The organism is Helicovermis profundi (assembly GCF_033097505.1).
GTDB lineage: Bacteria > Bacillota > Clostridia > Peptostreptococcales > Acidaminobacteraceae > Helicovermis > Helicovermis profundi.
The window spans coordinates 1211099-1326441 of record NZ_AP028654.1; the positions used below are offsets into that span (position 1 = coordinate 1211099).

The 115343-nt window shown below is 28.3% G+C and carries 113 protein-coding genes, 2 other RNA genes, 1 pseudogene and 1 riboswitch (2 of these 117 running past the window's edge); of the genes and pseudogenes, 106 read left to right on the plus strand and 10 right to left on the minus strand.

Annotated elements, in window-relative coordinates; genetic code table 11:
* On the minus strand, positions 1–878 hold the 5' portion of the coding sequence (locus tag AACH12_RS05235; RefSeq protein ID WP_338537007.1) for an ArsB/NhaD family transporter. 394 nt of this gene lie to the left of the window's left edge; 878 of the gene's 1272 nt are visible here — the first part of the coding sequence; its start codon is at positions 876–878; the stop codon falls past the left edge of the window.
* Positions 879–1237: 359 nt separating this feature from the next.
* On the opposite strand from AACH12_RS05235, the gene AACH12_RS05240 reads away from it, so the two are divergent.
* From AACH12_RS05240 to hemL, 36 genes are all read left to right on the plus strand, one after another.
* Positions 1238–2233, plus strand: coding sequence for a permease (locus tag AACH12_RS05240; RefSeq protein ID WP_338537008.1), 996 nt, complete (start codon positions 1238–1240; stop codon positions 2231–2233).
* Between the two features lie 72 nt (positions 2234–2305).
* A complete protein-coding gene (locus tag AACH12_RS05245; RefSeq protein ID WP_338537009.1) occupies positions 2306–2545 on the plus strand; it encodes a thioredoxin family protein in 240 nt (79 codons plus the stop codon).
* A 137-nt stretch (positions 2546–2682) separates the two neighbouring features.
* A complete protein-coding gene (gene pepF, locus AACH12_RS05250) occupies positions 2683–4479 on the plus strand; it encodes an oligoendopeptidase F (RefSeq protein ID WP_338537010.1) in 1797 nt (598 codons plus the stop codon).
* A gap of 154 nt (positions 4480–4633) precedes the next feature.
* A complete protein-coding gene (gene nth / locus AACH12_RS05255; protein WP_338537011.1) occupies positions 4634–5287 on the plus strand; it encodes an endonuclease III in 654 nt (217 codons plus the stop codon).
* Positions 5288–5315: 28 nt separating this feature from the next.
* The gene (locus AACH12_RS05260; RefSeq protein ID WP_338537012.1) at positions 5316–7523 is read left to right on the plus strand and encodes a cell division FtsA domain-containing protein; all 2208 of its coding nucleotides are present in this window, start codon (positions 5316–5318) and stop codon (positions 7521–7523) included.
* A complete protein-coding gene (gene cobU / locus AACH12_RS05265; RefSeq protein WP_338537013.1) occupies positions 7523–8086 on the plus strand; it encodes a bifunctional adenosylcobinamide kinase/adenosylcobinamide-phosphate guanylyltransferase in 564 nt (187 codons plus the stop codon). Before AACH12_RS05260 ends, cobU begins: the two co-directional genes overlap by 1 nt.
* A gap of 5 nt (positions 8087–8091) precedes the next feature.
* The gene (gene cobS / locus AACH12_RS05270) at positions 8092–8835 is read left to right on the plus strand and encodes an adenosylcobinamide-GDP ribazoletransferase (protein ID WP_338537014.1); all 744 of its coding nucleotides are present in this window, start codon (positions 8092–8094) and stop codon (positions 8833–8835) included.
* A 59-nt stretch (positions 8836–8894) separates the two neighbouring features.
* Complete coding sequence (locus tag AACH12_RS05275; protein WP_338537015.1) at positions 8895–9515, plus strand: histidine phosphatase family protein; 621 nt, start codon at positions 8895–8897, stop codon at positions 9513–9515.
* Positions 9516–9525: 10 nt separating this feature from the next.
* Entirely contained in the window at positions 9526–10929 is a 1404-nt protein-coding gene (locus tag AACH12_RS05280) for a cobyrinate a,c-diamide synthase (protein WP_338537016.1), read from the plus strand.
* 1 nt (position 10930) lies between these two features.
* A complete protein-coding gene (locus tag AACH12_RS05285; RefSeq protein ID WP_338537017.1) occupies positions 10931–12451 on the plus strand; it encodes a cobyric acid synthase in 1521 nt (506 codons plus the stop codon).
* Entirely contained in the window at positions 12432–13385 is a 954-nt protein-coding gene (locus AACH12_RS05290; RefSeq protein ID WP_338537018.1) for a cobalamin biosynthesis protein, read from the plus strand. The genes AACH12_RS05285 and AACH12_RS05290 overlap by 20 nt, the downstream gene beginning before the upstream one ends.
* A gap of 37 nt (positions 13386–13422) precedes the next feature.
* Positions 13423–14490 carry a threonine-phosphate decarboxylase CobD gene (cobD, locus tag AACH12_RS05295; protein WP_338537019.1) on the plus strand — a complete coding sequence of 356 codons (1068 nt, stop codon included), beginning with the start codon at positions 13423–13425 and terminating at the stop codon, positions 14488–14490.
* Positions 14483–15358, plus strand: a complete 876-nt coding sequence (locus AACH12_RS05300) for a GHMP family kinase ATP-binding protein (protein ID WP_338537020.1) — start codon at positions 14483–14485, stop codon at positions 15356–15358. Before cobD ends, AACH12_RS05300 begins: the two co-directional genes overlap by 8 nt.
* A gap of 7 nt (positions 15359–15365) precedes the next feature.
* A complete protein-coding gene (locus AACH12_RS05305; RefSeq protein ID WP_338537021.1) occupies positions 15366–16514 on the plus strand; it encodes a DUF362 domain-containing protein in 1149 nt (382 codons plus the stop codon).
* 75 nt (positions 16515–16589) lie between these two features.
* Positions 16590–17051 (plus strand): chemotaxis protein CheX, encoded by a 462-nt coding sequence (locus AACH12_RS05310; RefSeq protein WP_338537022.1) that lies wholly within the window; start codon positions 16590–16592, stop codon positions 17049–17051.
* A 2-nt stretch (positions 17052–17053) separates the two neighbouring features.
* Complete coding sequence (trmL, locus tag AACH12_RS05315; RefSeq protein ID WP_338537023.1) at positions 17054–17524, plus strand: tRNA (uridine(34)/cytosine(34)/5-carboxymethylaminomethyluridine(34)-2'-O)-methyltransferase TrmL; 471 nt, start codon at positions 17054–17056, stop codon at positions 17522–17524.
* A 142-nt stretch (positions 17525–17666) separates the two neighbouring features.
* Entirely contained in the window at positions 17667–19301 is a 1635-nt protein-coding gene (locus AACH12_RS05320) for a Na/Pi cotransporter family protein (protein WP_338537024.1), read from the plus strand.
* A 38-nt stretch (positions 19302–19339) separates the two neighbouring features.
* Positions 19340–20179: a DegV family protein gene (locus AACH12_RS05325; RefSeq protein ID WP_338537025.1), complete on the plus strand. Its 840-nt coding sequence runs from the start codon at positions 19340–19342 to the stop codon at positions 20177–20179.
* A 134-nt stretch (positions 20180–20313) separates the two neighbouring features.
* Positions 20314–20416: riboswitch (glycine riboswitch) on the plus strand.
* A gap of 149 nt (positions 20417–20565) precedes the next feature.
* The gene (locus tag AACH12_RS05330) at positions 20566–20973 is read left to right on the plus strand and encodes a GrdX family protein (RefSeq protein WP_338537026.1); all 408 of its coding nucleotides are present in this window, start codon (positions 20566–20568) and stop codon (positions 20971–20973) included.
* A gap of 35 nt (positions 20974–21008) precedes the next feature.
* Positions 21009–21956, plus strand: a complete 948-nt coding sequence (gene trxB, locus AACH12_RS05335; RefSeq protein WP_338537027.1) for a thioredoxin-disulfide reductase — start codon at positions 21009–21011, stop codon at positions 21954–21956.
* Positions 21957–22109: 153 nt separating this feature from the next.
* Positions 22110–22427 carry a thioredoxin TrxA gene (gene trxA / locus AACH12_RS05340; protein ID WP_338537028.1) on the plus strand — a complete coding sequence of 106 codons (318 nt, stop codon included), beginning with the start codon at positions 22110–22112 and terminating at the stop codon, positions 22425–22427.
* Positions 22428–22474: 47 nt separating this feature from the next.
* Positions 22475–23761 (plus strand): glycine/sarcosine/betaine reductase component B subunit, encoded by a 1287-nt coding sequence (locus tag AACH12_RS05345; protein ID WP_338537029.1) that lies wholly within the window; start codon positions 22475–22477, stop codon positions 23759–23761.
* Positions 23762–23801: 40 nt separating this feature from the next.
* A complete protein-coding gene (grdA, locus tag AACH12_RS05350) occupies positions 23802–24278 on the plus strand; it encodes a glycine/sarcosine/betaine reductase complex selenoprotein A (protein WP_338537030.1) in 477 nt (158 codons plus the stop codon).
* Between the two features lie 135 nt (positions 24279–24413).
* Positions 24414–25727, plus strand: a complete 1314-nt coding sequence (grdB, locus tag AACH12_RS05355) for a glycine reductase complex selenoprotein B (protein WP_338537031.1) — start codon at positions 24414–24416, stop codon at positions 25725–25727.
* Between the two features lie 64 nt (positions 25728–25791).
* Positions 25792–27333 (plus strand): glycine/sarcosine/betaine reductase complex component C subunit beta, encoded by a 1542-nt coding sequence (grdC, locus tag AACH12_RS05360; protein ID WP_338537032.1) that lies wholly within the window; start codon positions 25792–25794, stop codon positions 27331–27333.
* Between the two features lie 12 nt (positions 27334–27345).
* Positions 27346–28524, plus strand: coding sequence for a glycine/sarcosine/betaine reductase complex component C subunit alpha (gene grdD, locus AACH12_RS05365; RefSeq protein ID WP_338537033.1), 1179 nt, complete (start codon positions 27346–27348; stop codon positions 28522–28524).
* 513 nt (positions 28525–29037) lie between these two features.
* Positions 29038–30081 carry a BMP family lipoprotein gene (locus tag AACH12_RS05370; protein WP_338537034.1) on the plus strand — a complete coding sequence of 348 codons (1044 nt, stop codon included), beginning with the start codon at positions 29038–29040 and terminating at the stop codon, positions 30079–30081.
* A 98-nt stretch (positions 30082–30179) separates the two neighbouring features.
* Positions 30180–31712, plus strand: a complete 1533-nt coding sequence (locus AACH12_RS05375) for an ABC transporter ATP-binding protein (RefSeq protein WP_338537035.1) — start codon at positions 30180–30182, stop codon at positions 31710–31712.
* Between the two features lie 12 nt (positions 31713–31724).
* On the plus strand, positions 31725–32825 hold the full coding sequence (locus AACH12_RS05380) for an ABC transporter permease (RefSeq protein ID WP_338537036.1): 1101 nt from the start codon (positions 31725–31727) through the stop codon (positions 32823–32825).
* A gap of 1 nt (position 32826) precedes the next feature.
* Positions 32827–33759 (plus strand): ABC transporter permease, encoded by a 933-nt coding sequence (locus AACH12_RS05385; protein WP_338537037.1) that lies wholly within the window; start codon positions 32827–32829, stop codon positions 33757–33759.
* A 333-nt stretch (positions 33760–34092) separates the two neighbouring features.
* Positions 34093–35379 carry a glutamyl-tRNA reductase gene (hemA, locus tag AACH12_RS05390; protein WP_338537038.1) on the plus strand — a complete coding sequence of 429 codons (1287 nt, stop codon included), beginning with the start codon at positions 34093–34095 and terminating at the stop codon, positions 35377–35379.
* Complete coding sequence (locus AACH12_RS05395; protein WP_338537039.1) at positions 35380–36009, plus strand: precorrin-2 dehydrogenase/sirohydrochlorin ferrochelatase family protein; 630 nt, start codon at positions 35380–35382, stop codon at positions 36007–36009.
* Positions 36006–36902, plus strand: coding sequence for a hydroxymethylbilane synthase (gene hemC, locus AACH12_RS05400; protein ID WP_338537040.1), 897 nt, complete (start codon positions 36006–36008; stop codon positions 36900–36902). Before AACH12_RS05395 ends, hemC begins: the two co-directional genes overlap by 4 nt.
* A complete protein-coding gene (gene cobA / locus AACH12_RS05405; protein ID WP_338537041.1) occupies positions 36892–38400 on the plus strand; it encodes a uroporphyrinogen-III C-methyltransferase in 1509 nt (502 codons plus the stop codon). The genes hemC and cobA overlap by 11 nt, the downstream gene beginning before the upstream one ends.
* A complete protein-coding gene (gene hemB / locus AACH12_RS05410; RefSeq protein ID WP_338537042.1) occupies positions 38393–39367 on the plus strand; it encodes a porphobilinogen synthase in 975 nt (324 codons plus the stop codon). The genes cobA and hemB overlap by 8 nt, the downstream gene beginning before the upstream one ends.
* A gap of 15 nt (positions 39368–39382) precedes the next feature.
* Entirely contained in the window at positions 39383–40666 is a 1284-nt protein-coding gene (gene hemL / locus AACH12_RS05415; RefSeq protein ID WP_338537043.1) for a glutamate-1-semialdehyde 2,1-aminomutase, read from the plus strand.
* A 199-nt stretch (positions 40667–40865) separates the two neighbouring features.
* Here hemL and AACH12_RS05420 read toward each other — a convergent pair whose 3' ends face one another.
* Complete coding sequence (locus AACH12_RS05420) at positions 40866–41174, minus strand: CC/Se motif family (seleno)protein (protein WP_338537044.1); 309 nt, start codon at positions 41172–41174, stop codon at positions 40866–40868.
* A 116-nt stretch (positions 41175–41290) separates the two neighbouring features.
* A complete protein-coding gene (locus tag AACH12_RS05425) occupies positions 41291–41704 on the minus strand; it encodes a SoxR reducing system RseC family protein (RefSeq protein ID WP_338537045.1) in 414 nt (137 codons plus the stop codon).
* A gap of 95 nt (positions 41705–41799) precedes the next feature.
* Here AACH12_RS05425 and AACH12_RS05430 point away from each other — a divergent pair, with 95 nt between their 5' ends.
* From AACH12_RS05430 to AACH12_RS05490, 13 genes are all read left to right on the plus strand, one after another.
* On the plus strand, positions 41800–43188 hold the full coding sequence (locus tag AACH12_RS05430; protein WP_338537046.1) for a sensor histidine kinase: 1389 nt from the start codon (positions 41800–41802) through the stop codon (positions 43186–43188).
* Positions 43189–43220: 32 nt separating this feature from the next.
* A complete protein-coding gene (locus tag AACH12_RS05435; RefSeq protein ID WP_338537047.1) occupies positions 43221–44573 on the plus strand; it encodes a sigma-54-dependent transcriptional regulator in 1353 nt (450 codons plus the stop codon).
* Between the two features lie 77 nt (positions 44574–44650).
* Positions 44651–45445: an XdhC family protein gene (locus AACH12_RS05440; RefSeq protein WP_338537048.1), complete on the plus strand. Its 795-nt coding sequence runs from the start codon at positions 44651–44653 to the stop codon at positions 45443–45445.
* On the plus strand, positions 45442–46254 hold the full coding sequence (gene yqeB / locus AACH12_RS05445; RefSeq protein WP_338537049.1) for a selenium-dependent molybdenum cofactor biosynthesis protein YqeB: 813 nt from the start codon (positions 45442–45444) through the stop codon (positions 46252–46254). Before AACH12_RS05440 ends, yqeB begins: the two co-directional genes overlap by 4 nt.
* Before the next feature lie 100 nt (positions 46255–46354).
* A complete protein-coding gene (gene rpoN, locus AACH12_RS05450) occupies positions 46355–47797 on the plus strand; it encodes an RNA polymerase factor sigma-54 (RefSeq protein ID WP_338537050.1) in 1443 nt (480 codons plus the stop codon).
* A 148-nt stretch (positions 47798–47945) separates the two neighbouring features.
* Positions 47946–49007 (plus strand): sugar-binding transcriptional regulator, encoded by a 1062-nt coding sequence (locus AACH12_RS05455; protein ID WP_338537051.1) that lies wholly within the window; start codon positions 47946–47948, stop codon positions 49005–49007.
* 13 nt (positions 49008–49020) lie between these two features.
* Entirely contained in the window at positions 49021–50037 is a 1017-nt protein-coding gene (gene gap, locus AACH12_RS05460) for a type I glyceraldehyde-3-phosphate dehydrogenase (protein WP_338537052.1), read from the plus strand.
* 61 nt (positions 50038–50098) lie between these two features.
* The gene (locus tag AACH12_RS05465; RefSeq protein WP_338537053.1) at positions 50099–51295 is read left to right on the plus strand and encodes a phosphoglycerate kinase; all 1197 of its coding nucleotides are present in this window, start codon (positions 50099–50101) and stop codon (positions 51293–51295) included.
* 69 nt (positions 51296–51364) lie between these two features.
* The gene (gene tpiA / locus AACH12_RS05470; RefSeq protein ID WP_338537054.1) at positions 51365–52111 is read left to right on the plus strand and encodes a triose-phosphate isomerase; all 747 of its coding nucleotides are present in this window, start codon (positions 51365–51367) and stop codon (positions 52109–52111) included.
* Between the two features lie 11 nt (positions 52112–52122).
* Positions 52123–53661 carry a 2,3-bisphosphoglycerate-independent phosphoglycerate mutase gene (gene gpmI / locus AACH12_RS05475; RefSeq protein ID WP_338537055.1) on the plus strand — a complete coding sequence of 513 codons (1539 nt, stop codon included), beginning with the start codon at positions 52123–52125 and terminating at the stop codon, positions 53659–53661.
* Between the two features lie 37 nt (positions 53662–53698).
* The gene (gene eno / locus AACH12_RS05480) at positions 53699–54988 is read left to right on the plus strand and encodes a phosphopyruvate hydratase (RefSeq protein ID WP_338537056.1); all 1290 of its coding nucleotides are present in this window, start codon (positions 53699–53701) and stop codon (positions 54986–54988) included.
* A 137-nt stretch (positions 54989–55125) separates the two neighbouring features.
* Entirely contained in the window at positions 55126–55359 is a 234-nt protein-coding gene (gene secG / locus AACH12_RS05485; RefSeq protein ID WP_338537057.1) for a preprotein translocase subunit SecG, read from the plus strand.
* Positions 55360–55511: 152 nt separating this feature from the next.
* Positions 55512–57497 carry a sodium-translocating pyrophosphatase gene (locus AACH12_RS05490; RefSeq protein ID WP_338537058.1) on the plus strand — a complete coding sequence of 662 codons (1986 nt, stop codon included), beginning with the start codon at positions 55512–55514 and terminating at the stop codon, positions 57495–57497.
* Between the two features lie 66 nt (positions 57498–57563).
* Here the strand turns inward: AACH12_RS05490 and AACH12_RS05495 are convergent, their stop codons facing one another.
* Positions 57564–57755, minus strand: coding sequence for a hypothetical protein (locus AACH12_RS05495; RefSeq protein ID WP_338537059.1), 192 nt, complete (start codon positions 57753–57755; stop codon positions 57564–57566).
* Between the two features lie 195 nt (positions 57756–57950).
* Here AACH12_RS05495 and rnr point away from each other — a divergent pair, with 195 nt between their 5' ends.
* From rnr to AACH12_RS05560, 13 genes are all read left to right on the plus strand, one after another.
* Positions 57951–60068: a ribonuclease R gene (gene rnr, locus AACH12_RS05500; protein ID WP_338537060.1), complete on the plus strand. Its 2118-nt coding sequence runs from the start codon at positions 57951–57953 to the stop codon at positions 60066–60068.
* A gap of 211 nt (positions 60069–60279) precedes the next feature.
* Positions 60280–61098, plus strand: coding sequence for a Cof-type HAD-IIB family hydrolase (locus tag AACH12_RS05505; RefSeq protein WP_338537061.1), 819 nt, complete (start codon positions 60280–60282; stop codon positions 61096–61098).
* A gap of 72 nt (positions 61099–61170) precedes the next feature.
* Entirely contained in the window at positions 61171–63123 is a 1953-nt protein-coding gene (locus tag AACH12_RS05510) for a transporter substrate-binding domain-containing protein (protein ID WP_338537062.1), read from the plus strand.
* A gap of 133 nt (positions 63124–63256) precedes the next feature.
* Positions 63257–63718, plus strand: a complete 462-nt coding sequence (gene smpB, locus AACH12_RS05515; RefSeq protein WP_338537063.1) for an SsrA-binding protein SmpB — start codon at positions 63257–63259, stop codon at positions 63716–63718.
* Between the two features lie 21 nt (positions 63719–63739).
* Positions 63740–64098: a transfer-messenger RNA gene (gene ssrA, locus AACH12_RS05520) on the plus strand.
* Between the two features lie 147 nt (positions 64099–64245).
* The gene (locus AACH12_RS05525) at positions 64246–65616 is read left to right on the plus strand and encodes a hypothetical protein (protein ID WP_338537064.1); all 1371 of its coding nucleotides are present in this window, start codon (positions 64246–64248) and stop codon (positions 65614–65616) included.
* A 47-nt stretch (positions 65617–65663) separates the two neighbouring features.
* Positions 65664–66893 carry an EAL and HDOD domain-containing protein gene (locus tag AACH12_RS05530; RefSeq protein ID WP_338537065.1) on the plus strand — a complete coding sequence of 410 codons (1230 nt, stop codon included), beginning with the start codon at positions 65664–65666 and terminating at the stop codon, positions 66891–66893.
* A 127-nt stretch (positions 66894–67020) separates the two neighbouring features.
* Entirely contained in the window at positions 67021–68922 is a 1902-nt protein-coding gene (locus AACH12_RS05535; RefSeq protein ID WP_338537066.1) for an IGHMBP2 family helicase, read from the plus strand.
* Positions 68923–68964: 42 nt separating this feature from the next.
* Positions 68965–70356 (plus strand): dipeptidase PepV, encoded by a 1392-nt coding sequence (gene pepV, locus AACH12_RS05540; protein ID WP_338537067.1) that lies wholly within the window; start codon positions 68965–68967, stop codon positions 70354–70356.
* 34 nt (positions 70357–70390) lie between these two features.
* Complete coding sequence (locus tag AACH12_RS05545) at positions 70391–71704, plus strand: protein kinase domain-containing protein (protein WP_338537068.1); 1314 nt, start codon at positions 70391–70393, stop codon at positions 71702–71704.
* Between the two features lie 18 nt (positions 71705–71722).
* Positions 71723–72439, plus strand: coding sequence for a vWA domain-containing protein (locus AACH12_RS05550; protein WP_338537069.1), 717 nt, complete (start codon positions 71723–71725; stop codon positions 72437–72439).
* On the plus strand, positions 72439–73230 hold the full coding sequence (locus AACH12_RS05555) for a protein phosphatase 2C domain-containing protein (RefSeq protein ID WP_338537070.1): 792 nt from the start codon (positions 72439–72441) through the stop codon (positions 73228–73230). Before AACH12_RS05550 ends, AACH12_RS05555 begins: the two co-directional genes overlap by 1 nt.
* Positions 73231–73248: 18 nt before the next feature.
* Positions 73249–75042, plus strand: a complete 1794-nt coding sequence (locus tag AACH12_RS05560; protein ID WP_338537071.1) for an LTA synthase family protein — start codon at positions 73249–73251, stop codon at positions 75040–75042.
* A gap of 37 nt (positions 75043–75079) precedes the next feature.
* On the opposite strand, the gene AACH12_RS05565 is transcribed toward AACH12_RS05560, so the two are convergent.
* A complete protein-coding gene (locus tag AACH12_RS05565; RefSeq protein ID WP_338537072.1) occupies positions 75080–75490 on the minus strand; it encodes a bacteriohemerythrin in 411 nt (136 codons plus the stop codon).
* 257 nt (positions 75491–75747) lie between these two features.
* Between AACH12_RS05565 and AACH12_RS05570 the strand changes: the two genes are divergently transcribed.
* The 4 genes from AACH12_RS05570 (at position 75748) to AACH12_RS05585 (ending at position 79106) form a co-directional block, all read left to right on the plus strand.
* Complete coding sequence (locus AACH12_RS05570; RefSeq protein ID WP_338537073.1) at positions 75748–77445, plus strand: M3 family oligoendopeptidase; 1698 nt, start codon at positions 75748–75750, stop codon at positions 77443–77445.
* Positions 77446–77468: 23 nt separating this feature from the next.
* Positions 77469–77660, plus strand: coding sequence for a hypothetical protein (locus AACH12_RS05575; RefSeq protein WP_338537074.1), 192 nt, complete (start codon positions 77469–77471; stop codon positions 77658–77660).
* Positions 77641–77961 (plus strand): YbjQ family protein, encoded by a 321-nt coding sequence (locus AACH12_RS05580; RefSeq protein WP_338537075.1) that lies wholly within the window; start codon positions 77641–77643, stop codon positions 77959–77961. The genes AACH12_RS05575 and AACH12_RS05580 overlap by 20 nt, the downstream gene beginning before the upstream one ends.
* Positions 77962–78209: 248 nt before the next feature.
* Complete coding sequence (locus AACH12_RS05585) at positions 78210–79106, plus strand: fumarylacetoacetate hydrolase family protein (protein WP_338537076.1); 897 nt, start codon at positions 78210–78212, stop codon at positions 79104–79106.
* Between the two features lie 199 nt (positions 79107–79305).
* Here the strand turns inward: AACH12_RS05585 and AACH12_RS05590 are convergent, their stop codons facing one another.
* Positions 79306–79890: a flavin reductase family protein gene (locus tag AACH12_RS05590; RefSeq protein WP_338537077.1), complete on the minus strand. Its 585-nt coding sequence runs from the start codon at positions 79888–79890 to the stop codon at positions 79306–79308.
* Positions 79891–80101: 211 nt separating this feature from the next.
* Between AACH12_RS05590 and AACH12_RS05595 the strand changes: the two genes are divergently transcribed.
* The 9 genes and pseudogenes from AACH12_RS05595 (at position 80102) to rnpB (ending at position 90660) form a co-directional block, all read left to right on the plus strand.
* Complete coding sequence (locus tag AACH12_RS05595; protein WP_338537078.1) at positions 80102–81121, plus strand: aldo/keto reductase; 1020 nt, start codon at positions 80102–80104, stop codon at positions 81119–81121.
* Between the two features lie 100 nt (positions 81122–81221).
* A pseudogene (locus AACH12_RS05600) lies at positions 81222–81521 on the plus strand (glutaredoxin family protein); the annotation flags it as partial.
* Between the two features lie 118 nt (positions 81522–81639).
* A complete protein-coding gene (locus AACH12_RS05605; protein ID WP_338537079.1) occupies positions 81640–82533 on the plus strand; it encodes a DMT family transporter in 894 nt (297 codons plus the stop codon).
* A gap of 41 nt (positions 82534–82574) precedes the next feature.
* Positions 82575–83138, plus strand: a complete 564-nt coding sequence (locus AACH12_RS05610; protein WP_338537080.1) for an NUDIX hydrolase — start codon at positions 82575–82577, stop codon at positions 83136–83138.
* A gap of 109 nt (positions 83139–83247) precedes the next feature.
* The gene (locus tag AACH12_RS05615; protein ID WP_338537081.1) at positions 83248–83604 is read left to right on the plus strand and encodes a response regulator; all 357 of its coding nucleotides are present in this window, start codon (positions 83248–83250) and stop codon (positions 83602–83604) included.
* A gap of 210 nt (positions 83605–83814) precedes the next feature.
* Complete coding sequence (locus AACH12_RS05620; RefSeq protein ID WP_338537082.1) at positions 83815–84624, plus strand: 4Fe-4S binding protein; 810 nt, start codon at positions 83815–83817, stop codon at positions 84622–84624.
* A gap of 10 nt (positions 84625–84634) precedes the next feature.
* Positions 84635–85369, plus strand: coding sequence for a hypothetical protein (locus AACH12_RS05625; RefSeq protein WP_338537083.1), 735 nt, complete (start codon positions 84635–84637; stop codon positions 85367–85369).
* Between the two features lie 457 nt (positions 85370–85826).
* Entirely contained in the window at positions 85827–90281 is a 4455-nt protein-coding gene (gltB, locus tag AACH12_RS05630; RefSeq protein WP_338537084.1) for a glutamate synthase large subunit, read from the plus strand.
* Between the two features lie 39 nt (positions 90282–90320).
* Positions 90321–90660: RNase P RNA component class A (rnpB, locus tag AACH12_RS05635), an RNA gene on the plus strand.
* Positions 90661–90677: 17 nt separating this feature from the next.
* Here the strand turns inward: rnpB and AACH12_RS05640 are convergent.
* A complete protein-coding gene (locus AACH12_RS05640) occupies positions 90678–91859 on the minus strand; it encodes a tyrosine-type recombinase/integrase (protein WP_338537085.1) in 1182 nt (393 codons plus the stop codon).
* A 118-nt stretch (positions 91860–91977) separates the two neighbouring features.
* On the minus strand, positions 91978–92475 hold the full coding sequence (locus tag AACH12_RS05645) for an ImmA/IrrE family metallo-endopeptidase (RefSeq protein WP_338537086.1): 498 nt from the start codon (positions 92473–92475) through the stop codon (positions 91978–91980).
* 181 nt (positions 92476–92656) lie between these two features.
* Here AACH12_RS05645 and AACH12_RS05650 point away from each other — a divergent pair, with 181 nt between their 5' ends.
* The 3 genes from AACH12_RS05650 to AACH12_RS05660 all read left to right on the plus strand — a co-directional run bounded on the left by AACH12_RS05650 (position 92657) and on the right by AACH12_RS05660 (position 95675).
* Entirely contained in the window at positions 92657–93682 is a 1026-nt protein-coding gene (locus AACH12_RS05650; protein ID WP_338537087.1) for a hypothetical protein, read from the plus strand.
* A 21-nt stretch (positions 93683–93703) separates the two neighbouring features.
* Positions 93704–94213, plus strand: a complete 510-nt coding sequence (locus AACH12_RS05655) for a hypothetical protein (RefSeq protein WP_338537088.1) — start codon at positions 93704–93706, stop codon at positions 94211–94213.
* Positions 94214–94301: 88 nt separating this feature from the next.
* Entirely contained in the window at positions 94302–95675 is a 1374-nt protein-coding gene (locus AACH12_RS05660) for a DNA methyltransferase (RefSeq protein WP_338537089.1), read from the plus strand.
* Positions 95676–95682: 7 nt separating this feature from the next.
* Here AACH12_RS05660 and AACH12_RS05665 read toward each other — a convergent pair whose 3' ends face one another.
* Entirely contained in the window at positions 95683–98454 is a 2772-nt protein-coding gene (locus AACH12_RS05665; RefSeq protein WP_338537090.1) for an ATP-dependent DNA helicase, read from the minus strand.
* Between the two features lie 37 nt (positions 98455–98491).
* Positions 98492–98818, minus strand: a complete 327-nt coding sequence (locus tag AACH12_RS05670) for a helix-turn-helix domain-containing protein (protein ID WP_338537091.1) — start codon at positions 98816–98818, stop codon at positions 98492–98494.
* 169 nt (positions 98819–98987) lie between these two features.
* On the opposite strand from AACH12_RS05670, the gene AACH12_RS05675 reads away from it, so the two are divergent.
* From AACH12_RS05675 to AACH12_RS05810, 28 genes are all read left to right on the plus strand, one after another.
* Positions 98988–99155, plus strand: a complete 168-nt coding sequence (locus AACH12_RS05675) for a hypothetical protein (RefSeq protein ID WP_338537092.1) — start codon at positions 98988–98990, stop codon at positions 99153–99155.
* An 88-nt stretch (positions 99156–99243) separates the two neighbouring features.
* Entirely contained in the window at positions 99244–99762 is a 519-nt protein-coding gene (locus AACH12_RS05680) for a helix-turn-helix transcriptional regulator (RefSeq protein ID WP_338537093.1), read from the plus strand.
* Between the two features lie 8 nt (positions 99763–99770).
* Positions 99771–100106, plus strand: coding sequence for a helix-turn-helix domain-containing protein (locus tag AACH12_RS05685; RefSeq protein WP_338537094.1), 336 nt, complete (start codon positions 99771–99773; stop codon positions 100104–100106).
* Positions 100107–100115: 9 nt separating this feature from the next.
* Positions 100116–100391, plus strand: coding sequence for a hypothetical protein (locus tag AACH12_RS05690; protein ID WP_338537095.1), 276 nt, complete (start codon positions 100116–100118; stop codon positions 100389–100391).
* Between the two features lie 200 nt (positions 100392–100591).
* Positions 100592–100822: a hypothetical protein gene (locus AACH12_RS05695; protein ID WP_338537096.1), complete on the plus strand. Its 231-nt coding sequence runs from the start codon at positions 100592–100594 to the stop codon at positions 100820–100822.
* A 135-nt stretch (positions 100823–100957) separates the two neighbouring features.
* Entirely contained in the window at positions 100958–102019 is a 1062-nt protein-coding gene (locus tag AACH12_RS05700) for a hypothetical protein (RefSeq protein ID WP_338537097.1), read from the plus strand.
* Position 102020: 1 nt separating this feature from the next.
* Positions 102021–102314, plus strand: a complete 294-nt coding sequence (locus AACH12_RS05705; RefSeq protein WP_338537098.1) for a hypothetical protein — start codon at positions 102021–102023, stop codon at positions 102312–102314.
* A 2-nt stretch (positions 102315–102316) separates the two neighbouring features.
* Positions 102317–102463: a hypothetical protein gene (locus AACH12_RS05710; RefSeq protein WP_338537099.1), complete on the plus strand. Its 147-nt coding sequence runs from the start codon at positions 102317–102319 to the stop codon at positions 102461–102463.
* Positions 102464–102475: 12 nt separating this feature from the next.
* Positions 102476–102901: a single-stranded DNA-binding protein gene (locus AACH12_RS05715; RefSeq protein ID WP_338537100.1), complete on the plus strand. Its 426-nt coding sequence runs from the start codon at positions 102476–102478 to the stop codon at positions 102899–102901.
* A 203-nt stretch (positions 102902–103104) separates the two neighbouring features.
* A complete protein-coding gene (locus AACH12_RS05720; RefSeq protein WP_338537101.1) occupies positions 103105–103302 on the plus strand; it encodes a hypothetical protein in 198 nt (65 codons plus the stop codon).
* Positions 103303–103321: 19 nt separating this feature from the next.
* Positions 103322–103444, plus strand: coding sequence for a hypothetical protein (locus AACH12_RS05725; protein WP_338537102.1), 123 nt, complete (start codon positions 103322–103324; stop codon positions 103442–103444).
* A gap of 14 nt (positions 103445–103458) precedes the next feature.
* Positions 103459–103647, plus strand: coding sequence for a hypothetical protein (locus tag AACH12_RS05730; protein WP_338537103.1), 189 nt, complete (start codon positions 103459–103461; stop codon positions 103645–103647).
* A 61-nt stretch (positions 103648–103708) separates the two neighbouring features.
* Positions 103709–104209: a hypothetical protein gene (locus AACH12_RS05735; protein WP_338537104.1), complete on the plus strand. Its 501-nt coding sequence runs from the start codon at positions 103709–103711 to the stop codon at positions 104207–104209.
* A 133-nt stretch (positions 104210–104342) separates the two neighbouring features.
* Positions 104343–104507 (plus strand): hypothetical protein, encoded by a 165-nt coding sequence (locus AACH12_RS05740; RefSeq protein ID WP_338537105.1) that lies wholly within the window; start codon positions 104343–104345, stop codon positions 104505–104507.
* Positions 104497–104868 (plus strand): hypothetical protein, encoded by a 372-nt coding sequence (locus AACH12_RS05745; RefSeq protein ID WP_338537106.1) that lies wholly within the window; start codon positions 104497–104499, stop codon positions 104866–104868. Before AACH12_RS05740 ends, AACH12_RS05745 begins: the two co-directional genes overlap by 11 nt.
* Complete coding sequence (locus tag AACH12_RS05750; RefSeq protein ID WP_338537107.1) at positions 104868–105413, plus strand: site-specific integrase; 546 nt, start codon at positions 104868–104870, stop codon at positions 105411–105413. Before AACH12_RS05745 ends, AACH12_RS05750 begins: the two co-directional genes overlap by 1 nt.
* 182 nt (positions 105414–105595) lie before the next feature.
* The gene (locus AACH12_RS05755) at positions 105596–105964 is read left to right on the plus strand and encodes an HNH endonuclease (protein ID WP_338537108.1); all 369 of its coding nucleotides are present in this window, start codon (positions 105596–105598) and stop codon (positions 105962–105964) included.
* 44 nt (positions 105965–106008) lie between these two features.
* The gene (locus AACH12_RS05760; protein ID WP_338537109.1) at positions 106009–107280 is read left to right on the plus strand and encodes a KAP family P-loop NTPase fold protein; all 1272 of its coding nucleotides are present in this window, start codon (positions 106009–106011) and stop codon (positions 107278–107280) included.
* A gap of 126 nt (positions 107281–107406) precedes the next feature.
* Entirely contained in the window at positions 107407–107898 is a 492-nt protein-coding gene (locus tag AACH12_RS05765) for a phage terminase small subunit P27 family (RefSeq protein ID WP_338537110.1), read from the plus strand.
* Positions 107891–109627, plus strand: a complete 1737-nt coding sequence (locus AACH12_RS05770) for a terminase large subunit (protein WP_338537111.1) — start codon at positions 107891–107893, stop codon at positions 109625–109627. Before AACH12_RS05765 ends, AACH12_RS05770 begins: the two co-directional genes overlap by 8 nt.
* 13 nt (positions 109628–109640) lie before the next feature.
* A complete protein-coding gene (locus tag AACH12_RS05775) occupies positions 109641–110900 on the plus strand; it encodes a phage portal protein (RefSeq protein WP_338537112.1) in 1260 nt (419 codons plus the stop codon).
* A 13-nt stretch (positions 110901–110913) separates the two neighbouring features.
* On the plus strand, positions 110914–111618 hold the full coding sequence (locus AACH12_RS05780; protein WP_338537113.1) for a head maturation protease, ClpP-related: 705 nt from the start codon (positions 110914–110916) through the stop codon (positions 111616–111618).
* A 27-nt stretch (positions 111619–111645) separates the two neighbouring features.
* Complete coding sequence (locus tag AACH12_RS05785) at positions 111646–112809, plus strand: phage major capsid protein (protein ID WP_338537114.1); 1164 nt, start codon at positions 111646–111648, stop codon at positions 112807–112809.
* Between the two features lie 7 nt (positions 112810–112816).
* Positions 112817–113107 carry a head-tail connector protein gene (locus AACH12_RS05790; RefSeq protein ID WP_338537115.1) on the plus strand — a complete coding sequence of 97 codons (291 nt, stop codon included), beginning with the start codon at positions 112817–112819 and terminating at the stop codon, positions 113105–113107.
* On the plus strand, positions 113104–113439 hold the full coding sequence (locus AACH12_RS05795; protein WP_338537116.1) for a head-tail adaptor protein: 336 nt from the start codon (positions 113104–113106) through the stop codon (positions 113437–113439). Before AACH12_RS05790 ends, AACH12_RS05795 begins: the two co-directional genes overlap by 4 nt.
* Complete coding sequence (locus tag AACH12_RS05800; protein WP_338537117.1) at positions 113432–113857, plus strand: HK97 gp10 family phage protein; 426 nt, start codon at positions 113432–113434, stop codon at positions 113855–113857. Before AACH12_RS05795 ends, AACH12_RS05800 begins: the two co-directional genes overlap by 8 nt.
* Before the next feature lie 8 nt (positions 113858–113865).
* Positions 113866–114294, plus strand: a complete 429-nt coding sequence (locus tag AACH12_RS05805) for a phage tail terminator family protein (protein ID WP_338537118.1) — start codon at positions 113866–113868, stop codon at positions 114292–114294.
* A 13-nt stretch (positions 114295–114307) separates the two neighbouring features.
* Positions 114308–115343, plus strand: the 5' portion of a protein-coding gene (locus tag AACH12_RS05810) for a phage tail sheath C-terminal domain-containing protein (RefSeq protein WP_338537119.1). It continues 17 nt past the right edge of the window; only the first 1036 of its 1053 coding nucleotides appear in the window; the start codon lies at positions 114308–114310; its stop codon lies off the right edge, out of view.

Genomic DNA, 115343 nt, shown 5'->3' on the forward strand with positions numbered 1-115343 from the left:
TCTAAGGCACCTACAAGCATAAATAGAGATGCAAAAAAGAAAATAGTAGGCCATTCAATTTCATAAAACAATTCTTCTACATCAACTTTTCCGATTACTAGAAGTACAGATGCACCAATTAATGCAATGGTTGCAGATTCATAACCAAATTTTTGATGGAGCATAAATCCTATAATCGTTAAAATAAGAACTGTAGAGCTTTTAATCAATATTTTCTTATCTTTAATAGCGAGTTTTTCATCAAGTTTCATAATTTTCATTTTATTTTCTGTTTTGCATTTTAAATCTTTTTTGTAAATAAATTTTAAAATAAACATAATTACAATAAAAACAATAACAATAACAGGTGCTAAATTTGTTACAAAGTCCATAAATCCAAGATTAGCAGCACTTCCAATCATAATATTTGGTGGATCTCCAATTAAGGTTGCTGTTCCTCCAATGTTAGAAATAAGTATTTCAGGTAATAAAAATGGAATGGGATTAAGTTCCAATTTGTCAGTAACAACAAAAGTAACAGGTGCTATTAAAAGAATTGTTGTTACGTTGTCAAGAAGAGCAGAAGAAATTGCTGTAATAAAACAAAATGATACAATTATTTTCCACGGGTCTCCTTTTGCTAGTTTTGCTGCTTTTATAGCGAGATATTCAAAAAAACCACTGCGTTTCATAATATTTACTATAATCATCATACCAATAAGTAGACCTATAGTATTAAAATCAATATGCTCAAATGCTTTTTCTTGGGATTCGACATTAAAAATAAGCATTAAAAAAGCTCCGAGCATTGCAATAGCTGATCTATGAATTCTCTCAGATATAATAATTAAATAAGTTGCTGCAAAAATTACTATAGCTAAAATAACATTTTGTTCCAAATAAATCACTCCCCTACAAGAATTTATTAGACAATATGCCGAACCATAAATTTTATTTTACTATTCTAATATGCCAAAGTCAAATAGTAAATTACCTGAGACGTACTTAATTAGCTGAATTCAAGCTATAGTGCCATTTGTGTCACAACGTGTAATGTTCACTTAAATATATACTTTCATGGAGAATTAATATTTGTAATTTATTGTTTATTAAAAGGGTTAAATAATAAATAAACAAAAAAATGATAAAAGGATTGACTTTTACTAATACTTGAAGTATTATAAATGAGCACAGTATATTAGGAAATTCTAATATACTGTGAAATTAATGTATAGTTTTACTATCAATGGAGGTTATTATGATTAAGTTTATAAATGATATTTTAATGTTTAATTGGCTTAATAAACTGATTACATTACTTGTTGAAAATGTTTTCCATGTATCAACATCAACAAGACTAGGTTCAAGCATTCATTTTTTCTTTTATGATACAATTAAGATTATTATTTTACTTGGAATTATGATTTTTCTTATTTCTTATGTTAGATCTTATTTTCCGCCCGAGAGAACCAAAAAAATACTTAGCAGATTTGATGGTGTAGTGGGAAATATAATGGCTTCTTTACTTGGAACAGTAACACCGTTTTGTTCATGTTCTTCGGTACCAATTTTTATTGGTTTTATAGAAGCAGGTGTTCCTCTAGGCTTAACTTTTTCATTTCTTATTACTTCTCCAATAGTAAATGAGGCGGCTTTTGCAATACTTTTGGCGTCGTTTGGGTGGAAACTTGCATTTACTTACGTTATAACGGGTATCGTTGTAGGAGTAGTTGGTGGAATAGTTATTGGTAAACTTAAGATGGAGGATCAGGTTGAGGGTTATGTTTATGAAATGCAAGTAAATGATTTAGAAATAGAAAAATTAACGCATAAAGAAAGAGTAAATTTTGCGCTTGAAAATGTAAAAGATATTATACTCAGAATTTGGATATTCCTACTTATTGGTATAGCTCTTGGTGCATTAATTCATGGTTGGGCCCCTGCTGAAGTCCTTTCGAAATATGCAGGTCCTTCTAATCCATTTGCAGTATTAGTTGCAGTAGTTGTTGGAATTCCACTTTACTCAAATGCACTTGGTACTATTCCTATTGCAGAAGCGCTAATTGCTAAGGGAGTTGGAATTGGTACAGCACTTTCCTTTATGATGGCAACGACAGCATTATCGCTTCCAGAGATGTTACTTCTTCGAAAAGTTATAAAGCCAAAGTTAATTAAAATGTTTGTAATTATAACTGGAATTGGTATTATATTAGTAGGTTATTTATTTAATAGTATTGCGCATTTGTTAGTATAATGAATGATTTTTTAATCAAAAATTAGTGAGTTGATTAAGTTCATTAAAAAAATCAAAATAAGGAGAATGAATATGATTATTAAAGTACTTGGAACAGGATGTTCGACTTGTAAAAAATTAGAAAAACATACAAAGGATGCTGTAAAAAAATTAGGAATAGAAGCTGAAGTAATTAAGGTAGAGGACATTAAAACAATTATGCAATTTGGAGTTATGAAAGTTCCTGGATTTGTAATTGATGAAAAAGTAATATTTACTGGAAAGGTGCCAAAGGTAGCTGAATTAATGCAAATAATAGAAGAAAATAAATAAAAAAACAAGTCATAAAGGATATCATATAAAAAAAATTATATGATATCCCTTTTTTTATGTTAAAATGTAATAGATGGAAATAATATTAATTGCAAAATATTAGAATGACTATAAATCAGAAAAAGTAGGAGGTTTTTATGGGCTTAAAAGAGCGAAAGGAAATACAAGACAAATTTAAGTGGGATATTTCTTCAATATACTCTGATATGGAAACTTGGGAAGCAGATTATAAAAGAGTGAATAATATTATGAGTGAATTTTCTAATTTAAAAGGAAGTATTTTAGATAGTTCTGATAGTTTTTATAAAGCTATTAAGTTATTTGAAAAAGGTGATAGAATACTCACTAATGTGGTAACATATTCATTTCTTAAAAGAGATGAAGATACATCAAATAACAAATCTTTAGAATATGCAGCAAGAAGTCAACAATTAGCAACAGAATTTTCAAAAATAACATCATTTTTTATTCCAGAAATAATTGAAAAAGATAAATCTATTGTTGATAAATATATTTCAGAAAAAAAGGAACTTAATTTATATAAACAATATATTGATAATATTTTTAGAAGTAAAAAATATATTCTTTCTGAAAGGGAAGAAGAAATTTTAGCAATGTCTTCTGATATTGGAACAGTACCGAATGATGTTTTTGGAACACTTAATTCATCTGATTTTATTTTTCCCTACACCACTGATGAAGATGGAAAAGAGGTACAATTATCACATGGATCTTTTATTCCATTAATGGAATCAAAGAATAGAAAAGTGAGAAAAGAAGCTTTTGAAAAGTATTACTCTGTATTTGAACAGTATCAAAATACATTAGCTAATTTAGTTTATTCAGAAGTTAAAAAGAATATTTTTTATGCAAAAGTTAGAAAGCATGAGAACGCAAGGTCAGCAGCTATTTTTCAAAATAATATTCCTTCATCTGTTTATGATAATTTGATTGAAGCGGTTCATAATAATTTAGAGCCCATGCATAAATATATGAGATTAAGAAAAAAAATATTAGCTTTAGATGAACTTCATATGTATGATTTATATACTCCTATGATTAAAAATTATGATATGAAAGTAAGTTTTGATGAGGCTAAAGAAACTGTAATTGAAACTCTTGGTATTTTAGGAGAAGAGTACAAAAATACTGTAAAGGGAAGTTTTGAAGAAGGCTGGATAGATGTCTATGAAAATAAAGGAAAAAGAAGCGGAGCTTATTCGTGGGGAAATTATGACTCAAAGCCGTTTATTCTTTTAAATTATCATGATACTCTAGATAATATGTTTACTTTGATTCATGAAATGGGACACTCTATGCATAGCTATTTAACTCATAAAAACCAGGAATATGTTTATGGAAATTATAGTATATTTTTAGCTGAAGTTGCTTCTACTACTAATGAATCACTTCTTATGAATCATCTTCTTAAAAATTCTAAATCTAAAGAAGAAAAGTTATATTTACTTAATCACTACCTTGATCAATTTAGAGGTACTGTCTATAGACAAACAATGTTTGCAGAATTCGAAAGAGATATTCACACTGTAGTTGAAAATGGTGGAGCACTTACTGCAGAAAAACTTAAAGAATTATATAGAAATTTAAATATAAAATATTATGGTAAAGATATGATTATTGATAAGCAAATAGATGTTGAGTGGGCAAGAATACCTCATTTTTATTTTAATTTTTACGTTTATCAATATGCTACTGGTTTTTCAGCAGCGATTGCATTATCTAACGCTATAATAAATGAAGGTCAACCTGCAGTAGAAAGATATACTGAATTTTTAAGTGCTGGTAGTAGCAAATATCCAATTGAAATTCTAAGAAAAGCAGGAGCAGACATGGAGACAAAAGCTCCTGTAGAAAGTGCTCTAAAATTGTTTGGAAAATTAGTAGACGAAATGGAAGATTTGACTAACGAATAGTAATTTTAAAAAAATTTATACAAAACAGCTGCCATATACTTTAATAAATAATTAAAGTACATTGTAGCTGTTTTTATTTGTAATCTAAATAATTTCTAAATCGTAATTGAAAGTGCAAATATATTTGATATAATGAATTAGATAAGGTGGTATTATGTCAAGAAAAAGAAGCGTATTAAATAAAGAAGAAATTAAGTTCGTTGTTGATGAACTTGAAAGATTATATCCTAATGCAAAAGCAGAGCTAAATTTTACTAATCCTTTTGAGTTATTAATTGCTACCATTCTTTCTGCTCAGTGCACTGATATTAGAGTAAATATAATTACTAAAGAATTATTTCGTGTGGTTAAAGTACCTTTAGATATAATTAATTTGGGTATATTCGAGCTAGAAAAAATGATAAAAACTTGTGGACTTTCTAAAACAAAATCTAAAAACATTTATAATAGCTGTATTATTATTAATAATGATTATGCCGGTAAAGTTCCAAGTGAATTTGAAGAATTGCTTAAACTTCCTGGAGTGGGAAGAAAAACTGCAAATGTTGTAGTTAGTAATGCTTTTAATACTCCTGCTATAGCAGTTGATACTCATGTTCAAAGGGTATCAAATAGACTGGGTATATCAAATAGTAGTGATGTCTTAAAAACAGAAATGTTCTTAAGAAAAAAGATTAAAAAAGAAAAGTGGACAAAAATGCATCATTGTATAATTTATCATGGTAGAAGAGTATGCAAAGCTAGAAATCCAAAATGTATGGAATGCACTTTAAATTCTATTTGTTTGTTTAATTTAAATAACGTTTAATAAAATTAGTGAAAATAAAGGTGATTATATGAATAAAGAATTAAAAAAACTACCAGACGAAATAATATTCTCTTTAGATATTGGGACTAGGAATGTAGTTGGAACATTGGCTAAAAAAATCGACGATAAGTATATTGTTATAGATTTTGAAGAGCTTGAACACCCTGATAGAGCAATGTTTGATGGACAAATCCATGATATTGATAAAGTCGCAAATGTAGTTGAGAAAGTAAAAATTGCTTTAGAAACAAGAAATTCATATAAATTAAAGAAGGTTGCAATTGCAGCAGCTGGTAGAGCACTAAAAACTGCAAGAGTAAAGACCCTTAGACAAATTGATTATACAAAAATAATAGAAAAAGATCTAATTGATAATATAGAAATGGAAGCAATTCAAAAAGCACAAAGTGAAGTTGTAAATAGAGAAAATGCTAATTCGACAAAGTATTACTGTGTTGGCTACTCAGTTACAAGATACTATTTAGATGGTTCTATGATTATTAATCCTAAAGATCATAAAGGAAGAGAATTAGAAGTTGACTTAATAGCAACTTTTTTACCACATATGGTTGTAGATAGCCTTTATACGGTTGTTGATAAAAATGATTTAGAAGTTGTTAATTTAACTCTAGAGCCTATTGCTGCAATTAATGTTGCAATTCCAGAAAATATTAGATTGTTAAATTTAGCATTAGTTGATGTTGGAGCTGGAACATCAGATATAGCGATTACAAAAGACGGGACTATTTCGTCGTATGGTATGGTATCTATGGCTGGTGACTTACTTACTGAGGCAATTGCTAAAGAGTATTTGCTTGATTTTAATACTGCAGAAGAAGTAAAAAGAAAACTTTCAATAAATGAAAAAATTACATTCGCTAATATAGTGGGCATGGATTACACTATAATTTCAAGTGAGATAACAGAAAAAATAATGCCAGTAATTGATAATATAACTGAGAATATTTCTAATCAGATTAAAGAATTTAATGGAAAAGCGCCCAGTGCTGTTTTTTGTATTGGTGGTGGTTGTCAGGTTCCTCAGTTTACTGAAAAATTATCTGAAAAACTAGGAATTCCAAAGGAGAGAACAGTAATTAAAAGCACTGAAATGATAAAAGAACTTGAATTTAAGGAAAAAAGTTTTTCTGGTCCAGAATATATAACTCCTATAGGAATTGGCTACACGGCATTTAAAGAAATTGAAAGCAATTTTCTTCAAGTAAAGGTAAATGATAAGCCTATTAGATTATTTAATTCTAGGAAGCTTAATGTTTCAGATGCTTTAATATTAATTGGATTTAATCCAAGAGACTTAATTGCAAAACGCGGAGAGTCTTATACAGTAATTGTTAATGGTAAAGAGAAAATAATAATTGGAGAATATGGTGAACCTGCAAATATATATGTGAATGGTGCTATTTCAAGCCTAGATACAAAACTTAAAAATAAGGATTCAATTTTTGTAGAAAATGCTGCTAATGGGGATCGAAGATACATGAAACTTTCAGAGTATTTTGTTCAAAAAAATATTTTTATTAGAGGGAAAAAAATTAATTTGATAAATAATGTTAAATTAAATGATGAGAAAGTTGAATTATCTTCTATTGTAAAAGAAAATGATGTGGTTAAGTATTCTTTAATAAAAACTGTAGGTGATTTAGCAGAGTATCTAGATCTTAATACAAATTTTTTTGATATGTACGTTAATGGTAAGAAAGCTAGCATAGATATTTTATTAAAAGATAGTGATGAAGTTGATTATAAGACTGCGAATATTGAAGAAGTCTTAGAAGAAAAGAATACTAATATTATAAGTGATTTTAGTAAAGAAGAAAATTTTATTGATATGGCAAATACGGATGATGTTGAATATTCTGAAATAGCACAAAATAGTAAGATTGATATAGACGAGTATATTAAGAATGTTTTTGATGAGCCAAAAATAAATTCAAATAGCGATATTGAGCTTTCAAAGCAAATTGACAGCGTTCTTCAAGATACTCTTGCAAATAATATAAATAATACAAAATATAGCTATTGGTTTATGGTTAATGGCGAAAAAGTTGAAGTTAATAATGTAAAAAGAAAATTAGTTTTTGTAGATATTTTTGAACATTACAAATTTGATACATCGAAACCTAAAGGAATGATTGTATTAAAATTAAATGGGAAAAGGGCAAGTTATACGGATGTTCTTAAGTCAGGTGACGTAATTGAACTAGGATGGAGATAATGGATAATAGATTGATATTGGTTACAGGTGGAGCGAGAAGTGGAAAGAGCACATTTGCAGAAAAATTAGTAAATGTGAGTAATAATAAAGTTGCTTATATAGCTACAGCAATTGCATTTGATGAAGGTATGAAAGATAGAATAAAGAAACATAAAGAAAGTAGACCTAAACATTGGAATACTTATGAATTATATAAGGATATTTATAAAGAAATAAAAAATATTACAAAAGATTGTGATACAATTCTTCTGGATTGTATTACAATTTTAGTCACAAATTTAATGTTTGATTTTGATCAAGTTGATTACGAAAAATGTAGTAGAAATATTATTGATGAAATTGAAAAATACATTAAAGATCAGGTTGTAAAATTAATTAATGAAATACGTAAAACTAATGTAAAAGCAGTATTTGTAACTAATGAACTTGGAATGGGAATTGTTCCTGAAAATAGACTATCTAGAATATATAGGGATATTGCGGGTAGAATTAATCAGGTAATTGCACAAAATGCAGATGATGTATATTTGTTAGTTTCGGGAGTTGAAATAAAAATAAAGTAGGTGAAGTGTTGAAAAGGTTTTTACTTATGGTACAGTTTTTAACAAGGATTCCTTTAAATTTTGATTTAGAAATTACTGATAAAGATTTTAGTGAAGGAATTATATATTTTCCAATAATAGGTGCTATTATTGGTATCTTAACGACAAGTGTTTTTATGGCATTTAATAGCTATATTTCCTATAATGTTGCAGTAGTTAGTGCTGTTATTTTTGAAGTGCTTATTACAGGTGCTCTTCATCTAGATGGGCTTGCAGATACTTTTGATGGATTATATTCTAATAGAAATAGGGATCGAATTCTTGAAATAATGAAGGATTCTAGAGTAGGTTCAAATGGTGTTCTTTCGTTAATTGGGCTTTTTGCATTAAAAATAACTTTAATACTATCAGTTGGAGTGGATTATATTTATCCAATTCTTTTTTTTATGCCTATAGTTTCTAGAATGGCTGTGCCATTTTTTTGTTATAAAGCTAAATATGCTAGAGAAAAAGGAATGGGCAATTTTTTTATTGGAAAAGTAAAAAAAGTTCATTTAGTAATTGTTATAGCTATGTATATATTACTTAGCTTATTTAACATTAATGTATCAATTATGGTAATTCCTGTTATTTTATTTTCGTATTTATATAGAAGACATATTGAAAAAATTATTGGTGGTTTAACAGGTGATAATATTGGAGCACTTATTGAACTTTCAGAAATAGTTTTTTTATTTTCTTCTTTTGTGGTTATTAATTATTCTTTGTAGATTGATAAGTTGTTTTAAAACTAAATAAACTAATATGTTTAATATATATGGAGGTTTTTTTGAAAGTAATATTAATAAGACATGGAGAGACGACAGCTAATAGAAAAGGAATTTTTTCTGGACATTTAGATGCAAAATTAACTGAAAAAGGAAAAGAACAAGCAATAAATTGTAGAAATAGAATAGTTAATTTAAAAATTGATTATGTATTTTCTTCTGATTTATCTCGGGCAGTAGATACAGCAAAAATAGTTATAGAATCTAGAAATCTTGATATAGAAGAAAAATCAGGCTTAAGAGAAATGAATTTTGGTGAATGGGAAGGATGTAAATATGATGAGATTGGAGAAAAATATCCTGATGAATTTAATGTTTGGTCAAAAGATACTCTAAATATTCCTTGTTTAAATGGCGAAAGTAGACGGACTTTTTATTTTCGTGTAATTAAAGAATATAAAGAATTAATAAATAGATTCGACTATACAAATAAAGATAAAAATAAAACAATTGCTATATTTGCGCATTCTGGAGTAGTCAGAAGTATACTTTCAAGTGAAATCATAGGTGATATTGATGGATACTGGAAATTTGAAATAGATAATTGCAGTGTTAATATACTTGAATATGATGAGAAGGGTTTTTGTTATGCAAAAAAAATTAATAGCTTAGAAAAAATTTAGAGGTGATTACATGGGAGGCATAGTAATAGCTGGAGTTAATAGTAATGTTGGAAAAACTACAATTACTCTAGGTATAATGAAGGCACTTGTTAAAAGAAAATTAAAAGTTCAAGCTTATAAGGTTGGACCTGATTATATTGATCCAGCTTTTCATACGCATGTTACAAATACATATTCAAGAAATTTAGATTCTTGGATGTTAAATGAAGAAACAATTAAATATTTATACCATAAAAATTTAGCCGATTCTGATATTGCAATTGTTGAAGGTGTGATGGGAATGTATGATGGATTCTCAGGAGACTCTGAAATTGGAAGTACGGCACATGTTTCTAAAATATTAAATTTACCTGTAGTGCTTGTTATTGATGGAAGTGGTATTGCAGCGTCTGCAGCAGCTATCGTTAAAGGCTTTGCTACATTTGATAAAAAAGTAAATATAGCTGGTGTTATTATAAATAAAGTTCATGGGGAAAAACACTATGATATTTTAAGAAAAGCTATTGAGAAATATACTGATGTACTTTGTTTAGGTTATGTTAATAAAGATACTTCGATTTCACTTGAGAGTAGACATTTAGGATTAGTTCCAAGTGATGAAGTTGATCAATTAGATGAAAAAATAAATATAATTTCTCAGATGATAGAAGAAACATTGGATATTGGCAAATTAATTGACTTATCGGTTCAAAATAATAGTAATTATAATTTGAAGGATAATAAAATAATAGATTTGCTAATTTCAAATAAAAATAAGTATAAAGATGTTAAAATTGGAGTTGCTTTAGATAAAGCCTTTAATTTTTATTATAAAGACAATTTAGATCTTTTAGAGTATTTTGGCGCAAAAATTAAATATTTTTCTCCAATGAGTGATGATGAACTTCCAAAAGATGTTTCATTAATTTACTTTGGAGGAGGTTTTCCTGAAGTATTTGCAAAGAAATTAACAAACAATACTTTGATGATTAATAGTATTAAGGATGCTTTTAATAAAAAAATGCCAATTTACGCAGAGTGTGGTGGATTAATGTATTTAACAGGTTCAATAAAAACATTAAATGGTGATATTTTTCAGATGTGTTCAATAATAAATGGAAAAAGTCAAATGACAAAGAGGCTTCAAAGATTTGGTTATATTGAAGTGAATACTACTAAGGATTCAATTGTAGGTAAAAAAAATACAAACTTTAAGGCACATGAATTTCACAGATCAATTGTAATCTCAGATGATGAAAAAATATTTGATGTAAGTAAAAAAAGAGAATTTGGAAATAGAAATTGGTTGTGTGGATATAAGAAAAAAAATTTACTAGCAAGCTATTCGCATATACATTTTTTTAATAATGTAAATATTGCATTGAATTTACTTGAAAATGCAGAAAAATTTAGGAAAGAATCTTTGGAGGATTAGAATGAAAAAAAATTCTATTATGATACAAGGAACAGGGTCATCTGTTGGAAAAAGTATTATGGTTGCAGGACTATGTAGAGTAATGATGCAAGATGGTTATAATGTTTCCCCATTTAAATCACAAAATATGGCACTGAATTCTTATATAACAGAAAATGGACTTGAAATGGGTAGAGCTCAAGTAGTTCAAGCAGAAGCGTGTGGAAAGAAACCTTCTGTAAAGATGAATCCAATACTACTTAAGCCATCTGCAGAAAAAAAAGCTCAAGTTATTGTTAATGGAAAAGTATATTCAAATATGTCAGCTAAAGAGTATCACGAATATAAGCTTGAACTTAAAGATGTTGTTAAAAAGGCATACGTTTCTTTGTCAAATGAATCTGATTTTGTAGTAATTGAAGGAGCAGGCAGTCCAGCTGAAATTAATTTAAGAGAAAAAGATATTGTGAATATGGGTATGGCAGAAATATCTGATTCTCCAGTAATTATAGTTGGCGATATTGATAAAGGTGGTGTATTTGCTTCACTTTATGGGACTATTATGCTTTTAACGGAGAAAGAAAGACAAAGAGTTAAAGGAGTAATAATTAATAAGTTTAGAGGAGATATAGAAATACTTAAACCAGGACTTAAAATGCTTGAAAATTTAATTAAACTTCCAGTTTTAGGAGTAATGCCATTAATTGATGTTCAAATTGAAGATGAAGATAGTTTGTCTGATAGAGTGAAAAAATCTTATAGCAAAAAAGCTCAAATTAATGTTGAAGTTCTATACTTACCTCATGTATCAAATTTTACTGATTTTGATGTGTTTGAAACCCAAAATGATGTTAATCTTCGCTATGTAATGAGAGGAGAAAGTATAAATAATCCGGATATTTTAATTATTCCCGGATCAAAAAATACTATTGAAGATCTTGTGTATTTAAAGAACACAGGTTTAGATGAACAAATAATTAGACTTTCTAAGAGAGGAAAATATGTTGTAGGAATTTGTGGCGGATACCAAATTCTTGGAAGAAAAATAAGGGATCCTCATTTCACAGAAAGTGCAATAAACGAGATTAATGGAATTGGACTTCTTAGTGTAGAGACTGTGTTCGATATTGAAAAAGTAACTACTCAGGCTATAGGCACAATTGATGGAGCTTTTGGAGAAGACTTTAAAAATAAAGAGTTTGAGGTTAAAGGCTATGAAATTCATATGGGTGAAAGCAAATTAATTGATGGTGCTAAGCATTTTATAAATCTTAATATGAGGCTTGATAAAGAAGTTAATATAAAAGATGGTTCAATTAATGAACAAGGAAATGTTTTTGGAACTTATATGCATGGTATATTTGATAATTTGGAATTTACAAGATTTTTACTAAATAATATTAGAAAAGAAAAAGGTTTAGATGAAATTGAAAATGCAGGAATGAAATATAGTGATTTTAAAGAAATACAATACAATAAACTAGCCGATTCAGTTAGAAAAAATATAGATATGGAAAAAATATATGATATTCTTAAATGTTAGCATTGTGGCAGTCGCAATTGCTTATAATTTAGATCAATTATTTGGCGATCCATATTGGTTTCCTCATCCTGTAAGATTTATCGGAAAGTATATAAATTTTTTAGAAAAAAAACTTAACTTAGACAAATATAACAAAAAATTTACTGGACTTGTTTTATTATTAATTGTAATGACTACCGTTTATATTTTAATATTTTGGATATTAAAAATTAGTTCTTTTAATAGTATTTTTAAACTTATCATTGAATCTTTTATTATTTATACAATCTTTGCAACTAAGTGCTTATCGCTTGAGGGCAAAAAAATCGCTATAGCACTTAAAGAAAATAATACTGAAAAAGCAAGGCAGCTTATTTCTTATTTAGTATCTAGAGATACAGAAAATATGAATGAAAAAGATATTGTTAAAGCAACTGTTGAAACATTAACCGAAAATATTGTAGATGGCATAGTTTCACCAATATTTTTCCTAGCAATTGGAGGAGCACCACTCGCTTATTTGTATAAATCTGTAAATACGCTTGATAGTATGGTGGGATATAAAAACAAAAAATATATTGATTTTGGGTGGGCATCTGCAAGATTTGATGATTTATTAAACTATATACCTGCAAGACTAGGAGCTCTATTAGTTGTTTTGAGTGCTTTTATTTTACGATTAAATTATAAGAATTCTTTTAAAATTATGCTTAGAGATAGATTTAATCACTCAAGTCCTAATAGCGCTTATCCTGAATCTGCAGCAGCAGGAGCGTTAGACATTGAACTTGGCGGAAAAGCAAGTTATTTTGGGAAAGTTGAAAACAAGCCTACAATGGGTGATGATAATAAAACTCCAAATTACAGAGATATTGAAAATAGCGTTTACTTAGTGAATCTAGTTTCAATAATTTCTATAGTACTACTTATTATATTTAGAGTTGTATTTTTCTAAAAAAACTTAAAATATTGTTTTAGAATGGATGTGTTGAATGAAGAAGTATGAACATGGAGGAAATATATACGATTTTGCTAAAACCAACAATATTGATAAAGAAAAAATTATTGATTTTAGTGCAAATATAAATCCGCTTGGCATAAGTGAAAAAGCAAAGAGGGCATTTTATAAATCAATTGATATGGTTTTAAATTATCCTGATCCAAACTATAAAAAACTTAAAGAAGCAATATCTTTGTTTCATAATGTAGATATAAAGTATATTAACCTTGGAAATGGAGCAATTGAACTTATTTATAAAACTTTTAGGATTATTAAAGCAAAGAAAGCATTAATAGTATCACCTACCTTTGTTGAGTATGAAAAGGCACTACTTTCAGTAGGGGCTAAGGTAGACTATTTTGTACTAAAAGAAGATAATGATTTTGAAATTGATATTGATAAATTAATTCTTCTAGCAAAAAACTATGAATTAGTTGTTATTTGTTCTCCTAATAATCCAACTGGAAAAGTTATTAAGAAAGAGAACATAGAAGAACTTATGAAAAATGCTACGCTAAATGATTATAAACTATTTTTAGATGAAGCATTTATTGATTTTTATGATGAAAAAAATTCTATGATAAATCGCTTAGAAAATTTTGATAATTTATTTATACTTAGGTCACTAACGAAATTTTTCGCTATTCCAGGTTTAAGAATTGGATATATGCTTACTGCGAATGATGAATTTACTAGTAAGTCAAAAAGAGTTAATATTCCTTGGTCAATAAATATACCTGCAGAGCAGGTGGCTATAAAATCTTTAGAAGATCTGGATTATATAAAAGAAAGTAAAGATTATATTAGCAAAGAAAGAGATAGAGTGTATGAAAAACTAAGATCTTTTAATTATCTAACGCCCTATAGATCATATGGAAATTATATTATGTTTAAATCATTAAAAAATATAGATCTTAAAAAAAGACTTATTAAAAATAATATCATGATTAGAGAATGTTCAAATTACGTTGGTTTAAATAAGAACTTTTATAGAATTGCTATAAAAAAAATAAATGAAAACAATAAATTGTTAAAATTATTAGAGGAAATTTATGAGTAAAATACTAGAAGTTAGGGTTCCGTGTAGTGCAGGTGAATTTTTGCAGGGTGAGTATAAAGGTGTTGAAGCACTTGTTTCTTGTCCTATAGATATATATTCTACCATTACTATAGTAAAAGGTATTTCTAAAAATAAGTTGCTTTCAAAATCTCTTAAGGCTATTAAAAATTTTAAAGAAAAATATAAAATATCAAATACGAAAATGGATAATATTAATTTGACAATTGATTCACCACTTCCATACGGAAAAGGTTACGCTACTAGTACATCAGAGATTGCTGGTATTTTCATTGCGTTAAGCACGTATTTTAAAAAAGATTTTTCTATAGAAGATATAGCTATATTTTGTGCTAATATTGAACCAACAGATAGCATTTTTTTAAATGATTATATGATTTTTGATCATCTAAATGGAAATATACTAAAAAAAAGGAAAGTCACTTTGGCTGGTAAAAAAGTAATTATTATTGAATCAAATGAAACTATTGATACAATAAATTTTAGAAAAACCAATCAATTTAGCATTAAGCCTGATTTAACTAATGAATTTGATGAATTTTTTAAAGGAATAAATACTAATGATTTCAAATTGGTATTTAACTCATTAAAAAGTAGTTCTATTAATAATCAAAAAGTGATTTTTAAAGAAAAATTACCAAAAACACTTGAAATAGCTTTGAAGTATAATTCGATTGGGGTAAATATTGCACATAGCGGTAGCTTGATAGTTATTATATATGATGAAGATTTTAATCAAATTGCTTTTATTGATGAAATGAAAAAAGAAAATTGTATATTTAAAAATGATATAGTGAGATATGCTATGATAAGTGAAGGTGGCTATAGTATTAACGATTATAGAAAGTAGGTGCATTGTGAACAAAGTATCGATTGTAAAATGTAAAGATTATTTCTATGACGATGTAAAAAATTCATTAGTTCGTTCTATAAAAAATATTGGTGGTTTAAATAAATACTTGAATGATGGTGATAAAATACTGCTTAAAGTAAATCTACTTATGAAAAAAAGTCCTGATAAAGCGACTACGACTCATCCTATTTTTGTTAAAGCTTTAGCTGACATTTTACTTGAAAATGGTTATAAAGTGTTAATTGGAGATAGTCCAGGTGGTCCTTTTAATGAAAAATCACTTTCTGCAATATATGAGGTAAGTGGTTTTAATAAAGAATATGGATTTGAAAGTGAAATGCTTAATTGGAATTTTAATGAGTTTGAAAAAGAATGTTTAAGTTGCAAGTTATCAAAAAAAATAACTACAGTAGATTTTCTCAACGATATAGATAAAGTTATCTCGGTATCAAAATTAAAAACTCACGCAATGATGAAATTTACTGGTGCTGTAAAGAATATGTTCGGAACTATTCCAGGAATAAAAAAAGCAGAATATCATTTTAAAATGCCTGATGTAAATGATTTTGCAGATATGCTTGTTGATGTTTGTATAAATGCAAATCCTATCCTTTCTTTTATGGATGGAATTGTAGCTATGGAGGGAGCTGGTCCATCAAATGGTGATCCTGTAAAATTAGGACTTGTTTTAGCATCTACTAGTCCTTATAAATTAGATAGAGTAGCAGTTGAAATTATAAATATGAATTATAAAGAAGTACCTACGGTAAGAAAATCTATTGAGAGGGGCTTTGTTTCAAATGATTTTAATGATATTATTATTGTAGGTGAAAAAATTGATGAAGTTAAATATTCGAATTTTAAGTCGCCTAGTATTAGAAGTGTGTCTTTTTTAAGAGATGGCACACCTGTTTTTATTAAAAAGGCTGTAGATAGATTATTAAAACCTAGACCAAAATTTAATCATACAATTTGCGTTGGATGCGAAGAGTGTTTTAAAGCTTGCCCTCCAAAAGCCATAATTATGAAAAGTAAAAAACCATTTGTAAATTTAGAAACATGTATTAGGTGCTATTGTTGTCAAGAACTTTGTCCGGTAGGAGCTGTTGAAGCGTATAGACCATGGTTATTAAGAAAGATTGTGAAAATTTAGTGCGTATTTAAAGTAACATAGGGGTAGTAATGATTTAAGAAGTACAAATACCATTATAAAATAGGAGGAAATTTTATGAAAGTGGAGTATATTAATCCGTTTATTAAAGCAACAACATCAGTTTTAAAACAAATTGCTAATATAGATTTTAATATGGGAAAACCATATATAAAAACTAGTCCATATGAGACAAAAAATTTAATTATATTAGTAGGTATTACAGGTGAAATGAGAGGACAAGCTGCTATTAGCATGGATCTTAATCTGGCAAAGAAAATTGCATCATCTATGATGATGGGGATGCCTGTAGATGAACTTGATGAACTAAGTAAAAGTGCGATTTCTGAGCTTGGAAATATGATTATGGGAAATACTGCTACTCTTTTATTTAATACTGGCGTAAGCATTGATATAACACCGCCTACACTTATGATTGGAGAAAGCGTAAGTATGTCTTCAGGATCTATGCAAACAGTTGGAGTGCCATTAACTAGTGAAATAGGAGATATTTCTTTAGATATCTCAATAAAGGATTAAAGATGTCAATTAATATAGTATTATATCAACCTGAAATTCCACCGAATACAGGGAATATTGCAAGAACATGTGCAATAACTGGGTCAAAACTTCATTTAATTAAGCCTCTAGGCTTTTCAATTGATGATAAAGCCGTAAAAAGAGCTGGTCTTGATTATTGGCACTTAGTAGATTTAGAAGTTCATGAAAATTTAGATGAGTTTTTAAAAAAATATGGAAAAGAAAAGATTTTTTTAGCTACTACAAAAGCCACTAAATATTATCATGAAGTGAATTTTACAGACAATTGTTTTATTGTTTTTGGTAAAGAAACTGCGGGGCTACCTAAGGAACTTCATGAAATCTACAAAGAAGGAAGAATTAAAATTCCTATGATAAATAATGTTGCAGCTAGAAGTCTTAATTTATCAAACTCTGCAAATATTATTGTCTATGAAGCATTAAGACAACTAGATTTTAAGGGATTATTATAGTAAGATAATATTGAACATTAAAAGAATAAAATTCTACTTTTAATGTTCTTTTTATGTGTTAAAAAATATAAAATGTATTAAGATGGAAATGTTGACTTATTGTATGTTGTTTTTCTATTTTAGTATAAAAAGGGAGAAGAATATGAATTCTATGGGAGCTATGATTGCGCTTCAAGTCTTTGGGGGACTAGGTCTATTTTTGTATGGAATGACACTGATGAGTGAGGGTCTTGAAAAAGCCGCTGGTAATAAATTAAAACAAATAATAGAGGCATTAACAAGAAATAGAATTGTCGCTGTTGTAGTAGGAGCAGCAGTAACAATGGTAGTTCAGAGTTCGAGTGCAACTACTGTAATGGTCGTTGGTTTTGTAAACGCAGGTATTATGAATTTAACGCAAGCGATTGGAATTATTATGGGGGCAAATATTGGTACTACAGTAACAGCTCAATTAGTATCAATTAACTTAACTGCGCTTGCTCCTGTAACTATTGGAATAGGTGTTGTTATAAAACTTTTTTCGAAAAATTCATCGTTAAAAAAATATGCTGATATTTTTATAGGTTTCGGTATTTTATTTTTAGGAATGGACACAATGAAACATGCTATGAAACCACTTAGAGAATATGAAGGCTTTACAACTTTATTAACAAGTTTTGGTAGTGGACGCTTAATTGATACAGCTCTTGCTATTTTTACAGGATTTGCAATTACGGCAATTGTTCAGAGTTCAAGTGCTACAACTGGTATTTTAGTTGCGCTTGCTGGAAGTGGTCTATTAAATATTTATGCAGCTTTTCCAATCTTACTTGGAACAAATATTGGAACATGTGTTACAGCAATGATTTCATCAATAGGTGCGTCAAAAACTGCTAAAAGAGCAGCATTAATGCATTTATTATTTAATGTTATGGGAACGCTAATTTTTATAATACTTTTAGCTGGACCTACTATAAAATTAGTAACTTATTTAGATTCAAATTCAGCAAGGCAATTAGCTAATGCACATACTATTTTTAATATAGCAAACACTTTACTATTACTTCCTTTTGCAGGACTAATTGTTAAAATGGTTGAAAAAATAATTCCAGAAACTGAGGAAGAAGAAATTGAAGAAATTAAGGGTATAAAGTACTTAGATGATAGAATTCTAGAAACTCCTTCGATTGCACTTCTTCAAGTTACTAAAGAAATACTTCATATGGGGAATTTGGCTAAACTGTCTTATGCGAATGCTATGAATTCATTTATGAATAATGATATAAAACTTGCTAAAGAAACGTTTAAGATTGAAGAGGTAATAAACTTGATGGAAAGAGAAATAACAGAGTATCTTGTTAAACTCTCTAATACTTCTGTATCTCAAAATTCTAGGGAACGTATAGATGGACTTTTTTCTACTATAAATGATATTGAAAGAGTGGGTGATCATGCAGATAATATTGCTGAACTTTCTATTGAAAAAGGAGAAAAGTTTTTAGCGTTTTCCGATTCAGCGATAGAGGAACTTAAAGATATGAGTGAAAAAACAATTTTATCCTTTTCTGATTCATTGACATGTTTAAAGGAAGCTGATATAAAACTAGCGCAAAAAATTATTGAAAGAGAAGGAGAAATTGATGTGCTAGAAAAAACATTGAGAAAAAAACATATCAAAAGACTAAGCGAGAGGAAATGTCAAGCAAATTCAGGTGTTATATTTTTGGATATCATTAGCAATTTAGAGAGAATTGGTGACCATGCTTCAAATATTGCTTATGCTGTAATTTATGAATAGAAATTATAAATAAATTAATATTGCAATTGGGGGAGAAAATGAGTATAAGAATAATCACAGATAGCGTATCGGATATTCCAAAATCTATTTCAAATGAGTTAAATATAAGAGTAGTACCTCTTAGTGTTAATTTTGAAGATAAAGTATATAAAGATGGCGTAGATATTAATAACGAAGAGTTTTTTAATAAATTAATATCTTCTAAAAAACTACCAAGAACTTCGCAAGTTACGCCAGGTGAATTTATTAATGTTTTTAAAGAAGAATTATTAGAACATGAATTTTTAATTGTAATTTTAATGTCATCTAAATTAAGCGGAACATATAATGCGGCGATTAAGGCTAAAGAGTATATTAATAGTGATAAAATTGTTATAATAGACTCAAAAGCAATAAGTTTTGGATACGGAATGATCGTTATTGAAGCTGCTAGAATGGTGATAAATGGTAAATTAGAAGTAGAGGTAATAGATAAAATAAAGTATATGGTCAGGAATATGCAATATTTTTTTGTTGTAGATACTTTAGAATACCTTCTAAAAGGTGGTAGATTATCTAAAACTGAAGCCGTTATTGGTAAAATATTAAATGTTAAGCCAATTATTACAATAGTTGATGGCCAGTTGAAAGCTATTGATAAAGTTCGGGGAAGAAAGAAAGCATTTAAATGGATTTTCAATTGGATAGACCAAAATAAAATTGATTTATCTGATAAACAAATTGGTATTTATCATGCTACTAGTAAAGAAAATTTAAATATATTAAGAAGCGCTATTGAAAAAAATTATACGTTTAAGGAAATAATTGAATCTGAAGTAGGTTCAGTAGTTGGAACTCATGCCGGACCGGGATGCCTTGCAATAAGCTTTTTAAAATAATATATTTTTATATAGTATTTGATAAAAAAGTATCAATTGATAAAAAAAAGTATTGCATTTGGATTTTTTATGCTATATAATCAACATGTAAGTAGACAAAATGTTAACAAACGTTAACATATATGTACAATCGGATGAAGAATCAGGGAGAGAATCATTTAATTGATCGCCGAAGGAACAAATCTCTGCTATGCCAGTAGTGATGAATTTCTCAGGCAAAAGGACCGGATTTTGACGATACTCTGAAAAGTCTTTTAATAGACACCGAAGGGGCAATCTTTGAAAAAAGAGAATCTCTCAGGTTACTATAACAGAGGAGAAACGGCATTTATGCTGTTTCTCCTGTTTTTGTTTTTGTTTCTATATTTAGGATTGGATGTGTGTGTATGAAATATGTAATTATTACTAATAATAAATTAGTAAATGAGTATTACTTAAACGAAATTAATTTCAAAAATTTAGAAAAAATAATTTTTATGGAAACTGCTAGTTTTATTAATGTTCTTGAATTTGCAAGAGATAGTATTCATAAAGGTCATAAATTACTTACTCATCCTTTAACGGGTAGTGTTAAACCATACGAAACACCATTTAAATCAGTTGTCATTTCGAGTGAAACAACTGAAATGGATTTCGAATCGCTAAATATTATTGAAAATAGTATTGAAGTTACAAAAAAATTTCTAAGAGATTACAAGCCAAGAAATTTAAAGGAAAAGCATTTAAAAGATTTTATGATTATTGATAAAAGTTTAATTGATAGTGGTATAGAAAGTATTAATCAGGTTTATTAAATTTTAAGACCAAATTTTTAAGGAGGAACTTTTAAGTGGAAAAAATATTTGATGTTGTAGTAATTGGAGCAGGCCCTGCTGGACTTTCAGCTGGTTTATATGCTGCTAGAGCAAAGATGAATGTGTTAGTTTTAGAAAAAAGCAGAACAGGTGGACAAATTGTAACTACTGAAGAAGTTGCAAACTATCCTGGTTCAATTCCAGAAGCTACTGGTCCAAGTTTAGTAGCTAGAATGGTAGAACAATGTGAAGAATTTGGAGCTGAAATTTTAAAAGATTCAGTACTTGATATAGATCTCGATTCGGATATAAAAATTATAAAAACAAATAGTGGTAAAAATATAAAAACGAAATCTGTTATTATTGCAACAGGTGCTTCACCTAGAAAACTTGACTGTCCAGGTGAGAGCGAATTAACTGGTAAAGGAATTTCATACTGTGCTACATGTGATGCTGATTTTTTTACTGATTTGGAAGTTTACTGTATTGGCGGCGGCGACACTGCTCTTGAAGAAGCTATGTACTTAACTAAGTTTGCTAGAAAAGTAAATGTTGTTCATAGAAGGGATGAGTTTAGAGCTGCCAAATCAATTGTTGAAAAGATAAAAGCTAATGATAAAATCAATTTAATTTATGATTCGGTTGTAGAAGAAATTAAAGGTGATGGAATTGTTGAATCTTTAGTACTTAAAAATAAAAAAACTGGCCAACTAACTGAGCATCTTGCAGATGAAGAAGACGGAACTTTTGGTGTATTTGTGTTTGTTGGTTATATTCCACAAACTGAATTGTTTAAGGGCAAAGTAGAACTTGATGAAAGAGGATATTTTTTAACTGATTCTGATATGAAAACAAATATTGAAGGTGTGTTTGCTGCAGGAGATGTGAGACAAAAGTCATTAAGACAGGTAGTTACAGCAACTGCTGATGGTGCGATAGCCGCGGTACAAGCTGAAAAATATATTGAACATAAATTTAGCTAAACTATTAGGCATTCTTCATTAGAGTTTAATAGTCCTAGGAAGAATGCTTATTTTATTATTACAAATGTTAAATTTATAACTACATTTTATTGCTATTTTTTCAAAAAATTTATAGCAAAATATTTTAAGAACGTTATTAAAAAGGAGGTAAAAATGTTAATTTTATCAAAAGATAATTTTAGTGAAGAAGTTTTAGAATCAAGTGGATTAACTCTTGTTGATTATTGGAGTGATTCATGTGAACCATGTAAGGCGCTTATGCCAGATGTAGAGGTTCTTTCAAATGAGTATGAAGGAAAAGTTAAGTTTTGTAAACTGAACACTACTAAAGCTAGAAGACTTGCAATTTCACAAAGAGTTTTAGGACTTCCAACTATTGTATTATATAAAGATGGTCAGAAATTGGCTGAAGTTACAAAAGATGATGCTACAAAAGATGGTATCAAAAAAATGATTGAAAGTAATTTGTAAAAGTTTTTAACCAACCACTTGGTTGGAATAAAGAGGAGGTGAACCTTTTGCGTTTAGAGATTGGTGAAATTTTAATTAAAGATGTACAATTTGGTGAAGTATCAAAAATTGAAAATGGAACTTTATATGTAAACAAAGAAGAAATAATCAAGTTGGCAAGTGAAGATGAGCATTTAAGTAAAGTAGATGTTGATTTAGCAAGACCAGGTGAAGAGGTAAGAATAACACCTGTAAAAGACGTGATTGAGCCTAGAGTTAAAGTCGAAGGCAAAGGTGGTATTTTTCCTGGAGTGATTAGTAAAGTTGATACTGTAGGAGAAGGAAGAACTAACGTACTAAAGGGTGCTGCAGTTGTTACTTGTGGTAAAATTGTCGGATTCCAGGAAGGTATTATTGATATGACTGGAGTTGGCTCTGAATTTACACCGTTTTCAAAATTAAATAATGTAGTGGTAATTCTTGAACCTAAAGAAGGAATTGAACCATACCAATATGAAGCTGCAGCAAGAATGGCTGGACTTAAAATAGCAACATATTTAGGTGAATTATCTAGAGAATTAACTCCAGATAATATTGAATCTTTCGAAACAAAACCAATGTTTGAGCAAGCAAATGAATATCCAAAATTACCAAAGGTAGGCTATGTTTATATGCTTCAAACTCAAGGTTTACTTCATGACACTTATGTTTATGGAGTGGATGCAAAGAAGATTGTACCAACAATTCTTTATCCAACAGAAATTATGGACGGAGCAATTTTAAGTGGTAACTGTGTTTCAGCATGTGATAAAAATACTACTTATCATCATCTAAATAATCCGATTATTAAAAATCTTTATAAAGAGCATGGTAAAACAATTAATTTTATGGGCGTAATTATAACTAATGAAAATGTTTACTTAGCTGATAAAGAAAGATCATCAAATTGGACTGCAAAGTTCACAAAATTCTTAGGACTTGATGGAGTTGTTATTTCCCAAGAAGGTTTTGGTAATCCTGATACAGATTTAATTATGAACTGTAAAAAGATTGAAGCTGAAGGCGTTAAAACTGTTATTGTAACTGATGAATATGCTGGCCGTGAAGGAACTTCACAATCACTTGCAGATGCGGATGCTGCAGCCAATGCTGTTGTAACTGGTGGAAATGCTAATGAAACTATAATTCTTCCTCCAATGAAAAAAATAATTGGAATGTTAGATTTTGTTGATGTAGTTGCTGGTGGGTTTGATGGTTCTCTTAGAGAAGACGGAAGCATCGAAGCTGAAATTCAAATTATTACAGGTGCTACAAATGAACTTGGATTTAATAAAATGTCTGCAAAGACATATTAATAATTTATAGAAAAAAATAAAAAAATAAAGGAGACTTAAAATGAGTATTTTAGATAATAAAAAAGTAATCATTATTGGTGACAGAGACGGTGTTCCTGGCCAAGCTATGGAAGAATGTGTTAAAACTCATTCAACAGCTGAAGTTGTTTATTCTGCAACTGAATGCTTTGTCTGAACTGCAGCAGGAGCAATGGATTTGGAAAATCAAAACAGGGTTAAAGCACTAGCTGAGGAGCACGGTGCTGAAAATGTAGTAGTATTATTTGGAGCATCTGAAGCTGAAACTTCAGGACTTGCCGCTGAAACAGTAACAAATGGAGATCCTACTTTTGCAGGTTCGCTTGCTGGAGTAAGTCTGGGCTTAACTGTATATCATGCAGTTGAACCTGAATTTAAAAGTTCTGTTGATGCTGATGTTTATGAAGAACAAGTAGGTATGATGGAAATGGTACTTGATGTTGATGCAATAATTGAAGAAATGTCTTCAATTAGAAAAGATTTTTGTAAATTTTTATAAACCCTAAACCTAAACCAAATCATTGTAAAAAAAACTCAGTTTGAGTTTTAAAAAATTTGAGATCCTTTTGGAATCAAAAAAAATATTCGAAGGGAGGTACCCTCTGTAAAATCGTTTTCGATTTTGAGGCTTATTATGAATAAAATTAAAGTTGTACATTATATAAATCAATTTTTTGCCGGTATCGGTGGAGAAGAAAAAGCAGATATTAAAGCAGAGTCAAGAGAAGGTGTTGTAGGACCAGGAATGGCATTAAACGCTGCATTTAAAGAGGAAGCTGAAATTGTAGGAACTATTGTTTGTGGTGACTCTTACTTTAATGAAAATTTAGAGGAAGCAACATCTGATATACTAGAAATGATCAAAAAATTTGATGCTGATTTATTTATAGCAGGTCCAGCATTTAATGCTGGTAGATATGGTACTGCATGTGGTACTATATGTAAAATAGTCAAAGATGAACTTGGAATACCAGCTATTACTGCTATGTATGAAGAAAATCCTGGTGTGGATATGTATAGAAAAGACTTATTTATTATTTCTACATCAAATTCTGCTGCTGGTATGAGAAAAGCGGTTCCTGCTCTTTCAAAACTAGCTCTAAAATTAGCAAAAAAAGAAGAAATTGGCTCACCTAAAGAAGAAGGTTATCATGTTCGTGGCATGAGAAAAAATTATTTTTCGGATAAAACTGGTGGTGAAAGAGCAGTTGATATGTTAATAAAGAAATTAACTAATGCTCCTTTTGAGACTGAGTATCCAATGCCTATATTTGATAGCGTAGAACCTGGAAAAGCGATTAAAGATCTTTCTAAAGCGAAAATAGCTTTAGTAACATCAGGTGGAGTAGTACCTAAAGGAAATCCTGATAGAATTGAAGCTTCTTCAGCTTCTAAATATGGTAAATATTCTTTAGTTGGCGTACAGAATTTAACGGGAGACACTTACGAAACTGCACACGGTGGATATGATCCAACTTATTGTAATGCAGATTCAGATAGAGTGCTACCGGTTGATGTACTTAGAGAAATGGAAAGTGAAGGTAAAATTGGTAAACTTCATGATTACTTCTACTCAACAACTGGAAATGGAACTTCTACTAAAAATTCTAGAGCATTTGCAGATGAATTTGCTCAAGAACTACTTGCTGATGGTGTAGATGCTGTTATACTAACATCTACATGAGGCACTTGTACTCGTTGCGGTGCAACGATGGTTAAAGGTATTGAAGCAACAGGACTTCCAGTAGTACATGTTGCTACTGTAGTTCCAATTTCGCTTACTGTAGGAGCTAATAGAATTGTTCCTGCTGTAGCTATTCCATTCCCATTTGGCGATCCTTCGCTTCATAAGGAAGAAGAAAAAGCAATAAGACGAAAAATCGTTTCAAAAGCTCTTGAAGCATTAACAATTGAAATTACTGAACAAACAGTATTTGATTGGAAATAGTATGAAATATTGAGCTGAGGCCTTGCCTCAGCTTTTTAAAAATAATTTATTTGGAGGCGTTATAATGAGTTATGCAGTTTTAAAAGCAGCGGGATATGTATTAGTACATACACCTGATATGGTAATTCATAATGGAACTACTCAAACAGTTGAAAAGCAAACAAATCCTGATTCTGAGTATTTGAAAAAAGTTCCTAATCATTTAAGAAGTTTTGAAGAAGTAGTTCAGTATGTTCCAAACCAAGTTTATATTGGAAATGCAACACCTGATGAATTAGGTAAAATTGAAAAACCTTGGGTAGATAAAAAAATAGATAATGCAGATAGATTCGGGAAATTCGGTGAAGTTATGCCACAAAATGAGTTTTATGCACTATTAAAATCTTCAGATGTTTTTGATCTAGTTAAATTTGAAAAAAGTTTTCTAGAAAGTGTTAAGAATGATTATTCTAAGCATAAACTTGCTACTGAAGAAGAACTTAATGATTTGAATAATGGAATTGATTTTGATGAAATAGAGAAATTGGTAAAAGAAAGTGGATCTGAAGGAATATACAATGGTGGTAAACTTGTAGGATGCGTAAAAAAAGCACATGATTTGGATGTTAATCTAAATGCACATGTTATGTTTGAAAACTTAGTTGTGAAAGCTTCAGGAGTTTTAGCATTTAAACATTTACTAGCATTAAACAATATTGATCCTAAAAGTATTGACTATGTAATTGAGTGTTCAGAAGAAGCTTGTGGAGATATGAATCAAAGAGGCGGCGGAAACTTTGCTAAGGCAATTGCTGAAAAAGCTGGTTGTGTAAATGCTACTGGTTCAGATATGAGAGGATTTTGTGCTGGACCAATACATGCTGTTATCGCGGCTGCGTCACTAGTTAAAGCTGGAACTTATGACAATGTGGTTGTTGTCGCAGGTGGAGCTACTGCTAAACTTGGGATGAATGGTAAAGATCATGTTAAAAAAGATCTACCAATTTTAGAAGATGTTTTAGGTGGATTTGCTATTCTTATTTCTAAAAACGATGGAATTAGTCCAATAATTAGAAATGATTTAGTTGGAAAACATAATGTAGGTACTGGTTCATCACCACAAGCAGTTATTCAGTCTCTTGTAACTGCACCGCTTGACAAAGCAAATCTTAAAATTGTTGATGTTGATAGATATTCTGTAGAAATGCAAAATCCTGATATTACAAAACCAGCTGGCGCTGGAGATGTTCCAGAAGCAAATTATAAAATGATTGCTGCGATTGGAGTAAAAAGAAAAGAACTTGAAAGAAAAGATATTTTGACGTTTGCAGGTAAACATGGAATGCAAGGTTGGGCGCCAACTCAAGGCCATATTCCATCAGGAATTCCTTATATTGGTTTTGCACTTGACGATTTAACTAGTGGCAATCTTAATAGAGCTATGCTAGTTGGAAAAGGTTCGCTTTTCCTTGGAAGAATGACAAATTTATTTGATGGAGTTTCTGTAATTATTGAAAGAAATGAAGGCTTATCTGAAGAAAATTCATCCAATATTTCTAAGAGTGAAATAAATAAAATGATTGCAGAGGCTATGAAGGGTTTTGCAGCTCAATTATTAAGCGAATAAAGGGGTGTTACAATGTCTGAAAATAAAGAAGTAAAGAAGATACTTGGTAATGCTTTTCTTGAAATTGCTAGTGCAATTGAAACTGGGAATTTTGCTTCGAAAGTTAAAATTGGTATTACCACATTAGGCAGTGAGCATGGTATTGACAATATAGTGAAGGGTGCTGAAAAAGCTGCATTAACTGCAGATTATGAAATAGTTTTAATTGGACCTAAAGTAGATACCAATCTTGAAACTATAGAAGTTAATTCAGAGGATGAAGCTCATAAAAAAATGGAAGACTTACTTGATTCAAATTATTTAAGTGCTTGTGTTACTATGCATTATAGTTTTCCAATAGGTGTGTCTACTGTTGGAAGAGTTATCACACCAAGCTATGGTAAGGATATGTTTATTGCAACTACAACTGGAACTTCTGCTACTAACAGATCTGAGGCTATGTTTAAAAATACACTTTATGGTATTATTGCCGCTAAATCGATGGGAATAAAAAATCCAAGTGTTGGAATATTAAATGTAGATAATGCAAGAATTGTAGAACGTGCATTAAAGGAATTATCGAATAATGGATATAATATTAACTTTGGTGAATCAAAACGCGCTGATGGAGGTCTAATTATGAGGGGAAATGACCTTTTAATGGCTTCGGTTGATGTTATGGTCACAGATACATTAACAGGAAATATTTTAATGAAAATGTTCTCTTCATATAGTACTGGTGGTAGTTACGAAGCACTTGGTTATGGTTATGGTCCTGGAATAGGTTTTGATTATAAAAGAAATATTTTGATTCTTTCAAGAGCTTCTGGAGAACCTGTTGTTGCAGGTGCTTTAAGTTATGCGGCTTCACTTTCTAAAGGTAATTTAGTAGAAAACACAAAAAAAGAATATGAAGATGCAAAAAAGGCCGGACTAGAAGAAATAATTAAGGGTTTTTCAAAAGAAAACAAATCAAAAGATGAAAAAGAAATTGTAATGCCTGCAAAAGAAGTAGTAACAGGCTCAGTTTCTGGCATAGATATTATGGATTTAGATGATGCATGCAAAGCACTTTGGGCTAAAGGAATTTATGCTGAAAGTGGAATGGGATGCACGGGTCCAATAGTTATGGTAGGAGAAAAGAATGTTGAAAAAGCCTTATCTGTATTAGCAAATGCAGGATATTTGGCAAAAAATTCTTCTCCTTGTTAATAAGTAAAATAAATTTATATAATTTAAAGCATATATTGACGATTAAAGTCAATATATGCTTTTTATATATTGAAAAAAAAGGTCATATGTTCACTTTAGCAAAAAAATAAAAAAATTTTATAATAATTATACACAAGAATTTTGTTCGTATAATTAGCATAAAAATCAAAAAAAATCTTTGTAAACTTATCATACAAGTTCAAAACATTGAAAAATACAGCTATTGTTGAAATATACAGTGAAATTAAAATTTTCAAATATCATTTTTTTTATCTAAATTAATTTTTATTAGATAAAATATACAAAAAAATTTGTAAAAAGACTATAAAATTGCAAATATGTATTGATTAAATGACCTATATTTGGATATAATGTAATTGTGTCTTATATTAATTTATGAGTAATGAAAATTGTGTTAATTATTAACTTATTTCTAAAAACATCTACATAGAAAAATTGTTTTAGAATTAATTGCATGTTGTCATTATTCAAACTATTTGGAGGAGGAAGAAAATGAGTAAAAAAACTATTTCGTTATTATTAGTTGTTATGCTTGTTGGAGCAATGTTAGTAGGGTGTTCATCTAAACCAGCTGACGACAGCGCTGCAACTGCACCAACTGAAGAGAAAAAAACACCAGTTGTTATGGGTATGATTTCTGATACTGGTGGACTTGGTGATCAATCTTTCAATGATTTAGCTTGGGCTGGACTTGAAAAAGCTGCTAATGAATTAGGTGTAGAAAGAAAAGTACTTGAGTCAGAAAGTGCTGATGATTATTTCCCTAACCTTTCATCATTTGCTGAATCAGATGCACAATTGATTGTTGGTGTTGGATTCTTATTTAACGAAGCAATGGCACAAGCTGCAGAAAAATTCCCAGACAAAAACTTTGCTATCGTTGATTCATTTGTTGATGCTCCAAACGTAGCTTCAATTACATTTGCAGAAAACGAAGGTTCATTTGTTGTTGGTGTTATCGCTGGTCTTAAAACTGAAACAAATAAAATTGGATTTATTGGCGGAATGAAATTCCCACTAATTCAAAAATTTGAATATGGTTTTAGAGCTGGTGTAAAATCTGTTAATCCTGATGCTGAAGTTTTCGTTAACTATGCTGATTCATTCTCAGATGCTGCAAAAGGTAAAGAAATTGCATTAGTACAACATCAAAAAGGTGCTGACGTAATTTATCATGCTGCTGGTGGAGTTGGAGTTGGACTTATCCAAGCTGCAAAAGAGCAAAACTTCTGGGCAATCGGTGTTGATCAAGATCAATCTGCTTTAGCTCCAGAAAATGTATTATGTTCAATGAACAAAAAAGTTGATGTTGGTGTATTCCAAATCGCTAAATCTGTAGTAGATGGAAACTTTAAAGGCGGAGCTAACGTATTCAATATTGCTAATGGTGGTATTGGTTACTCAGATGATGCTGGAAACTTAACTCCAGAATTAAAAGATGCTGCTGATAAATATATGCAAGCAATTAAAGATGGTAAATTTGTAGTACCTGCAACTGAAGAAGAATTCAATGCTTTTGAAGTTCCTCAGTTATAGAATATACTTGATTTATTAATTCAAAAAAGATATAATAAGGAGTCAGGTGTCAAGGACATCTGGCTCATTTTATTTTTCAAAGATATGGAGGGGAAAAAATGCCTAATGTTGTTGAGATGAAAAATATCACAAGGGTATTTCCGGGAGTTGTAGCTAATGATAAAATTAATTTTTCTTTAAAAAAAGGTGAAATTCATGTATTACTTGGTGAAAATGGCGCGGGAAAAACAACATTGATGAATCAACTATATGGTTTGTATGAACCAACTTCAGGTGAAATTTTTATCAATGGAAAAGAAGTAAAAATTAAAGATCCAAATGTTGCGATAGGCTTTGGAATAGGAATGGTACATCAGCATTTTATGTTAGTTGAGCCATTTACTGTTGCTGAAAACATAATACTTGGAATGGAGCCTAAAAAAGGTATTAAACTTGATATGGAAAGAGCAATAAAAGAAGTTAATGAGATATCGGATAAGTATGGCTTAAAAGTAGATGCTAATGCTAAAATCCAAGATATTTCAGTTGGTATGCAACAAAGAGTAGAAATATTAAAAGCGCTATATAGAGGTGCGGATATTTTAATACTTGATGAACCAACTGCGGTACTTACTCCGCAAGAAATTGAAGAGTTAGCTGAAATTACAAGAGCTTTGACGAAACAAGGAAAATCTATTATTCTTATAACGCATAAATTAAAAGAAGTTATGGCAATGAGTGATAGAGTAACTGTAATTAGAAGAGGTAAGATGATTGATGTATTAAATAATTCTGATACAAATATTGATGAGCTTGCTGAACTTATGGTAGGAAGAAAAGTTAATCTTGTTGTTGACAAAGAGGAAAGAAAACCAGGGGAAGCTGTCCTACAAGTTAAGAATTTAACTTGTAAAGATAATAGAAGTTTACCCGCTTTAAAAGGAATCACCTTTGATGTGAAAGCTGGTGAAGTTTTTGCAATTGCAGGTGTTGATGGAAATGGTCAAACAGAACTTGTTGAAGTAATAACTGGACTAAGAAAATCTGATTCAGGTGAAATTGACTTACTTGGAAAAAACATTACACATCTTGCAACAAAAAAAATAATTGAAATGGGCGTATCGCATGTTCCAGAAGATAGACATAAAAGAGGACTTGTTTTAGAACATACTCTTTATGAAAATGCTATTTTAGGAAATCATGATCATGAGCCGTATTCAAAAAATGGAATTATGAAGTACGACGTTATCACAAAACATTGTGTTGATTTAATAGAGGAATTTGATGTAAGAACACCAAATGAAAAAGTTCTTGCAAGATCTCTCTCTGGTGGTAATCAACAGAAATTGATTGTTGCTAGAGAATTAGTAAGAGATCCTGAATTATTGATTGTATCGCAACCAACAAGAGGTGTAGACGTAGGTGCAATTGAATTTATTCATAAAAGAATTGTAGCTGAAAGGGATAAGAATAAAGCCGTATTACTTGTTTCATTAGAACTTGATGAAGTTATGGCTCTTGCTGATAGAATAGCAGTTGTATATGATGGAAATATAGTAGGTATAGTTCCTGGAAAAGAAGCAACTGAAAAAGAACTAGGCATTATGATGGCTGGTGGAAAAATTGATAAATACGTACAAAAATTAGTATAAGGAGATGTGAAAATGAATAAAGAAAACAAATTAAAAATATTTGTAGATAATATAAAATTTCCTTTACTTGCAATATTCTTATCATTTATTATAGGATCTATATTTATTATTGCAGTTGGGAAAAATCCAATAGTTGCATATGCAGCGTTATTTTCTGGAAGTTTAGGTGGTTTACCTAAAATTGGTGAAACTTTACTTAAAACTACTCCTCTTATATTTACTGGACTTTCAATTGCTTTCGCTTTTAGAGCAGGACTTTTTAACATTGGTGCTGAAGGGCAGTATATAATGGGTGCAATTTCAACCGTTGCTGCAGCATGGATTTTTAGAGATTTACCAGGAGCTATATTAGTTGTGGTAATTATTTTTGCTGGCGCAATTGGTGGTGGCCTTTGGGCAGCTATTCCAGGTATATTAAAAGCAAAACTTGGAGTACATGAAGTAATTGTTACAATTATGCTTAACTATACGGCATTATTTTTTAGTAACTATGTGGTTAGAAAAGTACTTAATCCTTCACTATTACAGGGAACGGAGCAAAAGGCATATACAGTATTAATTCCAGAAAAAGCTAGACTTACTCAATTACATGAATTTATACCTCAATTTGAGTATTCAAGTGTTAATACAGGGATTTTTATTGCAATTTTCTGTGCATTTGTAATTTACTTTTTATTATTCAAAACTACTTTAGGTTACGAATTAAGATCAGTTGGAAATAATAGATACGCAGCTGAATATGGTGGAATTAGTGTTTCAAAAAATATAGTACTTTCTATGGTTATTTCTGGTATGCTTGCAGGACTTGCTGGTGCTGCTACGGTTGCAGGATTAACTTTTAAAGTAGATCAAGCATCAGGAATGCCTGGATATGGATTTACTGGTATCGCAGTTGCGTTGGTTGGTAAAAATCATCCACTTGGAGTACTTGCAGCGGCATTACTATTTGGTATTTTATCAAATGGAGCTAGAAAAATGCAAATTGCTGGAATACCTAAAGAAATCGTTGGTATTATCCAAGGTGTAATTATTGTATTTATTGCTGGTGAAGCTATTCTTAAATACTTACCTAGCTTAAAGAAAAAAGATAAAAAAACAAAGGAGGTAGCGTAGAATGAGTATTTTGATTATGGCAATTATTGCGTCTACCCTTAGACTTGCAACTCCATTAATTTTTTCAGCTATTGGAGGAGTTTTTTCTGAGCGAGCTGGAGTTGTAAATATAGCACTTGAAGGTATTATGATTATGGGGGCATTTTTCTCCATTTTATCGATGCACTTCTTTAATAGTCCGTGGCTTGCAGTTTTAGTTGCAATCCTTGCTGGAATTATTACTTCGCTTTTACTTGGAGTACTTGCAATTCATTTAAGAGCAAATCAGGTAGTAGCTGGTGTGGCAATTAACCTTCTCGCTGCAAGTTTAACGTCGTATTTACTAGTTATGGTATGGAAAAGGTCTGGTCAAACAGATTCTGTTGCTAGTAATTTAACAGTAAACCCATTTCCGGTACTAGCTAAAATTCCAGTTATTGGAGTTTTATTTGATGGACTTACGCCATTTGTATACCTCGCTTTAATTACAGTAGCGATTGCATACTATGTTATATTTAAAACACCCTTTGGTCTTAGATTAAGATCAGTAGGTGAGCATCCAGCAGCAGCTGATACTTTAGGTATAAATGTTTACAAAACTAGATATATTGCTGTAATGATTTCAGGAGCATTAGCAGGACTTTCTGGTGCGGCTTTATCACTTGGAACTGTAAATTTATTTAGAAATGGAATGACTTCTGGTAAAGGTTTCATTGCGCTTGCTGCAATGATATTTGGTAAATGGCATCCAGTTGGAGCACTACTTGCATGTTTATTCTTTGGATTAGCTGAAGCGGTTCAGATTCAAGCAGCGTCACTCGGTTTAAGCTGGATACCATCAGAGTTTTTACAAATGTTACCTTATATAGCAACTATCCTAGCACTTGCAGGAGTTGTTGGTAAATCAGTAGCACCTGCTGCAGATGGTGAACCATATGAAAAAGGACATAGATAGTATGTTATTTAGCTAGTTTTGTCTATTAGAAAAAACTATAAATTAAATTAAAAACTATAGAAATCTTTTAAGATTTTTATAGTTTTTTTTATGTTTTGCTAGATTATTTTTAACTATGTATTATAATATAGTAGGAACACGGTGTTAGATTATTTAAAACAATTGGTTAGAACGATTAAAAAATTAAACGTGTGTTTTTATCCGATGCCTTAGAGTTCTAATATCCCCACTTCTTAAAAAAGTGGAGGATAAAGAACTCTAAAAAGGCCCTGGATTATGTTTTCTAAGATTCAGTGGGAGTAAAAACTCCCTCTGAATCCAAGAAATTCATTTATGAAAGGAGAGCAAATGATAGTATCAGTAATAGGTTTGAATCATGAAACAGCAAATTTAGAAATAAGAGAAAAATTAGCATTTAATGAATCAAAAAAAATTGAAGTTATAACTGATATACTTGACATGGGTATTAAAGAAGTAGTTATTTTATCTACGTGTTCAAGAACAGAATTATATTTTGTAACGAAATCAAGCAATTTAGAATTACATACTAATAAGATTGTTGATTATTTAAATAAAAAACATAGTATCATAAATTTAAAAAAATTTCTTTATATATTAAGTGGACATTATTGCAATATACATCTATTTAAAGTCACATCAGGCTTAAACTCAATCGTAATAGGTGAGGATCAAATTTTAGGTCAAGTTAAAGACGCTCATGATTTTTCAATGGAGCTTGGTGGAAGCAAGAAAATTCTTAACAAATTTTTTAGGGATGCTGTTACATGTTCAAAGTTCATTAAAAACGAATTTAAAATTTCTGAAATACCATTATCTTTGAGTTATATAGGAATAAAGTTTATTAAGGAAAAAATAAATAATTTTAAGGAAAAAAAAGCTATGATAATTGGATATGGTAACATGGGTGAACTTGCTCTAGAATACCTTATTGAATATGGTGTTAAAGATATTGTTGTTGTAGGAAGAGATGTTTCTAAATTTGATAATTTATTTAATAAATATAATAACGCTGTTAATATAGAATTAGTTGATTTTAATGATAGATATAGTAAAATTCCAGAAATAGATATTATTATTTCTTCTACTACAGCATCTCATACGGTTCTAAATAAAAAAGATTTTGACCTTATAAAATCGATTAATAATGAACTTTATATTTTAGATCTAGCAATGCCACGAGATGTCGATATAAATATTCAAAAACTTGAAAATATTCATGTATATTTCCTTGATGATTTAAAAGACTACTCTGATAAAAACAGTAAAAAACGAGAAAAATTAGCTGGAGATGCTTATAAAATCATAGAAGAAAGAGTTGAAATGTTTGAAAATTGGATTGAATTTTCAAATGTTGATAAATTTATTTCAGATATTAATAAATTGTCAGATGAAATAGAAAAGGATACTTTTGACTATCTTGAAAGTAAACTAACTTTATCTCATAAAGAAAATAAAATACTAAATAAAATGTTACACTCTGCGCTTAAAAGAGTAATTAGAAAGCCAATTTTAAAACTTAAAAATATAGAAAATACTGAAAAAAGAGAGAATTATCTTGAAATGCTTGATGATGTATTTGATTTTAATGAGGAAAAATAAATGCTTCCAATTATGATAAACACTAAAAATAAATACGCTCTTATTATAGGAGCTGGAAATGTTGCATATAGGAAGATATGCAAAGTTCTTGATCATAATATGAAAGTAATAGTAATCGCGCCATCTGTTTGTAAGAAGATTGAAGAACTGTTAGTAAAATATAGTGATGCTATTAAGATATATCATGAAAACTATACAAAAGATTTTATAGTAAAGATGGAAAAGGAGTTTGAATTTTTTAATGATATATCATTTGTTATAGCGGCAACAAATAACGAGTGTGTTAATTCCAAGATTGTTTATGATTTTAAAAAATATAAGATTTTAACATCATCAATTACTGAAGCTAAAGAAATTGATTTTAAGTTTGTTGGAGAAATTAGTAGGGGCGATTTAACTATTACAGTTTCAACTAATGGTAAATTTCCAGGTTTGACTAAAAAAATTAGAAAAGAAATTGAAACAGATTTTCCAAAGGAGTATTCAGAGTATTTAAACTATCTTTCAAAAGAAAGATATAAAATAATAAATAGAGAAAACGATGAAGATATAAAGAAAAAACGAATTGAGGAGTTACTAAAAATTTCATATGAAAAATATATTTTGTTAACTCAGGAGGGTAATAAATGAAATTAGTAGTAGGGACTCGAGGAAGTAATCTAGCTTTAACGCAAACGAAGCAGATTGTAAATGAACTTGAAAAAAAAGGTCACACGGTTGAAATTAAAATCATTAAAACTAAAGGTGATAAAATACTTGATAAGTCGCTTGATAAAATAGGTGATAAAGGACTATTCGTTAAGGAATTAGAATCTGAATTATTAGAAGGAAAAATTGATTTTGCGGTTCATAGTTTTAAAGATATGCCAACAGAAATGGAAGAAGATTTATTTATTGTGCCTATACCAAAACGAGAAGAAAGAAAAGACGTATTAGTCCTTAACCCAAAATATAGTTCGCTAAGTGAACTACCGAAGGGATCGATTATCGGAACAGGGTCAACAAGAAGAATTATTCAATTAAAGTCAATTAGGGATGATTTAAATTTCTTTCCTGTTAGAGGAAATATAGAAACTCGAATTAAAAAAATTGAATCTGAAAACTTTGGGGGTATTGTCCTAGCTTACGCTGCGCTTAAAAGACTTAATTTAACTAATAAAATTTCTTATATATTTTCAGAAGAGGAAATTTTACCAGCGCCTGCTCAGGGAGCCTTAGCTATCCAAGTAAGAAAAAGCAATAAAGGTTTAATTAGAGTGTTTAACGAAATTTCCGATGAAGATGATGATATAGAAGTAAAATGTGAAAGAGAATTTATGAGACTAATGGATGGAGGATGTCATTCGCCAATTGGAGCATCAGCAAAAACTAATGAAGAAGAAATCGAATTAACGGGGATCTTTGGCAGTGAAAATTTATTAAAAGTTGTAAGAAAAGCGCAAAAAGGAAAAAAACAAAATTATAAAAATATAGCATTAATTCTTTCTAAAAAAATTAAGGAGGAGTTAAATAATGAAAAATAAAGTATATTTAGTTGGGGCTGGTCCTGGGGATATCAATTTAATTACTGTAAAGGGGAAAAAGCTTATTGAAAAAGCTGACGTCCTTATATATGATAGGTTAGCAAATAAGAAATTTTTGCAATACAAAAAAGATGACTGTGAACTTTATTACGTAGGAAAAGCAAGCTCAAATCATACACTGACGCAAGATGAAATTAATAAACTTATAGTCAATAAAGCTAAAGAAAATCTGTTAGTTGTAAGGTTAAAAGGCGGAGATCCATATGTTTTTGGAAGAGGAGCAGAGGAAGGTGAATTTTTACTTAAAAATGATCTTGACTTTGAAGTTGTTCCTGGTATAACTTCTGCAATAGGTGGACTTGCTTATGCGGGAATTCCAATTACACACCGTGATTTTGCATCATCTTTTCACGTTTTTACAGGCCACTTTAAAAGTGATGATAGAGACCATAACTGGGATGCTATTGCCTTGTTAAAAGGAACTTTAGTTTTTTTAATGGGACTAAGTAATGTGAAAAATATATGCTCTAATTTAGAAAGTTATGGTAAATCAAAAGAAACGCCTGTTGCGATTATTAGTAATGCGACTAGAACTAACCAAGAGATTATAAGAGGTACAATTGAAAATATTAGTGAAGTTTTAGCTAAATCTTCCATTGTAAGTCCTGCGCTTTTAGTTGTTGGCGATGTAGTTAATTTATCTAAAATATTAAGCTCTCCCCTTGATGGTAAGTTAAGAGGAAAAAAAATAATTGTAACAAGAAGCCGAAAACAGAGTAGTTCATTAACTTCTTCCCTTGAATCATTTGGAGCTAATGTCATTGAAATGCCAGCAATTAAAATAAAAAAAATACTTAAAGAAAATGAATTTAAAATTCATATAAATGAATTAAGTAAAATTACTCATATAATTTTTACTAGTGTTAATGGAGTAGAAATATATTTTGAAGAACTATTAAAAAATAACTATGATGCAAGAAAATTAGCAGGAATTAAAATCGTTGCTATTGGGTCATCAACTAGGAATAAACTTAAGCAATATGGAATTATTGCTGATATTATGCCAAAGAAATTTGTTGCAGAAGAAGTATTTAAATCTATTAAAGGAACAATAGATTCATCGAGTTATGTAGTTTTGCCAAGAGCTAAGGGGTCAAGAAAATATTTATTAGATGAAATTTCTAGCATTTGTAAGACTAAAGAGATACTTCTTTATGAATCTATAAAAGATGAAGAATTAATTAAAACAGATATTTCAGAAGTTGAAAATACCGATTATATTACTTTTACAAGTTCTTCAACGGTTAAAAATTTTATTGAATCTTTTGATACAAAGTCAGTTGATCTAATTAACACTAAGAAAATAATTTCCATTGGTCCAATAACATCTGCAACTTTAAAAGAGTATGGAGTTAACAATGTTATTGAAGCAGATGAATACACAATTGATGGAATTATAGATGTGTTATTAAAAGATAATGAGGTGAAAAATGTTTAATAGAACTAGAAGACTTAGAACAAACAAAGTGCTTAGAGATATGGTAAGAGAAAACAAATTATCAACGGAAAATTTTATTTACCCTTTATTTTTTGTTGAAGGTAATAATATAAAAGAAGAAATATCTACAATGCCAGGAGTTTTTCATTTTTCAGTGGATATGATAAAAGAAGAACTTAATGAACTAATATCACTTGGAATTAAGAAGGTTCTTGTATTTGGAGTTCCAAATCATAAAGATAGTATTGGATCAGAAAGTTTTAATGATGAAGGAATTGTTCAAATGGCTGTGAAAGAGATAAAAAAGCACTCTCCTGATATGTTTGTAATTACTGATGTTTGTATGTGTCAGTATACTGATCATGGACACTGTGGCATATTAAGTGATATTGGAGTGGTAAAGAATGATATTACTTTAGATTACTTAAGTAAAATTGCTCTTTCTCATGCACTTTCTGGTGCTGATATGGTTGCACCTTCAGATATGATGGATGGAAGGGTATCTGCAATAAGACAAACATTAGATAATAATGGATTTAAATATGTGTCAATTATGGCTTACTCTGCAAAATACGCTTCAAATTTTTATGGACCCTTTAGAGAAGCAGCACACTCAGCTCCATCTTTTGGTGATAGAAAAACATATCAAATGGATTTTTCTAATTCAGATGAAGCTTTAATTGAAATAGAATCGGATATTGAAGAAGGTGCTGATATTATAATGGTCAAACCCGCTCTATCTTATTTAGATATTATTAGAAGGGCTAAAGATAATTTTAATATTCCAATTGCAGCTTACAATGTAAGTGGTGAATATTCAATGATTAAAAATGCTATTAGCCAAGGACTAGTAAGTGATGATATTATTTATGAAATAGTGTTATCTATTAAAAGAGCAGGTGCGGGTATAATAATAACTTATTTTGCTAAAGAATTGGCAAAAAAAATTAATAATGAAAATTTATAATAAAGGTGAGATTAGATGAATAATTCAAATTCGATTTTTAATAGAGCAAAAAAAGTAATTCCAGGCGGTGTTAATAGTCCTGTTAGGGCGTTTGGAGCAGTAGGAATTGATCCTATTTTTGTTAAAAGTGCATTAGGTTCTAAGATTTATGATGTTGATGGAAATGAGTATATTGACTATATATGTTCATGGGGACCACTTATTTTTGGTCATTCAAAAAAAGAATTTATAAGTGGTGTAGAAGAAATCATGATGAGAGGTACCAGCTATGGACTTCCTACTGAAATAGAAGTAAGTATGGCGGAATTGATAGTTGATGCTTATCCGTCAATAGATATGGTTAGAATGGTTAGTTCTGGTACAGAGGCTACCATGAGTGCAATTAGATTAGCTAGAGGATATACAAAAAAAAATAAAATAATTAAATTTGAAGGATGTTATCATGGTCATTCTGATTCTTTATTAGTTAAATCTGGTTCAGGAACCTTAACGTATTTTGAACCAACAAGTTTAGGAGTTCCCAGTAAAGTAGTAGAGGACACACTTGTAGCAAAATATAACGATATTGAGTCTGTTAAAAAATTAATTGAAATGTATGGAGACGATATTGCAACTGTCATAGTAGAACCTGTTGCAGGAAACATGGGCGTTGTTGCACCGGATATTAAGTTTATGAAAGAACTTAGAAGAATAACGGAAGATAATAATATACTTCTAATTTTTGATGAAGTAATTACAGGCTTTAGAGTTTCATATGGCGGAGCGCAAGAAGTACTAGGTATTAAGCCAGATATTACATGCCTTGGGAAAATCATTGGTGGTGGACTTCCGGTTGGTGCATATGGCGGGCGAAAAGAAATAATGGAGTTAGTTTCACCTCTTGGAGGGGTTTATCAGGCGGGAACACTTTCTGGTAATCCACTTGCTATGCATATGGGTTATAAAACTTTAAAGGCTTTAAAAAATGATAAGAGCCTTTATACAAAAATTGAAAATCTTGCTATTTACTTTGAAAATGAGTTAAATAGAATAATACAGGATCTTAAAGCGCCGTTAACTGTAACTAGGTTTAAAGGTATGTTATGTATTTTCTTTATTGATAATGAAATAAAATCGTATGACGATGTTAAAGGATCAGACTTAAAATCGTATGCCGAATTTTTTAGAAAGATGTTAAAAGAAGGTGTGATTTTACCACCTGCTCAATTTGAAGGATTGTTTTTATCGGATGCTCATACAAAAGAAGATGTTGAAACAACAATTGTAAAAATGGAAAAGGTACTGAGAAAAATGTACTAGAAATTAACTTTCTAAGCTTTAGATAAATGAATTTCTTGGATTCAGAGGGAGTTTTTACTCCCACTGAATCTTAGAAAACATAATCCAGGGCTTTTTTAGAGTTCTAATACCCCCACTTTTTTAAGAAGGGGGGGTATTAGAACTCTAAGGCATCGGATAAATTAAATATTTAAAGCTTAGAAAATATATAATATATAAATTAATGCTTTTTAAGAAGCACACCTACAGCTATAATGTTTTTACTAAATAAAGATTTTTCTAATTTGAAATTTAATAAAGGCGTAGATATTTTTGTGTTTTTTGAAATATATATATCTATATCGTCTATTTTAAAAACATTATAAAGGTCTATATTTGAGGGCTTATTTAAATCAATTTCTGAAATTTCAAAAGTTTCACAACAACCACCTCCACTTATTCGAACGGTTAAAGTAAGTTCGGTTCTATTTTTTTTTCTCATAAAATCAATAACATCTTTTTCAAGGTTAATTTTAATATTTTTAGTCATATTTATCTTCTCCTTTAGCATTTGATGAGTCATATAATACACTGATAGTAGGAAATAACACAGTGAATGTGATTGTAAATAAATAATAATAATTAAATTTAATTATTATTTGCTAATTAAAATTGTCTATGTGAAATTTTATAATTTATATTCTTATTTTTATTTAACTTATGAATTAATACCATACATATCGAATATAGAAAAATACCAGTAAAAATGGCAAGCAAATCTGAATTAGTATTAGATAGGCTAATCGGTAGAAAAATTTTAATTGAAATTATACCAAGTACAATAAGGAATAAAGGTAATATATAAAAAACAGCTGCAATTTTTAGCACTTTATTAGAATTTAACTCGATATTTACAATTTCACCATTTTTAGCGTTTATATCATTGTTTACAGATATTAAATAACTCATATCACATGTAGATCCACATTTTTCACAAGACTTCCCGCAAGCTGAATTTCTAATTACTTTAACAATAACATTGTCATTATTTGATGAAATAACTCTACCAAATGTTTTCATAATTAACACCTCCTACAATAAGATAAAGCAATATTTATGCCAAAGTTAGAATTAAAATAATGGTATAATGGAAAAAAAGATAAGAAGGTGATTTTTTGAATTATAAGAATAAAAATTTAATAAGCTTGCTTTTTATGATAATAGTTATAACTTTTCTTCATTATTTTACATCGTTTAATCATTGGGAAATTCATGAAATTTATAGAAGACTATACTATATTCCTATTATTTTTGCAGCATTTAAATTTAGATTGAGGGGTGGATTAGTAACATCAATTTTTATAGTTCTTATTTACACACCACATGTTGTTTTAAACATAAATAATACAGATGTTAATTTTTTGAATCAAATTCTTGAAATGTTTTTATTTGTATTTATTGGTGTTATTACAGGGTACCTTGCAGAAAAATTGGATATAAAAAATCAGCTCTTATTGTCACAGTTAGAAAAAATATCGCAAATTGAAATGTTAAATGAAAACATTTTGAATAGTATGAGCAGTGTACTTATTGCCTTGGATTTAAATAAAAAAGTAAAGATCACAAATAAAGCATTTAGTAATAAATTTAATAAATCTAAAATTAAAATTCCAAATTTTTTCGAAAAAGATTTGGAATTTTCGAGCATGGAAATCGATGCAGATAAAGTAATAAATGGTGAAGAAATAATTGTAAAAGGCATTTTGAATATTGATGGAGAAAATAAAAAAGAAGTTTTTAAATATACAATGTATCCTTTAGTAAATTATCTAAATAAAACTGAAGGTATAGTAATTATTTTAGAAAATGTAACAGAAATTTTAGAGCTTGAAAAGGAAATTGAAAACTCCTCTCGTCTTACATCGATAGGGTTAATAGCATCAAGTATTGCACATGAAATAAGAAATCCGCTTGGCATAATTCAAACTATAGTTCAAACTATTAAATACAATAGTATTAGTGAGAAGAAAAAGGATGAGGGATTGGATATCATTATTGAAGAAATTACTAGAGCAAATAAATTTGTAAATGAATTGTTGGACTTTTCAAAAGCAAAAAAGGAAATTATTTTTAGATCTGATTTGTCTAAATTAATTGATAATGTAGTAACTACATTAAATGTTTATGAAAAAAAATGTAATATTAAATTTAAAGTTAAAATAGTTGATGAACTAATCTGCGCTATACAAGTAGATAAAATTAAGCAAGTATTTTTAAATATATTACTTAATGCAATAAACTCGATGGATAAGGGTGGGGTAATTATAATTAAAGGTTATAAAAAAGATAGTAATGCAGTTATAGAGTTTGTTGATGAGGGAAAGGGAATATCGAAGAAAAATATAAATGAGATATTTGATCCTTTCTTCACATCTGGAAAAGTTGGAACTGGTTTAGGATTAGCAATATCAAAAAAAATAATTTTAGAACATAATGGACTAATAGAAGTGGAAAGTGAAGTTGATAAAGGGAGTAATTTTAAAGTAGTCTTACCACTTGGTTGATATAAATGTATAGGATACAAATAGGAGAGTATATGAAAACTAAATTATTGGTTGTAGATGATGAAAAAAACATGATTTGGGCATTAAATAATGCACTATCATCAAAAAAATACTGTGTAGTTAATGCAATGAACGGAGTTGAAGCGATTAAAAGTTTTAAAAATGAAAATCCAAGTTTGGTTTTATTAGATATAAAGTTACCAGATATTGATGGAATTGAAGTTTTAAAAGAACTTAAAAAAATAGACTCCAATATACCAATTATTATGATGACAGCACATGGTACAATTCAAACTGCAATAACTGCTATGAAAATTGGTGCTACGGATTATTTGTCTAAACCTTTTGATTTAGAAGAATTAAAAATAATTATTGAGAAGGCACTAGATATAGGAGAAATGAAAAAACAAATATATTTTCTTAAAAATGAGCTCAAAAAAACTTCAAATATCGCAATAATTGGAAAAGAAAAAAAATTCATTGAAGTAATAGATATGGCTAAAAATGTAGCAAGTAGCGATGCGACAGTGTTAATTTCTGGAGAAAGTGGAACAGGAAAAGAAGTGGTCGCAGATTATATTCATAATTTAAGTGAAAGAAATGAGCGTCCATTAATAAAAGTAAATTGTGCCTCACTATCAGATAGTCTTTTAGAGAGTGAACTCTTTGGTCATGAAAAAGGAGCTTTTACCGGTGCTTTTGAAAAAAAACTTGGTAGATTTGAAAGAGCAGATGGTGGAAGTATTTTCTTAGATGAGATAGGTGAAATTTCACAAAACGTCCAAGTAAAACTATTAAGAATAATTCAGCAAAAAGAATTTGAAAGGGTCGGTGGAATAGAATCTCTTAAGCTTGATGTTAGAATTATTGCTGCAACGAATAGAGATTTAAAAAAGCTTGTTGAAGAAGGTAAATTTAGAGAAGATTTATTTTATAGATTAAATGTTATTCCGATTCATATGCCTCCTCTTAGAGAAAGAAAAAATGATATTCCACTTTTAATAGAATATTTTTTAAAGAAATACTCTGTTAAAATGCATAAAGAAAATATAAAATTTTCAAAAGAGTCAATAGAATTGATGAAAAATTATAGATGGAGAGGTAATATACGAGAACTAGAAAATATAATAGAAAGAATGGTTATACTTTCAAAAGAAAACATTATAAAAAGTGAATCTTTACCTATTGAAATCTTTGCAAAAGAAAGTATTAAATCTAATTATAAGTTGCCAGAAAAAGGAATAAAACTTGATGAATTAGAAAAGGAATTTATTTTACAAGCTTTAAAAAAAGTTAACAATAATCAAACAAATGCTGCAAAATTACTTGGAATAACAAGACATACTTTATTATATAGAATGGGAAAATATAAACTTAAAAAATGATTTATAAAATTATAATATATATATTTAAATATTAAAAAAGTATAATAAATAATGAATTTATATTAATTGGAGGGAATATGAGTATATACTATAAAATAAGTGAAATGATTAAAGAAAATAAAAAATTTGCAGTAGCTACAATTATTGAGTCGAAGGGTTCAACTCCTGCTCATGCTGGCAAAATGATTATTAATAGTGATGGAAGTATAATTGGTACTATTGGAGGAGGCTTAGCAGAAAAATATGTTATTAATGAATCTATTTCTGCAATTAAAGAAGATTCATCTAAAATTGTAGAATACACATTAAATAATGCTAAAGAAGGCGGGCTTGATATGCTTTGTGGTGGAGATTTAAAAGTATTTATTGAAGTTAATAATATAAGACCAACTTTAGTGTTAATAGGCGGTGGACATGTAAATTATGCTATCTCGAAATTAGTTGATTTTTTAAAGTTTGATTTAATTGTTGTGGAGGATAGAAAAGAATTTTGTAATAAAGAAAGGTATCCTTTTGCGAAAAAATTGTATAATGACTTTGATATGGAGAAATCTTTAAAAAATTTAGTAACTGATAGTAATACATATATTGTTATTGCAACAAGAGATGGAGATGAAATGGCTCTTCGCGAGATTATTGAAAAGGAAAGCGCGTATATTGGAGTTATTGGAAGTAAAAGAAAAGTAAAAGTAGTTTTGAATAATATTGCAAAGGACGGTGTAAAAAAAGAACTTATCGATAAAGTATGTGCACCAATTGGTTTAGATATTGGTTCAAATTCTCCTGAGGAAATTGCAATAAGTATTATCTCTGAAATACTTATGATTAAAAATGGTGGAAGTGCAAGGCAAATGAAGGAGGTTAAAAAGTGAAAAATTATGTTGTTGTTAGAGGTGCAGGCGATCTTGCTAGTGGTGTTATATATAGACTTTCAAATTCAGGATTTAATGTAGTATCACTTGAGACAAAAAAACCATCTGTTATAAGAAGAACGGTGTCTTTTGCACAGGCTGTGTATGATGATGAATATAAGGTTGAAGATAAATTAGCAGTTAAACTTGACTTAGATGATGTGGATTTTGAAAAAAAAATTAATAAACTTCTCGACGAAAAAAAAATACCTCTTGTAGTTGACCCTCAAGGTAAAACTATAGAAATATTAAAACCTAAAGTAGTAATTGATGCTATATTGGCTAAAAAAAACTTAGGTACAAATATTGATATGGCTGATATTGTTATAGGTCTTGGACCAGGATTCACGGCTGGAGAAGATGTTAATGCAGTTATTGAAACAATGAGAGGACATAATGTCGGAAGAGTAATATATAGCGGATCAGCTTTAAAGGATACTGGTATACCAGGAGTGATTGGAGGAGTCGCTAAAGAGAGAGTGATTAAATCTCCTTGTGCTGGAGAGATTGAACATATTGTTAAAATATCTGACCTTGTAAAAAAAGGCGATCCGATTTTGAAAGTTTCAGGTGAAATTGTATATGCTAGTATTTCTGGTGTGGTTAGAGGTCTTATTAATGAAGGCTATCTTGTTACAAAGGGTTTTAAAATTGCAGATATAGATCCAAGAGATGTTAAAGATAATTGTTTTACAATTTCAGATAAAGCAAGATCAATTGGAGGAGCAGTTTTAGAAGCAATATTAAATCTTAGTAATTTTAATTTTTAGAAATGATTGTTAGTATAAATAGCTTTTGATTAATGCTAAATACTGATATAATGGATATGTACTTAAATTATGTTCAAAATATCAAGGAAATGGTGTTATTATGAAAATGAATTTTAGCTTAAATTTAGTTCAAACTCAAAAGCTCGTTATGACTCCTGAATTAAGACAGTCAATTGAAATGTTGCAATATAGTTCTTTGGAGCTTAATGAATATATAAAAGAAGAACTGTTAAATAATCCAATATTGTCAAAAGATGAAGTTTTAAAAGTTGATAGTGAAAAAAATGAGATAAGTGAAGAAAAAAAAATAAATGATAAAGAAAATGATAATCAAGATAATGAAAGCAAAGAAGAATATAGTGTTGAAAATGAAATTGATTGGAAATCATTAGCAAATGATTTCTCTTCTGATAGATTTAAAAAAGTTAATTATGAAGTAAAAGATGAAGTTTCTTATGATAATTTTATTGCAAGTGAAGAAACTTTGAATGAGCATTTGCTTTTTCAGCTTCAATTGACTGTTCTTTCTAATAGATATAAAGAAGTTGCGAAGTATATTATAGAAAATATTGATACAAATGGATATTTAGATATTTCAAGTGACGAGGTAAAAGAAATATATGGGGTTAGCGATGATGAAATTGAAGAAATAATAAATACTATTCAAACATTTGAACCACTTGGAGTTGCTTCAAGAACGCTTGAAGAATGTTTATTAATTCAATCTCGGGTGAAGTATGAAGATGATTTAATTATTAAAGCCATTATAAAAAATCATTTAGAAAACTTGGGGTGCAATAGAATTTCTATTATTGCTAAAGCTTTAGGTGAACCTATTACTTGCGTTCAAGATGCATGTGATAAGATAAAAAAATTAGAACCTAAACCTGGAAGAAGCTATTCTTCTCTAAAAGATGTTAAGTATGTTACACCAGACGTTATTATTAACAAGGTTGATAATGAATATGTAATTGTGGTTAGTGATACGAGTGCGCCTAAACTATATATAAATAAATTTTATAGTTCTTTGTTAAATCAAAATCTCAATGACAGTACTACGGCTTATATTAAAGAAAAATTAAATGCAGCGCTGAAAATAATTAAAAATATTGAACAAAGAAGAAATACTATTTATAGAGTAGTTAAGTCGATTTTAGATTATCAATTAGATTTTTTTGAAAAAGGGCCAATGTATTTAAGAACACTTACTTTGAAGGATATAGCAGATGAAATTGAAGTTCATGAATCTACGGTTAGTAGAGCTATTAGTGGAAAATACATGCAATGTCCTAATGGACTATTTGAAATTAAATATTTTTTTCAAAGTGGTGTTTCAAGTTCATTTGGAGAAGGGGTATCGTCTGAGAGTATAAAGATGATTATTAAAGAGATGATTAATAAAGAAAATTCAAACAAACCTATTAGTGACCAGTTTATTTCTAATGAGCTAAATGAATTAGGTATTAAAGTTTCTAGAAGGACAATTGCAAAATATAGAGATGAACTTGGAATATTGTCATCCTCGAAGCGAAAAAGATATTAAATAAAAAAATTAACAAATAAAAAAAACTAATTGAGTATTCCATTTAAGATGTAATTATGGTATTATTAATCTAGTGATTGGTTTTTTTTTATACTTGATGGGACAAAATGTGACGTACGGACTTCAAATGTCCCGTGTGGAGGAATATATGCGAGAATTAAAAGAATGTAAAAATTGCATAAAGGTTGATGAAATCACATCGGTATTTAAAACGATTGCTCCTGAAATGGTGAAAGTTTTAGAAGACAGGTATAATATGCTTCGTATTATTAGTTATTTAGAACCTATTGGGAGAAGAAGTTTATCAAATAAACTTGATATTACTGAGAGAATTATTAGAAAAGAAGCAAACGTATTAAAAGAAAATAATTTAGTTGAATTTTCTCTTGAAGGGATGTCTTTAACTCTTACCGGTGAAAATACTCTTAGAATGCTAAATATATTTTTTAAAGATTTAAAAGGCATCAAGTCTCTTGAAGAAAAAGTGGCTGAAAAACTTAATATAAAAAAAGTTATAATAGCAGCATCGTCAGATGATGATAAATTACTTACTCTTAAAGAACTTGGAAAAGTTGGATCTGATTATTTAAATCAAATTTTATTAAAAGAAAGTGTTATTGGTGTAACGGGTGGTTCTTCTGTCGCAAGTGTAATTGATGTATTTAAAAAAGATAAGCTAGATTTTTCAAAATGCATAGTAATACCTGCTAGGGGTGGACTTGGTAATAAAGCTGAATTTCAAGCTAATACATTAGCAGAAAAATTGGCAAACAAGCTAGGTTCAAGTTATAAAACATTGTATACTCCTGACGTCTTATCTAAAAGCACTATTGATTTGCTTATGAGTGAACCCGAGATTAAAGAAACTATAGATACACTTGAAAAAATTGATTTATTAATTTTTGGAATTGGGAATGCTGAAACAATGTCAAAAAGAAGAAGTTTGAACAGTGAAAAAATTGGTATCATACTAAATAAGGGTGCGGTTTCAGAAGCATTTGGTTATTATTTTGATAAAAATGGAGAAATTGTACATGAAATGAGTACGATAGGTATTAAATTAAGTACTTTTAAAAAATTGGGTAATTTAATTGCTGTAGCTGGTGGTGAAGAAAAAGTTGCATCAATTATTTCAATATGTAAGCTTAATTCTAATCTAGTGTTAATCACAGATGAGAATGTTGCAAGGAAAATTATTAACGACAACTAAGGAGGAAGTAAAAATGAAGACAAAAGTAGCAATTAATGGATTTGGTAGAATTGGTAGAAATGCATTTAAGGTGGCAATGGCAAACAAAAATTTGAATTTTGATATTGTAGCAATTAATGATTTAACTGATGCTAAAACATTAGCTCATTTATTAAAATATGATAGTTTATTTGGTCAATTTGAAGGTACTGTTGAAGCTAAAGAGAGTTCTCTTGTTGTTAACGGTAAAGAAATTAAGATTTTTGCCGAAAGAGATCCTGAAAATTTACCTTGGGGTGAACTTGGAATAGACATAGTAATTGAATCAACTGGTTTCTTTAGAAAAAGAGAAGGAGCTGAAAAACATATTAAAGCAGGAGCTAAAAAAGTTGTTATTTCTGCACCAGCATCTGGAGAAGACAAAACAATTGTTATGGGTGTAAACGACAATGAATATGATCCTAAGAATCATAATATTGTTTCAAATGCATCATGTACAACAAACTGTTTAGCACCATTTTCAAAAGTTATTGATGAAAATTTTGGTATTGTATCTGGTCTTATGACTACAATTCATTCTTATACAAACGATCAAAAAATTCTTGATGCTCCACACTCTGATTTAAGAAGAGCAAGAGCAGCAGCTGAGTCTATTATACCAACTACTACTGGTGCTGCAAAAGCAGTTGCTTTAGTACTTCCTCAATTGAAAGGTAAAGTTAATGGTATGGCAATGAGAGTTCCAACTCCAGATGTTTCAATAGTTGATATTGTATTTGAGGTAGAAAAAACTGCTAGTGCGGAAGAAGTAAATGCAGCTCTTAAAGTAGCAGCTATGGAAGGATCTTTAAAAGGTATTTTAGGCTATTCTGATGAGCCTTTAGTTTCAAAAGATTATTTAAAAGATCCAAGATCTTCAATAGTTGATGGTTTATCAACTATGGCTATAGGTGATAGATTAATAAAAGTTGTTTCATGGTATGATAATGAATGGGGATATTCAAACCGTGTAATCGATTTAGTTTCATTTATGATTGAAAAAGGATTATAAAAAAACAGCCCTGAAATTTCAGGGCTTTTTACCTTGTTAAAAATCTTTATTGGAGGGACAAATGCTTAATAAAAAAACACTTGAAGACATCGTAGTAGAAGGAAAAAAAGTTTTGGTAAGATGTGATTTTAATGTGCCGATTGAAGATGGTAAAATTACAGATGAAAATAGAATATTAGGAGCACTTCCTACTATTAAATATCTATTAGAAAATAATGCTAAAATTATTCTTTGTTCACATATGGGAAAACCAAAAGGTGAGTATAAAAAAGAACTTAGTCTTGAGCCAGTTGCAAAGAGACTAGGTGAATTTCTAAATCAAAATATTATTTTCAACTCAGAAGCAGAAGTAGTTGGAAAATCAACTTTAGACGCGGTTAAAAAATTAAATAATGGTGATATACTTCTTTTAGAAAATACTAGATTTAGAAAAGAAGAAACAAAAAATGGTGAAGAGTTTTCTAAAGAGTTAGCGTCACTTGCAGATGTTTTTGTTAACGACGCATTTGGAACTGCACATAGAGCTCATTCATCAACTGTAGGAGTTACAAAGTATATTAAGACTTCAGTTTGTGGGTATTTAATACAAAAAGAACTAGATTTTCTTGGCAGTGCTATTGAAAGTCCTAAAAGACCATTTGTAGCTATTCTAGGAGGAGCAAAAGTTTCAGATAAAATAAAAGTAATTGATAATTTGCTTGAAAAAGTTGATACTCTTATTATTGGTGGAGGCATGGCATATACATTCCTTAAAGCTATGAACTATAAAATTGGAAATTCACTTGTAGAGGAAGAAAAGTTAGAGTATTCTTTTTTAATGCTTGAAAAAGCAAAAGCAAAAGGTATCAATTTACTTCTACCTATTGATAATGTTATAGCTGACAAATTTGATAGAAATGCAACTCCTATTGTAACAGAAAATGAGAATATTAAAGATGGATATATGGGACTTGATATAGGACCTAAAACATCAAAATTATTTGCTGACGCTGTAAAAAATGCTAAAACTGTTATTTGGAATGGACCAATGGGAGTGTTTGAGTTTGAGAATTTTTCAAAAGGAACAGTAGAAGTTGCTAAAGCATTAGCTGAATCTGATGCTACAACAATAATTGGTGGTGGAGATAGCGCAGCAGCTGTTAATATTCTGGGATTTGGAGATAAAATGACACATATTTCAACTGGTGGAGGAGCTTCTTTAGAATTTTTAGAAGGGAAAAAACTACCAGGTATTGAAGCTTTGAGTGATAAAAATTAGTAAATTAGAAATGGATTGTTATAAAAATTATATAAGTAAATTACTTTATTATTTTAAAGAGGTGAAATAATGAGAATACCAATTATTGCTGGAAACTGGAAGATGAATATGACAATAAAAGAAGGAATCGAATTTATTGGAAAAATCAAACCTTCTGTAAAGGGAACTGATGTTGAAGTACTAATTTGTGCACCTTATGTTATGTTAAAAGATTTAGTTGAAGCAGCAAAAGGATCAAACGTTAAAATTGGTGCAGAAAATATGCATTATGAAGAAAAAGGTGCTTTTACTGGTGAGATATCTCCACTGATGTTAAAAGAAATTGACGTGGATTATGTTATTCTTGGACATTCTGAGAGAAGACAGTATTATAATGAGACAGATGAAACTGTAAATAAGAAATTAGTTAAAGCATTAGAATTTAAAATTTCTCCTATTGTTTGTGTTGGTGAAACTCTTGATCAAAGAGAAGGAGATTTAACTAAAGACGTTTGTAAAGTTCAAATTGAGGGAGCATTTAATAATATTAATCAAGATGATGTTGAAAAAATTGTTATTGCATACGAACCTATTTGGGCTATAGGAACAGGAAAAACTGCTACAAGTGAAGAAGCAAATGAAGTAATAATGTATATCAGAAATGTAATAAAAGGTTTGTATGATGAAGAAACTTCTGAAAAAGTAAGAATTCAATACGGTGGAAGCGTAAAACCTAGCAATGTTGAAGAAATTATGAATGAATCAGATATAGATGGTGCTTTAGTTGGTGGTGCAAGCCTTAAAGCAGATAGTTTTGTTGAATTAGTGAATTTTTAAGGAGATAAAATATGGTTAAACCAGTAGCGTTAATAATTTTAGATGGTTGGGGAAAAAGCAATATGAATAATGGTAATGCAATATTTAATGCAAATACTCCCAATTATGATGGCTACATGAAAAAATTTCCAAATACTCTCTTGGGAGCAAGTGGATTAGATGTTGGATTACCTGATGGACAAATGGGAAATTCAGAAGTAGGACATTTAAATATTGGTTCAGGAAGAGTAATTTATCAAGCTTTAACAAGAGTTACAAAGTCCATTAAAGATGGAGATTTTTTTGAAAATGAAGTGTTACTTAAGGCTGTAAATAACGCTAAAATCAATAACTCTTCACTTCATTTAATGGGACTTCTCTCTGACGGTGGTGTTCACAGTCATATAAAACATTTATTTGCATTTTTAGATTTAGCAAAAAGAAATGGTGTAGATAAAGTTTATCTTCATGCTTTTTTAGATGGTAGAGATACTCCACCTCAAAGTGGAATTAATTATTTGGCTGAGGTCGAAAATTATATGAAGAAAAACGAAATTGGTAAAATTGCAACTATTTCGGGTAGATATTATGCAATGGATAGAGATCAAAGATGGGAAAGAGTTGAAATAGCATATAAAGCTCTTGTAAATGGAGAGGGTAATAAATCAACTTCCGTTAAAGATGCTATTGAAAAATCATATGCTGAAGGATTAACAGATGAATTTGTGCTACCAACAGTTATCTTAGAAAATAATAAGCCTACTGCAACAATTTCAGAAAATGATTCTATCATATTTTTTAATTTTAGACCTGATAGAGCAAGAGAAATTACAAGATCGATTGTTGATATAGATTTTAATGGTTTTAAGAGAAATTATTTTAAAACAGATTTTGCTTGCTTAACTGAGTATGATGTTACAATTAAAAATGTAGATGTTGCATATAAACCAAATAAAATTACAAATACTTTAGGTGAATATATTAGTAAACTAGGAAAGAAACAACTAAGAATTGCTGAAACAGAAAAGTATGCACATGTAACCTTCTTTTTTAATGGTGGTGTTGAAGAAGCTAATCCTAATGAAGATAGAGTTTTAATTCCATCTCCTAAAGTGGCTACTTATGATTTAATGCCTGAGATGAGCGCATATTTAGTAACAGAAGAGTTGCTTAAGAGAATCGATGAAGACAAATATGATTTAATTATATTAAATTTTGCAAATCCTGATATGGTAGGACATACAGGCGTTATGAGTGCAGCTGTTAAGGCTGTCGAAGTTGTCGACGAATGCTTAGGAAGAATAATTAATAAATTAGAATCAAAAAATGGTAAAATGATTATCACAGCAGACCATGGAAATGCAGAAAAAATGATTGATTTTGAAACAAATTCTCCTATGACTGCTCATACTACGAATCATGTTCCTTGTATATTACTTGGGGAAGGAAACGTAGAGTTAAGAAAAGATGGTAAATTGTGTGACCTTGCACCAACTTTGCTTGAATTAATGCAAATTGAAAAACCATCAGAGATGACTGGTGAAAGTATTATAGTTAAGACTACTATATAAATAATAGTCATATATAAATTAATATGGAGGTATGAAAATGTCTACAATTATTGGTGTTTATGGAAGAGAAATTTTAGATTCAAGAGGTAATCCTACTGTAGAAGTTGAAGTTTACTTAGAAGATGGTACTGTTGCAAGAGCAGGAATTCCTTCTGGTGCATCTACTGGAGCGTTTGAAGCTGTTGAACTTCGTGATGGTGACAAAGGAAGATATCTTGGAAAAGGTGTTGAAACTGCAGTTAATAATGTAAATGAAATTATTGCACCAGAATTAGTTGGAATGAGTTGTTTTGATCAAGTAGAAATCGATCAAATGATGATTGATTTAGATGGCACTCCAAACAAAGCAAAATTAGGAGCAAATGCGATCTTAGGTGTTTCTATTGCGGTAGCAAAAGCGGCAGCTGAAACTCTTGGATTACCACTTTATAATTATATTGGTGGAGTAAATGCAAAAACTTTACCAGTACCAATGATGAATATATTAAATGGTGGATCACATGCTGATAATAACGTCGACATACAAGAATTTATGGTAATGCCTGTTGGAGCTCCTACATTCAAAGAAGCTTTAAGAATGGGTGCTGAAGTTTATCATAGTCTTAAAGCTGTTTTAAAAGCAAAAGGATTAAGTACAAGTGTTGGTGATGAGGGTGGATTTGCTCCAGACTTAAAGTCAAATGAAGATGCCTTTAAATTTATTGTTGAAGCAATTGAAAAAGCAGGTTATAAACCAGGCGAAGAGGTAATGATTGCAATTGATACAGCAGCGACTGAAATTTATGATACTGAAACTAAATTATATAACTTAGAAGCGGAGGGAATCAAAAAAACTGCTGAAGAAATGGTAGATTATTATGAGATGTTAATAGGAAAATATCCAATTATCTCAATTGAAGATGGTCATTCAGAAGAAGATTGGGATGGATGGAAAATTATGACTGAGAGATTAGGATCTAAGATTCAAATCGTTGGTGATGACCTTTATGTTACAAATGTAGAAAGACTTGCAAAAGGAATTAAGAATAATTCTTCTAATTCTATTTTAATTAAACTTAACCAAATCGGAAGTGTTACTGAAACTTTAAACACTATTCAAATGGCAAATAGAGCTGGTTATACTACTGTTGTTTCTCATAGATCTGGTGAAACTACAGATTCTACAATTGCTGATTTCGCAGTAGCTGTAAACGCTGGTCAAATAAAAACAGGAGCTCCAGCAAGAATTGAAAGAGTTGAAAAATACAATCAATTATTAAGAATTGAAGATATGCTTGGTACAAGTTCAATTTATCCAGGTATTGATACATTCTTTAACTTAAAATAGTAAAAATCAATTTAATAATAAGAAGTTACATATAATTTATTGATTATATGTAGCTTCTTTTTTACTTAATTTTGTTGCTTTATAAGTATTGATATGTTAAAATAACAATGTTGAAGAAGTATAAGGGAGGGGATTTTATGTCAGCCGTAATAACAGCTGTTTTTGTAATAGCCTGTTTAGTATTAATCGTTAGTATATTAATGCATTCAGGTAGAAGTGCAGGACTTTCTGGTGCAATTGGCGGAGGTGCTGAGCAACTTTTTGGAAAGCAAAAAGGAAGACAATATGATACTTTGTTTGATAGAGTAACTAAAATTGGAGCTGTACTATTTATTGTTTTAGCTATTGCTTTAACTGCTTTACAGAGATAATTTTTATATACATCTATCAAAATAATAAATTGCTTAAAAGTTGATGCTGTAATCATGAATTTGGTTACAGTATTAAATTGTTTATAGCAATTTTTTGTTAGTATTTTATTATTATTATTGAACTTATTTTATTTATTAGAGGAGGACAAAAGATGCAAACGGTTATAATGACGGCAATTGCTTCAGGAGTAATTGCACTATTTTTTGCTTTCTTTCTAACGTCTAGCAAAATTAACAATATGTCAGCGGGCAATGAAAGAATGCGTGAAATATCAGGGTACATTCATGAAGGGGCAATGGCTTTTCTAAAAAGAGAGTATAAAGCATTAGTTATTTTTGCATTAGTGTTATTTGCTGTAATCGCGGTAGGTATTAATATTAAAACTGCAATTTCATTTATTATTGGTGCATTCTTTTCTGCATTAGCTGGATACATTGGTATGTCAGTTGCTACAAAAGCAAATGTAAGAACTGCAAATGCTGCCAAAGAAAATGGAATGAACAAAGCGTTATCAGTTGCATTTAGTGGTGGAGCTGTAATGGGAATGACAGTTGTAGGCCTTGGACTTATAGGAATAAGTGTTTTATTCTACATATTTAAAGATCCACAAATTATAACTGGTTTTGGACTTGGAGCATCATCTATTGCTCTATTCGGCCGTGTTGGTGGTGGAATTTATACTAAAGCTGCAGATGTTGGTGCAGATTTAGTTGGTAAAGTAGAAGCAGGAATTCCAGAAGATGATCCAAGGAATCCAGCAGTTATCGCAGATAATGTTGGTGATAATGTTGGTGACGTTGCGGGAATGGGAGCAGATTTATTTGAGTCTTACGTTGGATCAATTATTGCGTCTATTACTCTTGGAGTAGCAAGTAAGTACGGACCAGCAGGTGCAACTTTTCCTTTAGCACTAGCTGCAGTAGGTGTTTTAGCTTCTGTTATTAGTACTTTTTTTGTTAGAGGAAACGAATCAGCAGATCCTCATAAATCATTAAAACTTGCGACTTATGTAAGTGGTGGTATTGTGTTAATTTCATCATATATTTTAAGTGCTAAAATGTTAGGAACAACTGCTCCGGCTTCTGCTATCACAGCAGGTCTAATTGCAGGATCACTTATAGGATTTGTTACAGAAGTATATACTTCTGGTGATTATAAATTTGTAAAGAGAATCGCTAAACAAGCTGAAACAGGTGAAGCAACAACAATTATCTCTGGAATAGCAGTTGGCTTTTATTCAACAGCCTTTCCAATACTATTTATTGCAGCAGCAACTTTAATAGCTTTTAAATTTGCTGGTCTTTATGGTATTGCGCTTGCAGCAGTTGGAATGCTTTCAACAGCTGGTATAACAGTTGCAGTTGACGCATATGGACCGATTGCAGATAATGCTGGTGGTATTGCAGAAATGTGTGAATTACCAAAAGAAGTAAGAAATATTACAGATAAACTTGATGCAGTAGGTAATACAACTGCTGCAATCGGTAAAGGATTTGCAATTGGTTCTGCAGCACTTACAGCTCTTGGACTTTTCGCAGCTTATTCTCAAGCAGTTGGACTTAAAACTATTGATATTTTAAACCCATATGTTGTTGTTGGTTTATTCATTGGGGGTATGCTACCATTCTTATTCTCAGCTATGACTATGGAATCAGTTGGTAAAGCCGCTTTTGAAATGATTGAAGAGGTAAGGAGACAGTTTAAAGAAATTCCAGGAATTATGGAAGGAACCGGAAAACCTGAATATGCAAAATGTGTTGATATTTCAACATCAGCAGCATTAAAAGAAATGGTTATGCCAGGTGTTATGGCAGTTGGTTCTCCGCTTGTAGTTGGTCTTTTACTAGGAACTCAAGCACTTGGTGGAATGCTTGCTGGTGCGCTTGTTACAGGAGTACTACTTGCAATATTCATGTCTAACGCAGGTGGAGCTTGGGATAATGCAAAGAAGTATGTAGAAGAAGGTAATCACGGTGGAAAAGGAAGCGATGCTCATAAAGCTTCTGTAGTTGGAGATACTGTAGGTGATCCGTTCAAAGATACTTCTGGACCTTCAATTAATATTCTTATCAAATTAATGACTATTGTATCATTGGTATTTGCACCAATATTTTTACACTTTGGGTCTTTAATATAAATAAATAAGAAATAATACAATATATAATAGGATTGCATAATAAAAAATGCAATCCTATTAATTTTTTTATAGGCTATTTAATTGTTTTAACAAAATATCTATATTTATATTATATTTTTTTGATAGAAGATCAATTGTATCGAATAGATGTGTACATAGAATGCAACAATCAGCTATAGCGTCATAACTTCTAAATATATTTTCTGCTTGTGGATATTTTTCGACTATATCAAAAATTTCATCATTTTTATTAATCATAAATGCCTCCTTTATAATATTTAAATAAGCTCAATACAATAATAGTTTAAAAGAGTATATTAGTAAAGAAAATAAAAATAAATAAATTCATACATACGAAAATGGGGTATAATAGTAATGTGTTAAATCATAAATAGATAATTAATATTATGGAAAATTAGTTTTAATAATATTAACACACGAGTGGAGGAGAATATGCTTAAGAAAAAAATAATAGAATTTATAAAAGAATACGGAAATCCTGTATTTGATAAAGAAATATTTGATATATTTGATATAAAATCTGATGAAGTTGCTCTTATAAATAATTTACTAGAAGAGTTAGTCGCAGAGGGTAAACTTATAAAGACGAAAAAAAGAAAATTTGGTATTCCTGAAATGTTTAATATTTTAACAGGAAAGATGCAAATTACAAGTAAAGGGTTTGGTTTTTTTATACCAGATAACTCAGAAATTAAAGATATTTTTATTCCACCATCTGAATTAAATGGAGCTATGAATGGTGATACAGTTTTCATTAAAATAACAAAATCAAGTTCTGAAAATAAAAGACAAGAAGGTACAGTGATTGACATTGTAGAAAGAGGAACTCTTAGTGTTGTTGGTACTTTTCAAAGTAGTAAAAATTTTGGATTTGTTGTGCCAGATGATAAAAAGATCCATTCTGATATTTTTATTCCTAATGGAAAAACATCGGGCGCAAAAACTGATGATAAAGTAGTTGTAAAAATACTTAAGTATTCTGAAGATGACAGAAAACCCGAGGGTAAAGTTATAGAAATACTAGGAAATAAATCAGATCCTGGTGTAGATATACTTTCAATAATTAGAAAGTTTGAATTGCCTGAAAACTTTCCAAAAAAAGTCGAAAATGAAGCGAATAAAGTCCTTGAAGATGTAAGTGAAGATGAAATTAAAAGTAGAAAAGACTTTAGGAACCAAACAATTGTAACTATTGATGGCGCCGATGCAAAAGATTTAGATGATGCTGTTTCAGTAAAAAAATTAGATAATAATAATTTTGGACTTTGGGTTCATATTGCTGATGTTTCTTATTACGTTAGAGAAAATTCAAAACTAGACAAAGAAGCATTTAAAAGAGCAACGAGTGTTTATTTGATTGATAGAGTTATTCCAATGCTTCCAAGAAGACTTTCAAATGGTATATGTAGTTTGAATCCTAATGTTGATAGATTAACTCTTACTTGTTATATGGAGATAAATTCTAAAGGTAAAGTTGTGGATCACGAAATATTTGAATCTGTCATTAAAACAAATGAGAGAATGACCTATAAAGATGTATCAGATATATTAGACGGTGTTGAGAGTGAAGAATTAAATAAATATAATTATCTAAAAGATTTCTTTGAAAATATGAAAGACCTTAGTCTAATTTTAAGAAAGAAAAGAGATGAAAGGGGTACTATTGACTTTGATTTTCCTGAGCCAAAAATAATATTAGATGAAAGTGGAAAACCTCTTGATATAGTTAAGGCAGAAAGACGTATTGCAAATAGAGTAATTGAAGAATTTATGCTAGCGGCAAATGAAACAATTGCTGAGCATTTTTATTGGATGGAAATTCCATTTGTATATAGAATTCACGAAACGCCTTCTGAAGAAAAAATAAAAGACTTTAATAAGTTTATTTATAACTTCGGATACTCAATAAAAGGTTCGTTAGAAGAAGTTCATCCAAAAGCAGTCCAAGAAGTGCTTAAAAAGGTAAAAGGCGAGCATGAAGAACATATTCTTTCAAAACTTATGCTTAGATCACTAAAACAAGCAAAATATTCTCCAACTGATGAGGGTCATTTTGGGCTTGCTGCTGAGCATTATACTCATTTTACATCTCCGATAAGAAGGTATCCTGATTTACAAATTCATAGAATAATACATGAAGTTTTAAGAGGCAAGCTTACAGAAAGTAGAATTGCAAAACTTAATGAGATTGTAGAACTTTGTTCAAATCAATCTTCCAAGAGGGAGAGGATTGCTGAAAAAGCTGAAAGAGAAACAGATGATTTAAAAATGACAGAATATATGCTAGATTATGTAGGAGAAGAATATGACGGTATTATTTCATCAGTAACGAATTTTGGAGTTTTTGTTGAACTTGATAATACTGTAGAAGGTCTAATGAGAGTTAACGAAATGAAAGATGATTATTACGTTTTTGATGAAGCAAATTATAAATTAGTAGGTGAGAGGACAAACAATTATTATGCAATAGGAGACGAAGTTAGGATAGAAGTAGTAAAAGTAAATGTAGATCTAAGAGAAATTGATTTCAGAATTGTTAGAAAACTATAACATTTACGAGAAAATAGTTACAATTTGATGAAATTTTTCATTTTGTAACTATTCTGTTATTTTTATTTGATAATATTGAATTAGAGATAAATATTTTAACTACTCCCCCCTCTTTAGTAGTGTAAAAAATTGTTAGAAGAAATTAATTTTTCTTCTTTCTTTTTGTTTATAATAGAAAAAGGGTTTATAGATATTATGTATGAGGTGAAAAATGTATAAAATGGTTTATAGCGATATGGATGGAACTTTACTTAATTCAAAGAAGGAAATAAGTACTGAAAATTATGAAGTAATAAAAAAATTAAAAGAAAAAGATATTATTTTTGGAATAGCCACTGGGAGAATTTACCCAGCGGCAAAAATTTACTCCAAAGAACTCGATATAAATTCACCACTTATTTGTTCAAATGGTGCTATGGTAGTTGATGTAAATAATGACGAAATTATTATTTCTAATCCGCTCGACGCTCCAACAATAAATGAAATTGTAGATATAATAAAAAAATATGATGTTTATTTTCATTTATACGATAAAGATACAATATATGCAGAAAAATACGATTTAGTTATAAAATATTTTAGAGAGTTTTCAGAGAAACTTCCAGATGATTTAAAAGTTAAAACAAGCGTGGTAAAAGACATAAATACTATAATTACTAGTAAAACTATTTATAAAATTGGAGTATATTTTGATGATAGTGAGACTTCAATAAATATGATAAAAGAATTAAAAAGATTAAATAATATAGAAAGTTGTAAGTCAATGAGTTATATGTATGATATAATGGCGAAAAATATTAATAAAGGGTATGCCCTTAAACAGTTAGGAGAGTATTTTGGGATTGAGAAGGATTCCATTATGACATTTGGAGACAACGAGAATGATATTAGTATGTTAAAATATGCTGGAAAGGGAATCGCTATGGATAATTCAAGTGATGAAATAAAATTAAATGCTGACTTTATAACAAAAACTAATGATAATCATGGAGTTAGATATGCAATAGATAAATTTATACTAAATAAATAAGAAAAATTATTTATTTATACAAAATATAGGTGAAATATAGTATAATTATTGTATGAATAGGAGGCTGAAAATATGAAAAAACCTTCAGTATATATAATTATACTTTTTTTATTGATAATATTTATTAATGGCAATTTTTTTGCTTTTTCATATGATAATTTATCAGAAAACAAAGATATTACTGTTTATATAGCAGGTGATAACAATTATCCGCCTTATGAATTTTTAGATGAAAAAAATGAATTTAAAGGTTTTAATGTAGATATTTTAAAAGCAATTGCTAAGAAAGAAGGATTTAAAATCAAGTTTATGCCGCGTCCCTGGAAAGCTGCAATAGATTTGCTTGAATTTGGCGAAGTGGATTTAATTCAAGGGATGACTAAGAGTGAAGAGCGAAGTAAAAAGTTTGATTTTTCTGATAGACTTATCAGTAATGAACAAGTTATTTTTGTAAATAAAGATACAACTTATATTTCAAGTTTAGATGACTTAAAAGGAAGAAAAATATCATATCAAAAAGGTGATATAAGCTATGAAATTCTTAAAGGTAAAGAAGGCATTGAATTAGTTGAATTTGAAAATCAAAAAGAGGCTATTGATGCTTTGTTAAATAAAAAAGTTTCAGCATTTATTGGAAATAAACTTACAGGGATTTATAACCTTCAAAAACAAGGAAATATAGAGCTTGTCAAGATTGTAGGTTCGCCTATTTTTAGCATTGATTATTCTTCTGCTGTAAAAAAAGGAAATACTGAATTACTTAGTGTAATTAATAAAGGCATTAAAGCAATAAAAAGTGATGGTACTTATGATAAAATTTATAAAAAATGGTTTGGAGAAACATTTGTTAATAATTCGAAGTATTTAGAGAAGATATTCGCAGTATTACTAATAATATTAATTCTTGTTGTTTTAATAGGATTAATAGTTGCTATAATTAACAAAAAACTGAAAAATGAAGTTGAAAAACGTACAAAGGAAATAAAAGAAAAGCAATTTGAAATTGAAAAAAACTATAGACAGAGTATTAATATTTTTGAAGGAGTTCCAAGTGGAATTATTGCTTTTAATAATGATAACGAAATCGTTCTTTTTAATAATTGTGCTGTAAAACTTCTTGATATAAAACTTATGAAAGGAATGAAACTTACTGAACTTAATTTGAATGAAAAATTTAATATTAATATAACAGATAGTGATGAAAAAATAAGAAACTCAGTAAGTTTTTCAAGAGAAAACAAAAAATATTATATTGATTACTCTTTTTCTAGAGTGGTAGGGCCTCATAAAAAAGAGGGGAGTATTCTTCTTTTACATGATTATACAGAAGAAAAGTTTTTACAAGATGCTATTAGCCATGACGATAAAATAAATTCGTTAGGGAGGCTTATTGCTGGCATAACTCATGAGATTAAAAGTCCGCTTAATTCAATGAAAAGTTATTTAGACATATTACCATCAAGATATGATTCGATAGAATATATTAAAAATTTAGAAAAAGTTTTTAATGAAGAAATATTAAGATTAGATCAAATGGTTACAAATATTTTAGATTTTGCTAGATATGATTCAACGAAGATGGATAGCTTTAACATTCACCAAATTATAGAAGAAGCTGTTGTGCTTTTTAAATTAAATGTTATTACAAGAAATATTAAAATTGAAAATATAACTAATGAATTTTATATATATGCAAATATTCAGCAATTTAAACAAATGGTTATTAATATTATTCAGAATGCAATAGATGCATCAGCTTCTGGAGATTTGATTATTATAAGGTCGTTTAAAAAACTTAGTAAAATAATTATTGAAATTGAGGATGAGGGTGAAGGAATTTCTGAGGATATGATAGAAAATTTGTATGATCCTTTTCTTTCAACAAAATCTAATGGTAATGGACTAGGACTTTTTATTACAAAAAAATTAGTTGAATTAAATAATGGAAATATAGAATTTGATTCGGATTTAGATGACGGAACTACTGTAAGATTGATTTTTGAAAATGAACAGACCAATATTTAAGCAGTTACTAGTTTATTGTTAAGATATTATTACTAATGAATTAATATATTGACTTAAGGTTTATAACTATGATAAAATTTCAATTGTTGTTAATATGAATTTCGATGGAAGAGTTATATAAGTAGGTGTTTTTATGGCAATTGGTAAACTAATTTCAAATAATAAAAAAGCAAGACATGACTACTTTATTGAAGAAGTTTATGAAGCTGGATTAGTTCTTAAAGGAACTGAAGTTAAATCGATAAGAAACGGTAAAGCCAGTGTAAAAGAAGCATATGCAGAAATAAATAACGGAGAAGCGTGGATACTTAATATGAATATTAGTCCTTATGAACAAGGAAATATTAACAACGTTGATCCTCTTAGAAAAAGAAAATTACTTTTAAAGAAAAAAGAAATTTTAAAACTTATAAGCTATACTACTCAAAAGGGCTTAACGCTTATACCATTAAGATTATATATTAATGATAAAGGTAAAGTTAAAATTGAAATTGCTGTAGCAAAAGGTAAAAAACTTTACGATAAAAGGCAAACTATTGCAAAAAGAGATGCAGATATGAGAATGAAAAAAGAATCAAGTTTAAAAAATTATTAACTTGATTTTTATATAATATATGGGGGCGTAAAGGTTTCGACAGGGGTAAGGAAATTTAGTAAGCGAGTCGTGTTTATTGGTTTGGGGTACACGTAAAAGAACTGGACCATAAATTAAACGCAGACAATAATTACGCGTTAGCTGCATAAGCAGCCATCCAGTTAGTTGCTTTTTTTTCTTGCCGCACTAACAACAGGATAACTTTTGCAAGGAGCGATTAGTAAGAAGGCTTCGCATTACTATGGACCTTTAGAAGCTGGTCCGATTTTAAGCCTGTTACATGGCGTAAAAAAGGACGAGAATTAAATATGTAACTATACTCGTAGAAAGCTACTTAGATTTACTTTTGGACGTGGGTTCGACTCCCACCGCTTCCACCAACCATATCCACTTCCAAATTATTCGGAAGTGGATATTTTAATGAATAATAAATGAATACTCTACTGTTATAATACTCAATAATAGGGTATTATAACAGTAGAGCTTTTTTTATATAGACTAATAAAAAATATATAGAGGATGATTTTATGAATTTTGAATTACTATTTACGCTTGCTATAAACAATATAAGAAGTTACTTATTTTTATGGGTTCTAAATTTCACATTGATAATTACTGCTGTTGATCTAAATGAACCACGTAAAAGCATTCTTGTAACGATGTTATTTTCTATATTAATTTCATTGGTTGCTATAGCTATGCTTACATATTATAATAGCGACTTATCTCGTGATGCTAACAAAGGTAGATTTGTTAAAAACATTAAGGATAAAAAGAAAATTTTTAGGAAAATTGCTATAGTTTCTTATATAGCCACTTTTTTAGTTTTGCTTTTACTCTATTTTTCTAAAACTATTGTTGCTCCGTATTTTATATACACTGGACCATTCAATTTGATTGTGCTTTTTATAGTTATTAATTTAAATGATATTTATATTAATAGCAAATATGATCAATTAAAATCTATGAGCTGGGTATTTGATTATAAAAGGAATCCTAAAATTAGAACAATGGCTGAAACTAATATAGTTTCAATGTCGATTTTTGATGAGAATAACAATTTTATTTATGAAAAAGAAGAGGAATCAATTAACGTAGAAAATTTTGTTAAAAAGCTTCCGCCTGGAACTATTGCAAAAAACAAAAATATTAAGACTCCTAATTTTAAAAATATCAAGTTTGATGAAATTTTTAATTATAATAGTGTTGATCAATATAAAACTTTACTTCTAAAAAAGTCAAATGAAGAAGATATAAAGAAATTTAGGAAATATATCAATGTACTGGATAAGTATTCTAAATTATATAATTATTTTGATAAAACAGTTAAGTGTTGCCGAGTTAGAGTCACTGTTAATTCAAATGTTATAGATAACTATGTAGAAGATTGTGATTATATTAAAAAATTCTCAAATACAAAAGATGTTGAACTCGCTTCTTTATCGATAAAAATGAATAATAATTTAGCTAAATTATCAGTCAAAAAATTTCTTGAAAGTTATGGTAAAGCAATTAAAGATTATGATATTAAAAAAGAAAAAAATAGAATTATTTTATTTGATAAAAGTACAGAAAAAATCAAAAAAAATGATGTAACATATTTACAGGAGGTAATGTCATTAAATATAGAAGAGTATAAATGTGTAAAGCAAGCAGAAAAAAAGAAAGATGAAATTGAACATTTTACGACTATTCAAGATTTTGTAAAGGGAAATTATTATAAAAGAAAAAAAGAAAAAGAAAAAGAAAAAGAGAAAAATGGCAAATCGCTTTACTTTTTGAATTTTGGAGAAATCTCATTCTATGTTTTTAAAGAAGATTTTAGTAGGTTAGCAGAGCTTGATAAATTCATTATTAGTAATTTTATTAATAAGGATATTATGGAAAGTATAAAATAAAGTGCCTTATAATTAAATTTTATGGTTTTTAAAAGTGGGTGAATTATATGAATATATTTATTGCAAGGCAACCAATACTTGATAAGAATTATAAAGTATTTGGATATGAACTGCTGTATCGCAACAATTTAAATAATTATTTTAGCAATGATATCTCTCACAACGCAGCAACTTCAATTTTACTAATAAATAGTTATGTGCATTTTGGTATTGATAATTTAGTTGGAGAGGCAAAAGCATTTATAAATTTTGATAAACATTTAATAAATTATGGTGTTGCTAAATTACTTGATAAAGACAAAATAATTATTGAAATATTAGAAGATGTTGCACCAGATGATAGATTAATGAAAAATATTTTAGAATTAAAAAATATGAATTATATTATTGCACATGATGATTACACAAAGAATAATAGGTATTCAGAAATAACTGAAGTTTGTAATTGGATTAAAGTTGATTTTATTGAAAATAGTAAGGAAGAAATTATATTTATTGTTAATAGATTTAAAAATAAAAGTAAAGTACTCTTAGCTGAGAAAGTTGAAACTAAGGAAGAATTTGAGTGGGCGAAAAACGTTGGTTTTAAATATTTTCAAGGTTATTATTTTGCAAGACCTTCGATAATGAAAAAGAAAAATTTGCCTGAAAATGCGCTTAAATATGTCCAACTAATGAATGAACTTAATGAGAAATATATTGATTATAAAAAAATAACAGATATAATCGTTACTGATATTTCACTTACTTATAGACTGCTTAAGCTGGTGAATTCTAAAACAAAATATAAAGATGAAGTTAATTCAATTCATCAAGCACTTACAATAATAGGTACTAGGGAGTTTAGAACTTGGCTATCGCTTGCAATGGTAAAAGATTTATCAAACTATGAAACAAATGAATCGGTAAGACTATCTATGCAACGTTCAAATTTTTTAAGTAAGATTGCCAAAACTTCTTCCTTATCTGATTATAGAGAAGAATTGGCCTTAATTGGTACTCTTTCTGTTATTGATACAATACTTGAAATGGATATGGAAGAGGCTCTAAAAAATATCCCAATAAATACTGAATTAAAATTGACTTTACTTGGTAAACAAACAAAATATTCAGATGCTTTTTCACTTTGTTTATTATATGAAAAAGGAAATTTTGATGAAGCTTTTAAATTAGCTCCATTAATAGAGTATGATATTGAAAATTTATCAAATGCTTATTTTGCGTCTGTTAAATGGGCGGATAATATATACAATCAACTAACTATAAAAACACTCTAATAAAACTGACTATGTCAATTGGAGTGTTTTTGCTTTTATTACAAATTTGAAACACATTTATTAATACGTTATAATTAAGTTAGTTAATGAAATACTAATCATATAAAAAACATCATTTGGAGGTAATGTGAAAGAAAATGTCAAATTACTATTAAATAACCTTCTACGGGCAATAGAATATGAAAGAGAAGAAGAAAGAGAAAGACATACTGAAGAAATAAAAAAACTTTCTGGATATGAAAGGGAGGAAAAAGGTAGAGCTTTTATAGGCTTACATAAAAGAAAAATCGGTCGATCTATGGGTGGCGATTGGATTTATGAATTTAGAAAAAACGGTTCAAAAGTACTTCCTGATACTGAAATTAGTATTGGGGACCAAGTTATTATTAGTCAATTTAATCCTCTTAATCATTTGAATCCAAGTGGTACAGTATATTCTATGTCAAAAAAAAATATTTCCGTCGCATTTCCAAGAGCCATTAAAATATCTAACTCAAATTCACTAAGGATGGACTTATTCGTAAACGATACTACTTTTAAAAGAATGGAAGAAGCACTTACTTATGCCAAAACACATACATTCCATAGGCTTCACACACTACTTTCAGGGGATTATTTAGTAGATACATCTGAAAGTGATATTCAAATAAATAACTTAAATGAAGTTCAAAATATTTCTATTAATAAAGCTATTGAAAACAATATTTTTTATAGCATTCAGGGGCCGCCGGGTACTGGTAAGACGTATACAGCCTCTTATTTAATTAAACAAATTCTTATTACAAAAAACAGAATTCTTATTAGTGCAGATTCAAATGCTGCTGTTGATAATTTGATTAGGAAGCTAACAGAACTTAAAATTGATGTATTAAGAATTGGAAATCCAATTAGAGTAAATAATGATTTAAAAGCATATACACTAGACTATAAAATCTTAAAACATGTAAAATATAAAGAAATAACTGAATTTGAAAAAGAAATTGAAAAATATAAATCTAAACAAGGAAGGTGTGTTAGACCGAATGCTAAAACGACTAGAGGTATACCCTATGACAAATTGCTTGAACTCGCGCTTTCAAATCAGTCTATGCGAGGACTTTCAAAAAAAACAATTAAATCAATGCGTCCATGGTTAAAAGCACAAAAAAAAATCGATGATTTATATAAAAAAATTCAAAGCAATAAAACTGAGATTCAGGAGTATTTAATCAATTCTCATAGAGTAATTGCTACAACAAATTCTACAGCGGGTTCAGATCTATTAAAATATGAAAATTTTGATTGGCTTATAATGGATGAATCAGCCCAGGCGTCAATTCCTTCTTCACTAATTCCAGTGCTAAAGGCAAATCGTTTTATTTTAATAGGAGATCATTTTCAGCTTCCACCAGTTGTTATTAGCTCAGAGGCAAAAAAACTGGGTCTAAGTACTTCATTAATGGATTATTTAGCTAATAAATATCCATATCAATTAACGCGCTTAGAAGTGCAATACAGAATGAATTTAAAAATAAATAATTTGGTTAGTAAGTTGTTTTATAATAATAAATTAATTCCCGATATCAGTGTTAGAGATAGGTTGATTAAAAAACTTTATAATGAGAATATTATAGAAGTAATTGATGTAAGTGGACATGAACTTAGAAAAAAAGATTCTAAATCATACTATAATAATTTCGAAATTGACAAGGTGATAGATTATATTGAAACACTAAAGTCAAAGGGAATTGAGGATAGTCAAATTGCTGTGATTTCACCATATAAAGCACAGACAATTAAAATAAAAGATTTAATTAAACATGAAATTGAAGTAGATACAGTTGATTCTTTTCAAGGAAGAGAAAAAGATATAGTAATAATATCTTTTGTTAGAGCAAATTTGAACGAGAGAGTTGGGTTTTTAAATGACTATAGACGATTGAACGTTTCAATTAGTAGAGCAAAATCAAAACTTGTGCTAGTTGGAAATTTTAAAACGCTTAAAACGGATAAACTCTTTAACAATATGTTAAACATAATAAAAAATTAATATGATATAATAAATTAATACTAATTAAAGTGAGGTAATGTTATGAATTTTAATGAAAAAGTTGAAAGTTTAAGAGATGATATAATTAAAACAACACAAGAGTTTATTAGAGTTAAGAGTGTAAAAAGCGAACCAAAAGAGAATATGCCATTTGGTGAAGGCGTCGATAATGCTTTGAAATGGATTCTAAATAAATCTGAAGAGTTTGGTTTTAATATTAAAAATGTTGATAATTACGGCGGGCATGCAGAAATAGGAAGCGGAGAAAAAGTATTAGGTATTTTAGCACATGTCGATGTTGTACCAGAAGGAAATGATTGGACTTATCCTCCATATGCAGCTGAAATTCACAATGACAAAATATATGGAAGAGGTACAATAGATGATAAAGGACCATTAATTGCTGCTCTTTTCGCTATGAAAGTTATAAAAGATTCAGGAATTAAATTAAATACTAAAGTAAGAGCAATCTTTGGTACGGATGAAGAATCGGGATGGGATGGAATAAATTACTACTTTTCAAAAGAAAAAGCTCCAGATTTTGGATTTACACCTGATGCAGATTTTCCAGTTATTCATGGTGAAAAAGGTATTGTTATTTTTAATTTTAATAAAAAATTCGAAGAATGCTTAAATGATGGTGGTATAAAAGTATTAAGCATAAAGGGTGGAAACAGACCTAATATGGTGCCGGATTATTGTGAGGCTAGACTTATAGATACAAAAGGGTTTAAGCATATTTTAGATGCATATAATAAAGAAAAAAATTCAAATCTAGTTCTTGAAATGGATGGAGAAATTACAGTGATTAAGTCATATGGTGTTTCTGCTCATGGTTCACTTCCAGAAAGCGGAGTTAATGCAATAAGTCTTATGTTAGAATTTCTAAATTTACTAGATTTAGAAATTGGAGATTTAACTAATTTTATTAGATTTTATTCAAGAACTATTGGTATGGACTATTATGGCGAACGAATAGGATGCGATTTTGAGGATATAGAATCTGGAAAATTAATTTTTAATGTCGGTGTAATTGATTTAAATAAAGATACTGTTACAATGGCGATTAATATAAGATATCCAATTACAATTAATTACGAAGACGTTATAAATGGAATAAAAAAAATAACAAATGAAAATGGTATAACTTTAGATGTATTAGAACATAAGAAACCAATTTATATTCCAAAAAACAATGAATTAATTATTAAACTTATGGATGTTTATAGAGAAGAAACCGGCGATATTAAAAGCGAGCCAATAACTATTGGTGGTGGAACTTATGCAAGGTCTTGCCCTAATATTGTAGCATTTGGTCCTTTGTTTCCAGAAGAAGAGGAATTAGCTCATCAAAAAAATGAGTTTATTGGTATAGATGAATTAATTAAAATGACAAAAATTTATACTAAAGCAATATATGAATTAACAAAATAGTAAAAGAAAATTCATTTATTAGAAAGAGGTTGTAATGTCACGAAAAATCAGTTTAGGCTCTCTTGTAAAATCCAATACTGGTAAAAGATATTATTTAAAAGAAATGCTAGGTTTTGGTGGACAAGGTGAGGTTTTTAGGGTAACTTTTGAAAATAAAGAATACGCATTAAAATGGTACTATCCAAACATTGCTACAGAAAAACAATTTAATCTTATTAAAAAATTGATATCAATAGGACCTCCTAATGATAATTTTCTTTGGCCAACTGAAATTGTTGTAGATTCAAGGTTCCATGGTTTTGGTTATATTATGAAAATTAGAGAAAATAGGTTTAAAGGAATCGTTGGTTTAATGAAAAGAAAAATTGAACCAAGTTTCTACACACTTATTCTTTCTGCTATTACAATGGTGGATAGTTTTGAGAAGCTTCATAAGAAAGATTTGTGTTATAGGGATATATCTTTTGGAAATTTATTTATTGATGAAAAAACGGGCGAGATATTAATTTGCGATAATGATAATATAACACACGAAAAACATGCAGATAGAAGTATTCTAGGTACACCTAGATTTATGGCTCCTGAAATTGTAAGGGGAGATAGTTTGCCGAATGTTGAATCAGATTTATTTTCACTCGCGATTCTTTTATTTTATATGTTAATTGTTCACCATCCTTTAGAGGGTAAAGTTGAATCAACTATTAAGTGTTTCGATTTGCCTGCTATGAATAAATTATATGGTACAAATCCGGTTTTTATTTTTGATCCTATGAATTATTCAAATAGACCAGTAAAGGGTATGCATGATAATGCTCTTGTATTTTGGAATATCTATCCTACCTATATAAAAGAATCTTTTACTAAGATATTCACTAAAGGGCTCAAACCAAATAGCGGATTTAGAATTACTGAAAGAGAATGGAAAAATGTATTAATTAGATTAAAATCGTCAATATATAAATGTTCATGTGGTGCAGAAAATTTTTATAATGCATTAGATTTCGAAAAGGGAAATAATAACCATTGTTGGAATTGTAATAGTAAATTAAAAATTCCACCAAGAATTAAAATTAATGATAATATTGTAGTGTTAAGTGAAAACACTAAAATATATAAGCATACTCTTTATAAAGATGGAAAAATTGACTATAAAAAAATTGTTGCAAAAGTAGTTGCTAATCCAGATGATAAAAGGAAGCTTGGAATTAGAAATTTATCAAAACAAGAATGGCTAGTAAAAACAATCGATGATAAAATTTTAAGTATAGATGATGGTTGGAGTATTAATATAGAAACTGTTTCTGAAGTGAAATTTACAGAGGGGATTGTTGGAAAAATTAGAATATAATTTTAAGGAGTTGAATATATGGATATTGTTAGACCTGGTGGTGAATTAGCAACTAGACCACTTCATTTTATATGGATAGCTGATTGTTCTACATCTATGAAATATAATGGGAAAATGGATGCACTTAATAAAGCGATAAGAGAAGCAATTCCTCATATGGCAAGAGTTGCTGAAGAAAATCCTAACGCTGAAGTGTTGGTAAGAGCAATAAGCTTTTCTTCAGGTGCCACGTGGCATGTAAAAGAAGCAACAAGAATTGATGAATTTGAGTGGAATGATTTAGTAGCTCACGGAATTACTGATATGGGTAAAGCCTTTGAACTTCTTTCAGAAGAACTTAGAATGCCTCCAATGAGCGATAGAGCACTTCCGCCCGTTTTAGTACTTATAACAGATGGACAACCAACCGACGAGTACAAAAGTGAACTTGATAAATTACTTAAATTGCCTTGGGGAACAAAAGCAGTGAGACTCGGTATCGCAATCGGTAAAGCAACAAATAATAGAGTTATTAAAGAGTTTATTGCAAATGATGAATTAAAAGTGCTTCAGGCAGAAAATGCAAGTGAATTAGTTGAATATATAAAATGGGCTTCAACTGTTGTTCTTAAGTCTGCTTCTTCACCAGCTTCACAATCAGAGGATTCAATTACAGCTAATTCTAATGTTACTATACCGAATATGCCGGAAGAATTTTGGAATTCAGAAGATATTAGCGTTGGAGATGTTTGGTGATGGAAAAATATGCCTATGCAAGTGTTATTGGGAATTCACATACAATAAAAAATATTAAAAATCAGGATTCAATTAAAGTAATTGATAAAACTAAATATTTTATTTCATCTATAGCAGATGGACATGGAAGTAATATTTGTTTTAGAAGCGATATTGGATCAAGTTTTGCCGTAGAAAGTGCCAATATAATTATTGAAAGACAAGTAGCACTATTAAATAAAGAAAACATTGACAAAGAAAAAATAACAATTGAAATAACAAATGAATGGTATAAAAGAGTAAAAAAGCATCTAGAAAATAATCCAATAAAAGATGAAGATATAAAAGATTTTAATAAATTAGAATTGAAAAAAATTGAAAAAAATGATTTGCTTATATACGGCTCAACTTTAATGTCATTGATAATAACTAAAAATTATATACATGTACTTAATATTGGTGATGGTGAATTACTTCTTAAAAAGAAAGGCGAAGTAAAAACGGAATCTCTAAATAAAAGTGTTAATAGGATTGGAAATGATACTGAAAGTTTGTCTCTTAAAAATTCACATAAATATTTTAATTATATGAGTATGGATAAAGAAAGTGTTAATGCGATATTAATGACTACGGATGGTTATCCAAATTCTTTTAAAAATGAAAGAGGTTTTATTAAAGTAATTGATGATTTAATTGATATTGAAAAAGAACATGGAATGTTTATTATAGAAAAGAATCTATCGTTTTGGCTTGAAGATACTACCAAACATGGCAGTGGTGATGATATTACAGTTTGTTTTATTATTTTGTAAAATTAGTGGGGAAGTAAAATGGGTTACATATTTTTAGTTTTATATTTATGCTTTTTGGTTAGCTTAAGTGAATTTCTTTATAGAGGTAAATACACATTAAATTGGATTAAAAACCATGGTAATTCTTTTATATTTACTTTTATTACTCTTTTGTTACTATTTATTATGATTGATGTTTTAATATTAAATGCAGTTATTAGTTTAATATTAATTAGCTCTTTTTATCTAATTATATCAATAATTAATAAAAACAAAATTAGTTATAGAGGTGATCCGCTTTTCCCTTGGGATTTTGAAATAAGTAAAGAATCGCGTGATATGCTAAAAACATTTGGTGATAAAAATATGATTATGGATATTACACTTGTTGTTATAAATATATCTCTTATATTCGTTTTTAGAAATGTTTTTTATAATTTAATAATTTTAAAAAATATGAGAGTGGTGTTCTTTTTAATTTCTATATTATTATTATGTAAATTTTATGTTTTCCCAAACAAAAAAATTCAAAATAAAGTTTTTAAATTAGAAGAAAATATTTTTGAACTTCAAGATAAAAGTTTTTACAATTTAGGTGTTTTAATTTTTTTACTTAAAAATATTAAAAGTAAAAAAATTGAGATTCCTAGTAATTATTCTAAAAAAACAGTAAATAAAATAGTACATAATAATTTTGCAAAAGAAGAAACAGTAAATAAAAAAACAAATGTTGTTTCTAAGAATAGAAAAAAGAAGAATCCTAATGTTATAATTATAATGAATGAATCATTTTGGGATCCGAGTTTAATTAAGAATTTAAAATTTAGTAAAGATCCTATACCAACTTTGAGAAATCTAAAAAAAGAATATACTAATGGATATATTGCATCACCAGAATTTGGTGGAGGAACTAGTAATATAGAATTTGAAATTCTTACAGGGTGCAATATGAGCTTTTTACCAACAGGTACTATGGCTTTTAATAGTTATCTAAAAAGAAATACAGAATCATTAGCAAGTATTTTTTCTAAAAAAGGTTACGAAACAATAGCTGTTCATTCTTATAAAAAGTGGTTTTGGAATAGAGAAGAAGCTTACACAAAAATGGGATTTGATAAATTTGTAAGTGTTGATGATTTTGTAAAGCCTGTTAAAAAGGGGCTTTATGTTTCTGATAGTGAATTTGTAAGAAAAGTTATAGAAGAAAAAGAAAACAGTCTAAAACCGGTATTTATTTATGGTATTTCTATGCAAAATCATGGACCGTATAATTATAAAAGGTATGAAAATTTAGAAATTGATATTACAAATGCTAAAGATAAAAAGCGATTAGAAGAATTTAAAATATATACGCAGGGAGTCTATGATGCAGATAAAAGTTTAAATGAATTAATTGATTATTTTTCTTCTAAAGAAGAAGAAACAATAATAGCGTTTTTAGGTGACCATTTACCTATGATAGGTAAAAATTTTGAATTCTATAAAGAAAATGGTTTTTTGAGTTCAAAAGTTCTAGCAAATTTTACAAATGAAGAGAGAAAGAAAATTCAAAGTGTCCCATTTGTTATATGGTCGAATTTTGAATCAAAAAAAGAGAAAATAGACTTAATAAGTCCATCATTTTTAGGCGCTTATATACTTAACTGTGCAAATATTGAAAAAACAACATATTTTGACTATATTTATAATTTATCAAGAAAAATGCCTGTGGTAACAAAGCGATTTTTTTGCGAAAATCATGCTAAATATGTTAATGAATTAAATGATTATAGTATAATTCAATATGATAAATTATTTGGAGAGAATTACATACAAGAAGCCATGCTTTACTAGCATGGCTTCTTGTATGTAATTTTAATTCAAGAGGAAATTATAAATCGTGAAATTCTTTTAAATAATCAACGTATTTGTGGTCTTCACCAAGTATATGCTCTTTGATCCAAACCAAAAGGTAGTTATAAAGGAATATTATATCAAGTGCAGTAACTTCTTTTTTTTCAAGTTTCTTAATTTCATTTTCTACTTCATTAGTAAAATTATTATGAACTTTTTTATGTTCTTTTAAAAAAGGGTAATTAACTTTTTGCATTAATTCTTCTTCTGTTGAAAAATGTACTTTTACATATTCAGATAAAGTGTTAAGTGTTTCTGGCAAAACTTCTTTATAATTGTATTTTTTTGAAAAGTCTTCAAGTTCACCTATTAAGTTAAGTAATATTTTGTGTTGTTCATCAATTGCTTTGATTTTTACTGAATATTTTTCTTCCCATTTTATTGACATACACATCGCATCCTTTAATTTATTTTATATTCATATATACCATATTTGTGAGCTTTAAAACTTTTTATTGAATATTATTAATTATTTTTTCAATACTGTTAATTTTGTTTTTGCTATTTGATTGTTTAAAAAAACAAGTATGAAATATTAAAAAAAATTAATAATTTATACTTATTAAATATATATATTTAGGTAAAAAATATTATAAAATGTGAGTAGATACATATAAAAAAAATTTTATTGCTTAAGGAGGCAAAATGAACAAATTTAATGATTTTATATATGAAAAACTTGATATGGAAAGTATTAAAGTTGAGTTTGAAAAATTGGTAGACAAATTTACTAACTCTTCAACTTTTACTGAACAAAGTAATGTTTTTGAAAAAATAAATGACCAAAGAAATCATATTGAAACAATGATGACTTTAGTGTCTATTAGGCATTCAATTGATACTACGGATGAATTTTATGATAAAGAAAATGATTTTATGGATGAATTCGGTCCTGAAATTGAAGAGATGCAAAATAAATTTTATTCAGCATTAGTTGAGTCAAAATTCAGAAAAGAACTTGAAGAAAAATGGGGTAAACATTTGTTTTCAATTGCTGATATGCAATTAAAAGTATTTGATTCTTCAATAATTGAAGATTTGAAAAATGAAAATAAATTAGTAAGTGAATATATGAAACTTCTTGCTAGTGCAAAAATTTTGTTTGATGGTGAGGAGAGAAATCTTTCTCAAATGACTCCATATGCACAAAGTGTAGAACGTAATATTAGAAAAGACGCACATGCATGTGTTAGTAAGTTTTTTTTAGAAAATGAATCTGATTTTGATAGAATTTTTGATAAACTTGTTAAAACAAGAAACGAAATTGCAATAAAGTTAGGCTATAAGAATTATGTTGAACTTGGTTATTTAAAACTTCTTAGAAGTGATTATGATGCTGAAATGGTTAAAAATTACAGAAAGCAGGTTTATGAAAATATTGTTCCACTTTCAAATGAGTTAAGAAAAAGACAAGAGAAAAGATTGAAAGTTGATAAACTTATGCATTATGATATTAATTTAAATTTTCTTTCTGGAAATGCAACGCCAAAAGGGAGTCCAGAGTGGATTATTGATAATGGTAAAAAAATGTATACAGAAATGTCTGAAGAAACAGACGAATTTTTTAATTTTATGAATGATCATAAATTAATGGATTTAGAAACTAAAAAAGGAAAAGCGAATGGAGGGTATTGTACATTTGTTAGTGATTATAAAGCTCCGTTTATTTTTTCTAATTTTAATGGTACCTCAGGAGATGTCGATGTATTGACACATGAAGCAGGTCACGCTTTTCAAGTTTACTCTAGTAGAAATTATGAAATACCAGAATATATTTGGCCAACTTTAGAGGCATGTGAAATTCACTCAATGAGTATGGAGTTTTTTGCATGGCCTTGGATGAATTTATTTTTTGAAGAAGATACAGAAAAGTATAAATTTGACCATTTAACAGGTGCGCTTTTATTTATACCTTATGGAGTTACAGTAGACGAATTCCAACATTGGGTTTACGAAAATCCAAACGTTACTCCAAAAGAAAGAAAAGAAAAATGGAGAGAAATAGAGAAAAAGTATCTTCCGTATAAAGATTATAGTAGTGATGAATTTCTAGAAAATGGTGGATTTTGGTTTAGACAAGGGCATATTTTTGCAAATCCATTTTACTATATTGATTACACTTTAGCTCAAATTTCCGCTTTTGAATTTTGGAATAAATCAAATATTGATAGAGAAAAAGCGTGGAGTGATTATTTGAAACTTTGTAAACTTGGTGGTAGCAAGTCTTATCTTGAACTTGTTAAAGAAGCAAATTTAGTTAATCCTTTTATTGATGGTTCAATTGCAAAAATTATTAAACCGATAGAACAATGGATTGAAAATATTGATGATAGCAAGTTTTAAAGTATAATAATTAGGAGGAATTTATGGCTATTTTAGGTATAATATTATTTTGCTTATTTATTACAATTTACGTTCTTGCTTTTTCAGCTCCAAATTTTATTCCTTTAGTATTATTTTTTATAGCTATAGATATTGTTATTATTTTTGTTTTAGTTTTAAGAGATAGAATTAAACATAAAAAGGAGGAAGATAAAGATGATTATAGTCAATACTGATTTTATTGCAAATAATGTTATTGTTGAGACTTTAGGAGTAGTACAAGGAAGTACAATAAGGTCGAAAAATATTGGTAAAGATATATTGTCGGGTTTTAGGACTATAGTTGGTGGTGAACTTAGTGAATATACTGAAATGTTAACTGAAGCAAGACAAATAGCTGTTCAAAGAATGGTAAAAGTTGCTGAGGAAATGAATGCGGATGCAATTATTAACTTAAGGTTTGCAACTAGTGCAGTAATGCAAGGGGCTGCAGAAATATTAGCCTATGGAACTGCGGTTAAGATAGAGAAAAAATAATATATAATAAAATCAGCAAAAGTCTTCGTAAATATAAATTACGCTAGACTTTTGTTTTGATTTTACTGCGAAAAAAGTTATAATATAATTAAAATTCATCCGATGCCTTAGAGTTCTAATACCCCCACTACTTAAAAAAGTGGGGGATAAAGAACTCTAAAAAGGCCCTGGATTATGTTTTCTAAGATTCAGTGGGAGTAAAAAACCCCCCTGAATCCAAGAAATTCATTTATAAAGGGAGTGTGTTCATGTATTTTTGTACGTATAATTACAAAGAAGTTGAAGAGGTGGGAATTTTAGATGATTCTAAAACTCGTGTTATTTCTTTAAATGAAATTTTAATAAATTTAAACTATGAAAAAGTTAGTTCGATGAATGATTTTATTGATAAATATGATGAAAATACGATTATTCAATTAAAACGTAATTTGAAAGAAAATAAATTTACATATTTATCGCTTGATGATATAAAATTATGTGCACCAATTCCTTATCCTAAAAGAAATATAATTTGTTTAGGAAAAAACTATATAGATCATGCAAATGAAATTGCAGGATTACCAGGCGCGGATAATGAAATTCCGAGATTTCCTATATATTTTTCTAAATTAGCATTTCCAGCAATTGGTCAAAATGATATTATATTAAACCATAAGATTATTACTGATAAAATTGATTATGAAGTGGAACTTGCTATAATTATAGGAAAAGATGGAATTAATATAAAAAAAGAAAACGTAGAAGAATATATTTTTGGATATACAATAATTAATGATATTTCAGCAAGAAATTTGCAAAGAAAACATAGCCAGTGGTTTAGAGGAAAAAGTCTAGAGACATTTTGTCCTATGGGACCATATATTGTTTGTAAAAGCCAAATACCTTTTCCTGTTGAATTAGATATTAAATGTTCAATTAACGGTGAATTAAGGCAAAATTCAAATACTAGAAATCTAATATTTGATATTTCGTATATTATTTCTGATTTATCTAAAGGAATGAAGCTTAAAAAAGGTGATATTATAATAACAGGAACACCTGCAGGAGTTGGCTTAGGGTTTAAGCCATATAAAATGCTACATTCTGGAGATGTTATTGAAAGCTATATTGAAAAAATTGGAACGCTTATAAATTATATTGAATAGATAAATGAATTTCTAAGATTCAGAGGGAGTTTTTACTCCCTCTGAATCTTAGAAAACATAATCCAGGGCCTTTTTAGAGTTCTTTATCCCCAATTTTTTTAAGAAGTGGGGGATAAAGAACTCTAAGGCATCGGATAAACAAAAAAATCAAACAAAAGTATATTTTGTTTGATTTTTTCTATAATTGACTTTAAATGAATTATTTATTTTTCTTTTTTTTACTAGGTTTTTTTACAGAAAATCCAAAACCACCTATGACTTTTCCAAGTTCAAAGTATTCTCCGTGGCTATAGGCAATAGGATTTGCTTTTTCTAAATGAAATTTTCCTTTTTCGTCGAAATATTTATCATCAACGTTAACTGCTACAACTTCAGCTAAAAACATATCGTGAGAACCAAGCTCGATTATATCTTTTACAATGCACTCAATATTAACAGGAGATTCTTTTATAAGTGGTGCATTGATTTTACTTGCTTTTTCAGGTGTTAAATTCATTTCACTAAATTTACTAATATCTTTTCCTGATTTCACACCACAATAATCAGTTGCGAAAGCAAGGTCCTTAGTAGTTAAGTTAATTACAAATTCCATATTTTTTTTTAATATATTATAAGAATGTCTTTCTTTACGAACAGAAATATATGTCATTGCTGGATCCGAACAAATTGTACCAGTCCAAGCAATTGTTATTATATTAAATTCGTCTTTATTTGCTCCAATACTTACCATAACAGCAGGAACAGGATATACCATTGTTCCAGGTTTCCATGTAGTTTTACTCATATTTACCTCGCTTCATTACAAATTTATATTTTGTAAAAACAATTAATTTTAACAATTTATTTAATGATATCATAATGAGGAGGTATAATAAATATATTTTTTGATTTAAGATGGAGTTTTGAAATAGAAAGAACTTAAATAAAAGAGTATAATAAATATATTAAGCTTTATAAATTTGAGTTTTAGTTAATTATTTAAATGGAGGTATAATTTGAGAAAAAGAATTTTAGGAAGAACTGGACTTTTGGTTTCTGAAATAGGTTTTGGAGGAATACCAATTCAAAGAATATCTAAGGAAGAAGCACTAAATGTTATAAAAAAATGCAAAAACGAAGGTATTAATTTTATTGATACTGCAAGAGGTTATACAGTAAGCGAAGAATATATTGGAGCAGCAATTCAAAATAATAGAAGAGACTGGATACTTGCAAGCAAATCTCCTGTTAGAGATTATAATGGTATGAAGAAAGAAGTTGAAATAAGTTTAATAAATCTTAAAACTGACTATATTGATTTGTATCAATTTCATTTTGTAAAATCACTTGAAGATCTTTCAATGATAGTTTCGGAAAACGGTGCACTTAAAGCCTTAGTAGAAGCAAAAGAAGAAGGGAAAATAGGTCATATAGGAATAACTAGTCATAGTGTGGATATTTTAGAAAAAGCTCTTGAATTAGATTTGTTTGAAACAATTCAATTTCCATATAATTTAGTTGAAAATCAAGGAGAAAAAATATTTAAAATTGCAAATGAAAAAAACGTTGGTGTTATTATTATGAAGCCAATTGCAGGCGGAGCAATAGACAATGGAGAATTAAGTCTCAAATATGTTCTTAATAATAAAAATGTTACTGTTGCAATTCCAGGTATGGAAACTGAAGAACTAGTCGAAAAAAATGCGAGTGTAGGTAATAATTCACTAAAATTAAGTGAAACTGATCTTAAAGAGTTAAATAAGATTAAAGAAAAATTAAGTGGAGAATTTTGTAGACGTTGTGGTTATTGTCTTCCGTGCGAAAAAGGAATTGATATTCCATCTCAATTTATACTTGAAGGTTATTTAACAAGATATAAATTAAAGGATTGGGCCATAAACAGATATGAATCACTTGAAATTAAATCTAGTGATTGCGTTAAATGTGGTATTTGTGAAACAAAATGCCCATATGATTTGCCTATTATTAAAATGCTTGAGAATGTAAGTAATAGTTTTAACAATGTTGACAAATGATTGTAAATAGTTAAAATGTAATAGTAAAATAATTTAAAAATGGAGGTAGTTTATGAAAAATATTATTATGTACACTACAAGTACTTGACCGCATTGTAAAACTGCTAAGGAGTTCCTTAGAAATAATGGATATAAGTTTATCGAAAAAAATGTTCAAATAGATAAAGAAGCTCAAAAAGAATTAATGAGTATGAATATTATGGGGGTACCAGCATTTCTTATTGGTGGCGAAAAAGTCGTTGGATTTGACTCGGTTAAAATAGAAAATCTTCTTGATTATACAGTCGAAAAATGCCCAAAGTGTCAAACTAGAGTAAGAGTACCAAAAGGAAAAGGTAAAATTAAAATTACATGTAAAGAATGCAGTGAAGAATATATTATAAATACAAAAAATAATTAGAAAAATTCATAATTTATTATAATATAATTAAATATTTTGTAGACTTTAATAGATCATACTGTTATCATAACTTTAGATGCTTTATGGTCTATTTATTATTTTACATTGAGAGGTAGATATGAATATTTCTAGAAAAAAATCTATAGTATTTTTAGTTCTTGCTGCAGTTCTTTGGAGCACGGGTGGAATACTTATAAAATTAGTTGATTGGAATCCTATAGCAATTGCAGGAACAAGAAGTGGTGTATCTGCAATTCTTATGTATTTTTATATAATTAAAAAAAATAAAGATAGTAAACTACTTTCACCAAAAATAAAATTAACTAAAATTAAATTTTTAGGTGGGTGTGTATATGCAGCTACTGTTATTCTATTTGTTTTAGGGAATAAATTAACTACTTCTGCCAATGTAATTCTTCTTCAATATACTGCTCCAATATGGGTAGCATTATTTTCTGGTTACTTCTTAAAAGAAAAAGTGAAAAAAGGAGATTGGATCTCTATATTTTTTGTAATGTCAGGTATGGTTTTATTCTTCGTTGGAGATATAAATACAGGTCAAATGATAGGAAATTTTGTGTCAGTGTTAAGTGGCTTTGCACTTGCTGGAGTAGTTATTTTATTAAAGCTTCAAAAGGAAGGTTCAGCAGTAGAAATGACATTTGTTGGTAATATAATAACTTTAATTGTATCAATTCCTTTTATATTGTGGTCGATGCCGAGTACTATAAGTATAATTGGAATAATTTTACTAGGTATATTTCAATTGGGCTTATCATATATATTGTATTCAGAAGCAATTTTTAACGTTACAGCTGTTGAAGCTATTTTAATACCTGTAATTGAGCCTTTATTAAATCCTATTTGGGTATTTTTATTTAATGGTGAAAAACCAAGTCTTATGGCAATTATTGGTGGTATGATTGTAGTATCTTCAGTGGTAATTAGAAATATTATAGCTAATAAAAAGAATAAATCGTGTGATTTTAAATACAAAGAATCAACCTCGTAATTATTTTAAAGTTACAAAAAATAGTGTTAGAAGGAGTAAAAATGTATATAAAGCAAATTGAAAAATATAATCCTATAAATGAACAAGAAGAAAACGATAAAAAAATAATACTTAAGTATATTGATAAATTTCCTAATGATATATTATTAAGGCAAAATGAAGCGATGCATATTACAAGCTCTAGTATGATTTTCAACAAAGAAAAAACAAAAGTTTTAATGATTCATCATAATATCTACAGAACATGGTCGTGGACAGGTGGACACGTAGATGGTGATTGTGACCTTCTATATGTAGCTTTAAAGGAGGCAAAAGAAGAAACTGGCTTGGAAAATATAAAAATACTTAATAGTGAAATTTCTTCTATAGATATATTACCAGTTTGGGGACACTACAAAAAAAGCAAATATGTTAGTGCTCATCTTCATTTGAATACTTCATATATTTTCGAAGCGGATGATAAAGAGTTATTAAAAGTAAATATTGAAGAAACAAGTGGAGTCAAATGGATTGATATAAATAAAATTAGTGAATTTTCAAATGAACCTGAACTTATTGTTGTTTATAATAAACTGATTAGTAAAGCTTTATTAAGTAATAAATAATAGAATTTTGTTTAAAAGGGTTTATTTAATGGTAAACATGTAATGTGATACATATTAATAATTTTGGTAATATATAAATTGTTTCTTTAAAATTAAGTCGGAGGTAGATATGAATATTTTACATTTAGAATATAGTGGAATGTATAGAATGATAATAAAAGACATGATTATAAAAAGTGGAAATGTATCCTTCGATTCAAAAAAAGGTAGTGAGTTATTTAAAATATTAGCACTTAATGATATTGATTTGATTATTACCGGTACGGAACTCTCAGATATGACGGGTGAAGATATTGTACATGAAGTAAAAAATTCAAAATTTTCAAATATACCTATAATTGTTATTTCAGCAAATGAATACGATGAAACAATAGAAAGATTTCCAAATTTACATGTAGATGATTATCTTCAAAAACAAACATTAGATTTTGATAGATTTTGTGAATGTATTGAGAGATATGAGTAAAAGAAAAAAATAGTTGTAAAATATAGCTTCACCGCCAAATGCAGGCGGGAGGCGCTATATTTTACAACTATTTTTTACCGCACAAAACAAGAATTAATGTAGTTTTTCTTTATCTTATAATTTTTCATTATACTTATTGTTGAAACATAACTGTCACATAGAGATGTTAATATTACTTTATTAAATAATATTAATGGGAGGAAGATATGTATGCAATTTATTAAAAAACATATAAGAGGAATTATTCAATTATTTATTTTTACACTTGTTTTATTAATTTCAATAAATCATAATTTACTAGAAAGTGGCGGTGGTATTTCATGGTTTTCTTCAGCTTCGCTTCATGCTGTTTGTCCATTTGGTGGTGTAGTGACCATTTATCAGCTACTTACAGTAGGTACTTTTGTTAAACAAATTCATGCCGCAACTCTTGTTTTACTTGTTATTGTATTACTACTCGCAGTATTTTTAGGACCTGTTTTTTGCGGTTGGTTATGTCCTCTTGGAAGTATTCAGGAGTGGATAGGTAAAATAGGAAAGAAAATATTTGGCAAAAAATATAATACTTTTGTAAATTCAAAACTTGATAGAGTATTAAGATATTTTAGATATTTTGTACTTGTATGGGTTATTATTATTACAGCTAGAAGTGGAGAAATATTGTTTCAACATGTAGATCCTTATTATGCACTTTTTAATTTTTATACAGGTGAGGTTGCAATTCAAGGTTTAGTAATACTTTCGCTTACTCTTATATCATCACTTTTTGTAGAGAGATCATGGTGTAAATATGCATGTCCTTATGGTGCTCTTCTAGGTTTAACAAATAAATTTAGTATATTTAAAATAAAAAGGAATAAAAATACTTGTGTTACTTGTAAAAAATGCGATAAAGATTGTCCTATGAACATTGAAGTTTCAAGTAAATCAATTGTTACAGATTTACAGTGTATAAGATGTATGAAATGTACTTCAGATAATTCTTGTCCTATTCCTGAAACAGTTGATATAAAATTTTAAGGAGGCAAATATGAAATTAAAACCAATAACAGTTGGATTAATAATAATATCAGTACTTTTCGTGGGTATATTTATTAGCAAATCTATGAATTTATGGCAAACTGAATCATCAAAAGTACCCGTATCTATAAAATCTGGTGAATTTGCTGGTATGAGCGATCCAAACGATATTAGAGGATCATATTCATTAGAAGATATTGAAAATGCATTTAATGTGCCAGCAGAAGATATAGCTAAAGCTTTTCAAATTGGTGAAGACATTAATACTAAAACTTTTTTAGTTAAGAACTTAGAAGAAATGTACACGGACCCAAATTATGAAATTGGAACAGGTTCTGTAAGGGTATTCGTTGGATTTTATTTGGGTTTACCAGTAGACTTAAGTGAAAATAATTATCTATTAAATAATGCAAAATCTATATTGATTAATTCAGGAAAAATCACGGAAGAACAAACTAAGTATTTAGACTCACATCTTATATCTAAGAGCGAACTTAATTTAGATTCGACTACAAATAATAGTAGTGTAGTATCTTCAGAGGAATCTTCGATAGAGGAAAATAAACTTAAAGGTGATAGTGTTTTTAATGATCTTTATGATTATGGAATGACAAAAGAAGAAATTGAATCAGTATTTGGCGAAGTACCTAATAATTTAATGAGTATTAGAACATATTGTCAAGATAAAGAAATATCTTTTTCAGAAATAAAAGTAAAATTGCAAAATATAATAGATGCAAAATAAATGAAAAAAAGTTATAAAACTTCGCTTCACACCAAAATCAGGTGTAAGGCGCTACGTTTTATAACTTTTTTTCTACCTATAAATAGAAAAGGCTATGCAACTTCGCTTCACCGCCAAAATCAGGCGTGAGGCGCTGCGTTTTATAACTGTTTTTTTGCCTTTTAGGTGCAAAAGGCGATGTAACTTCGCTTCACACCAAAATTAGGCGTGAGGCGCTATATTTTTAACTTTTTTACTTTAGCAATAATAATAGTGATATAAATTTGTAATTTAGTATTATTCCTATTAAGATTATTCAATGTCAAAAATGAAATAAAATATTAAGTTTTATTCAATTATATTGTATACAATCTCTAATTGTGTTATTATTCGAATAATATATCGTAAAAAATGAAAGCAACATATATAAAACTTTCATTTAATAGAATATTTTGTAGAAGAGATTAGGGGGATTATTATGAATTTAAGGAGTGTGCTTTCAAAAGAGGGTCTTTATAATGAAGATAATGAAAGGGATAATTGTGGTGTAGGTTTTATTTGTAATATTAATGGTGATAAAAAAAATAAAATTGTAAGTGATGGACTTATGATTCTAAAAAATTTAAGGCATAGGGGTGCAGTTGGTTCGGATGATACAACTGGAGATGGTGCAGGTGTAATGATTCAAATTCCATACGAGTATTTCAATTCACAGATTAACAAATTGTCTGGAAAGAAAAACTACGGAGTTGGTATGATTTTTTTCCCTAATGATCCTTTTGCGAGAGTTTTGTATGAAGGTATTATAGAAAAGCATATTAAAGATTGTAATTTAAGTATTTTATGTTGGAGAGATGTGCCAACTAATGATTATGCACTTGGTGAACTTGCAAAGGCGACAAAACCATTTATAAGACAAATTTTTATTGATAGGGGCGTTCTTGAAGAAAAATTATTTGATAGAAAATTATATCTTATTAGAAAAAGAATTCAAAATGATATTTACAGATTTAATGATACATTTAGTAAAAAATTTTATATTTGTTCATTGTCCTCAAAGACGATTGTGTATAAAGGTCAAATTTTAGGACATTTAATTAGTGAATATTATCAGGATTTAGCTGATGATAGAGTAGTTAGTTCGTTTTGTATAGTTCATGAAAGATATTCAACCAATACTTTTCCATCTTGGAAATTATCTCAGCCGTTTAGATTTATATCTCATAACGGAGAATTTAATACTATAAAATCAAATAAAAATTGGATGAAAGCAAGAGAAGGAATTTTAAAGTCTGATATTTTTGGAAAAAATTTTGATTCTCTTAAACCGTTTATTGAAGAAAATGTTAGTGATTCGGGTGCTTTTGATAATACTTTTGAACTTCTTATTAATAATAATCATAGTATGGAATATGCATTATCGCTAATGTTGCCAAATGCTTATGAAAAAGATGATAGTATTTCTGAAAGTGCGAAATTATATCATGAGTATAATTCTAGGATAATGGAGCCGTGGGATGGACCAAGTACAATTGTATTTTCTGATGGAAATAAAATTGGCGCTGCGGTTGATAGAAATGGACTTAGACCTGCAAGGTATATTGTAACTAAAGAAGACGAAGTGATTTTTTCTTCTGAAGTTGGAGTATTAAATACAAATCAAGATAATATTGTTCGTAAAGATATAGTAAGTGCAGGTGAGATATTTTTAATTGATATTAATAATAAAAGAATTATTTTTGATAAAGATATAAAAGATAAACTTTATAAATCGTATGATTTTAAAAAATGGGTTGAAGATAATAGGTATATATTAAGCGAAGAAGCTTCTAAATCTAACTATAAATATAATATTGAAACAAGTAGAACTAAATTGAGACAGAGATTATTTAATTATACAAAAGAAGAAATTTTAAATAGTATAAATTATATGTCAGAAACTTCTAGTGAAATAATAGGTTCTATGGGGCTTGATATTCCTCTAAGTGTGCTTTCAAATAAAAATCAGGTGTTTTTTAATTACTTTAAACAGAAATTTGCACAAGTAACGAATCCGCCACTAGACTCAATTAGAGAGAAAAACGTTATGTGTTTAGATCAGTATATTGGTAAGCATGGAGAGAAAATCGATAAAATTGAAATAACTTCAAATATAAAATACTTTAAAGCAAGTGGAATTGTTATAAGAAATAGAGAAATAGATTATTTGAAAAAACTAAATAATCCAGATTTAAAAGTTGCAGTAATACCGATAATTTTCCAAATTGATAGTGTAAATGGTATAAGAGAAGGTCTTGATACACTAAAAAAAAGGATTGCAGATTTAGTATTTTCTGATGTGAATATTGTGATATTATCTGATTTAAAAGTTGATAAATATAATGCTCCCATTCCAAGTTTGCTTGCCCTTATTACAGTTCATAAATATTTATTAAAAATAAAACAGAGAACGAAAATTGATATTATTATTGAGAGTGGTGAAGTAAGAGATGTTATGCATTTTGCTCTTTTATCAGGATATGGGGCAAAATTAGTAAATCCATATTTGGCATTTGATACTATTAGAGATTCTTCGAATAGCTTCAAAGAATTTGAAGAAAAAAAAGAAAATTATATTGAGGGTATTAATAATGGCTTATTAAAAATAATGTCTAAAATTGGTATCTCAACTCTTCAAAGTTACTGTGGATCAGAAATGTTTGAAATAATAGGACTTGATAAAGAGTTGAAAGATATGTATTTTACTAAGACGAATTCATCTATAGAAAGTGTAAGTATAGAGCTTATAGAAAAAGGGGTACTTAAAAATCATAGAAAGGCATTTGTTGAAAATAAAGAATTGAGTGATGGGGGAATATTTGAGTACAAAAAATATGGAGAATCACATTTAATTAATTCAAAACTTTCCGTGGCTCTAAAAAATGCTATTATTAATAATTCATATAGTGATTATTTGAAAGTATCAAATAAAATAAATAATCATAAAGAAGCAAAAAAAATAAGAGATATATTAGATTTTAAGGTAGAAAATGAGCAGGAATTTAGTCCTAAGAAGCGTGATAAAATTGTTTCTAACGTTGAATCTATTGAATCAATAATTAAAAGATTTGTAGCTTCTGCAATTTCATATGGTTCTATAAGTAAAAAAGCCCATGCAGATATTGCAAAAGCAATGAATTTAATGGGAGCAAGAAGTAACTGCGGTGAAGGAGGAGAAAGTAGTTTTAGAATAAAATCAAAGGACCTTAGAGAAAGTACAAATAGTAAAATCAAACAGATTGCTTCAGGAAGATTTGGTGTGGATATTGATTATTTGTCAAGTGCTAGTGAACTTCAAATAAAAATTGCACAAGGAGCAAAACCTGGTGAAGGAGGGCATCTACCAAAACATAAAGTAACAAAAGATATAGCTAAAGTAAGAAATTCATTAGAAAATACTGATCTTATTTCACCGCCTCCACATCATGATATATATTCCATAGAAGATTTAGCACAACTTATATATGATTTGAAAAGTGCAAATGAGAAAGCGAAGATTTCAGTAAAATTAGTTTCGCAATTAGGAATTGGAACAGTTGCATCTGGGGTAGTTAAAGCGCATGCAAATATTATTACAATAAGTGGACATGATGGTGGTACTGGTGCTGCAAGTCTAAATTCTATGAGATATGCTGGAATGCCTTGGGAAATTGGACTTTCAGATGTTCAGCAAACTCTTTTGTTAAATAATCTTAGAAGTCGCGTTAAACTGAGAGTTGATGGTAAAATGATGAATGGAAAAGATGTTGTTATAGCTACTTTACTAGGGGCTGATGAATTTGGTTTTGCAAGTGCAATTTTAATTTCACTTGGTTGTGTTAATTGCAGAAAGTGCCATTTAGGTAAATGTCAAGTTGGAATAGCAACCCAGGATAAAAATTTAATTAAAAACTATAAAGGAAAGCCAAAGTATATAATAGATTATTTTAAATTTGTTGCCAAAGAAGTTCAAGATATTTTGATAAGTATTGGAGTAAATTCACTTGATGATATTGTGGGTAGAACGGATTTGCTTAAAACAATTGAAAAGTATAATTATAAAAATATTGATTTATCAAAAATTCTTTACAGGCCTATTTTGCCTCAAAAAATAGGTACTAAATTTTATGGATATAGAAATTTGAATTTAATGAATACAATTGATTCGAAAATTTTTAAAAGCAGATTTTCAGATTTAGAAAATAAAATTCCTTTTGAAATAAATAGAAAAATAAATAATACTGATAGATCGGTTGGAACATATTTAAGTGGAAAATTAGCACAACTCTCACAAAATAGAATGGATAATGAAAAAGAAACAAATATAAATAAAATTTTTAAGTTGAATTTTAAAGGATATGCTGGTCAATCTTTTGGAGCATTTTTACATGAAAATATTGAATTAAGTTTATATGGTGATGCTAATGATTATGTGGGAAAAGGTCTTTCTGGAGGAAGGATAATTATTTATTCAGATAATATTAGTAATAATGTTGTAGCTGGAAATACAGTGTTATTTGGTGCAACTAGAGGTGAATTATATATTAATGGAACAGTAGGTCATAGATTTGCCGTTAGAAATAGTGGAGCTGTAGCAGTAATAGAAGGTGCAAAAAATCATGCATTTGAGTACATGACAAAGGGTGAAGTTTTAGTATTAGGTGAGCTTGGAAATAATATTGGAGCTGGAATGTCTGGTGGAATTATATACCTTGTTAATGAAGACAAAAATTTGATAAATAAACTTAATTCGCAATACGTTAAAATCAGAAAATCTACTAATAAAGAAAATGAAAAAGTATCTCTTATGTTAAAAAATCACTACAAATACACGAAAAGCGCAAAAGCAAAGACTATTTTAGATAATTTTAATGAATATCTAAGTATAATTAATATAATTGAAGTTAAAAGTTAACTTGTGTTTATGTTAAAAGTAGTGTAAAATAAGTAATTGTGAGTAGGCCAGATAATCGCGTGCATTTGCATGAGGAAAGTCCGGGCTCCATAGAGCAAGGGTGCTGGATAACTCCCAGTGAAGGCGACTTTAAGGAAAGTGCAACAGAGATATACCGCCTTATTTATAAGGTAAGGGTGAAAAGGTTGAGGTAAGAGCTCACCAGCTTGTAGGTGACTACAAAGGCTATGTAAACCCCATCTGGAGCAAGACCAAGTAGGGATATAAAAGGGGGCTGCTCGTTCCTTCCCGTAGGTAGGTCGCTAGAGTTTAGTGGTAACACTAGGCGTAGATAGATGATTATCTAATACAGAACCCGGCTTATAGATTTACTCACATATTGAAAACACTTACTTTTTAGTAAGTGTTTTTTATATTTGTCGCCAATTTGTCGCCATTGAATAAAGTTGTTAGTTTATTGACTGCCTTTTTCTGCATTTCAAGATTAACATGTGAATAAATGTTTAAAGTAGTGTTTATATCAGAATGACCTAATCGAATTTGAATAGTTTTAAAATCTACACCTTGAGAAAGTAGTAACGTGGCATTTGTATGTCTTAAATCATGAAATCTTACTTTTTTATCAATAGAAGATGCTTTCATTAATTTAGAAAATTTATTACTAAAATACATTGGGTGTAGATTATTTCCTTTTTCCCAAGTCATTATAAAATCAAATTGCTGATCATTATAAAAATTTTTAATATAATGAGAACCATATTTTAATTTATTTAAAAGTTGAATTTTTTTGTGTTCTTTAAGTAACTTACATAAATCTTTAGAAATATATAATACTCTTTCACTGTCATTAGTTTTTGGAGTTGTTAAATAAGTTTTACCATGTGAATAAATCAAATTATTTTTGATGGAAATTGTACTTTCATCAAAATTAATATTGCACCATTCAATACCAGAGAGTTCACCACGTCTTAATCCAAGTTCAAGAACCATATGAAGAGCAATAGAAAAAATATAATCATTATATTTTTCAATATTTAATAGTTTTAGTAGGTTATAAAATTCATCAACTGATAGTACATTAGGATTAAAGTTATCTCGTTTTGGACGCTCTATATATTCACAAGGGTTATTATTTAATAACCTTAGCTTTACAGCTTTGTTTAATGCAGAATTAAGTACTGCGTATATATGCTGCAAGGTAGTATTGCTTAGATTGTTTTTTTTAGCAATAGAAAGCATATTATCTATATGAATAGGTTTAAGATCTTTAATATTAATAGTTCCTATTATGGGAAGAATATTGTTTTTTAATATACTTTGATATCTATTATAAGTATTGATTTTTCGATTAACCTTAATATGATTTTCTAACCAATCTGATAGATAATCATTAATACTTGTTTTATTTGGTTCGATATAACCAGTGTCATATTCATTTAAAGCATTTCTTAAAGAAATTTCACATTCTCTTTTAGTATTTCCGCCGATTCTTTCAATCCTTTTTCTTTTTCCATTAATATCTCCGATATCAAAACAATAACACCATTTTTTTCCACGTTTTCTAACATATCCAGTCATATAACACCTCCATCTAATATTTTATAATTCTTATAATCTTAATAGAAATAATAAATATTTGAAAATAGAATATTTATTATAAAATATATTCAGTAAATACATAAAAAATAATTATTTATTAAAAACGTGATGTTATAAAAATATTTGGAAGATTAGCTAAGCATAAATAATGTGAATCTGTAATATGCCAGTATAAATGTTCTAATGACATAAACTTTAATTTTTCTTTCATGAAAATATCAGTTACATTAAAAAAATCTATAAGATCATTAAAAGAACATTGGATATTTGAAGATATGTATTTTAATAATGAGTCTGTATTGATTAAAAAATCAGTAGCCCATTTAATAGCTTTTTCTTCTTGTTTAAGGATAGATAGGTTACTAGCATACAAAATACTATTAAGAGGTTCGTTAATTCCTACAGTAGTAAAATAATGTCCAATTTCTTCTGCTAAAACGCATCTATGCAATGGAATATTATTTTCAATAGATTGATTAATTAAAATAAATGATCCATCTGAATCATTATGAAAATAGCCAAGAACACTTTCTGGTAATAGTACAATTGAGTAGGTGATGTTATTAGTAGATAAAAGGTATAGTAGTTTTTTCATATTTTATAGGACTCCTTACGAACACACGTTCGTAAACATCGTATAATATTTTGTTATTTTTGTCAAAATAATTATCAAAACATCATATTAAATGGTATAATAAAATATACGAACATATATTCCGTTTCTTTACACTTTAGTATATGATATTATATATAGTATATGTTTAGAGGAGGAAGAAATGGAAAAAAAGAAAAAAAAGTCATCAAGAGAAGTTAAAAGAAAGGTGCTATTTTATTACATGTCTAGTAGATTAGTAGATGATAAAAAAACTCGCATAAAGGGAAAAGGTGTAAAAGCATTAATTGTTAATACTTTTAATGAAAATGTTAAAAATAATATTGAAGATGGTATGAAAATTAAATCAAAAGCGATAGAGCATAATGAAGGCGATATTGTTGTAGATCTTCTAAATATTGATGACAATTATGTTTTTATAAGAATGGCTAAAGAGAAAGATATTAATTCATATCAAAAAAGAAATAAGAAAAATTTAAAATCTGAAAAAATCACCTTAGAAGTGGATCAATATATAGAGGTATATTCTTTTTTCATTTTAGACTTAAACAAAATGATTATTTCTTTAATTTACAGTCAAGGGGCACCTGGTATGAAATGGTTTTCTGAATTAATAAGTGATACTACTATAAAAAGGAATTCTAATAATAGAAAATATAAAGTGAATACAGAAATAAGTCCAATACCTAATGATAATATTTTATATGTAATTAACAAAATGAATTTTTTTACTAGTTTTGAAATGTCATTTGCAATACCAAGTAAAGATATTTTTGAAGAAGTAACAGGAAAAAAAGTACAACGGAAAATGTTTAAGAAAATGGCAGAGATAGATAGTAAATCAGTTACAATAAAAATAAGCGGTGGCGATGATAAATTGTCTAATAATTATAAAGAAATAAAAGAATTAGCAGAATTGGTTTATGATTCAAGAAATGATGAAATTACTGATATTGATGGTAGACGTAAAGTCATTTCTAAATGTAAAGTTACAGGTAGATTTGGAGATGGTGAAAGACAATCTTTAGATTTGTTTGATGAAATGTTTACGTGGCAAATTACACTAAAACATGATTCGGGGAAAACATATATACCAATAGAAATTATAAAAAGAAATTTAATTATAATTTATGAAAATTTGGAAGATGATTTATCTAATAGAATTGAAATTTCAAATTTAAATTTTTAATAAAATGAAAGGGGGGATATTTTGAAAATAATAAAAAAATTTTTATTAATAAAATATTTCTTGTTTTCTTTTATTATTTTACGTTTAAAAGTTTTATATTCTTTTATATTTCGTAATAGATTACCTGAAGCTTTTTTTATATTTGATCCTACTTTACAATTCAACCTATTTACTGTAAACACAATACTTATAGGCTTTTTATTTTCATCTTTAGGAATCATGTTAAGCGTAAGTGACAAACCTATTATTAGAGTTTATGAACATGAAGGATATTTAGATAAATTATATTCATCAATAAAACATGGAATAATTAGCCATTTTCTATCTATAATTTGTATAATTTTTACGGTTATATTATCAAAAAGAATATTTATTTATCTTTTTTTTGTAGAAATACTATCTTTTAGTTATGCTTTATTTAAATTTTTAATTTCTATATTCAATATATTTGAATTAATTAAAGAAATTCGATTGAATAATGACATTTCAGATTTGAAACATTCTGAGCAGGAAGATGATGAATATGAGTGATTTTATTTTTAAAAAAAATACCTGGAAAATTATATAAATATTTGTTATACTTTAATTGGAAACTTTGATTTTTAGGAAGGTGTATTGAATGTTATCTCAAGTTGATTATTCTATAATTAATGAAATTAAAAATAAAATTGATAAGGATCAACTTTATTTTTCTTATAATGATGTTACAAAAAAAGAAGGTATTCATAATTTTGCAAGATACCCAGCAACTATGGTTCCTGAGATGCAAAAGGATATATTAGAAATTTTATGTGCAAATGTTGATGCAAAATCGTTACTAGATCCTTTTATGGGTTCAGGAACTGTTTTGGTTGAAGGAATTAAGAATGGCCTTGATGTTTATGGAATGGATATTAATCCATATGCATATTACTTGACAAAGTCAAAATTAAATTATCTTCCAGTTGCAGAATTAGAAGAATGTAGAAATAAATTGATTAACTCGATTATCAATGATGATACTGATTATGATATTCATGGTTTCGATAAAATAGATAAATGGTTTAGAAAAGATTATCAAAATATTTTATCTAAAATTAGAGATAGGATAAGCAAAATAGAAAATTTGAAATTAAGATTATTTTTTATGATTTCATTTTCAGATGTAGTGACTACTTTAAAAAATTCTCAATCATCAACATTTAAACTACATATTAAAAAGAATGATAAAATAGAATCTTTTAATAAAGATGCTATAAAAGAATTTGTTAATAAAGTAGACAAGAATATTATTAGTTATAAAGAGTATATAAATATTTTAATTAGTAAAAAACTTATTAAGAGAATTTATAAAACAGAAGAAAATAGATTTAGAAATAAAGTAACTATATCCTGTGATGATTCTAGAAAACTTAAAAAAAATTTAAAATTAAGGAAAAATAGTATAGATTTGATAGTTACATCACCACCATATGGTGATAATCAAACTACTGTAACATATGGACAGTTTTCTACACTACCATTATTTTGGATGCATGACGATGATTTTAAATCAGAATTTAATGAGGAATTATTTCAAAATTTTAGTGCAATTGATAGAGCAAGTTTGGGTGGAAAAATATATTCAAAAGAAATTATTGAGAAATCAAAACTTCTGGTTAAGTCTCTAAGTTTAAAAAAATTTTATGATTTAATGGTTAAATTTAAAAGAGAAGACAAAGGTAGAAAAGTAGTTACATTTATAATAGATTTTTATGAAGTATTATTACAAATGCATAATGTACTGAAAGTTGATGGTTATATGGTATTTGTGGTAGGCAATAGAAGAGTACATAATAATATTGTTCCTTTTGATGTTATCATAAATGAATTACTTATGGATAACTTTGAAAAAATAACTAAATTTGATCGATTGATAAAAAACAAAAAAATGGCATCAAAAATTTCAAATGTAAATAATGAATCCGTAAAATCAATGGATACAGAAATAATATTAGTATTTAAAAAAAAATAGCCTTGGGCTATTTTTTTTGTGAACATAAATTTTCAAACTGACAATTTTTACATAGTACTTTATCTTTGCATCTGGGAAAAGTATTGTTTTTAATCATTGTATAAGCAGTTTTGATTTCTTTTTCAATACTATGTACATCACTAGGTTCAATTGATTGAGGATGTCTCGTATTAGTTTTTAAATCATATGATATAACGGCGTTAGGATATTTTCCAGTAAGTTTGTAGTAACCTAATGCGTAAATAAGTAATTGTTTATTCCGTAATTCATGACTCATTGTGTTTGAATCACTTTTAAAATCAATTATGGATACATCTTTTGATTTAATATTAGTTATTAAGTCAACTCTTCCATTAATAAATATCATATCATTTAATTTATAATCAATTGGTTTTTCGACATATGAAATATAATCAAGTAGATTTCTATTTCGGTCAACATATTCATCAATTATTTTTGTCGCACTTTTGCTAACATCCTTATATAATTGACCTGTTGGAGGAGCAAGAGGTAAATGAATATGCGTATTTACTAAATCTTCTGTTCGTTTTATTAATTTTTCATTCATATATGTTGAATGCAAATCATCCATCATATTATGAAGAGATTTACCATAACCCATTCTTATATTTAAAGGTGAATAAAATCCAAATATAGATGAATATTGGAATTTTTGAGGACACTCAAAAATATCTTTAAGCGTAGAAAAATCAAAAACTAGTTGATTTATTTCGTTCAGTTTAGAATTACTATAATTTAAAGTTTTATTTAAAAATGAGTTGATACTACAGTTTATGAACTGTGAAGCTTGAGCATATTCAAGTTGAATTGGAACTTTTTTATTCTCTCTTTTTGAAGTGGCTTTTTTTCTATAACTTTTAGCTTTTGTTAAAAATAAATATTTTTTACTTCTTGTCAAAGCTACGTAGAATAGTCTAGTTAAAGATTCATCTGAACTTTGGTATCTTTTTTCAAATATATTATATCCAATAGGTAAAGCTTTTTTAAAAACTCCTTTAATCGAAAAACCACCTGCTGCTTTAGTAGGAAATAAATAATCCTTACAAAGATGAGGCATAAAAACAACTGGAAATTCAAGACCTTTTGAACTATGAATAGTAATAATTTTTAAACATTTAGTATCTTCAAATTTAGGAGATAACCATCCTTCAGGATAAATACTACTTGCATCATGATGTAAAAAACCTACAAAATTTTTAAATCTATATTCAAATCTATCCGAGAAATTTATTGTTTCGTAGTCGTTTATTATATCACTAAATACAGCAAGATTATACATTGTTTTATCATCGCTTTTTGAAAATAAATCAAGTTGTTGCATTAATTGTATATAAAAATCTTGAATAGTATTATCATAATATATTTTAGTAATTTTTTTATGAAAATCATTGAAAAAAGATTCAAGTGTATTATCAATAATTTTTAAATTATTTGAATCATAATAATCAAAAGTTCCTCTATAATTTAAATACTTTTTCGCAAAATAAAGGAATAAATCAAATAGTAATTGAACTTCATTCTGCTCGAAAAGTTGTTTAGTACCATCAACTATAAAAGGAATGTTATTAGCTTCTAAAGCTGTCAATAAGTCCTGATTAAATTCTTTTAATTTATTTGTTGAATGAACAAGAATTGCCATATCATCATAACCAATTATTTTAGAATCACCATTTTTATTTATGATTTCACTATTATATAATTTTTTTATAGTTTTTATAATTGCATCATTCTCTTCAGAAATAGAGTTAAAGTCAGTTTGAACAATTATATCACCAGATTCATAGGAATATGTATCATTGGATTCAAATGGCTTGTCTAAGTGAGTTTTATTATGTTCAATAATTCCTTTACCTAATTGCACAATACCTTCTGTAGATCTATAATTAATAGCTAGAGTTCTTTGTACTACATTTTTGTATTTATTATTAAAAGATTTAAAGTTTTCAAGATTACTACCTCTCCATCCATATATAGATTGATCATCATCACCAACGACGCAAATATTTAAACTTGGATTAATTTTATACATCTCTTGAAGGATGTTTTCTTGTATTGTATTCGTATCTTGATATTCATCGATAGTAATATATTTTATTTTTTTTATATATTCTTTTAATTTCTTTGAAGTTTTTAATTCATTAAGAAACTTGTATTGTACGTGTGCGTAATCAAAGAAATATTTACTTTCTATTAATTCTATGTATTTGTTATAAAATTTAATAAGTTCAGAGCTATTAGAAGAAATATCTATCATTTCTTCTCTAATAAAATCGCAAGAATTTAATAATAATTTTAACTGTTGAGAATCATATTTTTTAAAAGGAGTTTTGGTCTTTCCTTTTAAGTCAGTATATTCAACTTTGGAAATGCTATCATCACTTAAAAATTTTTTTACTAATAAAACTCTTTGAATACCTTCTAGAATATCAAATTTTTTGTAACTTGCAGAAATTTCTTGAAGTGTATTTAAACAAAAACTGTGAATAGTGCCAATATACATTTCTGCTAAATTTTGAGTTGTTTGAAATTCAAGTTCAAATTCAGTATAAATTCTTTGCTTTAGTTCAGCAGCAGCTTTTTTTGTGAATGTGATACTTACTATTTCACTAGGTTTTGCCTTTTTATTAACTAAAATATTAATATTTCTTGCTACTACAGTTTTTGTCTTTCCAGATCCGGCACAAGCAATAATTTGTAAATTTTGATTTATTTCTTGTATACATTCTTTTTGAACATCATTATAGTTTTTTAAATTCATAATTAACAACTCCTTCATTTATTTTGAGGCTCATTTTTTATTTTTTCTTTTTAAGTTGCTCAACCATAGCTTTAACAAGATCAATTTCTTCTTTTGATAGACCGTCAGTAGAAATACTATGAAAAGCATTTATATTTGTAGTTTCTTCAGATGTTTTTATTTCAGATCTTCCAAGCAGATAATCAGTTGACACATTAAAAATATTTGCTATTTCTTTTAAAGTATCAATATCAATTTGCATTTGACCAGATAAATATCTTGAAATAGATGCTTGAGTAACATTTAGTTTTTTTGCTAAGTCAGATTGAGTGTACTTAAATTCTTTTAATAGTTCTTTTATGATTATATGAGTTTGTTTAGACATTTTATTTCTCCTTATTTGAATTATACCATATAAGTATATTGTAGTTAGAAAAAATCACATATTTAGCTTGACTTATACCTAATACGTATATATACTTGAGATATTAGAAAAAACATACGTAATAGGTATAAAAAAGGTGGTGTTGAAAATCAATAAATTAAAAGAAGTATTGATAAAGGAAAAAATTACTCAAGTTCAATTATCAAAGTTTCTTTCAGTTTCGCAAAAAACAATAAGCATTCGGTTGAAAAATAACGATTGGAGTATTATCGATGCTGAAAAAATAAGAATTTTTTTAAAAAAAGAAACTGTAGATGAAATTTTTTTTAGACGTTAATATACGTTTAACGTATATTATTATAATTTAAACAAACAAAATATACGTTGTGGTTATATGAGTAAATCAAATTTTTGGAGGTTAAAATATGAGTTTTAGCGATATTTTAAAAGAAGTACGTAAATCAAAAGGAATAACACAATTAGATCTTGCTGGGAGAGTAGGAGTTAATCAAACAAGAATATCTGCATATGAAAGTGGTGAAGAAGTTCCTTTTGACCTAGCAATTAACATTATGCATGTTTTAAATTCACCAAGGTTAATGATGGAATATGCATATGAAAGAAATTCAGAAGTAATCAATATTCCAACTTTAAATAATGTTAATGACGATGCAGCAACAGTAATTGACGTATTAATTGAGGAATCGGAGGAATTGATTGTTGCAGCAAAACAATTGAAAAAAATTGTTAGAAATAAAAAAGGTCCAGATGATATTAATGAATTTGAAATGGAAGAGATTTTAAGATTAGAAGAACAATTGGCGGATTTATTTCCGTGTCTTAGACTACAGTTTATAAGAATGGCTGAACAGTATAATCTTGATATTTCAAGAGTTGAAAGTAAATTGCTTATGAAGCTTAAAAGAAAAAAATTAATTATTTAGGAGGACTTATGAAAAATGATAGTAGTACACCAGTAATAAAATTACCAACAATCGGATTGAATATTGATGTATCAAATTTAGATGAAATTATTGAAAAAATGGAAAAAATAAATTTATTATCTTCTAAAATTACTAATGTAGTTCCTATAGATGACTATCTGCTTAAGCAAAGTGAAGTTGCAGTTATTTTAGGAATAAACGTTGTTACAGTAGGAAAACTTATTAAGAGAGGATATTTAAAAGGTCTTAAATTAGGAAGTCTTAAAATTAGAAAAAAAGAACTTGATCGTTTTATGATTGATGTGGAAAAAAATAAAGTTAGTTTTGAAGATATTTATTCTTAGGAGGAAATTATGGAGAGAGTAGTTGAAAGATTAAATTTAGTGAAAAATGAAATTAATGATCAAATTATTAAACTCACTATGTCAAATAAAATATTAAATGATATTTGCGTAGAATGTAGAGATGAATTCGAAATTAGATTAATTGAATCCAATTTAAAAGATAATAAATTGATTATTGAAGATTCTAAGATTGATTTAACAGAAATAGATAAAGCAATAAGTGTTTTAGTAGCAATTACAAAATTATCAGACAAACAAAAAAATGACCCTCGCTTGCACGCATAAGGTCAATTTCTACTTAACTAAGTATAGCAAATAACGATTAGAAAAGCAATGGAGGTTTTTATGTATAATCCAATGTTAATTAAAATTGCTAGGTATAAACCTAGAAAAAAAAGAATAAAAATATTGAAAATTATAAATGAATTTATATATAAAAAAAATAAATAAGTAATCAAAATTTGGTATGAAAGGTGATGCAAATTATGAATAATTATATTGAAATCAATTTTGAAGAGTTAAAAGGTTTTAATAAGCTTTCTAAAAATGCTAAAAAGCTTTTTATATTAATTTATAAAAAACAGAACAGTAATTTTGGAATTGATGAAAAAAGTAATTGGATTCCTAAAAAAGTAAAAGAATATAGAAGTTATTTAAGAGTAGATTTTTCTAATGGTGAATGGTTGCATTACTATGCAAACGGAACATGGGGATAAAAATTAGAGTGTTTCTTTTAATTGGCAAGAAGTTGATGGAACACTCTAATTTAGTAAAACAAGTTATTTATGTATATGATACTATTAAAATATAATAAAGTCAAATAATGTAATTAAAGTGTGAAGGAGCTTAAAATGAGTAAGAAAAGAATTTTTATTTTAAATGATCCATACGCTCCAAGGTTAAATTCTGAATTGGCTGAGGAAATAGGATTAAATGAGAGTATATTATTATTGCAAATTGAATATTGGATTTCTTTATCTTCAAATGTTAAAGAAGGGTATGTTTGGACGTATCAAAGTGCAAGTTCAATTAAAAAATTATTTAAATTTTATAGTCCATCAACTATAAATAGAATTTTAAAAAATCTTATAGACAAAGGTCTGATAATTGAAGGAAATTATAACAAACTTAAATTTGATCGTACAAGATGGTTTAGACTAAATTATGCAAATTTATCTAAGTTAAAATCGATAAAAATTGAGGGTTTTGATTATGAAAATAATATTGTTGAAACTAATGATGAAATTGCAAATATAGGCATCAAAGTGTTGGAAACATCCACTAATCATTTTGACTTATCGACAACGCAAAACGACTCATGTCAAAATCAAAATGACTCATGTCAAAATCAAAATGACTCATGTCAAAATCAAAATGACTCATGTCAAACGCAAAATGACTCGACAATACCTAAGACTACTACTAAGAGTAAAGATATAAAAGATAGTACGAAATCAAAATCACATTTCGAATCTTTAAAAAAAATATACAATGATGATATTTATAAAATTACAGATATGATTATTGAAAAAATATTACTTAATCATCCTAAAGTTAAATTACCTGGTAAAGATAGATTGTCTAAAGAATACATACGCTGGGCAGGTGAAATAGAAAAATTAAATAGAATAGGAGCCGTAAATGGAACTGTTGGATATAGTTATAATGAGATTTGGAATATTGCAAAATGGGCTCTAAGGGACTCTTTTTGGTCAATAAATATTCAATCTACAAGTAAACTAAGAGCGAAAATTATTACACTTGAAGCTCAGTATAAAGCAAACCTAAATAAAAAAAATACTAGTCAAAATAAATCGAATATTAATAAATCATCAAATAAATTCAATAATTTTACTCATGGAAAAGACTATACGAACGAGGAAATTGAGAAAATGTTAGGAGTGAGAACATAATATGATTTATATTCAAAAAGCGAGAGTTAGTCAGAAGTGCATACTATGTAAAAATGAAATTAGCATTGGAGAATCTTATATTCAGAGTATTGAGCATTTTAAGGGTGGTGCTGCAATAGTGGGTGTTCACGCAGATCATATTACTAAAAATAAAAAAGAACTTAAGTATATAAATAATGTGAAAATGGGAAAGATTCATGATATTTGTAATACTTCTGCACAACTTGTATCAGAGGGATTATCAATATTTGAAGCAATAAATGAAGCTAAAAAAATTCATGAATGGAGTGATTAAAAATGAAAGAAAGAATATTTTTAATTATAATTATTGAAGAAGATATAGATGAAAAATTAAGAGATAGTTTAAAGGATAAAATTTCAGAGTCTATTGGAGTACTAATTAACGGTGATGATGGAATTAGCTATAGCGTTGAAGAAGAGTAAGGAGGTTTACTCATGAATAGTGTAGTTTTAATTGGTAGATTAACAAGAGATCCTGAGCTTAGATTTATTGCTGGAAGTGGAAGAGCAGTTGCTAATTTTACATTAGCTGTGAATAAAAATTTAAGTAAAGAGAAAAAGAGAGAATTTGAAGAAAAAGGTATAGCGACAGCTGATTTTATTAGAATAGTAGTTTGGGGAAAACAAGCTGAAAATTGTGCGAATTACCTTTCAAAAGGTAGATTGGTTGCAATTAATGGATATATTAGTACTAGTTCTTATAAAACTAATACGGGTGAAACAAGATATTCTACAGATATATTAGCAAATAATGTTGAATTTCTTGAATGGAAAGATAAAAAAACGAAGAAAGACGATTTCTCATATGGAGCAGAACCGGATAATTTTCAATCTGTTGAAGATGATGATATACCATTTTAAATAAATGAGTACCTGGAGGATTAAAATAATGATAAGTAAAAAAGAAAGTAAAAGAGTTAAGAAGTGAAAAGAAAATCATAAGAGTAATGGTTTGTGTGTAGATTGCAATGAAAAAGCTGTAGAAGGTTATATAAGATGTCAGAAACACTTGAATGATAGAAATAATTTGAGAAATAGTTAATATTATATTTTAGGAGAATTATATGGAAAAAGAATATGCATTATATAAAGGCGATAATTTTATAACACTTGGAACGATATCAGATATTGCAAATCATCAAGGAGTTTTAAAAGCTACTATTAATTTTTTAAAAACAAAAGCGTATATAAAAAGATTATCTGAAAGAAAAAATAGTGAAAATTCTAGAATATTAATATCGTTGGATGATGAAATTTATTAAAAATTGAAAGGAGTGTAATTTGAAAATTAAATTAATAAATGAATTCATAGAGAAAATAAAAAAAGTTTATCCAGATAAGGATTTTATAGATTTGCTAGATATGGCTAGAGAAATAGTAGTAATTTTGATAGAAAATAAATAATAGTAGGTGTGATTATGGAAGATGAATTGGAAAAATTAATTAATAGTGAATTTACTGTTAATGAGATTTTAGAAGCAGCAAAAAAATTGAGAAAAAACAAAATAATTAGATGCAGTAGATGTAATCATAGATTAGGTGATATTGAAGATGGAATGATAATTATAAAATGTAAATGCGGTGAGTATGGAAAATACATAATATGACCGAAAGCCTAGAGCTTCAGAAAAGATTTTTTCTGAAGTTCTTTTTTTTGAGGAGGAGTTAATGAAAATAAAGAAATGTTATAAAAATGCGATAATAGAAACTTTAAATTGTTATAGTTTATTGCCATTATATCTAGAAGAGTTAAAATTAAAAATTGATGAAATAAAAATAAATGATGGAATTTGTGGTATTGATTATTCATCAAATAGTAACGTTCAAACTAGTAATATAAATAAATTAGTTGAAAATACAGCTTTAAAAAATTTAGAAGATATAGAGAAAATTAAAAGTGAAATATTAATTACAAATATTAAGTTAAACAGATTAGACTCAGCAATAAATTCTTTATCTAAGCTTGAAAGTGAGATTACAAGGTATAGGTATATTGATAAATTAAGTTGGGGAGAAATATCGTCAATAACATTATACTCTATAAGAAACTGTCAATATAAATCTAATGATGCAATTTGTAAGCTTGCAATTGTATTTTATGGCGAGAGGGCATTAATAAAAATAAATGATGAAATAAAAATGTTTGCAGATTCTTTGCGCACTTCTTAGATATTATTGGTGCTATACTTATATTGTGTAAAAGATGAATATAAAATTAGTAGTAATAAAACAAAAAAGAACATAAAAACGGGAGAAAATTCGTTTTAATGTTCTTTTTTATTATGAAAGAAGATGATAATGAATGGAGAAAGTAGTATTTGTAGACAATGAATCTAGAAGAGCATTAAAGCAAGAAATAAGAAAAGAGGTTATTTTAGAGATTGTTGAAGATTCAAAGTGTAGAAAATGTAAAAGATTTAAAAATTATGCTAAAAAGCATAGTGTGAGAATAGATCATGAAGATTAAGGGAATGAATAGAAATAATTTATTAAAAATTAGAAATCAAATTAACTTGATTCTTGAATTAATTGAAGAATTTAAAGATATTAAAGATTTATCTAATGAAGATATAATTAGATCTGTTTATTTAGAAATCGGTAATATCAATGAAGTTTTAGAAGCAATAAATGCTTATGGTCTAAAAATCAAGTCAGAAGCTAGAAATAGATATAGAGTTTATAATGCAAATGATATTTCAGAGATATTAATAAGTGATAAAGAGAGTAGTTTGGGTAAAGTATCAAATAATTTTTTTAATTATAATAAAAAAAGATGCAGCTGGACCTCTCTTTATAAAATTTGTAAGGAAATAAGGAGTATAAAATAATGAATTATGTTGAGCCAATAAGAGATTCAGGTATGGTAAATGATATTGCGAATTATCTAAAGAAAGATAATTTAAGAAACTATATTATGTATATCATTGGTATTAACACAGGACTTAGGATATCAGATATTTTGAAAATTAAAGTTAAAGATGTTCGTAATAAACAATTCATTGTTTTAAAAGAGAAAAAAACTAGCAAGCAAAGAAATATTAAGATTAATAAAGTATTAAGAAGAGAATTTAGAATGTATTGCATAGGAAAAGATTCTAATGAATATTTAATAAAATCTAGAATTGGTGTAAATAAACCAATAAGTAGATATATGGCTTATAAGATATTGAACGAAACTGCTTCAATGTTTGGTCTTGAAAATATAGGAACTCATACACTTAGAAAAACATTTGGTTATCATTTTTATAATCAAACTAAAGATGCAGCGACGTTAAGATTGATATTTAATCATTCATCTGATGCAGTAACTCTTAGATATATAGGGATTCTTCAAGAGAGTATTAATACAAAAATAGATAATTTTGAGATATAAAATGTTATTTTTTTTGCTTATTAGTAGTCATAACGAGAGTATGTAGAGTTCAAGTAGTAGTAAAAATAAGAATGTTGTATTTAGAGTGCTTTGAGTATGATTTTGAATTACACAGAATTTATATTAAGTGTAATTGACCAAAAAAGCTTGAACCTATTAGTATAACTAAAGTTGAGGTGGATATGTCTAAAAAAATCTGTCTGGGAAAAGGATGTAATAATTTAGTTGATAGAACAGAGAAATATTGTTTGACATGTAGTAAAAAAAGAGTGATTGAAAAAAGAGAGAACAATAGAAAATATGATCATCATAATCGAGATAAAAAAATAAAAAATTTTTATCATTCAAAAGCTTGGAAGAAATTTCGAGAAGGAATTCTTATTAGAGATAATTATCTATGCCAAGAATGTTTAAAAGAAAACATTATTACCAACGCTGAAATTGTTCACCATATTGTAGAAGTAAGAGAAGATTTTGAGAAGAGATTTGTTTATGATAATTGTTTTAGTGTTTGTAAAGCGTGTCATAATAGAATTCATAATAAAATATAAATGAATATTCCAATATGGTATAATTTTATTAAAGGAGTGATATTATGGCTAAAACAATGGAAGAATATTTTAATGATGCGTTTCAAGAAGATATTTTCAACAGAAAGATGGCAGCAGTAAATCTTATGAAGATAATTAATGAAAATAATTCTAGTCTTACAATTGCTTTAAATTCTGAGTGGGGAACTGGTAAAACGACGTTTATAAAAAAGTGGATAAACGCATTAAATGAACAAAAAGAAGAGTATATTTCAATTTATTTGAATGCTTGGGAAAGTGATCATTTTAATAATCCAATATTAGCAATTATGTATGCTATGGAAGATTTTCTAGTAAAAGTTAATAATATTCATAGTAATGATATTACAACGGCGGTTATAGAAGTTGCTAAAGGATTAGTTAATTTAGCTACTAAAGGTGTTGTAAATATAGATAAAATTAAAGCTAGCTTAGATAAAAAAGATATAAAAGAATTATATAATGAAATGAAGACAATTTCAGAAATTAAAAAAGATTTAGAAAAACAATTATTAAATATTAAAGGCAATAAAAAAGTAATCTTTTTTGTTGATGAACTTGATAGAGCAAAGCCAAACTTTGTTGTAGATCTAATAGAAGTTTTAAAGCATTTTTTTGAGGTTGAAGGATACTATTTTATATTAGCGACTGATAGAAGTCAGTTGAATTCAATAGTTAAAAAAAGGTATGGAGAAGATATATCTTCAAATGGATATTTACGAAAAATGATTGATTTAGATTATAATTTAAAAAAGCCATCATTAGATAAATATTTTGATTCTAAATTTAGCTACATAGAGAGAGAATATGTAAAATTGAAGAATATTATAGATAACTTAAAAAAATTAACTATAATTAACAATTATAGTTTAAGGTATGTTGATAAATTAGAAATATATATTAGTATAATTGCACCTAGATTAAATAAAAATCTTTCTAGAGAAAACCATACCAAATATTTGCTTGATGTTGTATTTTCAATATTAATATTTATAAGAGCTAAAGATACTGTAGATTATAATAATTTAATTAACTCAAAAGATAAGGTATATGAAGTATTATTAAAATATAAAATGATTGATTTTGAAATTGAATTTAGTGAAAATGGAAGTCCATTAGATTTCAATGAAACAATCATAAAAATATTCAGTATAATTTGTGATAAAAGTAGTTTGAAAACTAATTTAGAGAAAAAAATAATTATTAATAATATATCACAAGGATACTATAATTTTTTCAGAGATGGTAAATTAAAATATATTGACGAACTTGAATTTTTGAATGGTTTTGACGTATAGGGGCTATCATCAAAATTCCAAGCAGAAACCTGTGCACCGCATCCCCCACTCTACGTAAATCTTTTTCGTTTTTTCAGCTAAAAGGGGTATTTTGAAAGGAGGGTTATTATTACTGGAAGAAATAATATGAGTATAGAGAGTATTATTGCTGCAGGCAATAAAGCTCATCTAACTAAAGCAGAAATTAAAAATAGAAAAAAACAAGAAGAAGAATTGAATAAATTAAAATCAGATAAAATAAAAGCTCCTTCCTGGTTAGGTAAGGATGCTAAAAATATTTTTAAAAAAATTGTTAAGGAGCTCGATGTTATCGGGCTCCTTTGTAATGTCGATGTACATGGTCTAACTGTATTATCAGATTCTATTGAAAAATTTAAATTTTGTACGATTGCACTTCATGGAGAAGATTTATCTATTGAATATACAAATAAAGCTGGCTTTGCAAATATGATTGAAAATCCTATGGTTAAAACTCAGCTTAAATATGCTGAGATGATTAAAAAATATTCAGCTGACTTTGGACTTTCTCCGGTAGCACGTCTTAAGATAGTTCAACAATCAATGCCAGATATTGATGATGATGAATTAGAATTTGAAGGAATGTTCAACAATGTATAACTCTGTTCTTGAAGAACTTATTGATTATAGTAATAATATTATTGATGGCAAAATAATTGCATGTAAAAAACATATTAAAGTTTGCAAAAGATTTATTAGTGATCTTCATAGAATGGAGCACGATGAGTCTTTTTTTTATTACTGGGATGAATATGAAGCTCAAAAGATAGTATCATGGTTTAAATATATGAAACATAGTAAAGGTGTTTTAGCTAATAAGCCAATTTTACTAGATAGCTTTCAAAAGTTTATTGTTTGTAATATTGAAGCATGGAAGCATATAGAAACTGGATACAGAAGATTTAAATACGCATATATTCAGTTAGCAAGAAAAAATGCAAAATCTCAAATGGAAGCAGGTATGGGTAGTTATGAAGCAGGAGCTAGAGGTATTAGTGCAGCAGAAATATATACACTTGGTGTTGAAAGAGATCAGGCTAAAATAGTATTTGATGAAGTTGATCTTATGAGTGGAAAGTATGTTAGTAAAAGATTTAAATTTACTCAAAAAGAGATAACACATAAAAGAAGTAGAAGCTTTATAAAACATTTGAGTAAGAAAGCTGGAAAAACTGGTGATGGTAAGAATCCTCAAATGGCTATTATTGATGAATACCATGCTCATCCAGATGCAACAATGTATAATGTTATGGTTTCTGGTATGGGTGCTAGAAAAGAATCGTTAATAGTAATTATAACTACTGCTGGCTTTGATTTTGAAGATAAACCATGTTACGCGGAGTACACTTATTGCTCTAATATTCTTGATGAAACTTTAGATAATGATGAATATTTTATTATGATTACTGAACTTGATAAAGGAGATGATCCTAAAGATTCGAATTTATGGCCAAAAGCTAATCCAATAATATGCAGTTATAAAGAGGGGCGTGATTTTCTACAAAGAGAATGTAAAAGAGCTTATGATTCAAATGATGAAGAGAAGATAAGAAACTTCTTAACAAAGAATTGTAATATTTGGATTAAGTATGGAACAAATAAATTTCTTAATATTGATTATTGGTATGCATGTAAAAAAGAAATAACATTTGAAGATTTTAAAGGCATGGATTGTTATATAGGAATAGATTTATCAAAAACGGGAGACTTAACTAGTATTAGTTTTGAGTTTCCTTTTTTAGATAGTGAAATAAGAAAATATGCTTTTTTTTCTCAAAGTTTTTTACCAGCTGCAGTTAAAAATGAAAAGATGCTTACTGATAAAGTACCTTATGATTTTTGGATTAAAAAAGGTTGGCTGATTGCTACTGAAGCTAATCAAGGACAGATTGTAGATTATTGGGCTGTTATTAATTGTATAGAAGATAAGGTTAAAACATACAACTTAAAAGTAATGGAAATTTGCTATGATGCACATAATGCGAATTTATTAGTAGCTGAGCTTGAAAGAATTGGTTATGAGTGTGTTCAAATACCACAAAGTGCAGCTAAACTTGATGAGCCTACAAGAAATTTTCAAGATTTAGTAAAAGTAAATCAAATAGTGCATGATGGAAATAAACTATTAAGTTGGGCCATCAATAATAGTGAACTTGATACAAATTCATTTGGAGAAATAAAAATATCAAAGAAAAGTACATTTAAAAGAATTGATCCAGCTGCTACGTGTATATTTTCTCATAAAAGAGCTATGACTTATTGGAGTGGAGATTTAAAGGATGTATCAGAATTTGCTGAAGATGATTTCTTAGACAAGTTATGGAGTTAAAAGAGGTGTGTGAATGAGTTGGTACGAAAAATTAAAAAATATAATTATGCCTAAAGCTGAACTTTCAATGGAAGATGAAGAGTTTCTAGAATTTTTAGGTGTGGATGTAACAGCTATTGATGTTAGAGGAAAAAATGCATTAAGAGAAGCGACTGTATTTGCTTGTTTAAAAATTAGGTCAGATACAATGAGTAAATTGCCTTTAAAATTGTATCAAAAAAAAGATGGTGTTCAGACGATAAAAGATCATCCATTGTCGAATTTACTTTCACTAAGACCAAATCCTTACATGTCTGCTAGTAACTATTGGAATAGTATTGAAAATCAAAAAAATTTATATGGTAATGCTTATGTTTATATTGATTATGGTGTAGGAAGAAAATCAGCTGAAATAGCGGCACTTTATCCACTTGATTCAAGTAGAGTGAAAATTTATGTTGATGATGTAGGCCTACTAGGACTTAAGAATGGTTTGATTTATGTATATAAAGATAAAAATAATGTTGAATATAAATTAGGAAGTGATGATTTACTTCATTATAGAGGTATGACATTAGATGGTATTGCTGGTTTGTCAGTACTTGAATATAACAAAATTATAATTGAAAATGCAAAATCAAGTCAGACATATGTGAATAATTTTTTTAGAGGTGGTATGCAGTCAAAAGGAATAATACAGTATGTTGGTGATTTAGATACTAAGGCAAAAGAAACTTTTAGAACTAGATTTGAAGATATGAGCAGTGGACTTAAAAATGCACATAGAATTTCATTACTACCTATAGGTTATCAGTTTCAGCCAATATCATTAAGTATGACTGATGCTCAATTTATAGAAAATACTGAATTAACAATTAGACAAATAGCTGCAATGTTTGGTGTTAAAATGCATCAATTAGGCGATTTATCAAAGGCAACTTATAGCAATATTACAGAGCAACAAAAACAATATTATGTAGATACATTGCAAAGTGATCTTACTATGTATGAGCAGGAAACTACGTATAAATTACTATTGAGTGAAGAATTGAAAAAAGGATATTATTGCAAATTTAACACTGATGTAATTCTTAGAAGTGACATAAAAACCAGATTTGAAGCATATCGAATAGGAATTCAATCTGGTTTTTATAAAATAAATGAAGTTAGAGAAAAAGAAGAAATGGTTACCGCTGAAGGTGGTGATAGGTTGTATTTTAATGGGAATATGATTCCTGTTGATATGGCGGGACAACAGTATGTAAAAGGAGGTGAGAATAATAGCAAAAAATAAAAAGTACTGGAATATGAAAAAATTAGATGCTGGAGTTGGTGAAATATGTATTTATGGTGAAATTTCAAGCTATGATTTTTGGGAGGAGGATATAACACCAACAAATTTTAAGAAAGACCTTGATGCACTTGGTGAAATTGATACACTCAATATTTATATTAATAGTCCTGGTGGATCAGTTTTTGCAGGTCAAGCAATATACAATATTATAAAGAGGCATTCAGCTAATGTAATTGTTTATATTGATGGGTTAGCAGCTAGTATTGCAAGCATTATAGCTATGGCTGGTGACAAAATTGTAATTCCGTCAAATGCAATGATTATGATTCATAATGCTTGGACGATTCATGCTGGTAATGCTGATGATTTTAGGAAAGTGGCAGATGATTTAGACAAAATAGGTGAAAGTTTAGTTGCAGTTTATGTTAAAAGAACTGGACTCTCTGAAGAAGAAATAAAATCCATGATGGATGTAGAAACTTGGTTAACTGGTAAAGAAGCAATTGAAAAAGGTTTTGCTGATGAAGTTGAAGAAGAAAAACAAATTGCTGCATCATTAAATAAAGGAATACTAAATATTAATAATCAAAGTATGGATTTAAGTAGATTCAAAAATGCTCCTAAATTTTTTATTAATAATGTTCTAGAAAAAGAATTACAGAATCAAAATGAATTAAATGAAAAAGAAATACTTAGTTTAAAGCTAGATTTAATCTAGTTTTTTTATATCCAATGGGAGGATTATATGACTAAAGAATTAAGAGATTTATTAGCAAAATTAAATGCTAAAAAAGAAGAAGGACGTACATTATTGGCTGAAGATAAGCTTGATGAAGCTAAAGCAATTACAAATGAAGTAAAAGATATTCAAGCTAAAATTGAAATATTACAAGAGTTTCAATTTGAAAATGCAATACCTCTAGATGATCCTTTAAATCCAGATCCAGTTGATGATAAAAAGGCTTATGGAAATGTTTTTTTTAAAGCTTTAAAGAGTAAAAGATTAGATGAGTCAGAAGCAAATTTGCTTGAAGAACATAAAGCTCTAAGTTCAACAACTGGTGAAGATGGTGGATATACTGTTCCAGAAGATATTCAAACTGCAATTAATGAATATAAGCGTGATGATACAGATTTATCTCAATTCGTTACTATAGAACCAGTAAGTACACTTAAAGGCAGTAGAGTTTTAGAAAAAGAGGCTGATACAACTTCTTTTGTTGAATTTGCAGAAGGCGCAGCTGTTCCAGATTCGGATGCTCCAAAATTTGAAACAATCAATTTTACAATTAAAGATTTAGGTGGATTTTTACCAATCCCTAATAACTTATTAAATGATTCGGATGCAAAATTAAAAAATTTTTTAACTAACTGGTTAAAGAAAAAGAATAAAGCAACAAAAAATAAATTGATTTTAGATATTTTAGCAACGTTTGTTAAAAAAGATATTAAAACAGTTGCTGAGATAAAAACTGTAATTAATGTTGATTTAGATCCAGCTATTAAAGCTGGTGCTTCAATTTTAACTAATCAAGATGGTTATAATTATTTAGATTCTTTAGAAGATTCAAATGGTAAAAGTTTATTACAACCAGATCCTAAATTACCAGGAGCAACATTATTTAGAGGAATTAGAGTTCATACTGCATCAAACAAAATTTTAAAAACTGTTATTACTGATCCAGGTGGTGCTGCTGAAACTATTAAAGCTCCAATTATTATTGGTGATTTAAAAGAAGCAGTTGTTTTATTTGATAGAGAAAAAATATCAATTGCAGCAACAAGTGTTGGTGGAGATGCATTTAAATATAATAGAACAGATATGAGGGCTATTGTAAGAATGGATGCTGGAAAATTTGATTCTAAAGCTGCTGTTTACGCTGAGTTAGTTATAAAAGAGCCAGCATAGGTAGCTTATGATAGTTAACTTAGAAGAAGTTAAACAATTTTTACGAATAGATTCTGAAGATGTTGATGAAGATACAATTCTTCAAATTATTTTAGATGCAGCTGAGGAATATTTGAAAGATGCAACTGGTAAAACTTTTACTGGTGATAGTTCTAAGGCAAAATTATTTATTATGGTTCTAGTTACTGATTGGTATGAAAATAGAGAAATGATTGGTAAGGCGAGTGATAAAACTCGTCTTAGCATTCAGTCGTTATTGCTTCAATTAGAGTACTCAGAGAGTGAAGTGATTATATGAATCCAGGTAAATTAAGGCATAAAATAGAAGTATGGAAAAATGTTGCTAGTGAAAATGAACTTTTAGAAGAATCGATTGAAGAAGCGTTAGTAAAAAAAATATCTTCACAAATAATACCAATGACTGGAATGATTAAAAATGAGCAAGGTGATACTAAAATTTCAGGAACTACTCATAAAATTAGAACTAGATATTCTGCGGGTAAATTTATAAAACCTGATATGTGGTTTAAATATAAAAATTCTAAATATGAAATTAAATATATTTTGAATCCATTTGAGTCGAATAGAACTTTAGAATTTTTTTGTGAGGTGATATTTAATTATGAGTGATGTTGAATTTAATGTTGATGAAATTGATGATGCTTTGAGGTATATGGATGAAATAGTTGAAAGATTACCAAGAAAATCAAATAGATTTTTAAAAAAAGAAGCTAAAAAACTTAAAAAGCAAACTATTTCAAGAGCAAAATCAAAAGTAGGCAAGAAAACAGGAAATTATCTTAAAGGAATAAAAGATGGTAAGCCTTATAAGTATAATGGCGGGGAACAGTCTATTAGAGTTTATAATAACGCTCCTCATGCTCATTTAATTGAGTATGGCCATGAAGTTTTAGATAAAAACGGTGTTAGTCATGGTTTTAAAGATGGAGCTCATGTATTTGAAGATACTGAAAGAAAGTTTAAGAATGAATTTTTTAAAGACTGTGAAGATTTTGTAGATGATTTATTAAATGATGGATCATTATAGGAGGTTTTATGATTGCTAATATAAAAGATATTAAATTAGCTATAAATAAAGCTATCAAAACAATTTCTACAAGTAAAATTATTAGTAGTGATATAGAAGAGGGATTTAAAAGGCCTTGTTTTAAAGTGATATTTGGTGATGTAGATACAGAATCTATTGGTATATATATGTTAAAAAAAGATATGATTGTAAGAATATATTATTATCCAGAGGATAGAGATAAAAACGATTTAGAGCTAATGAATATTCAAGATTCATTAGCTTTACTATTTTTAGATCCACTAATAGTAAGTGAGAATTTTATAATACATCCTTTAGAATATGTAGATAGACTAGTAGATAATGTTCTTCAGGCATCATTTGAATTAAATTATATTCAGGAATTAGATAAAGAAGATAGTTCTCTTATGATAGATACTATCGAATTAGAAATTTAGAAAGGTGGAGTATATGGGAAGACCAAATATTGATGTTGTTTTTAAAGAATTAGCTTCTACAGTAATTAAACGTTCATCAAATGGAGTAGCGGCATTAATAATAAAAGATAATACAGATAAAACATTTTCTACAGTAGTAATATCTTCAGAAGATCAAATTGATGAATTGAAATTTACAGCAGAAAATGTATCTTTTATTAAAGACGTTTTACTTGGTGGAGTAATAAAAGTAATAGTATCAAGAGTTGATGTTGAAGAGGTTGAAGTTATAGAAACTGGAGTAAATCAAATTGCAAATATATTTTATAATTGGATTGCTATAGCAGATGGTACTAGTTTAGAGCATACAGAACTTTCTGTTAAAGTTAAGTCTATGGATTCTATTCAAAGTGTAGTATTTAATATTCCATCTGATCATGAAAGAATAGTAAATTTTGCAAACACATCTGTTACAAAAGAATCAGGTGTTATTAATGGCGAAAAATATATTGCAAGAGTATTAGGCTTGATTTGCGGATGCAATTTAACAGAATCAACTACGTATAAGATTTTAGACGATTTAATATCAGTTGTAGAACCAATTGATATTGATACAGCAGTAGATCAAGGTCAGTTTTTACTTTTCAATGATGAAGAGGTGGTAAGAGTTGCAAGAGGAGTGAATTCGCTTTTAACTATAGGTGAAAATAAAACTGATGATATGAAAAAAATTACTATAATGGAGACTTTGTTACTTATACAAAGAGATATTAAGTCTTCTTTTAAAAATTTATATATTGGAAAATATAAAAATAATTATGATAATCAAGTAATATTTTTTAGTGCTGTTAATGATTATTTGAATGTATTAGCTTATCAAGAAATTCTTGAAAACAATTATAATAATCATGTTGAAATTGATATTGAAGCGCAGAAAAATGCACTTGCAATTATTAAACCTGAAGTTATTGAATGGTCTGATAAGGAAATTAAAAATTATCCATATAGATCAAGTGTTTTTGCTAAAACATATATTAGAGTAAATGATGCAATTGAAGATTTAAACTTCA

Bases quoted from the DNA above. Each gene is read 5' to 3' on its own strand.
- AACH12_RS05240 (WP_338537008.1), top strand. From the start codon at position 1,238: ATGATTAAGTTTATAAATGATATTTTAATGTTTAATTGGCTTAATAAA.
- AACH12_RS05245 (WP_338537009.1), top strand. From the start codon at position 2,306: ATGATTATTAAAGTACTTGGAACAGGATGTTCGACTTGTAAAAAATTA.
- pepF (WP_338537010.1), top strand. From the start codon at position 2,683: ATGGGCTTAAAAGAGCGAAAGGAAATACAAGACAAATTTAAGTGGGAT.
- nth (WP_338537011.1), top strand. From the start codon at position 4,634: ATGTCAAGAAAAAGAAGCGTATTAAATAAAGAAGAAATTAAGTTCGTT.
- AACH12_RS05260 (WP_338537012.1), top strand. From the start codon at position 5,316: ATGAATAAAGAATTAAAAAAACTACCAGACGAAATAATATTCTCTTTA.
- cobU (WP_338537013.1), top strand. From the start codon at position 7,523: ATGGATAATAGATTGATATTGGTTACAGGTGGAGCGAGAAGTGGAAAG.
- AACH12_RS05280 (WP_338537016.1), top strand. From the start codon at position 9,526: ATGGGAGGCATAGTAATAGCTGGAGTTAATAGTAATGTTGGAAAAACT.
- AACH12_RS05285 (WP_338537017.1), top strand. From the start codon at position 10,931: ATGAAAAAAAATTCTATTATGATACAAGGAACAGGGTCATCTGTTGGA.
- AACH12_RS05290 (WP_338537018.1), top strand. From the start codon at position 12,432: ATGATATTCTTAAATGTTAGCATTGTGGCAGTCGCAATTGCTTATAAT.
- cobD (WP_338537019.1), top strand. From the start codon at position 13,423: ATGAAGAAGTATGAACATGGAGGAAATATATACGATTTTGCTAAAACC.
- AACH12_RS05300 (WP_338537020.1), top strand. From the start codon at position 14,483: ATGAGTAAAATACTAGAAGTTAGGGTTCCGTGTAGTGCAGGTGAATTT.
- AACH12_RS05310 (WP_338537022.1), top strand. From the start codon at position 16,590: ATGAAAGTGGAGTATATTAATCCGTTTATTAAAGCAACAACATCAGTT.
- trmL (WP_338537023.1), top strand. From the start codon at position 17,054: ATGTCAATTAATATAGTATTATATCAACCTGAAATTCCACCGAATACA.
- AACH12_RS05320 (WP_338537024.1), top strand. From the start codon at position 17,667: ATGAATTCTATGGGAGCTATGATTGCGCTTCAAGTCTTTGGGGGACTA.
- AACH12_RS05325 (WP_338537025.1), top strand. From the start codon at position 19,340: ATGAGTATAAGAATAATCACAGATAGCGTATCGGATATTCCAAAATCT.
- AACH12_RS05330 (WP_338537026.1), top strand. From the start codon at position 20,566: ATGAAATATGTAATTATTACTAATAATAAATTAGTAAATGAGTATTAC.
- trxA (WP_338537028.1), top strand. From the start codon at position 22,110: ATGTTAATTTTATCAAAAGATAATTTTAGTGAAGAAGTTTTAGAATCA.
- grdC (WP_338537032.1), top strand. From the start codon at position 25,792: ATGAGTTATGCAGTTTTAAAAGCAGCGGGATATGTATTAGTACATACA.
- grdD (WP_338537033.1), top strand. From the start codon at position 27,346: ATGTCTGAAAATAAAGAAGTAAAGAAGATACTTGGTAATGCTTTTCTT.
- AACH12_RS05370 (WP_338537034.1), top strand. From the start codon at position 29,038: ATGAGTAAAAAAACTATTTCGTTATTATTAGTTGTTATGCTTGTTGGA.
- AACH12_RS05375 (WP_338537035.1), top strand. From the start codon at position 30,180: ATGCCTAATGTTGTTGAGATGAAAAATATCACAAGGGTATTTCCGGGA.
- AACH12_RS05380 (WP_338537036.1), top strand. From the start codon at position 31,725: ATGAATAAAGAAAACAAATTAAAAATATTTGTAGATAATATAAAATTT.
- AACH12_RS05385 (WP_338537037.1), top strand. From the start codon at position 32,827: ATGAGTATTTTGATTATGGCAATTATTGCGTCTACCCTTAGACTTGCA.
- hemA (WP_338537038.1), top strand. From the start codon at position 34,093: ATGAAAGGAGAGCAAATGATAGTATCAGTAATAGGTTTGAATCATGAA.
- AACH12_RS05395 (WP_338537039.1), top strand. From the start codon at position 35,380: ATGCTTCCAATTATGATAAACACTAAAAATAAATACGCTCTTATTATA.
- hemC (WP_338537040.1), top strand. From the start codon at position 36,006: ATGAAATTAGTAGTAGGGACTCGAGGAAGTAATCTAGCTTTAACGCAA.
- cobA (WP_338537041.1), top strand. From the start codon at position 36,892: ATGAAAAATAAAGTATATTTAGTTGGGGCTGGTCCTGGGGATATCAAT.
- hemB (WP_338537042.1), top strand. From the start codon at position 38,393: ATGTTTAATAGAACTAGAAGACTTAGAACAAACAAAGTGCTTAGAGAT.
- hemL (WP_338537043.1), top strand. From the start codon at position 39,383: ATGAATAATTCAAATTCGATTTTTAATAGAGCAAAAAAAGTAATTCCA.
- AACH12_RS05420 (WP_338537044.1), bottom strand. From the start codon at position 41,174: ATGACTAAAAATATTAAAATTAACCTTGAAAAAGATGTTATTGATTTT.
- AACH12_RS05425 (WP_338537045.1), bottom strand. From the start codon at position 41,704: ATGAAAACATTTGGTAGAGTTATTTCATCAAATAATGACAATGTTATT.
- AACH12_RS05435 (WP_338537047.1), top strand. From the start codon at position 43,221: ATGAAAACTAAATTATTGGTTGTAGATGATGAAAAAAACATGATTTGG.
- AACH12_RS05440 (WP_338537048.1), top strand. From the start codon at position 44,651: ATGAGTATATACTATAAAATAAGTGAAATGATTAAAGAAAATAAAAAA.
- rpoN (WP_338537050.1), top strand. From the start codon at position 46,355: ATGAAAATGAATTTTAGCTTAAATTTAGTTCAAACTCAAAAGCTCGTT.
- AACH12_RS05455 (WP_338537051.1), top strand. From the start codon at position 47,946: ATGCGAGAATTAAAAGAATGTAAAAATTGCATAAAGGTTGATGAAATC.
- gap (WP_338537052.1), top strand. From the start codon at position 49,021: ATGAAGACAAAAGTAGCAATTAATGGATTTGGTAGAATTGGTAGAAAT.
- AACH12_RS05465 (WP_338537053.1), top strand. From the start codon at position 50,099: ATGCTTAATAAAAAAACACTTGAAGACATCGTAGTAGAAGGAAAAAAA.
- tpiA (WP_338537054.1), top strand. From the start codon at position 51,365: ATGAGAATACCAATTATTGCTGGAAACTGGAAGATGAATATGACAATA.
- gpmI (WP_338537055.1), top strand. From the start codon at position 52,123: ATGGTTAAACCAGTAGCGTTAATAATTTTAGATGGTTGGGGAAAAAGC.
- eno (WP_338537056.1), top strand. From the start codon at position 53,699: ATGTCTACAATTATTGGTGTTTATGGAAGAGAAATTTTAGATTCAAGA.
- secG (WP_338537057.1), top strand. From the start codon at position 55,126: ATGTCAGCCGTAATAACAGCTGTTTTTGTAATAGCCTGTTTAGTATTA.
- AACH12_RS05490 (WP_338537058.1), top strand. From the start codon at position 55,512: ATGCAAACGGTTATAATGACGGCAATTGCTTCAGGAGTAATTGCACTA.
- AACH12_RS05495 (WP_338537059.1), bottom strand. From the start codon at position 57,755: ATGATTAATAAAAATGATGAAATTTTTGATATAGTCGAAAAATATCCA.
- rnr (WP_338537060.1), top strand. From the start codon at position 57,951: ATGCTTAAGAAAAAAATAATAGAATTTATAAAAGAATACGGAAATCCT.
- AACH12_RS05505 (WP_338537061.1), top strand. From the start codon at position 60,280: ATGTATAAAATGGTTTATAGCGATATGGATGGAACTTTACTTAATTCA.
- AACH12_RS05510 (WP_338537062.1), top strand. From the start codon at position 61,171: ATGAAAAAACCTTCAGTATATATAATTATACTTTTTTTATTGATAATA.
- smpB (WP_338537063.1), top strand. From the start codon at position 63,257: ATGGCAATTGGTAAACTAATTTCAAATAATAAAAAAGCAAGACATGAC.
- AACH12_RS05525 (WP_338537064.1), top strand. From the start codon at position 64,246: ATGAATTTTGAATTACTATTTACGCTTGCTATAAACAATATAAGAAGT.
- AACH12_RS05530 (WP_338537065.1), top strand. From the start codon at position 65,664: ATGAATATATTTATTGCAAGGCAACCAATACTTGATAAGAATTATAAA.
- pepV (WP_338537067.1), top strand. From the start codon at position 68,965: ATGAATTTTAATGAAAAAGTTGAAAGTTTAAGAGATGATATAATTAAA.
- AACH12_RS05545 (WP_338537068.1), top strand. From the start codon at position 70,391: ATGTCACGAAAAATCAGTTTAGGCTCTCTTGTAAAATCCAATACTGGT.
- AACH12_RS05550 (WP_338537069.1), top strand. From the start codon at position 71,723: ATGGATATTGTTAGACCTGGTGGTGAATTAGCAACTAGACCACTTCAT.
- AACH12_RS05555 (WP_338537070.1), top strand. From the start codon at position 72,439: ATGGAAAAATATGCCTATGCAAGTGTTATTGGGAATTCACATACAATA.
- AACH12_RS05560 (WP_338537071.1), top strand. From the start codon at position 73,249: ATGGGTTACATATTTTTAGTTTTATATTTATGCTTTTTGGTTAGCTTA.
- AACH12_RS05565 (WP_338537072.1), bottom strand. From the start codon at position 75,490: ATGTCAATAAAATGGGAAGAAAAATATTCAGTAAAAATCAAAGCAATT.
- AACH12_RS05570 (WP_338537073.1), top strand. From the start codon at position 75,748: ATGAACAAATTTAATGATTTTATATATGAAAAACTTGATATGGAAAGT.
- AACH12_RS05575 (WP_338537074.1), top strand. From the start codon at position 77,469: ATGGCTATTTTAGGTATAATATTATTTTGCTTATTTATTACAATTTAC.
- AACH12_RS05580 (WP_338537075.1), top strand. From the start codon at position 77,641: ATGATTATAGTCAATACTGATTTTATTGCAAATAATGTTATTGTTGAG.
- AACH12_RS05585 (WP_338537076.1), top strand. From the start codon at position 78,210: ATGTATTTTTGTACGTATAATTACAAAGAAGTTGAAGAGGTGGGAATT.
- AACH12_RS05590 (WP_338537077.1), bottom strand. From the start codon at position 79,890: ATGAGTAAAACTACATGGAAACCTGGAACAATGGTATATCCTGTTCCT.
- AACH12_RS05605 (WP_338537079.1), top strand. From the start codon at position 81,640: ATGAATATTTCTAGAAAAAAATCTATAGTATTTTTAGTTCTTGCTGCA.
- AACH12_RS05610 (WP_338537080.1), top strand. From the start codon at position 82,575: ATGTATATAAAGCAAATTGAAAAATATAATCCTATAAATGAACAAGAA.
- AACH12_RS05615 (WP_338537081.1), top strand. From the start codon at position 83,248: ATGAATATTTTACATTTAGAATATAGTGGAATGTATAGAATGATAATA.
- AACH12_RS05620 (WP_338537082.1), top strand. From the start codon at position 83,815: ATGCAATTTATTAAAAAACATATAAGAGGAATTATTCAATTATTTATT.
- AACH12_RS05625 (WP_338537083.1), top strand. From the start codon at position 84,635: ATGAAATTAAAACCAATAACAGTTGGATTAATAATAATATCAGTACTT.
- gltB (WP_338537084.1), top strand. From the start codon at position 85,827: ATGAATTTAAGGAGTGTGCTTTCAAAAGAGGGTCTTTATAATGAAGAT.
- AACH12_RS05640 (WP_338537085.1), bottom strand. From the start codon at position 91,859: ATGACTGGATATGTTAGAAAACGTGGAAAAAAATGGTGTTATTGTTTT.
- AACH12_RS05645 (WP_338537086.1), bottom strand. From the start codon at position 92,475: ATGAAAAAACTACTATACCTTTTATCTACTAATAACATCACCTACTCA.
- AACH12_RS05650 (WP_338537087.1), top strand. From the start codon at position 92,657: ATGGAAAAAAAGAAAAAAAAGTCATCAAGAGAAGTTAAAAGAAAGGTG.
- AACH12_RS05660 (WP_338537089.1), top strand. From the start codon at position 94,302: ATGTTATCTCAAGTTGATTATTCTATAATTAATGAAATTAAAAATAAA.
- AACH12_RS05665 (WP_338537090.1), bottom strand. From the start codon at position 98,454: ATGAATTTAAAAAACTATAATGATGTTCAAAAAGAATGTATACAAGAA.
- AACH12_RS05670 (WP_338537091.1), bottom strand. From the start codon at position 98,818: ATGTCTAAACAAACTCATATAATCATAAAAGAACTATTAAAAGAATTT.
- AACH12_RS05680 (WP_338537093.1), top strand. From the start codon at position 99,244: ATGAGTTTTAGCGATATTTTAAAAGAAGTACGTAAATCAAAAGGAATA.
- AACH12_RS05685 (WP_338537094.1), top strand. From the start codon at position 99,771: ATGAAAAATGATAGTAGTACACCAGTAATAAAATTACCAACAATCGGA.
- AACH12_RS05690 (WP_338537095.1), top strand. From the start codon at position 100,116: ATGGAGAGAGTAGTTGAAAGATTAAATTTAGTGAAAAATGAAATTAAT.
- AACH12_RS05695 (WP_338537096.1), top strand. From the start codon at position 100,592: ATGAATAATTATATTGAAATCAATTTTGAAGAGTTAAAAGGTTTTAAT.
- AACH12_RS05700 (WP_338537097.1), top strand. From the start codon at position 100,958: ATGAGTAAGAAAAGAATTTTTATTTTAAATGATCCATACGCTCCAAGG.
- AACH12_RS05705 (WP_338537098.1), top strand. From the start codon at position 102,021: ATGATTTATATTCAAAAAGCGAGAGTTAGTCAGAAGTGCATACTATGT.
- AACH12_RS05710 (WP_338537099.1), top strand. From the start codon at position 102,317: ATGAAAGAAAGAATATTTTTAATTATAATTATTGAAGAAGATATAGAT.
- AACH12_RS05715 (WP_338537100.1), top strand. From the start codon at position 102,476: ATGAATAGTGTAGTTTTAATTGGTAGATTAACAAGAGATCCTGAGCTT.
- AACH12_RS05720 (WP_338537101.1), top strand. From the start codon at position 103,105: ATGGAAAAAGAATATGCATTATATAAAGGCGATAATTTTATAACACTT.
- AACH12_RS05730 (WP_338537103.1), top strand. From the start codon at position 103,459: ATGGAAGATGAATTGGAAAAATTAATTAATAGTGAATTTACTGTTAAT.
- AACH12_RS05735 (WP_338537104.1), top strand. From the start codon at position 103,709: ATGAAAATAAAGAAATGTTATAAAAATGCGATAATAGAAACTTTAAAT.
- AACH12_RS05740 (WP_338537105.1), top strand. From the start codon at position 104,343: ATGGAGAAAGTAGTATTTGTAGACAATGAATCTAGAAGAGCATTAAAG.
- AACH12_RS05745 (WP_338537106.1), top strand. From the start codon at position 104,497: ATGAAGATTAAGGGAATGAATAGAAATAATTTATTAAAAATTAGAAAT.
- AACH12_RS05750 (WP_338537107.1), top strand. From the start codon at position 104,868: ATGAATTATGTTGAGCCAATAAGAGATTCAGGTATGGTAAATGATATT.
- AACH12_RS05755 (WP_338537108.1), top strand. From the start codon at position 105,596: ATGTCTAAAAAAATCTGTCTGGGAAAAGGATGTAATAATTTAGTTGAT.
- AACH12_RS05760 (WP_338537109.1), top strand. From the start codon at position 106,009: ATGGCTAAAACAATGGAAGAATATTTTAATGATGCGTTTCAAGAAGAT.
- AACH12_RS05765 (WP_338537110.1), top strand. From the start codon at position 107,407: ATGAGTATAGAGAGTATTATTGCTGCAGGCAATAAAGCTCATCTAACT.
- AACH12_RS05770 (WP_338537111.1), top strand. From the start codon at position 107,891: ATGTATAACTCTGTTCTTGAAGAACTTATTGATTATAGTAATAATATT.
- AACH12_RS05775 (WP_338537112.1), top strand. From the start codon at position 109,641: ATGAGTTGGTACGAAAAATTAAAAAATATAATTATGCCTAAAGCTGAA.
- AACH12_RS05780 (WP_338537113.1), top strand. From the start codon at position 110,914: ATGAAAAAATTAGATGCTGGAGTTGGTGAAATATGTATTTATGGTGAA.
- AACH12_RS05785 (WP_338537114.1), top strand. From the start codon at position 111,646: ATGACTAAAGAATTAAGAGATTTATTAGCAAAATTAAATGCTAAAAAA.
- AACH12_RS05790 (WP_338537115.1), top strand. From the start codon at position 112,817: ATGATAGTTAACTTAGAAGAAGTTAAACAATTTTTACGAATAGATTCT.
- AACH12_RS05795 (WP_338537116.1), top strand. From the start codon at position 113,104: ATGAATCCAGGTAAATTAAGGCATAAAATAGAAGTATGGAAAAATGTT.
- AACH12_RS05800 (WP_338537117.1), top strand. From the start codon at position 113,432: ATGAGTGATGTTGAATTTAATGTTGATGAAATTGATGATGCTTTGAGG.
- AACH12_RS05805 (WP_338537118.1), top strand. From the start codon at position 113,866: ATGATTGCTAATATAAAAGATATTAAATTAGCTATAAATAAAGCTATC.